This window comes from Stappia stellulata DSM 5886, from assembly GCF_000423705.1.
GTDB lineage: Bacteria > Pseudomonadota > Alphaproteobacteria > Rhizobiales > Stappiaceae > Stappia > Stappia stellulata.
In genome coordinates this window covers 286,750-402,092 of sequence record NZ_KE384083.1, presented here as the reverse complement: position 1 = coordinate 402,092, position 115,343 = coordinate 286,750, and the positions used below count along the sequence as shown (strand labels likewise).

100 protein-coding genes and 1 riboswitch (2 of these 101 only partly in view) are annotated in these 115,343 nt (G+C 65.1%); of the genes, 67 read left to right on the top strand and 33 right to left on the bottom strand.

Going from position 1 to position 115,343, the window contains the following annotated elements:
• A protein-coding gene (locus G572_RS0118935) for a phage tail tape measure protein (RefSeq protein ID WP_051242744.1) crosses the window boundary here: on the top strand, positions 1-526 show its 3' portion. The gene continues 68 nt to the left of window position 1, outside the view; only the last 526 of its 594 coding nucleotides appear in the window; the start codon falls outside the window, past its left edge; its stop codon occupies positions 524-526.
• 38 nt (positions 527-564) lie between these two features.
• Here the strand turns inward: G572_RS0118935 and G572_RS0118930 are convergent, their stop codons facing one another.
• Positions 565-804 (bottom strand): HP1242/YdcH family protein, encoded by a 240-nt coding sequence (locus G572_RS0118930; RefSeq protein WP_029059819.1) that lies wholly within the window; start codon positions 802-804, stop codon positions 565-567.
• A gap of 137 nt (positions 805-941) precedes the next feature.
• On the opposite strand from G572_RS0118930, the gene G572_RS0118925 reads away from it, so the two are divergent.
• The 21 genes from G572_RS0118925 to G572_RS0118825 all read left to right on the top strand — a co-directional run bounded on the left by G572_RS0118925 (position 942) and on the right by G572_RS0118825 (position 25,830).
• Positions 942-1,592: a DUF2460 domain-containing protein gene (locus G572_RS0118925; RefSeq protein WP_029059818.1), complete on the top strand. Its 651-nt coding sequence runs from the start codon at positions 942-944 to the stop codon at positions 1,590-1,592.
• Positions 1,593-1,598: 6 nt separating this feature from the next.
• On the top strand, positions 1,599-2,492 hold the full coding sequence (locus tag G572_RS0118920) for a DUF2163 domain-containing protein (protein ID WP_029059817.1): 894 nt from the start codon (positions 1,599-1,601) through the stop codon (positions 2,490-2,492).
• Positions 2,493-2,541: 49 nt separating this feature from the next.
• Positions 2,542-2,985, top strand: a complete 444-nt coding sequence (locus G572_RS0118915; RefSeq protein WP_029059816.1) for an NlpC/P60 family protein — start codon at positions 2,542-2,544, stop codon at positions 2,983-2,985.
• Complete coding sequence (locus G572_RS0118910) at positions 2,973-6,884, top strand: baseplate multidomain protein megatron (protein WP_029059815.1); 3,912 nt, start codon at positions 2,973-2,975, stop codon at positions 6,882-6,884. The genes G572_RS0118915 and G572_RS0118910 overlap by 13 nt, the downstream gene beginning before the upstream one ends.
• Before the next feature lie 46 nt (positions 6,885-6,930).
• Complete coding sequence (locus tag G572_RS24700; protein ID WP_051242743.1) at positions 6,931-7,752, top strand: lysozyme; 822 nt, start codon at positions 6,931-6,933, stop codon at positions 7,750-7,752.
• 41 nt (positions 7,753-7,793) lie between these two features.
• Entirely contained in the window at positions 7,794-8,003 is a 210-nt protein-coding gene (locus tag G572_RS0118900) for a hypothetical protein (RefSeq protein ID WP_029060256.1), read from the top strand.
• Entirely contained in the window at positions 8,000-8,416 is a 417-nt protein-coding gene (locus G572_RS0118895) for a hypothetical protein (RefSeq protein ID WP_037547461.1), read from the top strand. The genes G572_RS0118900 and G572_RS0118895 overlap by 4 nt, the downstream gene beginning before the upstream one ends.
• 90 nt (positions 8,417-8,506) lie before the next feature.
• A complete protein-coding gene (locus tag G572_RS0118890; RefSeq protein WP_208979157.1) occupies positions 8,507-8,824 on the top strand; it encodes a PepSY domain-containing protein in 318 nt (105 codons plus the stop codon).
• A 34-nt stretch (positions 8,825-8,858) separates the two neighbouring features.
• Complete coding sequence (locus tag G572_RS0118885; RefSeq protein WP_208979156.1) at positions 8,859-9,524, top strand: response regulator transcription factor; 666 nt, start codon at positions 8,859-8,861, stop codon at positions 9,522-9,524.
• Entirely contained in the window at positions 9,517-10,947 is a 1,431-nt protein-coding gene (locus G572_RS24695) for a sensor histidine kinase (protein WP_051242739.1), read from the top strand. Before G572_RS0118885 ends, G572_RS24695 begins: the two co-directional genes overlap by 8 nt.
• A 172-nt stretch (positions 10,948-11,119) precedes the next feature.
• The gene (locus G572_RS25635) at positions 11,120-11,575 is read left to right on the top strand and encodes an RT0821/Lpp0805 family surface protein (protein ID WP_051242738.1); all 456 of its coding nucleotides are present in this window, start codon (positions 11,120-11,122) and stop codon (positions 11,573-11,575) included.
• Positions 11,576-11,715: 140 nt separating this feature from the next.
• Positions 11,716-13,125, top strand: a complete 1,410-nt coding sequence (locus G572_RS0118870; protein WP_029059811.1) for a hypothetical protein — start codon at positions 11,716-11,718, stop codon at positions 13,123-13,125.
• A gap of 81 nt (positions 13,126-13,206) precedes the next feature.
• The gene (ccmI, locus tag G572_RS0118865) at positions 13,207-14,361 is read left to right on the top strand and encodes a c-type cytochrome biogenesis protein CcmI (protein WP_029059810.1); all 1,155 of its coding nucleotides are present in this window, start codon (positions 13,207-13,209) and stop codon (positions 14,359-14,361) included.
• 52 nt (positions 14,362-14,413) lie between these two features.
• On the top strand, positions 14,414-14,851 hold the full coding sequence (gene ccmE / locus G572_RS0118860) for a cytochrome c maturation protein CcmE (RefSeq protein ID WP_029059809.1): 438 nt from the start codon (positions 14,414-14,416) through the stop codon (positions 14,849-14,851).
• Positions 14,852-15,015: 164 nt separating this feature from the next.
• Entirely contained in the window at positions 15,016-16,992 is a 1,977-nt protein-coding gene (locus tag G572_RS0118855; protein WP_029059808.1) for a heme lyase CcmF/NrfE family subunit, read from the top strand.
• Positions 16,993-17,002: 10 nt separating this feature from the next.
• Positions 17,003-17,491, top strand: coding sequence for a cytochrome c-type biogenesis protein (locus G572_RS0118850; RefSeq protein WP_037547459.1), 489 nt, complete (start codon positions 17,003-17,005; stop codon positions 17,489-17,491).
• A gap of 187 nt (positions 17,492-17,678) precedes the next feature.
• On the top strand, positions 17,679-18,923 hold the full coding sequence (locus G572_RS0118845; protein ID WP_029059806.1) for a bifunctional alpha/beta hydrolase/OsmC family protein: 1,245 nt from the start codon (positions 17,679-17,681) through the stop codon (positions 18,921-18,923).
• Between the two features lie 174 nt (positions 18,924-19,097).
• Positions 19,098-20,618: a Do family serine endopeptidase gene (locus G572_RS0118840; protein ID WP_051242736.1), complete on the top strand. Its 1,521-nt coding sequence runs from the start codon at positions 19,098-19,100 to the stop codon at positions 20,616-20,618.
• A gap of 164 nt (positions 20,619-20,782) precedes the next feature.
• On the top strand, positions 20,783-21,463 hold the full coding sequence (locus G572_RS0118835; protein WP_029059804.1) for a response regulator transcription factor: 681 nt from the start codon (positions 20,783-20,785) through the stop codon (positions 21,461-21,463).
• Entirely contained in the window at positions 21,447-22,901 is a 1,455-nt protein-coding gene (locus G572_RS0118830) for a sensor histidine kinase (protein ID WP_029059803.1), read from the top strand. The genes G572_RS0118835 and G572_RS0118830 overlap by 17 nt, the downstream gene beginning before the upstream one ends.
• Positions 22,867-25,830, top strand: coding sequence for a bifunctional [glutamine synthetase] adenylyltransferase/[glutamine synthetase]-adenylyl-L-tyrosine phosphorylase (locus G572_RS0118825; protein ID WP_245566256.1), 2,964 nt, complete (start codon positions 22,867-22,869; stop codon positions 25,828-25,830). The genes G572_RS0118830 and G572_RS0118825 overlap by 35 nt, the downstream gene beginning before the upstream one ends.
• A gap of 59 nt (positions 25,831-25,889) precedes the next feature.
• Here G572_RS0118825 and G572_RS0118820 read toward each other — a convergent pair whose 3' ends face one another.
• The 5 genes from G572_RS0118820 to G572_RS24680 form a co-directional block, all read right to left on the bottom strand.
• A complete protein-coding gene (locus G572_RS0118820) occupies positions 25,890-26,369 on the bottom strand; it encodes an SRPBCC family protein (RefSeq protein ID WP_029059801.1) in 480 nt (159 codons plus the stop codon).
• Positions 26,359-26,706 carry an ArsR/SmtB family transcription factor gene (locus tag G572_RS0118815; protein WP_029059800.1) on the bottom strand — a complete coding sequence of 116 codons (348 nt, stop codon included), beginning with the start codon at positions 26,704-26,706 and terminating at the stop codon, positions 26,359-26,361. Before G572_RS0118815 ends, G572_RS0118820 begins: the two co-directional genes overlap by 11 nt.
• Before the next feature lie 224 nt (positions 26,707-26,930).
• Positions 26,931-29,306: a PAS domain-containing sensor histidine kinase gene (locus G572_RS24685; RefSeq protein WP_037547455.1), complete on the bottom strand. Its 2,376-nt coding sequence runs from the start codon at positions 29,304-29,306 to the stop codon at positions 26,931-26,933.
• Between the two features lie 232 nt (positions 29,307-29,538).
• Positions 29,539-32,184 carry an aminopeptidase N gene (gene pepN, locus G572_RS0118805; RefSeq protein WP_029059799.1) on the bottom strand — a complete coding sequence of 882 codons (2,646 nt, stop codon included), beginning with the start codon at positions 32,182-32,184 and terminating at the stop codon, positions 29,539-29,541.
• A 124-nt stretch (positions 32,185-32,308) separates the two neighbouring features.
• The gene (locus G572_RS24680; RefSeq protein WP_037547453.1) at positions 32,309-33,136 is read right to left on the bottom strand and encodes an alpha/beta hydrolase; all 828 of its coding nucleotides are present in this window, start codon (positions 33,134-33,136) and stop codon (positions 32,309-32,311) included.
• Positions 33,137-33,362: 226 nt separating this feature from the next.
• Between G572_RS24680 and G572_RS0118795 the strand changes: the two genes are divergently transcribed.
• The 6 genes from G572_RS0118795 to G572_RS0118770 all read left to right on the top strand — a co-directional run bounded on the left by G572_RS0118795 (position 33,363) and on the right by G572_RS0118770 (position 42,040).
• Positions 33,363-35,198: an adenylate/guanylate cyclase domain-containing protein gene (locus tag G572_RS0118795; protein ID WP_169391338.1), complete on the top strand. Its 1,836-nt coding sequence runs from the start codon at positions 33,363-33,365 to the stop codon at positions 35,196-35,198.
• A 166-nt stretch (positions 35,199-35,364) separates the two neighbouring features.
• Positions 35,365-37,260, top strand: a complete 1,896-nt coding sequence (locus tag G572_RS0118790; protein ID WP_029059797.1) for an ABC transporter ATP-binding protein — start codon at positions 35,365-35,367, stop codon at positions 37,258-37,260.
• Positions 37,257-39,164, top strand: a complete 1,908-nt coding sequence (locus G572_RS0118785; RefSeq protein WP_037547449.1) for an ABC transporter substrate-binding protein — start codon at positions 37,257-37,259, stop codon at positions 39,162-39,164. The genes G572_RS0118790 and G572_RS0118785 overlap by 4 nt, the downstream gene beginning before the upstream one ends.
• Positions 39,165-39,210: 46 nt before the next feature.
• On the top strand, positions 39,211-40,236 hold the full coding sequence (locus G572_RS0118780) for an ABC transporter permease (RefSeq protein WP_029059795.1): 1,026 nt from the start codon (positions 39,211-39,213) through the stop codon (positions 40,234-40,236).
• Positions 40,233-41,405: an ABC transporter permease gene (locus G572_RS0118775; RefSeq protein ID WP_029059794.1), complete on the top strand. Its 1,173-nt coding sequence runs from the start codon at positions 40,233-40,235 to the stop codon at positions 41,403-41,405. Before G572_RS0118780 ends, G572_RS0118775 begins: the two co-directional genes overlap by 4 nt.
• Positions 41,406-41,449: 44 nt before the next feature.
• The gene (locus G572_RS0118770) at positions 41,450-42,040 is read left to right on the top strand and encodes a class I SAM-dependent methyltransferase (protein WP_029059793.1); all 591 of its coding nucleotides are present in this window, start codon (positions 41,450-41,452) and stop codon (positions 42,038-42,040) included.
• Here the strand turns inward: G572_RS0118770 and G572_RS0118765 are convergent.
• From G572_RS0118765 to G572_RS0118745, 5 genes are read right to left on the bottom strand one after another with little or no spacing between them, the layout of a single operon-like run.
• Positions 42,037-42,804 (bottom strand): polysaccharide deacetylase family protein, encoded by a 768-nt coding sequence (locus tag G572_RS0118765; protein ID WP_029059792.1) that lies wholly within the window; start codon positions 42,802-42,804, stop codon positions 42,037-42,039. The two genes, G572_RS0118770 and G572_RS0118765, sit on opposite strands and share 4 nt — an antisense overlap.
• The gene (locus tag G572_RS0118760; protein ID WP_029059791.1) at positions 42,801-43,955 is read right to left on the bottom strand and encodes a glycosyltransferase family protein; all 1,155 of its coding nucleotides are present in this window, start codon (positions 43,953-43,955) and stop codon (positions 42,801-42,803) included. The genes G572_RS0118765 and G572_RS0118760 overlap by 4 nt, the downstream gene beginning before the upstream one ends.
• The gene (locus G572_RS0118755) at positions 43,952-45,076 is read right to left on the bottom strand and encodes a glycosyltransferase family 4 protein (RefSeq protein ID WP_029059790.1); all 1,125 of its coding nucleotides are present in this window, start codon (positions 45,074-45,076) and stop codon (positions 43,952-43,954) included. Before G572_RS0118755 ends, G572_RS0118760 begins: the two co-directional genes overlap by 4 nt.
• A 9-nt stretch (positions 45,077-45,085) precedes the next feature.
• Positions 45,086-46,309: a glycosyltransferase family 4 protein gene (locus G572_RS0118750; protein ID WP_029059789.1), complete on the bottom strand. Its 1,224-nt coding sequence runs from the start codon at positions 46,307-46,309 to the stop codon at positions 45,086-45,088.
• Between the two features lie 44 nt (positions 46,310-46,353).
• A complete protein-coding gene (locus tag G572_RS0118745; RefSeq protein WP_029059788.1) occupies positions 46,354-47,580 on the bottom strand; it encodes a glycosyltransferase family protein in 1,227 nt (408 codons plus the stop codon).
• A 260-nt stretch (positions 47,581-47,840) separates the two neighbouring features.
• Between G572_RS0118745 and G572_RS0118740 the strand changes: the two genes are divergently transcribed.
• The 7 genes from G572_RS0118740 to G572_RS24675 all read left to right on the top strand — a co-directional run bounded on the left by G572_RS0118740 (position 47,841) and on the right by G572_RS24675 (position 56,643).
• Positions 47,841-50,444: an ATP-binding cassette domain-containing protein gene (locus G572_RS0118740; protein ID WP_029059787.1), complete on the top strand. Its 2,604-nt coding sequence runs from the start codon at positions 47,841-47,843 to the stop codon at positions 50,442-50,444.
• Positions 50,445-50,537: 93 nt separating this feature from the next.
• Positions 50,538-50,996, top strand: coding sequence for a cyclic nucleotide-binding domain-containing protein (locus tag G572_RS0118735; RefSeq protein WP_029059786.1), 459 nt, complete (start codon positions 50,538-50,540; stop codon positions 50,994-50,996).
• Positions 50,997-51,010: 14 nt separating this feature from the next.
• Complete coding sequence (locus tag G572_RS0118730; RefSeq protein WP_029059785.1) at positions 51,011-51,835, top strand: MBL fold metallo-hydrolase; 825 nt, start codon at positions 51,011-51,013, stop codon at positions 51,833-51,835.
• 132 nt (positions 51,836-51,967) lie between these two features.
• A complete protein-coding gene (locus G572_RS0118725; protein WP_208979155.1) occupies positions 51,968-53,347 on the top strand; it encodes an adenylate/guanylate cyclase domain-containing protein in 1,380 nt (459 codons plus the stop codon).
• Between the two features lie 128 nt (positions 53,348-53,475).
• Positions 53,476-54,243 carry an SDR family NAD(P)-dependent oxidoreductase gene (locus tag G572_RS0118720; RefSeq protein ID WP_029059783.1) on the top strand — a complete coding sequence of 256 codons (768 nt, stop codon included), beginning with the start codon at positions 53,476-53,478 and terminating at the stop codon, positions 54,241-54,243.
• Between the two features lie 128 nt (positions 54,244-54,371).
• Complete coding sequence (locus G572_RS0118715) at positions 54,372-55,721, top strand: DUF418 domain-containing protein (protein WP_029059782.1); 1,350 nt, start codon at positions 54,372-54,374, stop codon at positions 55,719-55,721.
• 142 nt (positions 55,722-55,863) lie between these two features.
• A complete protein-coding gene (locus G572_RS24675; RefSeq protein WP_245566255.1) occupies positions 55,864-56,643 on the top strand; it encodes a DUF1194 domain-containing protein in 780 nt (259 codons plus the stop codon).
• Here the strand turns inward: G572_RS24675 and G572_RS24670 are convergent.
• Positions 56,610-57,116, bottom strand: coding sequence for a hypothetical protein (locus tag G572_RS24670; RefSeq protein WP_156884732.1), 507 nt, complete (start codon positions 57,114-57,116; stop codon positions 56,610-56,612). The two genes, G572_RS24675 and G572_RS24670, sit on opposite strands and share 34 nt — an antisense overlap.
• A gap of 372 nt (positions 57,117-57,488) precedes the next feature.
• Here G572_RS24670 and G572_RS0118700 point away from each other — a divergent pair, with 372 nt between their 5' ends.
• The 7 genes from G572_RS0118700 to G572_RS0118670 all read left to right on the top strand — a co-directional run bounded on the left by G572_RS0118700 (position 57,489) and on the right by G572_RS0118670 (position 64,651).
• Positions 57,489-58,655: an ABC transporter substrate-binding protein gene (locus tag G572_RS0118700; RefSeq protein WP_029059781.1), complete on the top strand. Its 1,167-nt coding sequence runs from the start codon at positions 57,489-57,491 to the stop codon at positions 58,653-58,655.
• Between the two features lie 91 nt (positions 58,656-58,746).
• Positions 58,747-59,670 (top strand): branched-chain amino acid ABC transporter permease, encoded by a 924-nt coding sequence (locus G572_RS0118695; protein WP_029059780.1) that lies wholly within the window; start codon positions 58,747-58,749, stop codon positions 59,668-59,670.
• A 5-nt stretch (positions 59,671-59,675) separates the two neighbouring features.
• A complete protein-coding gene (locus G572_RS0118690) occupies positions 59,676-60,641 on the top strand; it encodes a branched-chain amino acid ABC transporter permease (protein ID WP_029059779.1) in 966 nt (321 codons plus the stop codon).
• Positions 60,634-61,389, top strand: a complete 756-nt coding sequence (locus G572_RS0118685; RefSeq protein WP_029059778.1) for an ABC transporter ATP-binding protein — start codon at positions 60,634-60,636, stop codon at positions 61,387-61,389. Before G572_RS0118690 ends, G572_RS0118685 begins: the two co-directional genes overlap by 8 nt.
• Positions 61,386-62,096 (top strand): ABC transporter ATP-binding protein, encoded by a 711-nt coding sequence (locus G572_RS0118680; RefSeq protein ID WP_037547444.1) that lies wholly within the window; start codon positions 61,386-61,388, stop codon positions 62,094-62,096. The genes G572_RS0118685 and G572_RS0118680 overlap by 4 nt, the downstream gene beginning before the upstream one ends.
• A 209-nt stretch (positions 62,097-62,305) precedes the next feature.
• Positions 62,306-64,012 (top strand): ABC transporter substrate-binding protein, encoded by a 1,707-nt coding sequence (locus G572_RS0118675; RefSeq protein WP_169391337.1) that lies wholly within the window; start codon positions 62,306-62,308, stop codon positions 64,010-64,012.
• Between the two features lie 285 nt (positions 64,013-64,297).
• Complete coding sequence (locus G572_RS0118670; protein ID WP_029059775.1) at positions 64,298-64,651, top strand: DUF1636 family protein; 354 nt, start codon at positions 64,298-64,300, stop codon at positions 64,649-64,651.
• Here the strand turns inward: G572_RS0118670 and G572_RS24665 are convergent.
• The 3 genes from G572_RS24665 to G572_RS0118655 all read right to left on the bottom strand — a co-directional run bounded on the left by G572_RS24665 (position 64,637) and on the right by G572_RS0118655 (position 66,172).
• Entirely contained in the window at positions 64,637-65,200 is a 564-nt protein-coding gene (locus G572_RS24665; RefSeq protein WP_037547442.1) for a hypothetical protein, read from the bottom strand. The genes G572_RS0118670 and G572_RS24665 overlap by 15 nt on opposite strands.
• 84 nt (positions 65,201-65,284) lie before the next feature.
• The gene (locus G572_RS0118660) at positions 65,285-65,986 is read right to left on the bottom strand and encodes a CbtA family protein (RefSeq protein WP_029059774.1); all 702 of its coding nucleotides are present in this window, start codon (positions 65,984-65,986) and stop codon (positions 65,285-65,287) included.
• A 3-nt stretch (positions 65,987-65,989) separates the two neighbouring features.
• Positions 65,990-66,172 (bottom strand): CbtB domain-containing protein, encoded by a 183-nt coding sequence (locus G572_RS0118655; protein ID WP_029059773.1) that lies wholly within the window; start codon positions 66,170-66,172, stop codon positions 65,990-65,992.
• Between the two features lie 32 nt (positions 66,173-66,204).
• Positions 66,205-66,423: riboswitch (cobalamin riboswitch) on the bottom strand.
• A 201-nt stretch (positions 66,424-66,624) separates the two neighbouring features.
• Between G572_RS0118655 and ilvD the strand changes: the two genes are divergently transcribed.
• The 3 genes from ilvD (at position 66,625) to G572_RS0118635 (ending at position 69,818) form a co-directional block, all read left to right on the top strand.
• Positions 66,625-68,469 carry a dihydroxy-acid dehydratase gene (gene ilvD, locus G572_RS0118645; RefSeq protein ID WP_029059772.1) on the top strand — a complete coding sequence of 615 codons (1,845 nt, stop codon included), beginning with the start codon at positions 66,625-66,627 and terminating at the stop codon, positions 68,467-68,469.
• A 184-nt stretch (positions 68,470-68,653) separates the two neighbouring features.
• Positions 68,654-68,800, top strand: a complete 147-nt coding sequence (locus G572_RS26470; RefSeq protein ID WP_029059771.1) for a hypothetical protein — start codon at positions 68,654-68,656, stop codon at positions 68,798-68,800.
• A gap of 154 nt (positions 68,801-68,954) precedes the next feature.
• A complete protein-coding gene (locus tag G572_RS0118635) occupies positions 68,955-69,818 on the top strand; it encodes a sugar phosphate isomerase/epimerase family protein (protein ID WP_051242728.1) in 864 nt (287 codons plus the stop codon).
• Between the two features lie 122 nt (positions 69,819-69,940).
• Here the strand turns inward: G572_RS0118635 and G572_RS0118630 are convergent, their stop codons facing one another.
• Positions 69,941-72,280, bottom strand: a complete 2,340-nt coding sequence (locus tag G572_RS0118630) for a bifunctional salicylyl-CoA 5-hydroxylase/oxidoreductase (protein ID WP_029059769.1) — start codon at positions 72,278-72,280, stop codon at positions 69,941-69,943.
• 184 nt (positions 72,281-72,464) lie between these two features.
• Here G572_RS0118630 and G572_RS0118625 point away from each other — a divergent pair, with 184 nt between their 5' ends.
• The 7 genes from G572_RS0118625 to G572_RS0118595 all read left to right on the top strand — a co-directional run bounded on the left by G572_RS0118625 (position 72,465) and on the right by G572_RS0118595 (position 78,822).
• Positions 72,465-73,235, top strand: coding sequence for an SDR family NAD(P)-dependent oxidoreductase (locus G572_RS0118625; protein WP_029059768.1), 771 nt, complete (start codon positions 72,465-72,467; stop codon positions 73,233-73,235).
• 7 nt (positions 73,236-73,242) lie between these two features.
• Positions 73,243-73,809 carry a MarR family winged helix-turn-helix transcriptional regulator gene (locus G572_RS24660; protein ID WP_084650346.1) on the top strand — a complete coding sequence of 189 codons (567 nt, stop codon included), beginning with the start codon at positions 73,243-73,245 and terminating at the stop codon, positions 73,807-73,809.
• Positions 73,802-74,650, top strand: a complete 849-nt coding sequence (locus tag G572_RS0118615; protein WP_037547440.1) for an enoyl-CoA hydratase family protein — start codon at positions 73,802-73,804, stop codon at positions 74,648-74,650. The genes G572_RS24660 and G572_RS0118615 overlap by 8 nt, the downstream gene beginning before the upstream one ends.
• A 26-nt stretch (positions 74,651-74,676) precedes the next feature.
• Positions 74,677-75,879, top strand: a complete 1,203-nt coding sequence (locus tag G572_RS0118610; protein WP_029059766.1) for an acyl-CoA dehydrogenase family protein — start codon at positions 74,677-74,679, stop codon at positions 75,877-75,879.
• A gap of 56 nt (positions 75,880-75,935) precedes the next feature.
• Positions 75,936-77,588, top strand: coding sequence for a benzoate-CoA ligase family protein (locus G572_RS24655; protein ID WP_037547438.1), 1,653 nt, complete (start codon positions 75,936-75,938; stop codon positions 77,586-77,588).
• 15 nt (positions 77,589-77,603) lie between these two features.
• Complete coding sequence (locus G572_RS0118600; RefSeq protein WP_156884730.1) at positions 77,604-78,056, top strand: RidA family protein; 453 nt, start codon at positions 77,604-77,606, stop codon at positions 78,054-78,056.
• A gap of 76 nt (positions 78,057-78,132) precedes the next feature.
• A complete protein-coding gene (locus tag G572_RS0118595) occupies positions 78,133-78,822 on the top strand; it encodes a nitroreductase (protein ID WP_029059764.1) in 690 nt (229 codons plus the stop codon).
• Here G572_RS0118595 and G572_RS0118590 read toward each other — a convergent pair whose 3' ends face one another.
• From G572_RS0118590 to G572_RS24645, 4 genes are all read right to left on the bottom strand, one after another.
• Complete coding sequence (locus G572_RS0118590) at positions 78,823-81,012, bottom strand: anthranilate synthase component I (RefSeq protein ID WP_029059763.1); 2,190 nt, start codon at positions 81,010-81,012, stop codon at positions 78,823-78,825.
• Positions 81,013-81,240: 228 nt separating this feature from the next.
• A complete protein-coding gene (locus tag G572_RS24650) occupies positions 81,241-82,242 on the bottom strand; it encodes a M14 family metallopeptidase (RefSeq protein WP_037547436.1) in 1,002 nt (333 codons plus the stop codon).
• Positions 82,243-82,282: 40 nt separating this feature from the next.
• Entirely contained in the window at positions 82,283-83,449 is a 1,167-nt protein-coding gene (gene argE, locus G572_RS0118580; RefSeq protein ID WP_208979154.1) for an acetylornithine deacetylase, read from the bottom strand.
• Positions 83,450-83,472: 23 nt separating this feature from the next.
• Positions 83,473-84,405 carry a LysR substrate-binding domain-containing protein gene (locus G572_RS24645; RefSeq protein ID WP_051242726.1) on the bottom strand — a complete coding sequence of 311 codons (933 nt, stop codon included), beginning with the start codon at positions 84,403-84,405 and terminating at the stop codon, positions 83,473-83,475.
• A 211-nt stretch (positions 84,406-84,616) separates the two neighbouring features.
• Here G572_RS24645 and G572_RS0118570 point away from each other — a divergent pair, with 211 nt between their 5' ends.
• The 8 genes from G572_RS0118570 (at position 84,617) to G572_RS0118535 (ending at position 93,272) form a co-directional block, all read left to right on the top strand.
• The gene (locus G572_RS0118570) at positions 84,617-86,209 is read left to right on the top strand and encodes an ABC transporter substrate-binding protein (protein ID WP_051242723.1); all 1,593 of its coding nucleotides are present in this window, start codon (positions 84,617-84,619) and stop codon (positions 86,207-86,209) included.
• Positions 86,210-86,342: 133 nt separating this feature from the next.
• The gene (locus G572_RS0118565) at positions 86,343-87,320 is read left to right on the top strand and encodes an ABC transporter permease (RefSeq protein WP_029059760.1); all 978 of its coding nucleotides are present in this window, start codon (positions 86,343-86,345) and stop codon (positions 87,318-87,320) included.
• Between the two features lie 41 nt (positions 87,321-87,361).
• The gene (locus tag G572_RS0118560; RefSeq protein WP_029059759.1) at positions 87,362-88,267 is read left to right on the top strand and encodes an ABC transporter permease; all 906 of its coding nucleotides are present in this window, start codon (positions 87,362-87,364) and stop codon (positions 88,265-88,267) included.
• A gap of 7 nt (positions 88,268-88,274) precedes the next feature.
• A complete protein-coding gene (locus tag G572_RS0118555) occupies positions 88,275-89,276 on the top strand; it encodes an ABC transporter ATP-binding protein (protein ID WP_029059758.1) in 1,002 nt (333 codons plus the stop codon).
• Complete coding sequence (locus G572_RS0118550; protein ID WP_029059757.1) at positions 89,273-90,271, top strand: ABC transporter ATP-binding protein; 999 nt, start codon at positions 89,273-89,275, stop codon at positions 90,269-90,271. Before G572_RS0118555 ends, G572_RS0118550 begins: the two co-directional genes overlap by 4 nt.
• 17 nt (positions 90,272-90,288) lie before the next feature.
• A complete protein-coding gene (locus tag G572_RS0118545) occupies positions 90,289-91,143 on the top strand; it encodes an N-formylglutamate amidohydrolase (protein WP_169391336.1) in 855 nt (284 codons plus the stop codon).
• 111 nt (positions 91,144-91,254) lie between these two features.
• Positions 91,255-92,499, top strand: coding sequence for a phosphoglycerate dehydrogenase (gene serA, locus G572_RS0118540; RefSeq protein ID WP_029059755.1), 1,245 nt, complete (start codon positions 91,255-91,257; stop codon positions 92,497-92,499).
• 92 nt (positions 92,500-92,591) lie between these two features.
• Positions 92,592-93,272 carry a cupin domain-containing protein gene (locus G572_RS0118535; RefSeq protein ID WP_029059754.1) on the top strand — a complete coding sequence of 227 codons (681 nt, stop codon included), beginning with the start codon at positions 92,592-92,594 and terminating at the stop codon, positions 93,270-93,272.
• A gap of 14 nt (positions 93,273-93,286) precedes the next feature.
• Here the strand turns inward: G572_RS0118535 and G572_RS0118530 are convergent, their stop codons facing one another.
• The 5 genes from G572_RS0118530 to G572_RS0118510 form a co-directional block, all read right to left on the bottom strand.
• The gene (locus G572_RS0118530) at positions 93,287-93,880 is read right to left on the bottom strand and encodes a YceI family protein (RefSeq protein ID WP_029059753.1); all 594 of its coding nucleotides are present in this window, start codon (positions 93,878-93,880) and stop codon (positions 93,287-93,289) included.
• Positions 93,881-93,974: 94 nt separating this feature from the next.
• Complete coding sequence (locus G572_RS0118525) at positions 93,975-94,895, bottom strand: ROK family protein (protein ID WP_029059752.1); 921 nt, start codon at positions 94,893-94,895, stop codon at positions 93,975-93,977.
• Positions 94,892-96,550, bottom strand: coding sequence for an ABC transporter ATP-binding protein (locus tag G572_RS0118520; RefSeq protein ID WP_037547434.1), 1,659 nt, complete (start codon positions 96,548-96,550; stop codon positions 94,892-94,894). The genes G572_RS0118525 and G572_RS0118520 overlap by 4 nt, the downstream gene beginning before the upstream one ends.
• Position 96,551: 1 nt before the next feature.
• On the bottom strand, positions 96,552-97,370 hold the full coding sequence (locus G572_RS0118515; RefSeq protein ID WP_245566276.1) for an ABC transporter permease: 819 nt from the start codon (positions 97,368-97,370) through the stop codon (positions 96,552-96,554).
• Between the two features lie 43 nt (positions 97,371-97,413).
• Positions 97,414-98,358: an ABC transporter permease gene (locus tag G572_RS0118510; protein ID WP_029059749.1), complete on the bottom strand. Its 945-nt coding sequence runs from the start codon at positions 98,356-98,358 to the stop codon at positions 97,414-97,416.
• A gap of 542 nt (positions 98,359-98,900) precedes the next feature.
• On the opposite strand from G572_RS0118510, the gene G572_RS0118505 reads away from it, so the two are divergent.
• From G572_RS0118505 to G572_RS0118495, 3 genes are all read left to right on the top strand, one after another.
• Positions 98,901-99,881 carry an ABC transporter substrate-binding protein gene (locus G572_RS0118505; protein ID WP_029059748.1) on the top strand — a complete coding sequence of 327 codons (981 nt, stop codon included), beginning with the start codon at positions 98,901-98,903 and terminating at the stop codon, positions 99,879-99,881.
• A 133-nt stretch (positions 99,882-100,014) separates the two neighbouring features.
• Positions 100,015-101,052 carry an ABC transporter permease gene (locus tag G572_RS0118500; RefSeq protein ID WP_029059747.1) on the top strand — a complete coding sequence of 346 codons (1,038 nt, stop codon included), beginning with the start codon at positions 100,015-100,017 and terminating at the stop codon, positions 101,050-101,052.
• A gap of 9 nt (positions 101,053-101,061) precedes the next feature.
• Positions 101,062-102,102: a quaternary amine ABC transporter ATP-binding protein gene (locus G572_RS0118495; protein ID WP_029059746.1), complete on the top strand. Its 1,041-nt coding sequence runs from the start codon at positions 101,062-101,064 to the stop codon at positions 102,100-102,102.
• Positions 102,103-102,253: 151 nt separating this feature from the next.
• Here G572_RS0118495 and G572_RS0118490 read toward each other — a convergent pair whose 3' ends face one another.
• Positions 102,254-103,753: an ABC transporter substrate-binding protein gene (locus G572_RS0118490; RefSeq protein ID WP_029059745.1), complete on the bottom strand. Its 1,500-nt coding sequence runs from the start codon at positions 103,751-103,753 to the stop codon at positions 102,254-102,256.
• A gap of 75 nt (positions 103,754-103,828) precedes the next feature.
• Entirely contained in the window at positions 103,829-105,100 is a 1,272-nt protein-coding gene (locus G572_RS0118485; RefSeq protein ID WP_029059744.1) for an acetylornithine deacetylase/succinyl-diaminopimelate desuccinylase family protein, read from the bottom strand.
• A gap of 127 nt (positions 105,101-105,227) precedes the next feature.
• Between G572_RS0118485 and G572_RS0118480 the strand changes: the two genes are divergently transcribed.
• A complete protein-coding gene (locus tag G572_RS0118480) occupies positions 105,228-106,160 on the top strand; it encodes a DUF6030 family protein (protein WP_037547431.1) in 933 nt (310 codons plus the stop codon).
• Here G572_RS0118480 and G572_RS0118475 read toward each other — a convergent pair.
• The 4 genes from G572_RS0118475 to G572_RS0118460 all read right to left on the bottom strand — a co-directional run bounded on the left by G572_RS0118475 (position 106,138) and on the right by G572_RS0118460 (position 110,258).
• The gene (locus tag G572_RS0118475) at positions 106,138-107,058 is read right to left on the bottom strand and encodes a pirin family protein (RefSeq protein ID WP_029059742.1); all 921 of its coding nucleotides are present in this window, start codon (positions 107,056-107,058) and stop codon (positions 106,138-106,140) included. The two genes, G572_RS0118480 and G572_RS0118475, sit on opposite strands and share 23 nt — an antisense overlap.
• 203 nt (positions 107,059-107,261) lie before the next feature.
• Positions 107,262-108,053: an ATP-binding cassette domain-containing protein gene (locus G572_RS0118470; RefSeq protein ID WP_029059741.1), complete on the bottom strand. Its 792-nt coding sequence runs from the start codon at positions 108,051-108,053 to the stop codon at positions 107,262-107,264.
• A 4-nt stretch (positions 108,054-108,057) separates the two neighbouring features.
• Complete coding sequence (locus G572_RS0118465; RefSeq protein ID WP_029059740.1) at positions 108,058-109,179, bottom strand: ABC transporter permease; 1,122 nt, start codon at positions 109,177-109,179, stop codon at positions 108,058-108,060.
• 128 nt (positions 109,180-109,307) lie between these two features.
• Positions 109,308-110,258, bottom strand: a complete 951-nt coding sequence (locus tag G572_RS0118460) for a sugar ABC transporter substrate-binding protein (RefSeq protein WP_029059739.1) — start codon at positions 110,256-110,258, stop codon at positions 109,308-109,310.
• Positions 110,259-110,600: 342 nt separating this feature from the next.
• Here G572_RS0118460 and G572_RS0118450 point away from each other — a divergent pair, with 342 nt between their 5' ends.
• Positions 110,601-111,449: a MurR/RpiR family transcriptional regulator gene (locus G572_RS0118450; RefSeq protein WP_029059738.1), complete on the top strand. Its 849-nt coding sequence runs from the start codon at positions 110,601-110,603 to the stop codon at positions 111,447-111,449.
• Positions 111,450-111,470: 21 nt separating this feature from the next.
• Here the strand turns inward: G572_RS0118450 and iolG are convergent, their stop codons facing one another.
• Positions 111,471-112,469, bottom strand: a complete 999-nt coding sequence (gene iolG, locus G572_RS0118445; protein ID WP_029059737.1) for an inositol 2-dehydrogenase — start codon at positions 112,467-112,469, stop codon at positions 111,471-111,473.
• A gap of 177 nt (positions 112,470-112,646) precedes the next feature.
• On the opposite strand from iolG, the gene G572_RS0118440 reads away from it, so the two are divergent.
• Positions 112,647-113,780 (top strand): Gfo/Idh/MocA family protein, encoded by a 1,134-nt coding sequence (locus tag G572_RS0118440; RefSeq protein ID WP_037547634.1) that lies wholly within the window; start codon positions 112,647-112,649, stop codon positions 113,778-113,780.
• Between the two features lie 30 nt (positions 113,781-113,810).
• On the opposite strand, the gene G572_RS0118435 is transcribed toward G572_RS0118440, so the two are convergent.
• Positions 113,811-114,692, bottom strand: a complete 882-nt coding sequence (locus tag G572_RS0118435) for a LysR family transcriptional regulator (RefSeq protein WP_037547429.1) — start codon at positions 114,690-114,692, stop codon at positions 113,811-113,813.
• A 182-nt stretch (positions 114,693-114,874) separates the two neighbouring features.
• Here G572_RS0118435 and G572_RS0118430 point away from each other — a divergent pair, with 182 nt between their 5' ends.
• A protein-coding gene (locus G572_RS0118430; protein WP_029059734.1) for a CoA-acylating methylmalonate-semialdehyde dehydrogenase crosses the window boundary here: on the top strand, positions 114,875-115,343 show its start. Its footprint extends 1,031 nt past the window's final position; only the first 469 of its 1,500 coding nucleotides appear in the window; it begins with the start codon at positions 114,875-114,877; its stop codon lies beyond the right edge, outside the window.

Sequence of the window (115,343 nt, the reverse complement as noted above, 5' to 3'; positions counted from 1 at the left end):
GGGCGACATCCACATCGCCTCCAGACAGATCGCATCCGCGCTGTCGGATGGCCTCACGCAGGCCGTCAGGAACGGCAAGGCGCTGGATGCGGTGTTTCGCTCCATCGCACTGTCGCTCTCCGACATGGCCCTGAAAACGGCGATGGGCCAGCTCGAGAAGGGGCTGGCGCAGGGCCTTGGCAGTTTCGCGACGGGGCTGGCGTCGAGCTTCCTGTCGCCGGGAAAGGGGATCTTGCCCTTCGCCAAGGGCGGCGTCGTGGCGTCGCCGACCTATTTTCCGCTGGGCAAGGCCGGTGGCGGCAGCGCGTCGACCGGCGTGATGGGCGAAGCGGGCGCGGAGGCGATCCTGCCGCTGGCGCGCGATGCGCACGGGCGGCTTGGCGTCAGCGGGGCCGGGGGGGCTGCGGCCATGCCGCCGATCGTCTTCAATGTGGAGACGCGGGATGCGGAGAGCTTTGCTCGATCCGAAGCGCAGATCCAGACAATGGTAGCCCGCGCCGTCGGACGGGGACGGCGCGGGCTTTGACGTCGGGCCTGAAGAGGAGGGGCTCAGGCGCCGGCGTTTCAGGCAGCGGCGAGAAGCGCCGCGATTTCGTCCTTCAGATGAAGCCGCTTCTTCTTGAGCTCTTCCAGAGCCTCGTCGGATGCGGGTTCGACGTCTGTCTCGATGCGGTGAATTTCGCGGTTTACCGCATGATACTCATCCGCGAGTTTCGCGAAGTGCGCGTTGGAAAGCTTGAGCGCATGCAGCGCCTCTGTCTTTTCCGGGAACTCTTCGTGCAGCTCGTGGGGAACGTGACTCATGCAATCGGTACCTCCGTTGTTGGGAACACCATGCGCGTCGCATAGCCGTCGTGCTTTGAGCAAGATCAAACCAGGCATTTGTCCGAGGTTTTTTGCACAGCCTCGTCGATGGATCGCCGAACGCGGGAGGCACGCCTATGCCGGCATTCTTGGAGGAGCGGTTTCCGCTCGGGATCGCCTTTGGCGCAACCGGCGGTCCGCAATGGCGCACCGAAGTGGTGGCGCTGGCGTCGGGCGCGGAAGCCCGCAATGCGCGCTGGGCGGGGTCGCGACGCCGCTACGATGCCGGCACCGGCGTGCGGTCGCTTGCAGATCTCCAGGCGGTGGCGGCCTTCTTCGAACGCATGCACGGGCGTCTTTACGGGTTTCGGTTCCGCGATCCCTTCGACAACACCTCCGCCGCAAGCGGGGACACGGTGACACCGCTTGACTGTCTTCTGGCGACAGCCGACGGGGCCGCGTCGAGTTTTGCGCTGACCAAGACCTATGGCAGCGGCGATTTCATCCGCAAGCGGCCGATCGCCAAGCCGGTGGACGGCAGCGTGCGCGTCGCCCTCGACGGGGTGGAACTGGCGGCGGGGACGGATTTCACCTGCGATCCGGCGACCGGCACCGTGGCACTTGCGGCCGGACCTCCGGCGTCCGGGGTTCAGGTGACGGCGGGGTTCCGGTTCGACGTGCCGGTGCGTTTCGACACCGACCGGCTGGAACTCGGCCTGACCCATGTGGAGGCGGGGCGCGTTCCCACGATCCCGCTTGTCGAAGTCGACCCGGACGCGGAGGCCTGACATCCGATGAAGACGATTTCGCCGCAAACGGCGGCCCGGTTTGCCGGCGCCGCCACCACCCGCGCGACGTGCTGGCGGATCACCCGTCGCGACGGCACGGTGTTCGGCTTTACCGATCATGACCGTGAAATCGCTTTCGATGGAGGGACGTTTCGTCCCGATCTCGGGCTTGAGACCACGGCTGTCACGCTGGAACCTGACTTCGCCGCCGGCACCGCCGAAGTGGCCGGCATCCTGTCGTCGCCGGCAATTTCCGACACGGATCTCGCCGGAGGGCTGTGGGACGGCGCGGCGGTCGAGGTTTTCGCGGTCGACTGGCGCGACCCCGACGTGCGCGTCCTGATGCGGCGCGCGGAGATTGGCGAGGTGACCCGCTCCGGCAAGGCGTTTCGCGCCGAGCTGCGCGGGCTCGCCCATCTCTTCGACCAGCCGCGCGGGCGGGTTTTTTCGCACATTTGCGATGCGGATCTCGGCGACGCGCGTTGCAGGGTCGATCTCGACGCGGGCGGATTTCGCCGCGAGGGCACGGTGCTTTCGGTCATCGACGGTGCAACGCTGAACGTGGAGGGCGTCGACGGCCCCGCGACCGACTGGTTTGCCGGCGGCCGGCTGGAGATTGTCGACGGTCCGCATGCGGGGCTGTCCGGCGAACTCGTCGCCGACCGCCTCGAAAGCGGCGTGCGGGCACTTGCGCTTCTCGCCCCGCTCGCCGTTCTGCCGGCGCCCGGAACGGCCGTGCGCCTCACCGCCGGTTGCGACAAGCGCTTCGCCACCTGTACGGAAAAATTTTCCAACACGCTGAACTTCCAGGGCTTTCCGCATATGCCCGGAACGGACTTCGCGCTTGCCTATCCAAGCCGCGGCGCGGCCGACAACGATGGCGGGCCTTTGGTCGATTGACACGGCCGAACGGCGTTCAAGCCAGGTTTCGGCACAGGGAGACACGATCATGGTGACACGGGATTGCATCCTGCGCGAGGCGCGGGCGTGGATCGGCACGCCCTATCGCCATCAGGCAAGCTGCAAGGGCGCGGGCGCGGATTGCCTGGGGCTGGTGCGCGGCGTCTGGCGAAGCCTTTACGGGGAAGAACCCGAACGGCCGCCGCCCTACACCCGGGGCTGGGCGGAGGAGGGCGGGGCGGACACACTTCTTGGCGCGGCGAACCGCCACATGCAGCCAATTCCACCCGAGACGGCCGGCCCCGGCGACATGTTGCTGTTTCGCTGGCGCGACGGGGCGCTGGTCAAACACGCTGCAATCCTGAGCGGCCCGGCGAGCATGATCCATGCGTATGAGGGGATTTGCGTGACCGAAAGCCCGCTCGTTCCCGCCTGGCGACGGCGTATCGCCGGTGCATTTCTCTTTCCCGGAGTGGCTTCATGGCAACCTTAGTACTGGCGGCCGCGGGCAAGGTGATCGGCGGCTCCCTTCTCGGCGGAGCCGGCGCCATCCTGGGCCAGGCGGCCGGCGCCATTGCCGGCTACGCGCTCGACCAGAACCTGTTCGGCGCCACCCGCAGGACCGAGGGACGGCGGCTGGAAGACCTTTCGGTGCAGTCCTCGGTCGAGGGGGCGAGCCTGCCGATGGTCTACGGCCGCGTGCGCCTTGCCGGCCAGATCATCTGGGCCACCCGGTTCGAGGAGGAGGTCCGGGAAGAAACAAGCGGCGGCAAGGGCGGCGGTGCCCCGCGCACCACCTCACGGACCTATCGCTACTACGCGAATTTCGCCGTGGCGCTGGCGCAAGGCCCGATCAGCCATGTCGGCACCATCTGGGCGGACGGAAAGCCGATGGAACTCGACGGCGTCACCTGGCGCATCCATCACGGCACCGCCGGTCAGGCGCCGGATCCGCTCGTTTCTGCACTGCAAGGCGCATCGCCTGCCTATCGCAACACCGCCTATGTCGTGTTCGAGCGCCTGCCGCTGGATCTTTATGGCGACCGTCTTCCGCAACTGACCTTCGAGGTCGTTCGCTCGATCGAGCCGCTGGAACCGATGGTTCGCGCCATGACGGTGATCCCGGGTGCGGGGGAGTTCGTCTATGCGACCGAACCGGTGACGCGCAGCGTGCGGCCGGGGGTCACCGAAACAATCAACCGCCATATCTCGCATGCACCGAGCAACTGGTCCGCCTCCATTGACGAATTGCTTGCGGTCTGCCCCAACTTGGAACGGGTGGCGCTTGTCGTTTCGTGGTTCGGCGACGATCTCAGGTGCAACGCCTGCACCATCCGCCCGCGCGTGGAAACGACCGGAGGAGGGGTTCAGGGCGCCGTATGGCAGGTCTCCGGCGAGAGCACGGCCACCGCCGCGACCGTCAGCCTGCATGAAGGACGTCCCGCCTATGGCGGCACGCCGGCAGATGCCTCCGTGATCGCTGCAATCCGCGATCTTGCCGCCCGCGGGATCCAGGTTACGCTTCATCCCTTCATCCTGATGGACATTCCCGCCGGCAGTGGCCTGTCCGATCCCTATGGCGGCAGCGAACAGGCAGCCCATCCCTGGCGCGGCAGGATCACGGCGTCGCTCGCGCCGGGGGTGGCCGGATCTCCGGAGGGAACGGCGGCTGTGGCGGGCGAGGTCGCCGCCTTCGCGGGAACCGCGCAGGTCGGGCATTTTCTTCCTCACGCCCAAGGCGTCGGATATTCGGGGCCGGCGGAATGGTCGTTTCGCCGCTTTGTCCTGCATCACGCTCATCTGGCCGCCGTTGCCGGCGGGGTCGATGCGATCCTGCTCGGTTCGGAAATGCGGGGCCTGACCCGGCTTGGTGCGGGCGGGGGAAGCTATCCCTTCGTCGATGTGCTCAAGACGCTTGCCGCCGACGTGAAGAGTGTGCTTCCGGGCGCGAAGGTGAGCTATGCCGCGGACTGGAGCGAATATGGCGCCCATCAACCGGGCGGTGGCGACTTGCGGTTTCCGCTCGATTCCCTGTGGGCGGATGCCAATGTCGATGCGGTCGGGATCAATGCCTATTTTCCGCTTGCCGATGCGCGAGACGGCGGCGATCCGGCCGGCAACACCAATCCCTATGACCGCAGCGTTTTGCGCGCGGCCATCGCCGGGGGCGAGGATTACGACTGGTATTATGCCGACGATGCCGCGCGCGCGGCCGGCATGCGCACCCCCATTACCGACGGCGCCTACGGCAAGCCCTGGGTCTATCGTGCCAAGGACCTCGCCGGCTGGTGGTCGAACCCGCATGTCGAGCGCGCCGCCGGCGTGGAGGTCGGCCCGGCCACGCCATGGGTGCCGGGATCGAAGCCGATCTGGTTCACCGAACTCGGCGTGCCGGCCATCGATAAAGGCGCGAACCAGCCGAATCTCTTTTTCGACGCCAAGTCGTCGGAGGCGGCATGGCCGCATTTCTCCAACGGCGGGCGCGACGATCTCATCCAGCGGCGGACGCTGGAAACCGTCCTGGCGTGGTGGACCGGCGCGCATCCCGACCTCGCGCCCGGCGACAATCCGGCCTCGCCGCTTTATGGCGCGCCGATGGTCGATGCCGGGCACCTCTATCTGTGGAGCTGGGATGCGCGGCCCTTTCCAGCGTTTCCCAGCCAGACGGATATCTGGGCCGACGGTGTGAACTGGCGGGCCGGTCACTGGCTGAGCGGGCGCCTGGGCAGTGTGTCGGTTGCCGGCCTGGCGCGCGCGCTCGCGGCCGATTTCGGCGTGCCCGACGGCGCGCTGATGACAGGAGACCTGCCCGGGACGCTCGACGGGACGGCCGTGTCGGGTCCGGAAGCTCTGAGGAATGTGCTTGCGCCGCTTCTCGATGCCGCCGGTGCCGTCGCCGTGGATCGCGGTCAGGAGATCGCATTCCTGCCGCGATGGACGCCGCCGGTCGCCCGTCTTGAAGAGGCGGATCTGGCCGTCGACCGTGACACGACGGCCTCGGCCACGGTTCGGCGCGCACAGGACGCGGATCTGCCGGCGGAAATCCGCATTGCCGCGCGGGACGCAGCGCGCGGGCATCGCCGCTATGTCATTTCCTCGAAACGCCGGGAGGGGCACAGCGCCCGGGTGGAGCAGATCGATCTTGCCGCCGCCCTCGATCCGGCCCTGGCGGCCGGCCTTGCGGATCAGCTGTTGCTGGCACGCTGGGGCGCGCGCGAGGAGGTGTCGTTTTCCCTGTCGCCGGGACGGTTGGAACTGGAGCCCGGCGACGTGATCACGCTGGCGGCCGATCAGGCGGCGGGGCGCGGGCGGGATGCATTCTATCGCATCGAGGCGGTGGAGGACGGGGAGACGCGTCGTCTGAGCGCGCGCGCGACCCGGGCTCCGGTTGCGTTGAGGGCCCGCAGTCTGGGCGGGGAGGCGCGCCCGCGCTCCGTGGTCGCCGCGACCGGTGCGGCGGACGTGCTGATCCTCGATCTTCCGACACTGCCGGGCGACACGCAGGCGGCCTCACCGCGGATTGCCGCCTTTGCCGCGCCCTGGCCGGGGGCGGTCGATGTTTTTCGCGTGCGTGGAGGCGGTTCGCCTGTCTTTCACGTCCAATTGACCGCGCCGGCCCTTCTGGTGAAAACGCTGACCGCCCTGCCGGCGGGGCCGGTGGCGCGCTGGGACCGGGTGAGCGAGGTCGATGTGGAAGTCTCCTCCGGAACCTTGTCGCAGGTGCCTGAAAACCAGGTGCTCGGCGGAGCCAATCCGCTTGCCATCGTCGGCGCGGACGGGGACGTGGAGGTGTTGCAGTTTGCCCGGGCCGAATTGATCGGTCCGCGTCGCTACCGGCTCGGCACGCTCCTGCGTGGGGTTCTGGGGACCGAGCGGGCCGCCGCGCGGGAGGTGGCGGCCGGCGCGCGAGGCGCCTTGCTGGACGATGCCGTCGTGCCGCTTCCGGCCTCGCTCGACGAGATCGGTCTGCCGTTCACCTATGCGGTGCTGCCGTCGGGCCTGCCGCTCGACAGTGTTGCGCGCAAGGACGTGGCGCATGTCTGGGACGCGCGCGCGCTGAGGCCCCTGTCGCCGGTGCATCTTGCCGCAAGGCGCGTCTCCGGAAGCGGCGTCGTCTTCTCCTGGATCCGGCGCACGCGGACCGGCGGCGATGCATGGAACACGGTCGATGTTCCGCTCGGCGAGGCACGCGAAGCCTATCTGGCGGAGTTGCTCGATGCGGGCGGCGCCGTGCTGTGGTCGCGGGAGGTGGCTGCGCCCTCGGCCATCTTGTCCGAAGGCGAGGAAATCTCGGTCTTCGGTGCGCCGCAGTCCGTGTTCGTGTTGCGCGTGCGCCAGATTTCCGACGCGGTCGGGCCGGGGATCGAGGGTGTGGAAACCCTCGTCGTTTGAAGCGCTGCACGGCTGGCCCGTGCCGTGTGGGAAGTGGGAGAAATCCATGAAAATCAGCAGGTTGGGGCTGGCGTTCATCGCCGGTCACGAAGGGTTCGTATCGACCGCCTACCGCGATCCGGTCGGTGTTCTCACGATCGGTTACGGCTTTACCATGCGCTCGCGCATCTTCTCCGCATGGTGGAAGACGCGGCACGGTCGCGCGCTGCGCCTTGGCGACGCGATCTCGCGCACCGACGCGGATGCAATCCTGGCGCGGCTGGTCGACGAGGAATACGGCGCAGCGGTCAGGGGGCGCCTCGGCGACCTTCCCCAGCACCAGCACGACGCCGCCTGTTCCGTCGCCTACAACCTCGGCCCCCGGGCGCTGACCTGGCGCTGGGCGCGGGCGTTGAAGGCCGGTGACGCGGCCAGGGCCGCCGCGATCCTGCGCGACAATTACAACACCGCAAGAGGGCGCAAACTCCCGGGACTGGTGCGCCGGCGTCGGGAAGAGGCGCATCTGCTCCTGACCGGGCGTTATCCAGGCCTTGCCACGCAGCCAAAAGCGGACGGATCCGCATTGGCGGCGGGCGGCGAGGGCGCCGGAATGCTCGCGGCGCTGGGCTATGCCGGAACGGATTTCACGAGCGCGACGCGTGCCTTCCAGCGCGATCACCCTCCGCTTGCCGTCGATGGTCTCTTTGGCCCGAAGACGCGGGCGGTGGCCGAACGACGGTTGCGGGCGAAAGACGCGGATCGCGGGTCGGCCCGTCGTTCGCCCGGCCTGCCGCTTCTGGCGGGACTGCTCGGACTGCTCGGACTGGGCATCGGCCTTGTGAAGGCTGCCCGCACCACATGGCGGCGCTGGCGCGCCAGCGCGCGCTGAGACGTATTTCCGCGCATTGTTCCAACAGGAAAGGACAGCCCATGCATGGCTGGAAGACGCTGTTATTGAACCTGGCCGCCGCTGTCGGCATCATCGCGCTGGAAGTCCTGCGCTATCTTGCCGATGTCGACTGGAGCGCACATCTGTCGCCGCCGACCGCGCTCTGGCTGGTCGTCGGCGTGAATGTCGCGAACATCGTGCTGCGCCACGTCACATCCGGACCGCCGGCCTGGCGCAGGGGGCGGTCATGACCGTCCTGCTGCAATGGCTGACCGGTCCGCTGCTGCGTGCGGTGCTTACGCATTTCGACCGCCGGGTTGCCGCGCGTAGCGAAAGCGAACGCCTCTCCGCCGATCTCGCCGCACGCTCGATCCGTGCCGAAATGGAGGCCCGCGGTCATGCCCGCGCCGTTCTCCTGGCCGAGCAGGGACGTTTCTGGACCGCGGCGCGGCTGGGGCGGCTGATGTTCGTCGTGCCGCTGGGGATCTGGTGGTCGGCGGTGATCGCCGACAGCATCTTCGCCTTTGCCTGGAGTGTCGCCGCCCTGCCGTCGCCGCTCGATGAATGGGCGGGGGCGATTCTGCTTTCCCTGTTTCTCGTCGACGGCCTTCAGGGAGCGGTGCGCGCGACGCGCGCGCGGCCAGGTTCCGGCCCGGAGGCGTGAGCCGGAAACCGGCGCGCCGCTGCGCAGTCTTTCGGGTTCTTGAAGGACCCGTTCATGTGCTATTCACAGGAAATCGGCTAGGGATCGTGCATGCACAGATATCGCCCCGCCCGGCTCTCAAGAGCCTTCCGCTCCGCACTCTCCGCGTTCGCTTTCGCGGCGGTGCTCGCTGTTGCCGTGCCCGGGTTCGCCCAGGCGCAGTGTCTCGACCAGTCGCAGGCCCGTGCGGCCGTCGCGAACGGCCAGGCGCTCCCGCTCGGGCGCGTGGCCGGATCGGTTGGGGGCGAGATCGTGCGTGCGGACTTGTGTCGCGAGGGCGGACGGCTGGTCTATGTGCTCTCGGTCCTGAGCGGCGGGCGCGTCGACAACCGTGTGGTCGATGCGCAAAGCGGCCGGATCTTGCGCTGACATCAAGGCTTTCAGAAAGGGATTTTGCAAAAAAATGCGATTGCTGGTGGTGGAAGACGACGCGGATCTCAATCGTCAGCTCCGTGAGGCGCTGGAAGAAGCGGGATATGTCGTCGATAGCGCGGCGGACGGTGAGGAAGGGCATTTTCTCGGCGACACGGAGCCCTATGACGCCGTCGTGCTCGATCTCGGCCTGCCGGTGCTCGACGGACTGAGCGTCCTTGAACGCTGGCGGCGCGACGGGCGGACCATGCCTGTGTTGATTCTGACCGCGCGCGATCGATGGTCGGACAAGGTGGCCGGTATCGACGCTGGCGCGGACGACTATGTCGCCAAGCCCTTTCACATGGAAGAAGTGGTCGCGCGTCTGCGCGCGCTTCTGCGCCGCGCCGCCGGGCATGCGAGCAACGAGATCGCGGTGGGCGAGGTGCGTCTCGACATGCGCGCCGGCAAGGTGACCGAGAACGGCACCACGGTGAAGCTGACCTCCCATGAGTTCCGCCTGCTCTCCTATCTGATGCATCACAAGGGCCGCATCGTCTCGCGCACGGAATTGATCGAGCATCTTTACGATCAGGACTTCGACCGCGATTCCAACACGATCGAGGTCTTCGTCGGACGTTTGCGGAAGAAATTCGACACCGGGTTGATCGAAACCGTTCGCGGCCTCGGATACCGGATCGGCGAGGCGGATGGCTGAACCGACCGAAGCGGGCGCGCGTCGGTTTTTTGGCGTGCTGCGCAACCGCTCACTCGCTGCGCGGCTGATTTCGGTTGCCGCCGTCTGGTCCGCGACGGCCATCGTGGTCGCCGGTTTCGTGTTGGTCGCACTCTATCGCGAGGCGAGCGAGCGCGCCTTCGATGCCCGTCTCGACGTTTATGTAAAGGCAATCGTCGGCGAGATGGCCGGCGGCACGCCGGGCGCCCCGGCGGAACCTGGAAACCTCGGCGAGCCGCGTTTCGACCTGCCTGCTTCGGGCTGGTACTGGGTCGTACTCGATGCCCGCAGCGACAAGGTGCTGTTTTCTTCCCTCTCGCTGTTTGGCGACAGGCTGGACTTGCCCGATCTCCCCGTCGACGGAGAACTGCGTTCCGTGATCGTCAGTCCGCGCGGCGCGGAACTGCGGGTCCTTCAACGGCGTATCATCTTTGCAGAGGCTGCCGCTTACCGGATTGCCGTTGCCGGGGACACGCAGGAACTGCGCGAGCGCGAGGCGACATTTGCAGGGCAGGTGACGCTGACGCTTCTCATCCTCGGTATCGGACTGGTGGGCGCGATCGTGCTCCAGGTGCGCATCGGCCTGCGCCCGGTGGCGATGCTTCGCGGTTCGCTCGCCGCCGTGCGGCGGGGCGACGCGGAGACCGTCGAGGAGGACCTTCCACCCGACCTCCGGCCGCTGGCGCAGGAACTCAATGCCCTCGTGCGCTCCAACCGCGAAGTCGTGGAACGGGCCCGCACTCACGTCGGCAATCTGGCGCATGCCCTGAAGACGCCGCTGAGCGTCATCGGCAACGAGGTTCGCGCGGGACAGGTGCCGGATGCGCAAAAGATCGGCGAACAGGCCGCCGTGATGCGCGCCCAGGTCAACCAGCATCTTGAGCGGGCCCGCATGGCCGCTCAACGGCGCGTCATCGGCGTTTCCAGCGAGGTGACACCGGTGCTCGGTCGGCTGGTGAAGGTTATGGCGAAGATCCATGGCGAGCGCGATCTGGATCTATCGCTTTCCGGCGACAGGGGCGTGCGGTTTCGCGGCGAGGAGCATGACCTTGAGGAAATGGCCGGAAACCTGATCGACAACGCCTGCAAATGGGCGGCGACCCGGGTCGAGGTCTCGCTCGAGCGACTTCACGGGCCGGGGCCGGAGCGTCTCGCCATTCGTGTGTCCGACGACGGTCCGGGGCTTTCTCCGGATCAGCGGTCCGAAGCGCTGAAGCGGGGGCGGCGCCTGGACGAGACCGTGCCGGGAACCGGGCTCGGTCTGTCCATTGTCGTCGATCTGGCAACTCTCTACGGCGGTGAGCTCGAGCTGTCTCCTTCTCCGTCGGGCGGGTTGCGCGCCTCGCTTCTTTTGCCGATGCTCGAAGGGGCCGCGGCGGGGACCGCACGCCGGAACGAGGCATGAGACTCCCTGCTGTTGCCAGACGCAGTTCGGCCACAAATGCGTGTAACCTCTGCATTTTGCCGGACACGACCGCGAGCGGCGGCGCAGCCGCTGCAAATACGCGCGGTGGCGATGAAAACGGGGCGTTGACGTCAGGATCCGGACCGGGGCCTGCATGGATGGGGAACTTGGAATGAACGCGTTCAGGCTTGTGCTGGCTGTTGGCCTTGCTGCCTTTGCGGCCGGATGCACCAGTTCGCAGGGGACCGGCGCGACCGGGCCCGTGGTCGTCGGTGACGGCCTGTTCGGCAGTGCGTTCAGCGCCCAGGCCGTGCCGCAGTCGGAAGCCGACCGGGCGTTGGCGGATCTTCTCAAGACCGAAGTCGGCCAGGCAATGTCCGACGCGGACCGCCGGGCAGCGGCGACCGCGCTGCGGGGCGCGCTCGACGTCGACCGCACGGGCGAAACCGTCGAATGGCGCAACCGCACCAGCGGCGCGCGCGGGCGGGTCGTGACGGGCCCGAACTACCAGGTGAACAACATCGTGTGCCGCGACTACACCCACATCGTGCTGATCGACGAGCGTGAAAGCTCGCTGCGCGGGGCGGCCTGCCGCGGCGAAACGGGGACCTGGCAACCGATCACCTGACCGCGCCGTGCGCGCCGCATGGCTTACGTAGCGGCGTTTTATGCGTGCGACAGGGCGGAATCCCTTGCCAACACTTGTTTAATCCTTTTCTGCGACGGTTTCGCTGCGACGTGTCTACGCCTGGGTTGCGAGCGGAAAAAATGCCTGACCGGCACCATCTGACATTGAAGATAAAATCGTACCTGGATGCGCTCTCTCCGCGTGCGATCCAGACGTTGTTGCGTGGCCTCGAGCATGCGCGCTCGCAAGGCTCCGCCGACCCCCACCTCGATCTCATACTCGACGCCTGCCTGAACGCCGTGCGCTCCACGAAGACGCTCGTGCTGGGCGGCGAACCGCGCGAGGGCCGGTTGCAACGGGCGTTTTACCTGCCGATCGAGGACCTCCTGGCCGAGGCGGGACTGACGGGCAAGGTTCCCGGCCGGATCAACCGCGCGAGCCTCCCGCTGATCTGGACCTGGTTGTCCCGCGACGTCGCGCCTGAGCAGTTCTCGAGTGCCGAGAGCGTTTCCATGCGGGTCGAAACAGAGGCGGACGAGGTGGCCACGCTCGCCGAGGATTTGCGCGAATATGCGATTCCACTGATATCTGCCGCGTTGGCCGAAGCACATTCCGATGACCGGGCACATCAGAAAATCGCGATGCTTGTCGGTGGTGAACGGGCGTTGCGCGATCTCGACGACATTCGTGCCGCACTGCAGGCGCGCCCCTGGCTCGACGCCCTGCGCGAGAGCCTGCCCGACCGCCTGACGGAATGGGACTTCAAGAGCGGAAGCCCGTCGCTCATCCGGATCAAGGCTGTCATGGACCGGCATGCCGAGCAGGCGCCGTTGATCGCATCGGTCGTGCTCAGCCGCGTGGAAGTCGCAGACATGTTGCTGTCCCTGACGGCGAATCTCGTCGGCTCGACGTCGATCAAGAAAATGGCTGCGTCTTCCTATGCCGTTTTTGCCGAAATGGCGTTTTCGGAAGTCGAGCGGTATTCCGCGATTGCCTGTGGTGCCTGTTCGAACGAGGATTTTGCCGAAGCGCTGAACGCCTACTGCCGGCTTATGAAGACAATCGATCGCCATTACGATCTTGCCGAATCCGGCTCGTGGCAGCAACGCATGGCACTGACCCGGCGCTCCGTGTCGGCCTTGGTCACGCGCGAGCTGGAGGCGATGACCGGCAATGTGCGGCGCGCACTCCTCGTGCCCAAGCTTGACGAGATCGGGGAACCGAAGACCGACATGGCGGCGATTGAAGAGGCGCAGCGCGGCATGATGCTGCTCGACAAGATGCGCGACGCCGCCGACAACCTTGCCGTGAATGAAATCACCGCGCGGACACGCACGGCGCTCGATCAGTCGCTGGAAATCAAGACCCGCGCGCTGCTCTCCGCTCTGCCGGACACCGTCGATGGTGCGCGCAAGGCCCATCTGGTTGCCGTCGATGCCGCAATCGGTCTGTGCGAAAGCTATTTCGGCAAGGAATATGCCGATCAGTTGCGCCGCAGCCGCAAAACGGCGCTTGCGACAAAACCGAAGGCGCGAACCGCGACCGGCTGACCTGCGACACTTGCCCGCGACGCCCTGTCACAGTCCGGTTTTGCTTGCGGAAAGCCGCAAGTCGCGGTCTATATGCTCGTCATGATGATTTGGATTGTATTCTCCGTTCTGGCGGTTGCAGCTGCCCTTTCGGTGCTGGTTCCCCTGACGCGTTCCGGTCGGGGCCAGCGTGAGTCCGGCGCTTACGATGTCGAGGTTTACAAGGCCCAGCTTGGCGAAGTTGACCGTGATCTCGATCGCGGACTGATCTCCGAGGAAGCGGCGGAAGCCGCGCGCACGGAAATCGCCCGCCGGCTGATTGCCGCGGATACCGCAGAGGCCGACGTCGGCGAAGCGAAGGAAGGCGGCGCCGCTGCGCGCACCTCGTCGCGCGCCGGATTGCGCTTTGCGCAGATCCTGGCCGTGATCGCGGTTCCGCTTGGCGCAATCGGGCTCTATACCTCCATCGGCTCGCCGGATTTGCCGGACCAGCCGCTTGTCGCGCGTCTCGAGGCGCCCGTTCTCAACCGTTCTCTTCCGGATCTGGTGGCGCGGGTCGAGCAGCGTCTCGCCGAAGAACCGTCCGACGGTCGCGGATGGGATGTCATCGCGCCGGCCTACATGCGGCTTGGCCGCGCCGCGGACGCTGCTGCTGCCTATGCAGCTGCCATTCGGATCCTGGGATCGACCGTGCGCCGGGAAACCGATCGCGGTGAAGCACTGGTGATCGCCAACAACGGCATCGTCGGCGTGGATGCCCGCGAAGCCTTCGAGCGCGCCGTGGCGCTGGACCCAAGCGCGATCAAGCCACGCTTTTTCCTGGCACTTGCCCTGACCCAGGAAAACCGCAAGGAAGACGCGGTTGCCGCGTGGACCGCGTTGCTGGACGATGCGCAGGGCGGCGAGGCCTGGGCCGAGGCGGTGCGGGTCGAGCTTGCCAAACTCGGGGTCGAGGCGCCGCCACCGGTTGCCGCCGCGCCGGGACCGAGCCAGGACGAGATCGCCGCGGCCGCGCAGATGAACGCGGAGGATCGCTCCGAAATGATCCGCGGGATGGTTGACCGGCTCGACACGCGTCTGTCGGAGGAGGGCGGCACGGCTGATGAATGGTTGCGGCTGATGCGCGCCGTCGCGGTGCTGGGCGATGCCGACCGGCTGCGCGATACGGCGACACGGGCCGAAGAGGCCCTGAAGAGCGATCCGGCAGCGGTTGCGCAGGTAAAATCCCTGGCACGCGACCTTGGTGGCGGGTCTTGAGTTTCGAAACGGGGCGCGGGGGCGTCGTTGATGGGATCGCACCGGGACTGACATGACGCGCAAACAAAGACGTCTTACCATGATCGCCGCGGCCGGCAGTGTGCTTGCCGTTGCGGTCGGCCTGATCCTTTTCGCCCTGAACGACAGGATCGTCTTCTTCCAGAGCCCGAGCGACATCGTGGCCGGCGGTCTTCCGGACGGCCAGCGGATCCGCCTTGGCGGGCTCGTCGCCGACGGAAGCGTGCAGCGCGGCGAGAATGCACAGGTTCGCTTCAAGGTCACCGACACCGTGGAAACGGTCGATGTTGTCTATGTCGGACTGTTGCCGGACCTTTTTCGAGAAGGGCAGGGCGTGGTCACCGAGGGCGTGATTGCACCCGACGGGGTCTTTCGCGCCGACAATGTTCTGGCCAAGCACGACGAGAACTACATGCCCAAGGAAGTCGCCGACGCCCTCAAGGGCAAGGGCGTTTGGCAGGGCGAACAATAGGCCCGCTGTCATGCGTGTGATTTGACCTGCATCGGAGGCTGCGCCAGCGTGGCGATGCGAAAAGAGGTTGACGTTCCGCCTGGGGCAGCCCGTACCCTTGGAAGTGCCGTCGAAAGCGGGTGCGTGGAAGCCGGAAGCCCGATTAGCTGGAAGGATGCCCGGGAATGATTGTTGAAATCGGACATTTCGCATTGATCCTTGCGTTCGTCCTCTCCCTGATCCAGTCGGTTGTTCCGATTTGGGGGGCGCTGCGGCACGATCAGCGCCTGATGGCCGTTGCGCCGCCCGTGTCCGCAATGATGTTCCTGCTCGTCGGCGTGTCATTCGCCGCACTGATGATGGCCTACGTCACGTCCGACTTCTCGGTGCTGAACGTCGTGCAGAATTCGCATTCGGCGAAACCCGACCTGTTCAAGATCACCGGCGTTTGGGGCAACCACGAAGGCTCCCTTCTGCTCTGGGTTTTGATCCTTGTGCTTTTCGGCGCGCTCGTTGCCGCCCTCGGCCGCAACATTCCGCCTGAGCTCAAGGCGGCCACGCTTGGCGTGCAGGGCTGGGTGACGGCGGCCTTTCTGCTGTTCATGCTGGCGACGTCCAACCCGTTCATTCGCGTCACGCCGCCGCCGATGGAGGGGCAGGATCTCAACCCGATCCTTCAGGACATCGGCCTGGCGATCCATCCGCCGCTGCTTTATGTCGGCTATGTCGGGTTCTCCATCACCTTCTCCTTCGCCATCGCGGCGCTGATCCTCGGGCGCGTCGACGCCGCCTGGGCCCGCTGGGTCCGGCCCTGGACCCTGCTTGCCTGGCTGTTCCTGACGCTCGGCATCGCCATGGGATCCTATTGGGCCTATTACGAGCTTGGCTGGGGCGGATACTGGTTCTGGGATCCGGTCGAGAACGCCTCCTTCATGCCGTGGCTTGCCGGCACGGCGCTGCTGCATTCCGCCATCGTCATGGAAAAGCGCGGCGCCTTGAAGGTCTGGACGGTCCTGCTTGCGATCCTGACCTTCTCGCTTTCGCTGCTCGGCACATTCCTGGTGCGCTCGGGCGTGCTGACGAGCGTGCATGCCTTCGCCACCGATCCGGCGCGCGGCACGTTCATCCTCGGCATTCTGGTCGTCTTCATCGGCGGGTCGCTGGCGCTCTACGCCTGGCGCGCACCGCTTCTCAAGCAGGGCGGCCTGTTCGCGCCGGTCAGCCGGGAGGGCGCGCTCGTTCTCAACAACCTGCTGCTGACGGTCTCGGCCGCGGCGGTCTTCGTCGGCACGCTCTATCCGCTGGCGCTGGAGGCGGTCACGGGCGAGAAGATTTCCGTCGGTCCGCCGTTCTTCAACATGACCTTCGGACCGCTGATGATCCCGCTGCTGCTGGCGATGCCCTTCGGTCCGCTTCTGGCGTGGAAGCGCGGCGATATCTATGCGGTGAGCCAGCGTCTCTACATGGCATTTGGCCTGACGCTGCTTGCGACGCTTCTGGTCGTCTGGTTCCAGGGGCCGCAGCAGATTCTCGCGGCGCTCGGCATCGGCGTCGGGGTCTGGGTGATCGCCGGCGCCGTCGCCGAGATCCTGTCGCGGGCACGCTTTGGGCATGTCGGCGTCTCGACGGGCCTGCGCCGGCTGGTCGGTCTTCCGTCCTCCGCCTGGGGGGCTGCATTCGGACACATCGGCATCGGTGTGGTGATGCTCGGCATTGTCGCCGTGGAAGCCTTCCAGGTAGAGAAGGTACTCACCATCCGCCCGAACGAGACCGTCACCATCGCCGATTACGAGCTTGCCTTTGGCGGTCTGGTGCGACGGACCGGCCCCAATTACATCGACGACGTCGGCCACTTCGATATCTTCAAGGGCGGCGTGAAGGTGGCGGAAGCGGACCCGGCCAAGCGGCTTTATACCGCGCGCCGGATGCCGACGACCGAGGCCGGTATCGTCACCTTCGGCCTGTCGCAGATCTATGTGTCCATCGGCGAAGTCCACAGCGACGGCGGCGCCGACATCCGGCTCTATCACAAGCCCTTTGTCACGCTGATCTGGTTCGGTTGCCTGATCATGGGCTTTGGGGCCGTGTTGTCGCTGTTCGACCGCCGGCTGCGGGTTGGCGCGCCGCGCCCGGCCCGGGTGCGCGCGATTCCGGCGGAATAGGAGAGTGCCAATGCGCAATGCAGTTCTTGCAATCCTCGCGGCATTGGTCCTGGCCGTGGCCGCGCTGCCGGCCGGGGCGGTTGCGCCGGACGAAATCCTGGAAGACCCGGCGCTGGAGCAGCGTGCCCGCGACCTCTCCGCGAACCTGCGCTGCATGGTGTGCCAGAACCAGTCGATCGACGACAGCGACGCCCCGCTTGCAAAGGATCTTCGCGTGCTTGTGCGCGAAAGGCTCGTCGCCGGCGACACCAATGGCGAGGTGATCGACTACCTGGTCGCCCGCTACGGCGAGTTCGTCCTGCTCAAGCCTCGGTTTTCCTGGAACACCTTGCTGTTGTGGGCGGTGGCGCCTCTGGCGCTGCTGGTCGGTGGGGCCACGCTCTTTGTGGCGGCGCGTCGACGCACGCGCACGCTGGCGACGGCGCGGACCACGACGCTGAGCGACACGGAGCAGGCGGAACTCGACCGCATTCTTGCGGAAGGGGGCGACGGACGCTGAGCGCCGTTCCGCCGCTTTGCCGGCATTCTTTTCCGACTTGATCTGGCGGCATGCCCCGACGGGTCGCGTTTTCGTGATCCGGTCTGCGGGCTTGCCACTCTCGATATCGCTCCGCCTCGGACCCACCTTGAGCGGGGCTGGCTCTGCATTCGGGCGTGGGCCGTAATTCCTGACGGGGGACGCGTGAATGACTGCCAAGCCGATTCGACTGACCTTTGCCGGACATGCGGGTGCCGAACTCGCCGCGCGCCTCGACCTTCCGGAAGGTCCGGTGCGTGCCTATGCGCTGTTTGCGCATTGCTTCACCTGCTCCAAGGACGTGATCGCGGCACGGCGTATCGCGCAAGCGCTGACGGCGTCGGGCATCGGCGTCCTTCGCTTCGACTTCACCGGCCTCGGCGGATCGGGCGGAGATTTCGCTTCCACCAATTTCTCGTCCAACGTCGCCGACCTGCTTGCAGCCGCCGACTTCCTGCGGACCCACTACGAGGCTCCGGGCCTGTTGATCGGCCATTCCCTCGGCGGGGCGGCGGTGCTTGCGGTCGCCCGGGAGATCCCCGAAGCCTTGGCCGTTGCCACCATCGGCGCGCCGGCGGATGCGGATCATGTCGTCCGCAATTTCCATGCGGACCTCGAGACCATCCGGCGTGAAGGCGAGGCCGATGTGTCGCTCGCCGGTCGGACCTTCACCATCGAGCGCCAGTTTCTCGACGATATCTCAGAACAGGCCGTGCGCGAGCGCGTGGCGCATCTCGGCAAGGCGCTGCTGGTGCTTCATGCACCGCGCGACGAGACGGTCGGCATCGACAATGCGACGGCGCTTTTCGTCGCCGCCAAGCATCCCAAGAGTTTCGTGTCGCTCGACACGGCGGACCATCTGTTGAGCGACCCGCAGGACGCCGCCTATGCGGCGGATGTGATTGCCGCCTGGGCCAGCCGCTACCTCGGGGCCGCGGTGAAAGACGAAAGCGACCCCGAGGCGGACGCCGTGGTGATCACCGAAACGGGGCTGGGAAAGTTCCAGTCCATTGCGCGGGTCGGGGCGCACCGGTTGCTTGTCGATGAGCCCGAAAAGGTCGGCGGTCTGGATTCCGGACCTTCGCCCTATGATTTTCTCGCCGCCGCGCTCGGCGCCTGCACGGTGATGACCTTGCGCATGTATGCGGAACACAAGGGTATCGACCTGGCGCGGATCGGCACAACGGTGCATCACGCCAAGGTTCATGCCGAGGACTGTGCCGGTTGCTCCGGGGACGTCCGGGCTCGCGGCGGCAAGATCGATCGTTTCGAACGGATTGTGCATCTTTCCGGCGACATCGACGACGACACCCGGGCCCGCCTTTTGGAGATCGCGGACAAATGCCCGGTCCACCGCACGCTGGAGGCCGGCGCGGCGGTGATCACGCGCCAGAGTTCCGACGGGACGGAGTGATCACCCGCGGACATCGACTTGTTTGTTCGCAATCGTCAAACATTACCAAAGCTTAATCGCCCCGACAGGCGGCTGTAAGGCGACATGCTCCATATCAGAACGGACAGCCGGGCCGACACATCCCCGTAAGGCCGGCCCGGCCTCGTGATCCTGACCAAGACGTGGAGAACCCCTATGTCGACCAAGATGTATCCCTCAGCCATCAACCGTCTGCCCCGTGGCCGCAAGAGCCTGGTCGTCGGCGCGCTGGCGCTTGGCCTTGCCGGCGGCATGACGGCGCAAACCGTGATTCCCGGCCAGTTCGCCCTCGCCGATCCCGTCCGGGTCGAGTCCGCCGCTCCCCAGAGCTTTGCCGCCGTCGTCGCAGGCGTGAAGCCGGCGGTCGTCAGCGTGCGCGTTACCTCCGACCGTGCGCCGCGCATGATGTCCTCGCGCGGGCAGGGCATTCCCGGTTTCGAGGACCTTCCCCGCGATCACCCGCTGCAGCGCTTCTTCCGACAGTTCCGCGGTCAGCCGGGTGCGGAAGGCAACCAGCCGCAGCGGCGCGGGTCCAGCCAGGGCTCCGGCTTCTTCATCTCCGAGGACGGCTATCTCGTCACCAACGAGCATGTGGTTGCCGGCGGTACGGAATTCATGGTGGTGGGCGATGACGGCCTTGAATACGAAGCCCGACTGATCGGCACCGATGAGCGCACCGATCTGGCGCTTCTGAAGGTCGATGCGGATACGGAGTTCACCTATGTCGAGTTCGCCGACGAGGCTCCGATGGTTGGCGAATGGGTCGTCGCCGTGGGCAATCCCTTCGGTCTTGGCGGATCGGTGACGGCGGGCATCGTCTCGGCGCGCGGTCGTGACATCGGCGCCGGTCCTTACGACGATTTCATCCAGATCGACGCACCGGTGAACCGCGGCAACTCCGGCGGTCCCGCCTTTAACACCAAGGGACAGGTGATCGGCGTGAACGCCGCGATCTTTTCGCCCTCCGGCGGCAACGTCGGCATTGCCTTCGCCATTCCCGCCTCCACGGCGACCGACATCATCGCCGATCTGAAGGACGATGGCACGGTCGTGCGCGGCTGGCTTGGCGTCCAGATCCAGCCGGTCTCCGCCGACATCGCGGAAAGCCTTGGCCTGGACGAGGCAAAGGGCGCGATCGTTGCGGAAGCCCAGGGCGAAAGCCCGGCGCTGAAGGCCGGGATCGAATCCGGCGACACCATCCTGACGGTCGACGGCGAGAGCATCGACGGACCGCGCGAACTGGCCCGAAAGATCGCCTCCTATCCGCCGGAGACCGCAGTCGATCTCGGCATCTGGCGCGATGGCGAGGAGCAGACCGTGACCGTGACGCTCGGTCGCCTGCAGGAAAGTGCGAGCGCGGCGGCGGCGGTCGAGCCGACTGGCGAGGCGACGGCATTCGTCGACAGTCTTGGCCTGGAACTCGCGGCGGCGCGTGACGCCGGCGCCGGAGAGCGCGGCGTCGTGATCACGGATCTCGCACCCGACAGCACCGCCGGCGAAAAGGGGCTGGAGCGTGGCGACGTCATCCTTGAAGTCGGCGGCACGCAGGTCGACCAGCCGGGCGATGTCGCCAGTGCGATGCTTGGTGCCAGTGAAGGTGGTCGCAAGGCTGTCCTGATGCGGGTGAAACGGGAAAATGCCACGCGCTTCGTGGCGGTTCCGGTCGCCCGCGGCTGACGCCGTCCGCTCGACGCAGAATGCGGGCGCCGTGCGGCGCCTTGCCAGACCGAGCCCCGGACCGGTGAAACGGTTCGGGGCTTCGGCGTTCGGGGCTGCACGATTAGACCGCCACCCGGGAGAGTGTTATGCAGATCCTGCCTGAAACGCGATGTGAAGAAGCCATGCGTATCCTGATTGTCGAGGACGACAAAGAAGCTGCCAATTACCTGGTCAAGGCGCTGCGCGAGACCGGGCATGTGGTCGATCATGCGCCCGACGGCGAGGCCGGCTACGAGTTGGCAGTCTCGGCCCCCTATGATGTTCTGGTCGTCGACCGGATGCTGCCGCGTCGCGACGGCCTGTCGATGATCTCGGGCCTGCGCGCCGAGGGAAACCATACGCCGGTCCTGGTGCTTTCCGCCCTCGGCCAGGTTGACGACCGGGTGACAGGGTTGCGGGCCGGCGGCGATGACTACCTCCCCAAACCTTATGCGTTTTCCGAACTACTCGCCCGCGTCGAGGCGCTTGGCCGGCGCCCGCGCCAGCAGGACATTGATACCAGCTACAGCGTCGGCGATCTGACGCTCGACCGGCTCACCCACACGGTGACGCGTTCCGGCCAGGACATTCCGCTTCAGCCACGCGAGTTCAAGCTGCTGGAGTACCTGATGCAGAACGCAGGTCAGGTGGTAACCCGCACCATGCTGCTGGAGCACGTCTGGGAGTATCATTTCGATCCGCAGACCAACGTGATCGATGTGCATGTCTCGCGGTTGCGTGCGAAGATCGACAAGGACTTCGACCGTCCGCTCCTGCATACGGTGCGCGGCGCCGGGTATACGATCCGTGACACCGCTCGCTAAATTGTTTCGCACCACGGCCATAAAGCTTGCGCTGATCTATCTGGCGGCGCTCTCGCTCGCCTCCGGTGCGGTGATTGTCTACCTGTCACAGAATACGGCGACCGTTCTGCGCGAGCAGATCGTCGAGACGGTGGACGCGGAAATCGTCGGCCTTGCCGACAGGTACCGCATCGTCGGCATTCGGGGTCTCGTGGCCTCCGTCGAGGCACGGTCCCGGCGTCCCGGCGCGAGCCTCTATCTCGTTACGGACTTTGCCGCAAACCAGCTTGTCGGCAACGTCGAGGGGCTGAATGAGCGTGTGCTCGCGGGCGAAAGCGGCGAGTTGCAGCGGGTGAGCTATACGCCGCTCGGCGGCGGCGAGAAGCGCGAGGCGCTGGTGCGTGTGTTCCAGCTTTCGGGCGGCTTCCGCTTGCTGGTCGGGCGCGATCTCCAGGAACAGCAGTATTTCCGGTCGCTTTTGGCCGAGGCGATGCGCTTCTGGCTCCTTGTGCTTGCGGGCCTTGGTCTGGTGACGTGGGTCTATGTCAGCCGGCGGGTTCTCAAGCGCATCGACGCCATGGCCGCGACCGGTCGGCGGATCATGTCGGGTGACCTGTCCGAGCGGCTGCCGGTGGAAGGCAGCGGCGACGAGTTCGACCGCCTGGCCGTCGGCCTCAACACCATGCTGGAACGCATCGAGGCCCTGATGCACGGGCTGAAGGATGTCTCCGACAACATCGCCCATGACCTCAAGACCCCGCTGACGCGGATGCGGAACCGTGTGGAGGAAGCATTGCGCACGGATGCGATGGATGCGCCGGCGCGGGCGGCGCTGGAAGCGACGATCGACGATTGCGACACGTTGATCCGCACGTTCGATGCGCTGCTGCGCATTGCGCGGGTCGAGGCGGGGTCTTCCGACGCGGCACGGGAGCCGTTCGACGCAAGCGCGCTCGTGTGCGAGGTTGGGGAGCTCTATGCACCGGTGGTCGAGGATCAGGGCGGGACGCTGGAGGTGGAGGCCGACACGCCGATGACCCTTCGCGGCAACCGCGAACTGCTGGTGCAGGCCCTGGTTAATCTCATTGAAAACGCATTGAAATACGCTCAAAACGCTGACGATGACGGCGTTAGGATATGTCTTGCGGCCCGTCTCGACGGCGACACCGCGGTTCTGTCGGTTCGCGATCATGGTTCCGGCATCGCGGATGCCGACAAGGAGCGCGTCCTGCATCGCTTCGTGCGGCTTGAGGAAAGCCGCAATGCCCCGGGCTCCGGACTGGGCCTCAGCCTTGTCTCGGCCGTGGCGCGGCTGCATGGCGGGCGTCTGGTGCTGGTCGATGCCGATCCGGGATTGCGTGCAGAGCTTCGGTTGCCGGGCGACGGTGGCACGTCGGCAAAACAACGAAACGGGAGAAACCAGCGTGACGGGCGAGCGGGCGAACGGACGAGCGGATGACGAACGATCTCTCCTGGAGGAGCTGCGGACGGTGCCGACAGTGGCCGACAGCGATGCCGGCGATGCAATCCTGTGCGACCTCGCGGGTGCGCTTGACACCATCGCCGATACCGGCCTTGAAGCACGGGCGCGGGGCTTTCTGGCCGGAGCTCTTACCAATGCCCCCTATCTGCGCGACCTTGCCTGTTCCGACCCCGAGCGTCTTGCCGGGATCCTGACGACGTCGCCGCGCCAGCGTGCGACGCGGCTGATTGCCGACGCGCGGGCGCTGGAAGCTGACGACGAGGCTGCGCTGATGCGCGCGCTGCGCGATCTCAAGAAGGATCTCGCGTTGACGCTGGCGCTTGCCGACATCGGCGGCGCCATCGATCTGGACACGGTGACCGGCGGTCTCAGCCGCTTCGCCGATGCGGCGCTGACGGCGGCGATCCGGTTTTGCCTGCGCGACCTGGAGCGCCGCGGGCGCTTCACGCCGAAGGATGACGCCTGTCCGGAGAAAGGCTCCGGCTTCGTCGTTCTGGCGATGGGCAAACACGGTGCCTTCGAGCTGAACTATTCCTCCGATATCGATCTGATCGTGCTTTACGAGCCGGATCTCGCGCCGATGAGCGGCGGCGCCGAGGCGCAGGTGGAGTTCGTCCGCCTGACAAAGCGGCTCGTGAAGATCATGGGCGACCGGACGGCGGACGGTTATGTCTTTCGCACGGATCTGCGGCTGCGCCCCGATCCCGGCGCGACGCCGCTTGCCATGTCGATCCCCGGTGCGCTGGTCTATTACGAGAGCCTTGGACAGAACTGGGAGCGGGCCGCGCTCATCAAGGCGCGGGCCTGCGCCGGCGATATCGCGTGCGGCGAGGCCTTCCTGAAGGAGATAGGCCCCTTCATCTGGCGCAAGTATCTCGACTACGCATCGATTGCAGACGTGCATTCCATCAAGCGCCAGATCCATGTCCACAAGGGGCATGGCGAGATCGCCGTGGCCGGTCATAACGTCAAGCTGGGACGCGGCGGCATTCGCGAGGTCGAGTTCTTCGCCCAGACCCAGCAATTGATCGCCGGGGGGCGGATCACCGAGTTGCGCGGCCGGCGTACGCTCGACACGCTGGCCATGCTGGCCGACCTCGACTGGATTGCACCCGAGGCACGCGACGAACTGACCGAGGCCTATGTGTTCCTGCGCAACGTGGAACACCGCATCCAGATGGTGAACGACGAACAGACCCATATCCTGCCGGCAGACGAAGCCGCCCGCACCCGGGTCTCCCGTCTCTTCGGCTACGAGGATCTCACGACGTTCGAGAACGATCTGCGCACCCGGTTCAAGACGGTCCAGCGACACTATTCCGCGCTGTTCGAGAACGAACCGGAGCTCGCCTCCGATCTCGGCAATCTCGTCTTCACGGGCGACGATGACGATCCGGAGACGCTTGAGACCCTGAGCGGGCTTGGCTATGCGCGCCCGAAGGAGGCCGCGAAGATCATTCGCGCCTGGCATTTCGGCCGGTATCCGGCGGTGCGCTCGTCGAAGGCACGCGAGCGGCTCACGGAATTGCATCCGGTGCTGATCCAGGCGCTGGCAAGCACCGACAATGCCGACCAGGCCCTGCTGTCCTTCGACGGCTTTCTGTCGAAACTGCCGGCCGGCGTCCAGCTGTTCTCGCTGCTTCGCTCAAACCCAGAACTCCTGCGCCTTCTGGCGACCGTGATGGGCGCGGCGCCTCGCCTTGCCGAGGTTGTGTCCAAGCGCGTCCATGTGCTCGACGCGGTGCTCGATCCGGCCTTTTTCGGTGCAATGCCGACGGCGGAAGAGTTCCAGGCCGGTCTCGACCGGACGCTGTCGCTGGCGCGCTACTATGAGGATGCGCTGGACCGGGCGCGGATTTTTGCGCAGGAACAACAGTTTCTGATCGGTTTGCGGCTCTTGTCCGACACTCTGACCGCCCATCAGGTGGGCGAGGCGCTGGCGCGACTGGCGGAAACGATCGTCGAGGGGCTGCTGCCGCATGTCATGACCCATGTCGCGGAAAACCATGGCCGGCTTCAAGGTGGCGACTTTGCGGTGCTCGCCATGGGCAAGCTCGGCGGCCGGGAGATGACAGCGTCCTCCGATCTCGACCTGATCCTGCTCTATGATCATCCCGACGAAACCGCGCAGACGGATGGAAAGCGTCCGCTCGCCGCAAGCCAGTATTACATCCGCCTGACCCAGCGGCTGGTGTCCGCGCTTTCGGCGCCGACGGCGGAAGGGCTTCTCTACGAGGTCGACTTCCGCCTGCGCCCGTCGGGAAATGCCGGACCGCTGGCAACCCGGCTGGCCTCCTTCGAGGCCTATCAGGCGAAGGAAGCCTGGACCTGGGAGCACATGGCCCTGACGCGGGCGCGGGTCATTGCAACATCCTCCGACGCCTTTTCCGAGCGCATTCAGGCGCTGATCTGCGAGACGCTGGCGCGGCCGCGCGACCCGGAAAAGGTCGCGCAGGAGGTCGCCTCCATGCGCGCGCGCATCCAGGCGGAGAAGGGCACCACAGACGTCTGGGACATGAAGCAGGTTGCGGGCGGACTGGTCGACATCGAATTCATCGCGCAATATCTGCAGCTTGTGCATGCGCAGGACGATCCGGATGTTCTGTCCCAGACGACGGAGACCGCGCTGGAAAACGCGGTGCGCGCCGGATTTCTGTCCGCCGGAGATGCGGAGGTGCTGCTTCCTGCCATCCGCCTCTATCACGCCCTGACCCAGGTTCAACGCTTGACACTCGACGGCCCGTTCAAGGCGGACACCGCGCCCAAGGGCGTGCGCGACCTTCTGGTCCATGCCGGAGAAGCGCCAGACTTCCGACACCTGGAACATCGTCTCGGGGAATGTCAGGCCGGTGTCAGGGACGTCTTCGAGACGCTGGTGGGCAAGGTCGAAATCCCGGCGGGCTAGGCCTGACCCCGGTCAACGCACAGTATCCGGCGCCGCCGGGGTGGTTCGACGGCTCGTCTTCAAAGTCTGTTCAGGCCGAGTGCATAAGCCTCGAGCTGATCCGCAACCGTTGCCCAGCCGTCGTGAAAGCCCATGTCTTCATGCGTTTTGCGCGCATCCGTCGAGCGGTGGCGGGCGATCGCGGTGTATTTCGTGCCGCCGCCGGGCGCATCCGCAAGCAGCAGGATCGCGGTCATGAAGGGATCCGGCGCCGGCTTCCAGCCCTCGCTGTAGGTGTCTGTGAAGACGAGCTTCTTCCGCGGCACGATTTCCAGGAAGACGCCCTGGTTGGCCACTTCGCGGCCCTCGACCTCGAAGGTCGAGTTGAACCGGCCGCCGACCGTCAGGTCGATCTCGCAGGCTGTGACCTTGTGCGGCTTCGGCATGAAGAAATGCACGATGTGTTCGGGCGTCGTCCAGCATTCCCAGACCAGCGCGCGGGGCGCCTTCAGGATGCGCTCGAGAACGAGGTCTTTTTCCGGATCAATGTCAGCTGTCAACGGATCTCTCTTTTGCAAGGTTTTCGACATAGTCGTCGAACCGGTCCAGTCGTGACGTCCAGACCGCGTGCTGCTCGGCCAGCCAGTGTTCGAGCGGGGCGATGCCGCCCGCCGCGAGCCGGCAGTATCGCACCCGTCCCGTCTTCGCCGTTTCGATCAGGCCGGCCTTTTCCAGTCGGGCGATGTGGCCCATGAAGGACGGCAGGGCCATGGCATGGGATGCGGCCAGTTCGCTCACCGAAGCAGGTCCTCGCGCCAGCCGGGAGACGATCGCCCGGCGGGTCTCGTCGCCCAGTGCCGCGAAAAGCAGGTTCAGGTCAGGATCATGCTTAGCCATAAGCCTAACTATTATGGAGCAATGGCGGTGTCAATGATAACTTAGGCAGATGGCTAAGTGATATGGCGTGCGTCGAACGCGGGCAGTGCCGGCACCGGGGCGGTGCCGGCGGCGGCCGGGTCCGGAGGGTGTTCGTCAAGCGGTGGGGTCGGGACGATGTTCGGGGGGCGGCGGGGCAGGCGGGCGCCCGGAGCGGGTGGCCCGACGTCTTCCGCGATCGGGCTTCAGGCGGTGGCGGTGATGCCCGTCGGCTCGACGGCGGCCGGACGCGTCACCGGCAGCGTCACTGTCACGCAGGTTCCCTTGCCGACGGTCGAGCGAATGGTCATGGAACCGCCATGCAGCTTGATCAGCGACTGGGCAATTGCGAGGCCGAGCCCGGAGCCCTTGTGTGTCTTGGTGAACTGGTTCTCGACCTGAACGAACGGCTTGGCGAGGCGCACGATATCGCTTTGCTTGATGCCGATCCCGGTATCGGTGATGTCGACCACGATCTGTGCGGTGTCGCCGGTGGCGTCGTGTTTGGCCGTGAGCTTCACCGCACCGCCGTCCGGGGTGAATTTCACCGCATTCGCCAGAAGGTTCAGGAGAACCTGCTTCATCGCCCTGCGGTCGCCGTTGAGCATGAGGTTTTCCGCCGTCTCGGTCGTCACCGAGATGTTCTTCTCGTCGGCTGCCGACGAGATGATCCGCGAGACGTCGCCGACGACGGCGCCGAAATCCATCTCCTCGCACTTCAGTTCGAGCCGGCCTGCCTCGATCTTCGACATGTCGAGAATGTCGTTGATGACGTTGAGCAGATAGCGGCCGCTGTCGTGGATGTCGGTACAATATTCGCGGTATTTTTCCGAGCCGAGCGGCCCGAACATGCCCTGGTCCATGATCTCCGAGAAGCCGATGATCGCATTGAGCGGCGTGCGCAGCTCATGCGAGATATTGGCGAGGAACTCGCTCTTTGCCTGGTTCGCTTCTTCGGCCTTGGTCTTTTCTTCCGAATATTTTTCCGCAAGCTCGACCAGTTGCTGCGCCTGGGTTTCGAGCTTTTGACGAGACTGGCGAAGGTCGGCGACCGTCGCCATAAGCCGCCGCTCGCTTTCCATCAGTTTTTCTTCATGCCGCTTGAGCGCGGTGATGTCTGTGCCCACGGAGACGAAGCCACCGTCCTTGGTCCGGCGCTCCGAAATCTGCAGCCAGCGTCCGTCGGCCAGATGCGCCTCGTAGCTGGAGGAGGGGTCCGATCCGTCGCTGCCGATGGTCGGGCTGGCCGACACGACCGTCTGACGCGCGCTCGACATCACCTGGGCGTAGGGCGTTCCGGCCTTGATGGAGGCGTTCGGGAGATTGTGCAGCGTCTGGTAGTTGGAGTTGCACATCACCATCCGGTTTTCCGTGTCCCACAGCACGAAGGCTTCCGAAATCGTCTCGATGGCATCGCGCAGTCGCAGGTCCGCGGTGCGGCTTTGTTCGGCAAGTTGCTTCTGTTCGGTAACGTCGATGCAGATGCCGATCAGATGCGGTTCGGAGATGCCCGGTTCGCTCTGCACCTGCGCGCGGGCGCGCAGCCACACCCATTCGCCATTGGCGTGGCGCATGCGGAACTGCTTGTCCACGGTGCTCTCGCCGGTCTCCAGCAGGGACTCGGCGAGGGTGTAGAGGTCAATGTCGTCGGGGTGGGTCAGCGCGGAGATTTCGGAAAAGCCCAGAATGTCGTCGCGCGGCGGCATGCCGAGCATTTCGTACAGCGATGCGGACCAGAAGATCCGCCCCCGCGACAGGTCCCAGTCGAACAGCCCGCAGCGTCCGCGGTTAAGGGCGAGGTCGATGCGCGCGCGGGTCGCGGCATAGATCTGGTCGGCCTGTTCGGCGCGTGTCGCCTGGGCGAAGAAGGCATAGATCAGGATCAGCATGACGGAGGCCGTGCCGACGAAGAGCGTCACATTCGCGGAAACGCTGGCGCGCCATTCGGCAAAGAGCATGTCCTTGGACTGCAGGAGCGCGACCATTCCGAGGCGTCCGTCGAGATGATGGACGGTGGCATAGGCTTCGTCTTCGGTGTCGGCGGCGATCGTGAGCACGCCGGCGCGCGCGCCGAAGACGGTCAGCGGCTGGCCGACGCCGAGAAGATCGGAAAGCGGGCGCCCTTCCAGATCGGAGCGCAGGGGCGCCGTCGCGACGATGCTCCCGTCCTTGTCCGCGACCAGGATGCGTCGGGCGTCGCTCGTGGCGCGCGGCGGCAGGCTGTCGGCAAGCGCGGCCTGAAGGGCGGTGCGGAACCCCTGTTCCGGCAGGTCGGCCTCCTCGGCGCCCAGGCGGGCCGCGAGGGTGGTGGCGATCATGGTCAGGTCGTCACGGGCGCGCTGGTCGGTTTCCTCGTGTTCGTAGGAGAGCGTCAGGGCACGATAGGTCGCGAGCGTCGCAATGAAGACGACGCAAAGAACGGGAATGGCACGGCGAAAGAAGGGTTCGGCCGCCAGGAGCCGCTGATAGGCCGGCTGGGCGAGCAGGCGGATGTGTCCGGTCAGCGACTGTGCGTCGCGTTGTTTCCGAAGCAGGTCCGCGAATCGACGCGCGGACGCTGAGCCTGCAAGGGCACGCGCCATCGTAATGGCTCCCGATGTATCGATGTGTCCGCAACGAGAACGCAACAGGCGTTCGAATCAACTTCATTTGAATCGCATTCGCCGATTTTGTCCATAGCTGGGCAAGAAAAATATAGTTAATCGAAGGTTAATTTATCGACGTTAAGCACAACTATCGCGAGTCTAATCTGGTTTGACCCGATGGGCGCGGCGGCGACAGTTTCGTCGCGTCCGTGCCCATCGGTGGATCCTGTCATTGCAGGCAACGATCGACGATGTCCCGGACATCCGGCGACAGGTCGGTTCCTTGCGCCATGCGCTCCAGCGTGGCTTTGGCGCGGGCGCGTCGTTCCGGCTCCAGGGCGCGCCAAGACCGGAAGGCCGAGAGAAGCCGTGCAGCCGCCTGCGGGTTGCGGGTGTCGAGATCGAGCACGAAATCGGCGACGAAGTCGAAGCCTGCGCCGTCGAGCCGGTTGAACTGGCGCTGGTTTCCGGTTGCGAAGGCGCCCACGAGCGCGCGCACGCGGTTGGGGTTTGCCGGCGAAAACGCCGGATGTCCGGTGAGGGCTTTCACAGCGGCAAGCGTCTCCTCACCGGGCGCGGTCGCCTGCACCATGAACCACTTGTCCATGGCAAGCGGCGTGCGGGCATGGCGGTCGGCAAAGGCGGCAAGCGCCTCTTCGTGGCCAGGCAGCCGGGCGTGAACCAGCACCGTGAGGGCGGCGAGCCTGTCCGTCATGTTGTCGGCCTGCTCGAATTGCCGGCCGACGAGGTCTCCGCTGGCGCCGCCTTGCCCCTGTCCCAGATAGTCGAGCAGGACATTCTTCAATGCGCGCCGGCCGGCCGAGGCCGCTTCCGGGCTGTAGGGAGCTGCGTTCGACATGTTGTCATAGGTCTGCTTCAGCATGGGACCGAGTGCATCGGCAAGTCCCGAGCGCATCTGCGAACGTGCGAAATGAATGGCGTCCGGATCGACATCGTTGCCGATCTCGCGCGCGATATCCGCATCGCCGGGCAGCTGCAGGCACAGGGCGCGGAAGGCCGGTTCCAGGCGCTCGTCGGCCATCGTCGCTTCGATCGCGGCGACAAGGCGCGGGTCAATGTCCAGCCGTTGCTGGCGCGGCCCGGCGGACGTTTGGTCGATCAGGGTCTTGAAGATGACCGACTGCAAAGCTTCCCAGCGGTTGAAGGGGTCCGTGTCATTGGCCGCCAGGAACAAAAGCTCCGTGTCGTCGAGATTGCTTTTGAGCGTCACGGGTGCGGAGAAGCCGCGCAGGAGCGAGGGAACGGGCCGGTCCATCACGTCATGGAAGACGACCTTCTGCAGGGGCGCGGTAATGTGCACCACGTCTCCGGTCGTCTCCGCGCCGCTGATCGATGAGGGGGAAAGCTCGGTGCCGTCCGGCCCCATCAGCCCGACCCGCAAGGGGATATGCAGGGCCGGCTTGTCGGCCTGTTTTGGCGTCGGCGGGGTTTGCTGTTTGACGGTCAGCGTCAGCCGTTTCCCCGACGCGTCATAGGCGCTGTCAATGCGCAGCGAGGGCGTGCCGGCCTGTTCGTACCACAGCGCGAACTGGTCGAGGCTGCGGCCGCTCGCCTGCGCGAAACAGGCGAGAAACGCCTCGATGGTCGTTGCTTCGCCGTCGTGACGCGCGAAGAACAGGTCCATGCCCTTGCGGAAATCCTCCCCGCCCAGCACCGTCTTGAGCATGCGCACGACCTCTGCGCCCTTCTCGTAGACGGTGGCGGTGTAGAAGTTGTTGATCTCGTGGTAGAGCCGCGGGCGCACGGGGTGCGCCAGCGGTCCGGCATCCTCGGGAAACTGGTGCGATTTCAGCAGGCGGACGTCGGAGATCCGCTTGACCGCGCGCGAACGCATGTCGGCGGAGAACTCCTGGTCGCGGAACACCGTCAGGCCTTCCTTCAGGCACAGCTGGAACCAGTCGCGACAGGTGATGCGATTGCCGGTCCAATTGTGAAAATACTCATGGGCGATGACGGCCTCGATGCCCGCATAGTCCTGATCCGTCGCGGTATCTGGATCGGCGAGGACGTATTTGTCGTTGAAGATGTTGAGACCCTTGTTCTCCATCGCGCCCATGTTGAAGTCCGACACGGCGACGATGTTGAACACGTCTAGATCGTAGCAGCGGCCGAAGACCTCCTCGTCCCAGTGCATCGAGCGCTTGAGGCTGTCCATCGCCCAGCCGCAGTTCGCCTCGTTGCCATGCTCGACGTAGATGTTGAGCGCGACGTCGCGGCCTTCGGCGGTGGTGAAGCGGTCGCTGACGCAGGCAAGGTCGCCGGCGACCAGCGCGAACAGATAGCTCGGCTTGGGGTGGGGGTCGTGCCAGATCGCATAATGGCGGTCGGTTCCGGGAACCTCGCCCTGTTCGACCGGATTGCCGTTGCCCAGCAGCAGCGGCGCCTCGCTCGCGCGGGCCTCGATCCGGGTGGTGTAGACCGCAAGGCAGTCGGGCCGGTCGAGGAAATAGGTGATCCGGCGAAACCCTTCCGCCTCGCATTGCGTGCAATAGGTGCCGTTCGAGCGATAAAGCCCCATCAGCTTGGTGTTCGCGTCGGGGTCGAGCCGCGTTTCGATGTCCAGCACGAAGGGGCCGTCGGGCACGTCGTCGATCTCGAGCCGGGACGGGGTCGCGCGGTAGCGGTCGGCGGCGAGGATCTGGCCGTCGAGCGCCAGCGATACGAGGGAAAGTTCGTCGCCGTCCAGGACAAGCGGTTCGCCGGCCGGGGTATCGGCGGCCCGGCGGATGGTCAGCCGCGCCCCGACCCGGGTCGCGCGTGGCGCAAGCTTGATGTCGAGCGCGACGGTATCGATCTCGAACCGCGGCGGGCGATAGTCCTCGAGACGGACCGGTGCGGGGGTCTCCGTGCGCATGAAAGGCTCCTTCGTTTCGCTCGCCGGGTCCGGCGCTGAAGGCCTGAACACCGCGCAGTCCGCGCCTGGCGCGCGGCAATTGTCGTGTTCCGGCGCGCTGGCTTGCGCGCAGGGATCGGGGCTGTCAGCAGATGGCGCGGGCCATCTTGACGAGATGGGTGGTCAGATCGCTGTGCGGATCGGCAAGCGGGGCGATCACCGTGAAATGATTGTCCTGCCCGCGAATGTCGAGCTGCGTGTCGACGCCGCCGCGCCCCCAGATGTCGGCGATGAAGCGCGACTGGCGGATGAACTCGGCCGATTCACCGCCACCAACGGCCGCCGTGAGGTGGGTGCCGGACGGCGCCACCATCGCCAGCGGCGAGGCGTCGATGGCTTCCTTGCGATCAAGGCGCAGATTGGCATTGAGGGAGGTGTCGATCAGCGGCTGCAGGTCGAACACGCCCGAGATCGACAGACCGGCCGGAACGAGGCGCAGCGGCAGGCCGCGTTGTGCCCAGTCGGTTGCAAGAAGCGATGCCGTCAGATGTCCGCCGGCGGAATGGCCGAAGGCGACGACGGGCTTGCGATAATGATCCCACAGGTGACCTGCGAGATGGCGGATTTCCTCGACGATGTCGCCCACACGGACCTGCGGACACAGCGTGTAATTCGCCACCGCGCAGGGAATGCCGTGCGCGACCAGTCCGCGGGCCATGTGCGAGAAGAATGTTCGGTCGAGTGCCTGCCAGTATCCGCCGTGCAGGAAAAGGCCGATGGCGCCCCCCGCAGGCATGCCGCCGTCGGGCAGGAACAGGTCGTAATTCGTGCGTTCCGACAGCTCATAGGGAATCGCAAGGTTGCACGTTGCTTCCCCGCGGTAGGCGGCCGCGTCCCGTTGCCACCCTTCGATCAGGGCCGGGTGCTCCGGCACCAGGGCCCGGTTGTTGTATTCGGCTTCGTAGTCAATCACGCCTGCGCTCCTGTTTCACCTGCCGTCTTACCCGTCCATTTCGCCTGAGTACAGAGACCGCGCGCCGGAGCGGACCTTGAACGCGGGGGAAGAACGGCGGGGTCGCGAACGCATGCCGTTCCGTTATATGGTGCGGCGGGATTCTCGCAGGGCTGAACAGGAATAGACGCACCGGATGATCAGGCGCTTGAGGAAATATGGACGCGCCCGCGTGCGGGGGGTCTCGATGACGGTCCTTGTGGGGGTGGCCTTCGGGTCGTTGCTGACCGTGTCGATGCTGCTCGTCCTTGGACTGGCCGTGACCGCGAACGTTCAAAACACCTTCTCGCTGTTGAACGACAAGGCGGTTCTGGCCACCGGTGCGCTCGAACGCCAGGTGCGCGATCATCTCGATCTCGCGGCAAGTGCGGTCAACGGCCTGAAAACGCAACTCGACGGGCGCCCGCTCGGAACCGCCGCGTTTCCCGACCTTCGCCCGGTGCTGCTTGCGGCCGTGCATGCCAATCCGGCGATCGATGTGCTCGTCATCTCCCGTCCGGACGGCGAGGAATTCGGTGTCTATCGGTCGAAAACCGGAAGACTCTGGCCGTACCAGCGTCAGCAGGTGCCGGAAGTCGCATCGCGCTACAGTCTTCCCGAGATCGGCAAGGATGCGCCCGCGACCTGGGGCCCGCTGATGACCTCGGACGGCTCGCTCTATGCAAATGTCACGGTTCCGCTTGTGCAGAACGGTCAACTGTCGGGCTATCTGACCGCCGCCGTTTCGACCGGGGAGATCGGAAATACCGTTCGCCAGCTTGACGACGGCCCGTTCGCAACCGTGTTCATCATCGCCAACGGCGACGAGGTCATTGCCCATTCCGATCTGGAGCGCTTGCCGCAGATCGACGGCAAACCGGCGGTGTTGCCCGCCAAGATTGCCGATCTCGGCGATGTCGCTCTTCAACGGTTCCGCACGAGCCCGCGGCTGGAAAATTTCCGTCGGGCGAACGCGGCGGGTGTCGATGTCCGCGACATGGAAACATCCGACGGCGGGCCCGACTACTTGTCGATGACCAAGACGATCGCCGGCTACGGTCCGGGCGTGTGGACGGTCGGCCAGTATTACGAGGCGTCCAGCATCTCGCGCGAGGTGCGCCGCCTGTTCGGATCCGCCGCGGTCGGGCTGGTGTCGATCGTCATCGCCCTGGGACTTTCCATCCTGCTCGTGCGTCGCTCCGCGCGCCCGCTGTCGGAGATCGCCCGGCGCGCGGAGTATGTCGGGTCGCTGGACTTCGACCGGGTCGCGCCCTTGCCGAGAAGCCGCATCAGCGAACTCGACCAAGTCTATCAGGCGTTCAACGCGATGGTAATCGGGCTGAAGGCGATGAACACCTATGTCCCGCGCAGCCTGTTTCGCAAGCTCATGCGTCTGGGGGTCGACAGCGCGGCCGTGGCCCAGGAACGCGACCTGACGTGTATCTTCACCGATATCGTCGGGTTCACCTCGGTCTCGGAACATCTCACGGCGCCGGAAACAGCGCGCCTTCTGAACGATCATTTCGCGCTGCTCGTCGCCGCGGTGGAGGCGGAAGGGGGCACGGTCGACAAATTCGTCGGCGACGGGATGTTGGCGTTCTGGGGCGCGCCCGACGCGCGCGAAGACCATGCGATGGCGGCCACCCGGGCCTGTCTCGCCATCGCCCGAAGTGTGCAGGCGGCCAATGCCGGGGCGGCGGCGGCCGGCACCAAGCCGATCCGGCTGCGCATCGGCATTCACAGCGGCCGGGCCGTGGTCGGCAACGTCGGCGCGCTGGACCGCTGGAACTACACGGTGGTCGGCGATGCCGTGAACCTGTGCGAGCGGCTTCAGACCCTTGGCCGCGACGTGGCGCCAGACGCGGAGGTGGTGATTCTGGCAAGCGACGAAACGATTTCGCGTATCGGGACGGCTGCTGCCGCCCCGCTCGGCGCTTATCAGTTGCGCGGTCGCAGCGGACCCGTCACTGTGTGGCGCATCGACGATGCCGTCGCGCCAGCAGCGCTTGACGCGCGTGTGTCCATCGGGCTGGCCGGCGAATGAATTGCGCTGTCAGACGCATGACATTCCTTTGTGATTTTCGTCACTTGTCTTTAAAGTTGCCGTGACACCGTGTCGGCGGTGCAGGGGAGCCGACAGGACGCATCCGCGATGCGTCCTTCTCCGCGTCTGGCACGAATGCGATCTCGCCGGGAGGGGGGCAGTTTAAGTGAATGTGTTGACGGTCGACGATCTAAGCGTCGATTTTGTGACTGGCGAGGGGCGTTCGCGTGCGGTGAACGGCGTGTCGTTTTCCGTGCCGGAAAACCGTACCGTCGCGCTTGTGGGCGAATCCGGATCGGGAAAGACCGTCATTTCCCAGACGATCATGGGGCTCCTGCCGGAAAAGGCGCATGTCACGGGCGGGCGCGTCCTGTTTCGCGATCCCGCGTCCGACGGGGAGCCGGTCGATATCGCCCGCCTCGACCGCAAGGGGCAGACCCTTCGCGCGATCCGCGGCAACCGCATTGCCATCATCTTCCAGGAGCCGATGACCTCGCTCTCGCCTCTGCACACCATCGGCGACCAGATTGGCGAGGCCGCGCAGCTTCATCGTGGCGCCGGCCCTGCGGAGGCCCGCGAGCTCACCCGCGAGATGTTGAGCCTGGTCCGCTTCCCCGACCCGGCTCGCGCGCTCGACGCCTATCCCTTCGAACTGTCGGGCGGCTTGCGCCAGCGCGCGATGATCGCCATGGCGATGATCTGCCACCCCGCGCTCCTGATTGCCGACGAGCCGACGACCGCGCTGGACGTCACGATCCAGGCGGAAATCCTGAAGCTGATGAAGGACGTTCAGGAAACCCTGAAGATGTCGATGCTGCTGATCACGCATGATTTCGGTGTGGTCGCCAACATGGCCGACGAGGTCGTGGTCGTCTACCACGGCCGGGTGATGGAACAGGGCAGTGCCGCGCAGCTGTTCGGAAATCCGCAGCATGCCTATCTCAAGGCGCTCCTCAACGCCGTGCCGCGCTTCGGCATGGAGGCGGGAGAGCGCCTGATTCCGATCCGTCCCATCGAACCGCATGCGGAAGGCTTCCTGAAGAGCGGGCGCACGCAGGCGGCAACGCCGGGCACCCCGCTTGTCAGCCTCTCCGGCGTGACCAAGCGCTTCGTGACCCGCAAGGGCGGCGTTTTCGGCGGCAAACCCCATTCGCTCCTGGCGCTCGACGACATCAACCTGACGGTCAATCGCGGGGAATGCCTTGGGCTTGTCGGCGAATCCGGTTCGGGCAAGACGACAACCGCCAAGGCGGTCCTGCGGGCGCTGGAAATCGACGAGGGCGAGATCCGCTACGATGCCGGCTCCGGGCCGGTTGATGTTGCCAGGCTCTCCGGTGCCGAATTGCTGGACTATCGCAAACGGGTCCAGCTGATCTTCCAGGATCCGTTCTCCTCGCTCAATCCGCGCATGACCGTGAACGATCTGCTTGCCGAGCCGCTTGTGATCCACAAGGTGGGCACGCCGGCCGAGCGGGCCGAACGGGTGCGCGAGCTGATGCGTTTGGTCGGCCTCGACGCCCGGTTCCTGCGCCGCTATCCGCATTCCTTCTCCGGCGGGCAGCGCCAGCGCATCGGCATCGCCCGCGCGCTCGCCCTCAATCCGGAGTTCATCCTCTGCGACGAGCCGACCTCCGCGCTCGACGTGTCGGTTCAGGCGCAGATTCTCAACCTTCTGAAGGACCTGAAGCGGGAGCTCGGGCTCACCTATCTTTTCGTCAGCCACAATCTCGCCGTCGTGGACTATATCGCCGACCGCATCGCCGTCATGTGCCGCGGGCGGGTTGTCGAGGTTGCTCCCACCCGCGAGCTGGTCGAGAACCCGCTGCATCCCTACACCCGCGCGCTGCTGGAGTCCGTTCCCGAACCGGATCTCGACGCGCCGCTCGATTTTGCCAAACTCGACGCGGGCCGCGCGTCGGAACCCGATGCCTGGCCGCATCCCTATCGACTGGACGACGGCATGGCGCCGACGCTAGTCGAACTGGAACCGGGGCATTTCGTCTGTGCGCCCGGCCTGTCGGACCGCGCGCCCGTTTCATCCGTCAAGGAGACTGCCCTATGAGCCTTTGCGTGAGGCTTTCCCCCTTCATTCTGGCGTTTGCGCTGGTCGCGCCCGGTCCGGTCGGCGCGCCCGCATTCGCGCTGGACCTCCAGGAGCCCCCGGGCCTCGCCGGACGGGTGGGCAACGACCTGCCGCCGGTCGCTGAACGGATTCCCGAAGAGCCGCTGGTCGTCGACCTTGCGGCGTCGGGTCGAGAGATCGGCAAATCCGGCGGTGAAATCAACACGCTGATCGGACGGTCGAAGGATGTCCGGCTGATCAATGTCTGGGGCTATGCCCGCCTGGTCGGCTACAACGAGGACCTCGATCTGGTGCCGGACCTTCTCAAGGATCTGGTGTCTGAGGACGACCGGCGCTTCACCCTGCATTTGCGGGAAGGCCACAAGTGGTCGGACGGCGCGCCCTTCACCAGCGAGGACATCCGGTTCTGGTATGAAGAGATTGCCCTGAACGAGGAGCTGCAGCCCGCCGGTCTTCCTGCCTTCATGCTGGCCGGGGACAAGCCGCCGGTGTTCGAGGTGATCGACGAGACGACCGTGCGGTTCTCGTGGGAGGAGCCGAACCCGCTGTTTGCGCCTGAGCTTGCCAAGTCGCGACCGCCGTTCATCTATCGCCCGGCGCATTATCTCAAGCAGTTTCACGCCAAATACGGCGACATGGACGAGATCGCCAGGCTTGCGGCCGCGCGCAAGTTGCGGAACTGGGCGTCGTTGTTCAACAAGATGGACGACATGTACAACGCCCGGAACCCGGACCTTCCGAGCCTGCAGCCGTGGCTGCGGCTGAACGACAATGGCGAGCGCCGCTTCGTTCTGGAGCGCAACCCCTATTACCACCGGGTCGACACGGCGGGAAACCAGTTGCCCTATATCGACCGGGTGATCATGACCGTGGCCGACGGCAAAATCATTCCGGCCAAGACGCAGGCGGGCGAAGCCGACCTGCAGGCGCGCAACATCGGATTTTCCGACATCACCATCCTGAAGCAGGGCGAACGGTCCGGGAAGTTCGAGACCTATCTCTGGCCGATTTCCAAGGGCTCGGAGATCTCCATCCTGCCGAACCTGACCGTCGCCGATCCGGTCTGGCGTGACGTCCTTCGCGACACCCGGTTCCGCCGCGCGCTGTCACTGGGGATCGACCGAGATCTGATCAACAAGGTGCTTTATCTCGGCTTCGGGAAGCCCGGAAACGATACGGTCCTGTCCAAGAGCCCCTTGTACAAGCCGCATTATCGCGAAGCCTACGCCTCCTACGATCCGGACCAGGCGAATGCGCTGCTCGACGAAATGGGGCTGACCGAGCGTCGCAGCGACGGCACACGGCTCCTGCCCGACGGGCGGCCGCTGGAAATCATCATCGAGGCGTCCGGGGAAAGCCAGGAACAGCTCGATGCGCTGGAGCTCGTCAGCGAAACGTGGCGCGGCATCGGGGTGCGTCTTTTCCCCAAGCCGAGCCAGCGCGACATCATGCGCGAACGCGCGCTTTCCGGCCTGCTGGTGATGTCGGTCTGGTCCGGTTTCGAAAACGGCATTCCCACGCCTGAAATGCCGCCGGAGGATTTCGCTCCCGTGCGTGGCGATTTCCTGTCCTGGGCGCGCTGGGGCGACTACTACGAGACCGACGGACGCACGGGTGAAAAGCCCGACTGGCCGCCGGCGGTGCGTTTGACAGAACTCTATGAAGCCTGGCTCGTCTCGACCTCGAGGGCGGAACGCGAGCGAATCTGGCATGAAATCCTGGAAATCCACGCGCAGGAAACGATCCACATCGGGCTTGTGTCCGAGGTGCGTCAGCCCGTGGTGGTGAAAAACCTTGGAAACGTGCCGAAAGAAGGCATCTATGGCTGGGATCCCGGCGCACATTTCGGCATTCACCGCATGGATGAGTTCTTCGTGAAATGACGGGTTTGACACGCAACATGACGACGTCCAGGCAGGGGGCCGCCTGATGGCATTTTATGTGCTGCGCCGGATTCTGACGATGATCCCGACGCTGCTGGTCATCTCGCTGCTGACCTTTGTCATCATCGAGCTGCCGGCGGGCGATTACATTTCCAACCAGATCGCGGCGTTGAAGGCGGCGGGCGAAAGCGCGTCGATCGCCAAGCTGGAGTTCATGCGCGCCGAATTCGCGCTCGATCGCCCCTTCTTTGAGCGCTATCTCATCTGGGTCGGACTGTGGCCGGGGCCGCACGGCTTCGACGGCCTGCTGCAGGGCAACTGGGGCTGGTCGTTCGAGTACGACAAGCCGGTCGCCGAGGTTGTCGGCCCGACCTTGCCGCTCACCATCGTGCTGAACACCGCAACGATCCTCTTCGTCTATATCGTCTCCTTCCCGATCGGCATCTACTCTGCCACGCGGCAGTACTCATGGGGGGACTACGGCTTCACCCTCGTCGGCTACATCGGCCTCGCCACCCCGAACTTCCTGCTTGGCCTGATCCTGCTGTATTTCGCCAATCGCTGGTTCGGACTGTCGATCGGGGGGCTGATGGATCCGCAATACATCGGCGAGCCGTGGAGCGTCGCCAAGGCGATTTCGATCCTGGGGCATCTGATCGTGCCGACCGTTGTGATCGGCACCGCCGGCACCGCGGCGATGATCCGCCGGCTGCGGGCCAATCTGCTCGATGAACTTCACAAGCAATATGTGACGACGGCGCGCGCCAAGGGCATGCGCGAGGCCCGCCTCCTGCTGAAGTATCCGCTGCGCATGGCACTCAATCCCTTTATCGCGGACATCGGCAACCTGATCCCCTCGCTGGTGTCGGGGTCGGTGATCGTGTCGGTCGTGCTGAACCTGCCAACGGTCGGGCCGATCCTGCTCAACGCCCTGCAATCGCAGGACCAGTTTCTCTCCGGCTTCGTGCTCCTCTTCGTGGCGATCCTGACGCTGTTGGGAATGCTGGTCTCGGACCTGCTGCTCGCCGTGCTCGACCCGCGCATTCGCCTGGGCGGAAAGGCTCCGTCATGACCGTTCAGGGCGGCGATCCGCTGGATCGCGATCATTATGTGAATCCCGAGCCGTTCAATCCCGCCTCGGCCGAAACGCTTACGCCGGAACAGGAGCGCTACTATCAGGCGTCGCAATGGACAATCATGTGGTGGAAGTTCCGCCGCCACAAACTGGCCGTCTGGTCGGGCGCGATCCTGATCCTGTTTTATCTGGCCGTGCCGTTTGCCGAGCAGATCGCGCCCTACACGGCGAACGAACGCTCCAACGATCACCTCTATTCGCCGCCGCAGGCCGTCCACATGTTCCACGAGGGCCGGTTCGTGGGGCCCTTCGTCTATGGCCTTGAGGCGAGCGTCGATCTGGAAACGGTGCGCTGGGTCTTTACCGAAGACCGAACCGACATTCAGCCCATCCGCTTCTTCTGTTTCGGATCCCAGTACACGTTCTGGGGGCTTGTCGACGGCAGTTTCCGGCTGTTCTGTCCGGCGGAGGGCGGGACACTGTTCCTTCTCGGCACCGACCGTCTGGGCCGGGACGTGTTTTCCGGCCTCGTTTACGGCGCGCGCCTGTCGCTCACCGTCGGCCTTGTCGGCGTGACGATCTCCATCGTGCTCGGGCTGTTCTTCGGCGGGATCGCCGGCTTCTTCGGTGGCATCATCGACAGTCTGGTCCAGCGCGTGATCGAGATCCTGCGCTCGCTGCCGGAGCTTCCCCTTTGGATGGCGCTCTCCGCCGCTCTTCCCGTCACATGGTCGCCGGTGTGGATCTATCTGGGCATCACCGTGATCCTCGGACTGCTCGACTGGCCGGGGTTGGCGCGTGCGGTGCGCTCGAAGCTGCTGGCCCTTCGCGAGGAAGAATATGCGCGCGCCGCGACGCTGATGGGCGCGACGCCCTCGCGTGTGATCCGCAAGCATCTGCTGCCCGGCTTCACCAGCCACATCATCGCCTCGGCCTCGCTTTCGATCCCTGCGATGATCCTCGGCGAGACGGCGCTCTCCTACCTCAATCTCGGGCTGCGGCGTCCGGCGGTGTCCTGGGGCGTGCTTCTCAACGAAGCGCAGGATATCTCCGTTATTGTCGTCTATCCGTGGCTGATGGCGCCGGTGGTGCCGATCGTCATTGTCGTCCTCGCCTTCAATTTTCTTGGTGACGGTTTGCGTGATGCGGCCGACCCGTATAAGTGAGGCGTGGCGCGCGCGGGGGCGCTTCAGTTTAACCGGAGACGAGAATGGCGAAGAACGCATCGACCGCTGACGGCTGGGACGAGGAATACCGGGCCGGACGCTGGTCGTTCCTGCGCGATCTGCCCGAAAGCGGTCGCTATGGCATCATCGGCATGTGGCTGTCGCTGACGCAGTCGCTTGACAGCGTGCTCGATCTCGGCTGCGGCGAGGGGCTGCTCTACGAGCGTCTGCAACCGATGGGCATCAAGCGCTACGTCGGTGTCGATCTGGCGCCCGCCGCTCTCAGTATCGCCAATGTCGATCCGGACCTTGCGGCACTGCGTGCCGGCGATCTGCACACCTTCACGCCGGAGGAGGGCGAGACCTTCTCGGCCATCGTCTTCAACGAGGTGCTGCATTTCTCCGACGACCCGGCCGCGGCCGTTGCCCGCTATGTTCCGTTTCTGGCCCCCGGCGGCGTGATCGCGGTATCGATGTATTCGCCCAAGCGGCTGGAGTCGGGTGCAAACCGCCTGATCTCCCGCTTGTGGGAAGCGACCGACGGTCCCGAGTGGGATGTGCTCGACGACTATCGGCTGACCTCCGACAAGAAAAGCGTCACCTGGCGTCTGCGGCTGGTGAAGCCGACCGTCTAACGCGCGCCCAAAAGGGCGCCGGCGCGCACGAAACGCGCGCCCGGGTGCGCCCGCAGGATGTCGAAAGTCCGGTCGAGAAATTCGAAACACGCGTCGTTTTGCGCCAGGTGATGCGACAGGATGCCAAGCGGCTCGTCCGCATTGGTGCGCCGCCGCGCCAGCTGATAGTCGAAGCGCAGCGCCGCCGACCGCCAGCCGATAAAGCGCCGTTCCTTCTTCCATTTGATCATGTCGACATGCGTCTGCAGGTAGGGCAGGGCGCGCGGATGGAATTGGGTGAAGGTGGATGAGGCGACCAGCCCGGCTTCGGGCAGCCGGCGGGAGATCTGCGGCGCCAGGCGGTTCCACGGCGGCACGAACACCGGCACGAAACGCGGGCCGAAGAGGGTTCTGAGCCGGGCATTGCCGGTCTTCAGGTCTGCGATTGCCTCATCGGGATCCCGGCGTGCGCCGAATTCCGCTGCCTTCTCGCCCCGCGCCTTATCCTGACGGTTCCGGTGCGCGTACCCGTGCTGGAGCACGGAAACAAAGGGTTCGTCGGCAATCCGTTCGGCAAGCGCCTCGGTGGCTTCAAAGGGGATGACCGCGAGCGCGACCTCGATTTCATGGGCATTGGCGATGGCGATCAATCGGTCCAGCGCCTGCGTGGGTTCCACCGCGTCGTCGTCGCGCCACCAGACCGGCACGCTCAGGCCGCGCTCGGCGAACCAGTCGAGATGTGCCTCAAGGAGAGCGCGGAAGGCGGAGAAATCCTCGTCGCTCATCGACGGCGCTCCAGGTCTTCGATCAGAATGTCGGCGCTGCGTTCTGCCCCGCCCGTTTGAACCGCGAACTGGTGCTTCGGCAGCGTGAGCGCGTCATCGACGGCGGCAGCCAGGCTCTCCGGCGTCAATGCGGCTTCCGGCGTAACGACCGCGCGCCCATGGCGCTGCAACGCGTCTGCGCGCTGCTGCTGTTCGGTCTCGCGGATCTGGGCAAAGGGGACGAAGACCGCCGGCACGCCAGCACGCAGAATATCGAGAGCCGTATTGTAGCCGGCCTGACTGACCGACACTCGTGCCCGGGCCAGAAGCGAGGGAAAGTCCCGCCGGGCGCGTTCAAGAACGAGGCCGTCGGAGGCCTTTGCGGAAAGGGTATCGAAGGTGGCGGCGTCAATGTCATGGCCGGCCAGCAGCCGCCATCTGCAATCGCTTGCGCGCCGGGAGAGCGGACGCGCGTCGATGGCCGCGGCAAGGAGGTCGGCGCCGACGGCGCCGCCGCCGCAGGAGACGATCACCTCGTCGTCGCCGTCCCCCTCCGGCGCATCGGGGCGTCCGCTCGAGGTGTCGACGAAGCCGGTGTAGCGCAAGAGCGGCGCGATACGCTCCGCGAACGGAAAACTGTCCTCAAGCCGGATGAAGTCCGGGTCCGAATGCACCAGCACGCGGTCGTAGAAGGCCTCCGCGAGCTCCGCCATCTGCTCTTCCTTCCAGATCTGTTGCTTGCGCACCAGGATATCGCGGATCGAGGCGGCGACCAGCGGCGGCGCCTTCATCGCGCGCGCGGTTGCGACCAGTGGCTCCAGCTCGAAGGCGAAGGGGCGCCGGCCGAACGGCCAGGTTTCGGTCAGGAGCAGATCGAAGGGCCGGGCGGTGAAGGCGCGCAGGGCCGCCTGTCGCCGGGCGGCCTTCCAGGTCTCGTCGATCTCCTTGCCGTCCGGTGTGAGGAATGACTTGAAGCGGGCATCCGCGGCGCGGACCGGCGGCAGCTCGACGACCTCCAGTCCGGCGACGTCGGCATGCGGCGGCAGCGTGTTGCCGGTGGCAAGCGTCACGGAGACACCGCGCGCGGCGAGTGCGCGTCCGATGGCGGCTGCCCGCAGGACATGGCCCGTGCCGAGCAGATGCTGCACATGGATAAAGGCGGAACGCGTCATGACGGGTCTCCTGTGCGGCGGGCGGCATGGGTCGTGTGAGCCTGGCGTATCAGCGTGTCGAGCTGTGCAGCGCCTTTGGCAAGAGTGTGGCGCGCGGCAATATTCGCGTTTGCGCCCTGTGACAGGCCGGTCACGAGGCCGGGGTCGTCGATGAGACGCGCGAGATTGCCCGCGAAACCCGCGACGTCTCCCTCTCGCGACAAGAGCCCGCTGACCCCGTCGGCCACCACTTCCGGCACGCCGAAGGTATCGCCACCGACGACCGCGCATCCGGTGGCCTGGGCCTCCAGAAAGACGAAGCCGAAGGCTTCGCGGATCGCCGGCCAGACGAGCACGTCGTGCCGCGCGTAGAGTGCCGGCATGTCAGCTGCTGCAAGGGCGCCGGCGAACGTCGTGCGCGCGGGGTCGAACCAGTTCGAGATTTCCTCGCGGCACGGGCCGTCGCCGGCAATGGTCAGTTGCCAGGGCCGGGTGTCCAGCAGGGTCAGGGCCTCAGCGAGCAGTCTGTAGGAGGCGCGCTTGTCGCCGGGCCGCATCATCCCGACAGCCAGGAGGCGCAAGGGATCGCCGGGCGCGGAGCGCGATCCTGCGGCTGCCGCGAAGGGCGTCTCGTCGAGGAACGGCGGACAGATGTGCAGCCGGTCGTCCGGAACCACAGCCTTCAGGCATTCCAGGTCCGCGCTGTGCAGGGCCGCGACCCGGTCGGCGCGGGCAAGGGCGGCATCTGCGGCGGCAAATCCGTGCGACCAGGGGCCGGTCCGGCGCTTGGGCGCCCGGCTCGCTTCGATCACGACGTAGGGAATGTCGAAGGCGTCTGCCAGCGCCGGGCCGATCCAGTCGGGCGCCTTGTGATAGAGGTGGTAGGTCAAAAATGCGTCCGGCGGGGTTCCTGCAGCACGCCAGTTGCGCGCGATCCGGCCCGCATCGCGCCGGGCCTCGGCCTCCAGCGCGACCTGCATGTCGACGCCGCCATCCTTGCGCCAGGCGCGAAATCGCGTGGCGACAGAGACGTCATGGCCGCCTTCTTGAAGTGCGCGCAGGATCAGCCGGCCCATGGTGCGGTCGCCAGAGGGCACGGGATCGTCCAGCGGTTTCATCGGCGCGGTGAAGGCGATGCGCATGCCTGTGCCTTACAGGATCTTGCGAAACCGGTCTGCCAGAAAATCGAGGCCCGGGTCGGCGGAAAACCGGTCGCGGACGTCCTGTGCTGCCGCCCGGCCAAGCCGGTCGCGGGTTTCGGGCGAGCGGATCAGCCGCTCCAGAGCTTCCGCGATGGCTGCGCGGTCGCCGGGCGGGACCAGAACGCCGGTCTCGCCGTTGCCGATCAGTTCGGGGATGGCGGAGACATCGCTCGCCAGACAGCACAGCCCCATGGCCTGGGCTTCCATCAGGACGTTCGGCAGTCCGTCGCGGTCGCCGGATTTCGCGATCTTCGAGGTCAGCACGAAGAGGTCGGCGCGCTTGGCGGCTGCGATCACATCCTCGCGCGGGCGTGCGCCGTGCCAGGTGATGCGCTCGCCCAGGCCGAGTCGTTCGCCGAGCGCCTTGAGATCGTCCGCCTTTTCCCCGCCGCCGACATGATCGAAATGCCAGTGCAGCCTGTCCGGCAGCCTGGCCAATGCATGCAGCAGGTCGTCGTATCCCTTTTTTTCCACAGCGCGTCCGACGGAAAGCAGGCGCACGGGTCTGTCGGCGGCGCCGTCGGCCGTGCCCGGAGCGGTGCCCGGCTTCGGAAAGGGCGAGAAATCCAGCCCGTGATAGACGAGCCTGACCTTGTCCGTCGTCCCTGCGAGCGCATTGAGGTGATCGACATTGACTTTCGTGCAGGTAACGCCCCAGGCGGCGTCGTCGAGTTTGACCTTCAGGTCCCAGTCCGCGCTCGTCCAGATGTCCTTGGCATGGGCGGAAAACGACCACTGGCGCCCCGACAGATGCGCGGCATAACGCGCGACCGTGCAGGGGGTGTGCAGGTAGTGTGTGTGGATCCAGGTGACGTCGGCGGGCAGTTCATGCGCCAGCACGCAGGCCTGCCCCCAGCGGCGTTGCCGCCCGGCATTGGGTTCGCGCGCGAAATCCGCCTCGAAGAGCGCACGCGCGGCGGCATAGGCGGGTTGCGCCTCGGCCCATCGGCGCGCCCGGGCGACGCGCGCCGGGTCGTCCTTCAGGTATTCCGGCAGATAGAGGACATCGGCCGTGATCTGGCGGTGCACCTCGTGGATGAAGGGGTCGTACGGCTTGCGCAATGCCACGATGAGCTGGTCGATGCCGCGAGTCTGAAGGCCCAGGATCTCCTGGGCGATGAAGGTTTCCGACAGGCGTGGATAGCCTTTGACGACGACGGCGAGACGCGACATGTGACCTTGATGTTCAAAGGGTTTCGATTGGGACGGGACGCCGCTCAGTCGCCCCCGCGCACGGTTGCGCGAAGTTCTTGGGGAAACGGCTTTCCTGCGAGAATGGTTTCGACACGGTCGCCGATGACATCCAGTCCGCCGAGAAGATTGTCGACCCCGGCCGCGGAGGGCGGATTTGAGTTCGGCAGTTCGACCAGTGCCGCGATCATCTTGTCCACATTGGGGTAGTCCTCGATCGGCAGCACCTTGAGCAGGCCGATGGCCTGGGCGCGGGTCGCACGGATCGATTGCTCGCGGCGGGGCACGACGCGCGGCACCATCAGCGTCGGTTTGTCGAAGGACAGGATCTCGCAAAACGTGTTGTAGCCGCCCATGCCGACAATGGCCTTGGCGCCGGCCATATAGGGCTCGATCGTCGGCAGGAACCGCAGGATATGAACGTCGCGCAAATGCTCGGCGCGCGAAAGGAACTCGTTGGCCGAGGAGGCCGGCATGAAGGGGCCGAGGACGATCAGGGCGGGAAACAGCGGCTGCGTGCGTGCTTCGTAGGCGCGCATCACCCAGTCGACCAGTTCGACGCCGTCGCCTCCGCCGCCGGGCGTGACGAGAATATACGGCTCGTCGTCGAAGGGCAGCGGTTCGTTGATCTTGGCGTCGGCGGGAATGTCGCGGCGCAGGTAGCCGGTGTTCGTCGCCTTGGCATGCACCGCGGGGGGCAGGTCCATGCCCGCCAGCGGATCGTGGAGGTCGGGTGGCCCGTAGATCCAGATATCGTCGTAGAGCCGCTCGAGCGCGGGGTCGACGTTCTTGCGTGTCCATTCCTCGCGCAGATGCGCGGGGTCGTCCATCACGTCGCGCAGACCGAGAACCAACCGGGTGGTTCCGCGTGTCTTGAGCATCTCGAGGGTGCTGAGGATCTCGCCGCGCAAGCCCAGCGGTTCCTTGTCGACGATCAGGATGTCCGGATCGAAGACCTGTGCGGTGTGTTCGATGATCGAGGAGCGAATCGCCAGTATGTGCTCGATGTTGAGCGACAGCGACAAGGGGGTGTATTCGCCGTTTCTGAGCTTGATCACCCCCGGAATGCGAACGAAATCGACCCGGGAGCGGAATTCGAAGCTGCCGATGATCGGGGACCCGGACAGGATCAGGACCGAGAGATCCTCGAAGCGTTCGGTGAGCGCATGCGCGATCGTGCGGCAGCGCCGCAAATGGCCCAGACCAAAGGAATCATGGCTGTAAATCAGCACTTTCGGGGAAGTGTTCGTCATTCGGCCCCACTCGGTCAGCGCAAGCGGTGTACAGCACGACCACGCATCCCCTGACAACCTATTGCTCTATCTCCCGCGCCCGCGCGATGCAAGACCGTAACGTGTCCGGCATCCTGACGCGCGCCTGGTCCGCCTGTTCCCCTGCATGCCATGTCGCCCCCTTCCGAATGTGTCCCGACGTGAACTGGCGCTTTGAAAACATCGCGTTATGATGCGACAAGACCGAGAGTGACAATCGCCAGACGGGCGCAAAAACCACTATGGAAAAAAGCCTTTTCAGCTTCATCTGGCGCTACAGCAAGAAGCAGCAGATCGTGATCTTGATGATCACGGTGCTCTCCTATCCGGTGAGCTATATCCTGTTGGAATTGCCGAAGCTGATCGTCAACGATGCGATTCAGGGGGAATTGTTCCCCCGGGAAGTCCTCGGGTTCGAATTCGACCAGATTTCCTATCTTGTGCTTTTGTGCTTCGTCTTTCTCGGACTGGTGGTGCCGTCGAACGGCATCAAGCTTGTCCTCAACGTCTACAAGGGGCGGCTGGGCGAGCGCATGCTTCGCCGCCTGCGATTCGAGCTGTTCCAGCGTGTTCTGAGATTTCGCCTTCCGCATTTCAAGAAGGTGAGTTCCGGCGAAATCATTCCGATGATCACCTCGGAGGTGGAGGACGTCGGCGGCTTTATCGGCGAAGCCGTTGCGTTGCCGGCCTACCAGGGCGGCATGCTGGTGGTCCAGATCGGCTTCATCTTCATGCAGGATCCGTTGCTGGGGCTGGCGGCGATCTCGTCCTACCCGATGCAGGCCTACATCATTCCGAAGTTGCAGAAGAAGGTCATTCTTCTGTCACGGCAAAGGGTGCGCAACGTTCGCGTCATTGCCGACAAGATCGGCGAGAGCATCTCCGGCGTGTCGGAAATTCACGCCAACGATGCCTCCGCCTGGCATTCGGCCGATCTCTCCGACCGTTTTTATGCCAACTATAAGATCCGGTTCAAGATTTTCAACTGGAAGTATTTCATAAAGTTTCTCAATAACTTCATGAACCAGTTGACGCCGTTCCTGTTCTATCTCATCGGCGGTTGGCTGGTGATCGAGGGCAATCTGTCGATCGGCGCTCTCCTGGCGGTCATCGCCGCGTACAAGGATCTCGCCGGTCCCTGGAAGGAATTGCTCGCCTACTACCAGATGGTCGCCGACGTCGACGTGAAATATCAAACGGTCGTGGAAAACTTCGATCCGGCGGACATTTACCCGGTCACGCGACTGGTCACCGACGAACCCGAGCCGCTGTCCGGTGCGCTTGCAATGAAAAACGTCAGCGTCTCGGGAGGCGCAGCCGGTCAGGAGGCCTTCGACGTTTCGTTGACGGTGGAGCCGGATCAGCACCTTGCCGTGATCGGTCCGGACGGATCGGGGCGCTCGGAGGTCCTGCAACTGGCCGCGGGTCTGCTTGGTCCAACCAGCGGACGCGTCGAGGTCGGCGGGCGCAATCTCGACACCCTGAGCGAATCCGTGCTGGGCCGCCAGATCGCCTACGTCGGTCCGACCGTGCATGTATGGACGGGAACCGTGCGCGACAACATCTTTTACGGATTGCGGCACCGGCCCCTGCGTCCGCCGGAACGCGAGGGCGAAGACAAGGTGGCCTACGCGCGGCGCATCTCCGAGGCGCAGCTGACGAGCAACCCGCAGTATGACATCGAGGCGGAATGGGAGGACCTCGAAGCGGTGGCGTGTGCCGATGTGGATGAACTCGTCGAGCGTGCCCTGGCACTGATCGAGGCCACCGGACTGGCGGCGGACGTGTTCCGCATGGGCCTTCAGGCGACAATCGACCCGGAATGGCAGCCGGAGTTCGCGGACGGGATTCTCGCTGCGCGACGCGCGCTTGCCGACCGGGTCGCACACGACGACCGTTTCTCCGCGATGATCGAACTCTGGGAGATCGACCGGTTCAACAACAGCGCCAGCATCGCCGAGAACCTGCTGTTCGCGGCCCCCGCGGATCCGTCCATCGGCATCGATACGCTTGCGGCCGACCCGGACATCGAGGCAGCCCTGAAGGAGGCCGGTCTTTACGCGCGGCTGGTTGAAATCGGCCAGAAGGTCGCCGAGACGATGGTCGAGCTTTTTGCCAATATCAGTGACGATTCCGGATTGCTTGGCGACTATTCGTTCATCACGCAGGATGAGTTGCCCGAGTTCGAGCGGATCCTGAGGGCCGCGAAGTCCGGCACCGGCAAGGGCGGACTGACGCCGACCGACGAGCAGCGCCTGATCGGCCTGGCCTTCAAGCTGATCCCCGCCCGCCACCGTCTCGGCGTTCTCGACGACGACATGCGTGCCGAAATCGTGGCCGCGCGGGCGACGTTCCACGAGCGCATGGACAAGGCGGAACGCCGCTTCGTTGTTTTCGACCGTGACCGGTTCGTCGCGCCGATGACGATCGAGGACAATCTCTTGTTCGGGCGGCCCCGGGTCGACCGGCGCGATGCGCGCGAGAAGATCGACAAGGTGATCCGCGCGCTGGTGGATGAAATGGAGCTGCGCAGACCGATTATCCGCGCGGGCCTCGGATTCCATGTCGGCATCGCCGGATCGCGGCTTTCGGCGGGGCAGCGCCGTCGGGTTGCCTTGGTGCGGGCGCTCATGAAGAATGCGCCGATCACCATTCTCGACGAGACGGCGACGGGAAACAGCGACGACGACAAGGCACTGCGCAAGGTGATCCGCGAGGAACTCGATGGCCGCATGCTGCTGTTCGGCGCATCGAATTTGATCGTCACCGAGGAATTCGCCCATAGTATCGTGATGAACCAGGGACGGGTGGTGGAGAGCGCGCCGGGGAGCGACAATGCGGAATGACCCGGCTTTTGCTCTTGCTGCCCGATCATGTCGACTGGCCCGAGCGCCGGCACACTTGAACCGCCGCGTGCCGCCCGGGCAGAAGGAGGATCTGTGACCCTAGACGCTGAAGTTGACGCCCTGCGTCGTGTGCCGTTGTTCCGCGGCATCGACGCGACCAAGCTGAGGCTGCTCGCCTTCATTTCCGACCGGACGCATTTCGCGCCGGGAGAGGAATTGTGCCGGCAGGGCGAGGATGGCGATTCCGCCTTCATCATTCTGGAGGGCGAGGCGGACATCCGCGTTCACACACCCGATGGCGAAAAGACCGTGGCCCGGCTGGGACAGCATTCCATCGTTGGTGAAATCGCCATCCTGTGCGACGTTCCGCGAACCGCCACCGTGGTCGCGGCCACGGAGATGGACGTCCTGACCGTGTCGAAGGACGATTTCCTCCGTTTGCTCAAGGAGTTTCCCGACATGTCGCTTGAAGTCATGCGCACGCTCGCGCAGCGTCTGGAGCGCACCACGCAGGACCTCGCGGCGCAAAAGGCGTCCGGCGCGGCGGCTTGAGACGGGGAACCGGAGTGTCGCAACCCTTGTCGCTCAAGTTGTGGGGTGTTCGCGGCTCGACGCCCACGCCCGGAGCCGGGACCCTTCGTTACGGCGGGGAGACCACCTGTTTCGAGTTGTGCGCGGGAGAGGACACCATCCTGATCGACTGCGGATCGGGCGCGCGCAATCTCGGGGCGGAATTGCATGCCGCCCCGCCACGCGCCTTCGACTTGTTCTTCACTCACACGCATCTCGATCACATTTGTGGCATGCCGTTCTTCACGCCGGCCTATGACGACCGCTTTTCCATCACAGCCTGGGCAGGGCATTTCGCCGACCGCGCCGGGTTGATGGACATTATCTGCCGGATCATGTCGCCGCCGATCTTTCCCGTTGCGGCCAACAAGCTGCGCGCGGTTTCCTTCCGGAACTTCCGGGCCGGGGACACCGTCGATCGGGGCGACGGCGTCGACTTGCGGACCGTGGCGCTCAACCATCCAGGCGGTGCCACCGGATACCGGCTGGACCATGGCGGGAAATCCATCTGCATCATCACCGATCACGAGCACGGCAATGCCGAGATCGATCAGGCCGTACGGCGGTTTGTCGAAGGCGCCGACGTTATGATCTACGACGCGATGTACACCGACGACGAATACGACCGGTTCGTCGGCTGGGGGCATTCGACCTGGCAAAAGGGCATCGAGCTGGCGCTGGACGCCGGCGTTGCCTGTCCCGTTCTTTTTCATCACGATCCGCGTCGCACCGACGACCAGCTGGATGCCATCGGCGAAGCCGCCGCGAAACGTCATCCCGGAGCGCTTGTCGGACGCGAGGGAATGGTGCTGACCCCGTAGCGCACGATCACGTCGCGGTGACGCCGCGAGGCGTGAGTTGCCGGTGAGCGGGTTTGCGGTCTTTATGTCCGGAGGCGGGACGCTCGCCCGTGCGCGGCGCGGCTGCACGAACGGGCCCATCGGAGATGCGACGTGGACAATGGCAAGGCGGGTGCGCCGGTCCAGCGGCTGGCCGGCCGGGCCGGATACAGGCTTCGCGGCGGGCTCCGGCAGGACGGGATCCCGCAGCGTGTGCGCGCCGAGATCCAAAAGCGCGAGGACAGCGCCGAACGTCTGATCGGCTGGTCCCAGCTTGCCATGGTGGTGTTTTTCGCGGGCCTGTATTCGCTCGCGCCGCGCGCCGAGGGCGCTGACGGGTTCAACTTCGTGCCGCTGGCGCTCGTCGCCTATTTCCTCTTCACGGTGCTGCGCGTCGGCCTGTCCTATCGTTTCGCCCTGCCGGCCTGGTATCTCGTCGTCTCGATCGTGGTGGATGTGGCGCTCCTGTGTGCCCTGATTTTTTCCTTTCACATTCAATACGGTCAGCATCCGACGTTTTACCTCAAGGCGCCGACCCTGATGTATCTCTTCATTTTCATTTCGCTGAGAGCCCTGCGGTTCGATCCGCGGTTCGTCCTGATCACCGGCCTCGTCGGCGTGGCCGGATGGCTTTCGCTCGTCGCCTATGCGGTGACCACGGACATGGGCGACATGCGCATTACCCGCAATTACGTGGAGTATCTCACCTCGAACGCCATCCTGATCGGCGCCGAACTCGACAAGACGATCATCATTGTCGGAGTGACGCTCTTTCTTTCGCTCGCCCTTTACCGGGGACGGCAGGTCCTGTTCGATTCGGTGCGCGATCACGCGGCGGCGGAAGACCTCAAGCGTTTCTTCGCGCCCGAGGTCGCCACCACCATCACCGGGGCCGAGGAGGCGCTGACCGCGGGGCGGGGAGAGGTGCGCAAGGTCGCGGTGATGTTCGTGGACATTCGCGGCTTTACCCGAACGGCGGCGTCGCTTTCGCCGGAGACGGTGATGGAGGTGCTCGCCTGTTACCAGGAGGAAATGCTCGCGCTGATTTCCGCTCACGGCGGGCGTGTCGACAAGTTCCTGGGTGACGGGATCCTGGCGACTTTCGGTGCTGTCGAGCCAAGCGAAACCGGTGCCGCGGATGCGTTGCGCGCGGCTGGCGGCCTGCCCGAGGTCGTGGAGCGGCTGGCCCCCCGGGCATCGGCCTGCGGTTGGCCGGAACCACTGCGGGTAGGTGCGGCGGCGACCTATGGCGCGGTGACCGTCGGAGTGGTGGGGGCCGGAAACCGCCTGGAGTTCACGGTGATCGGCGATGTGGTGAACCGGGCGGCAAAGCTCGAAGAGGCCAACAAGGTCCAGGAAACCCGCGTGCTCACGGACTTGGAGAGCCTGGAAGCGGCGCGGCGTCAGGGATACGACATGCCGCCGCTCGAGATTCGCCGCGCCCGGGCGGTCGCCGGTGTGTTCGCTCCGGTCGATCTTGTGGTGCTGGCCTGACGTCTGCCCGAGTGCACCTTGACCCGCTTTGACATGCACTTGACCGCTTGTTCGCTTCCTGCCACCAGTTTGCGGCGAACGTACCGCATGGGTGGTGCGGGAGACAGGTCGACAACTGGAGAGTACATATGAAATTGGGGGAAGGCATTTCGGCCGTTGTTACGGGCGGCGCATCGGGGCTCGGCGCGGCAACGGCACGGCGTCTCGCAGCATCCGGTGTGAAGGTGACGCTTTTCGACATGAACGTCGAGGCGGGCGAGGCTGTCGCACGGGAAATCGGCGGCGCCTTCGTCGCGGTCGATGTCACGAGCGATGACAGCGTCACCAAGGGATTTGCCGCGGCTCGCGAGCGCTTTGGCGTCGAGCGGATCCTGGTCAATTGTGCCGGCATCGCGCCGGTTGCGAAGACCACCTCCCGGGGGGAACCCCATCCGATGGACATGTTCGAGAAGGTGGTCGCCGTCAACCTCGTGGGGACGTTCCGGTGCATCGCCCATTCCTCGACCGCAATGACGGCGCTTGATCCGGTCACGGACGATGGCGAACGCGGCGTGATCGTCTCCACGGCGTCCGTTGCCGCCTTCGACGGCCAGATCGGACAGGTTGCCTATGCGGCGTCGAAGGGCGGCGTCGCCGCCGCGACCCTGCCGATTGCCCGTGACCTGTCGAAGTCCGGCGTGCGTGTCATGACCATCGCGCCGGGGCTCTTCGAAACGCCGATGCTGCTTGGCCTCCCTGAGGAGGTGCAGGCCTCGCTCGGCCAGCAGGTGCCGTTCCCCTCGCGCCTCGGCAAACCGGACGAATATGCCAATCTGGTCGCGGCCATCGTCGACAATCCGATGCTCAACGGCGAGACGATCCGCCTCGACGGCGCCATCCGGATGGCGCCGCGCTGAAGCGAAAAAATCTTTGCGAAAAGACAGGGCGGCCCGGATAAGTAGATCCGGGCCGTTCTATTTTATTGTGCGACGCGTTGTTTGGTTGTAGACACGCGAGATCGTTCCCTTTTTCTGGAAAATCGCAAGTGGATCAAAGTATCCGTTCGGCCGTGCCCGGCGTCGCTCACCCGTCGCCGACGGGCCGCCTGGCCGTTCTCGATGCCCTGCGCGGCTTCGCCGCCCTTGGCATTTTGTGGCGCAACATCTTTGTGTTCGGCATGCCCGCGGTGGCCTTTTCGCTTCCGGAGGAATGGGGACTGGCGACCGACGCCAATGTCGCCAGCTGGCTGTTCGTCGTGATCTTTGTCGACGGCACCATGCGCGGGTTGTTCTCGCTCCTGTTCGGCGCATCCGCGATCCTGATAATGGAAAAGTATTCGGAGCGCCCGGGCGGCCTTGCCGCCGCCGATCTCTATTTCCGCCGCCTGATGTGGCTGATCGTTTTCGGTCTGGTGCACGGGTATCTGCTGCTCTGGCCCCATGACGTGCTCTACGTCTATGGCGTCATCGGCATGTTCCTGTTTGTCTTTCGCAACCTTTCCGGTCGCTGGCTTCTTGTTATCGCGCTAGCGATTTTCGCGGTGTCTTCCTTCAAGGACGGCACCGGATGGAGCCTGGCGGAAGAGTCCATGAATGCACTGGACGCAAAGCAGATGATGGAAGCCAAGGAGCGCGCGGTCGGCGGCGCACAGGATACGGGCCCGGGGGCCTCGGAGGCGGTCGAGGACAGCATGGCTGAGAGCGCCTCCGGCATGGACCAGGCAATGCTGGAGGACGTGGAGCGATTTGCGCTCTACGAGATCGAGGAACATCTGCAGGGCTACGTCGGTCTCCTGCACAGCATGGCCTCTCAGACGTTTCTGGAGCAGACCACGATCTTCGTCTCCGACCACCTGCTCGATGTCGGGGCGATGATGTTCTTCGGCATGGCCCTGTTCCGCCTCGGCGGCCTGTCGGGTGCGTGGTCCTTTCGCGCTTATCTTGCTCTCGCGGTCGGCGGTCTCGGCGTCGGCGTTCTGCTCGGCTTGGGTATCCACGGCGCGACAACCCTTGCCGTCCTGGAGGCCTATTCCGTCGGCACCGCCGATGCCTATCTTTACAATGCCCGGCGACTGGCGTTGTGTCTCGGGCTGATCGGACTGTTTCATGTTCTTTGGCGTGTGCGGGCAACGGCGGGTGTTATTCGGGTGCTTTCGGTGGTCGGGCGCATGCCGCTTTCGGTTTATGTCAGTCAGACCATCATCTGCGTCGCGGTGTTCTACGGGGTAGGCTTTGCGCAGTTCGGAACGCTCGAGCATTATGAATTGCTGCTGGTCGCGCTGGTCATAAACGCGGTCCAGATCGGTGTGGCCCTGCTGTGGTTGCGCCGATGGCGGCAGGGACCGCTGGAAGCCTTGCTTCGGTATTTGGTCGAGGGAAAGCCACGCGTCGGCTGAATTCCGCTACGTCACCATTGCAATGTGCGCGTGTCCATCTACCCTAATTGTCAGAAGCGCCAATGGCGGCGTGAGCGGCAGGGGAGGTCAGTGGGTGCAGCATTTCAAGTCTTACCGCCCGCGTTTTGCCAAAGACGCCGGATTGCCGAGACACAAGCCCGGTTTCGGCCGGGTCGCGGCATGTGTCACCACGGGCCTTGCGGCTCTCTTCAGCCCGCTTTCGGCGATGGCCTGTCCCCTTGCACTCGTGCTGGCGATCGATGTGTCGTCGAGCGTGGACGCGAGCGACTACCGTTTGCAGATGGAGGGTCTCGGCGAGGCTTTTGGCGATCGCGAGGTGGTCGATGCGATTGTCTCCAATGGCGGCATGCTGGTGACCGCGTTTGAATGGAGCGGGCGCGACAAGCAGGTCCCCATCGCCACCTGGACCTGGCTGGACACGCCTGCCTCGGTGCAGGCCTTCGCCGAGCGTCTCGCCGGCGCATCGCGGAGCTACCATCGGTTTCCGACGGCGCTTGGATATGCGCTGGGCCATGCTGCGACACAGTTCGCGCGCGCACCACGCGCCTGTACCCGGCAGGTCGTGGATGTTTCCGGAGACGGCGTGAACAACGAGGGTTTTTCGCCGCCGATCGCCTACCGCGCCTTCGACTTTTCCAGGACCACCGTCAACGGACTCGTGATCAAGGGAGCGGACCCGGATCCGGAAGATTACTATCGTCGGACCGTCATCCGCGGGCCGGACGCCTTTGTGGAAACGGCGGAGAGGTTCTCCGATTATGGCGTGGCAATGAAGCGCAAGCTCTTGCGCGAGATTTCCGGAAATGTCTTTGCCCGCCACCAAAAGGGCCATCCGGCGAGTGCCCGCTGGACGGCGAGCGACCTGGCCTATCGGCAGTTGCGTCGAGAGGACGCGCCATAGAGCCCGCCCTGGCCCGATCCCGTCACGACCCCGGTTGAGGGCGGGCACCGGCTGTCGCGCCGTGCCGGCATCGGCCGGGCGGCGATGCAGGCCTCATAGGCGGCATCGAACTGGCGCTGCCAGTCGTCGAGGCCGGGTCCGTTCAGCGCATCGAGCGCCGCCAGCCCGCCGCCAAGGCGTGCGCCGCGCCGCGCGCCGCGCGCGCTCCAGCCGCCTGGGGCCGGTCCCGGGCCGGCAAGCCCGCCCACCGTCGCACCCTCGACGGCCGCGGCCGCGATGTCGTTGCCGTTCATCCCGCGCGCACGGGTCTGATCCGCATAGGCCGCCGCCTGGATCGAACAGGCATCCGGTTCCGGACCGGAATCGGAAAGGCTGGCAGTGGTGCCGGCAAGAAGGATGGCGACGGCAAAAGCCGTGCGGCGCCGAATGGAGCCGAGAGCGATCCGGCTGGACATGACAGGGCGGGCAGGCATGGCGGTTTCCTCTCGCTCTTGCCGGAGATCCGGCGGGACACGGCTTTCGACGTCGCTGTGGTTCCAGATTGCGGCGCCGACGGATGTCGGCGACGGCAATCGCGGCTCTCGCCCCCGCAGGGAGCCTTTCCCAAGGCCCGCAAGGCCAGGACGAAATCTTCATCAGCCTATTCGGATTTTCCCTTCCGCATGCTTAACTTCCACGGGCCAAGCAAGAACGGGCTTCACACCGGAGATATTTTAGGTCTAAAATATTTCCATCCGCCGGAGAGCGGGAAGCCGTTCCGGACACGGCTCCAGAAGACGACAGACACCATTCAGAGGACCGTCGCTGACCGCCATGGCGGGCGCCGGGCCTGAGGGGAGAGACCAATGAAGCGTATCATAACTGCCGCAGTCGCTGCGGCCGCCGTGGGCCTGTGCGGGGCTGCGGCGCAGGCGGAAAGCCTGAAGATCGGATTCCTCGCCACCCTGTCGGGCCCCCCGGCGGTGCTGGGGCAGCACATGCGCGACGGCTTCCTGCTCGGCGTCAAGCAGGCCGGCGGCAAGCTCGGCGGCCTCGATACAGAGGTCATCGTCGTGGACGACGAACTGAAGCCGGATGGTGCGCTGACCAAGGTGCGCGGCCTTCTGGAACGCGACCAGGTCGACATCATGGCCGGCGTCGTCTTTTCCAACGTGATGATGGCGGTCTACAAGCCGATCATCGACAGCGAGACGATTTTCGTCGGCGGCAATGCCGGTCCGTCGCCGATCGCGGGCCGGGCCTGCTCGCCCTATTTCTTCACCACGTCCTACCAGAACGACCAGAACCATGAGGCGATGGGCAAATACGCGCAGGACACGGGCTACAAGCGCATGATCGTGATGGCGCCGAACTATCAGGCGGGCAAGGATTCGATTGCCGGCTTCAAGCGTCACTTCAAGGGCGAGATCATCGACGAGGTCTACACGAAACTCGGGCAGCTCGACTTTTCCTCCGAGATCACCCGCATCGCCGCCGAAAAGCCGGATGCGATCTTCACCTTCATGCCGGGCGGCATGGGCGTGAACCTGGTCAAGCAGTACAAGCAGGCGGGCCTTGCCGGCGAGATCCCGTTCCTGTCCGCCTTCACCGTCGACGAAACCACACTGCCGGCGACGCAGGATGCGGCTCTTGGCCTTCAGGCCGGCGCGCAGTGGGCACCGAACCTCGACAATGAAGCCAACAAGGCGTTCGTGGAGGCCTTCGAGGCGGAATACGGCTATGCTCCGGCGACCTATGCCGCGCAGGGCTACGATGCGGCGCGGCTGATCGATGCGGCCCTCACCAAGGCGGGTGGAAAGGGCGACAAGGAAGCTCTGATGGCGGCCCTGAAGGAGGCGCCCTTCGACAGCGTACGCGGAGACTTTGCCTTCAACACCAACAACTTCCCGATCCAGGACGTTTATGTCGTCGAGGCGGTCAAGCGTGACGACGGCACCTATGTCACCCAGACGGTCGAGATGGTGTTCGAGGACAAGATCGATGCCTATGTCGATCAATGCCGGATGAACTGACGATCCCGAACAGTCCGGTCCGGGCGCGTGGCCCGGACCGGTTTCCTCCCCATCGCCCCCGCGATCATGCGCAACCGACGAGGCCGCACCGTTGAGCGCCACCCTCTTTGCCGTCCAGACGCTGAATGGCCTGCAACTGGGCATTCTGCTCTTTCTGATTGCCGCCGGGCTGACGCTTGTGTTCGGCGTGATGGACTTCATCAATCTCGCTCATGGCGTGCAGTACATGCTCGGCGCCTATCTGGCGGTCGCCGGCTACGGCATCACCGGAACCTTCTGGGGGGCGCTGCTGATTGCGCTCGTCGGGGCGCTGGTCGTCGGCCTCTTGCTGGAAGTCCTGATCTTCCGACATCTCTATGACCGGGATCATCTCGACCAGGTGCTGGCGACCTTCGGCGTGATCCTGTTCTTGAACGAGGCGGTGAAGGTGGTCTGGGGCGCGGCCCCGCTGACCCTGCCCATGCCCGACCTCCTGTCCGGGTCCGTCGAGATCATGGACGGCCTGTTGTATCCGGTCTACCGGATCGGGCTGATTGTCACAGGACTGGCGGTGGCCGTGCTTCTCTACGTTCTGGTGAGCAAGACCCGCGCGGGCATGCTGGTGCGCGCCGGCGCGACAAACGCGCCGATGGTCTCCGCACTTGGCGTTGATATTCGCCGGCTTTTCATGCTGGTTTTCGGCTTCGGGACGATGCTCGCCGGCTTCGCCGGCATTCTCGCCGCCCCCATTCTGGTGGTCGAACCGGGGATGGGCGACAATCTCCTGATCCTCGCCTTCGTCGTGATCGTTATCGGTGGCATCGGCTCGATCCGCGGCGCGTTTCTGGCGGCCCTGATCGTCGGTCTCGTCGACACGCTGGGCCGGGGATTTGCAACCGACATCGCCAAGTTGCTGCTCTCGCCGTCGGCCGCCAATGACGTCGGCCCGGCCATCGCGTCCATGCTGATCTACATCCTGATGGCGGGCGTCCTCTTTTTCCGGCCGACGGGTCTCTTTCCGGTGCGGGGCGGGTAGGGCTCATGTCGATGCATTTCACTCCCGCCCGCCTGTCGCGCGAACTGCTCGGCGCTCTCGTTGTCTTTACGCTGTTTGCCGGCCTTCCCGTTCTGGCCGACCTGATGGGCGATACGTTCATCGTCTTCTTCACAATCCGCGTCATGGTCTTCGCGATTGCGGCCGTCAGCCTGTCGCTCATTCTGGGCTACGGTGCGATGGTGAGCTTCGGCCATGCCGCCTATCTCGGGGTTGGCGCCTATTCGGTAGCGATCCTTGCCGAGCACGGCATCTGGGACGTCACCGTGTCGCTGCCGGTCACGCTTGCCGTCTGCGGGCTATTCGCGCTCGTCACCGGGGCGATCAGCCTGAAGACGCGCGGCGTCTATTTCATCATGATCACGCTCGCCTTCGGGCAGATGGCCTATTATACGGCAACCTCGCTCTCCGCTTACGGCGGCGACGACGGGCTGACCATGTGGGGCCGGACGGAGATCCTTGGCTCCACGGCGCTCGGTGACCGCACGGTGTTCTACTATGTCGTTCTGGGATGCCTGTTGGCCTGCTATCTGATCGCGCGCATGGTTGTCGCTTCGCGCTTCGGCCGGGTTCTGCAGGGCGCAAAGCAGAGCGAAATGCGCCTGCGCGCCATCGGCATCGATCCCTATGCCTACCGGCTTGTCGCCTATGTGATCGCCGGCATGATGGCGGGCCTTGCCGGTGCGTTGCTCGCCAATGCGGCCGAATTCGTTTCTCCCGCCTATATGTCCTGGCATCGCTCGGGCGAGCTGATCGTGATGGTCGTGCTGGGCGGGCTCGGGTCGCTGCTCGGCGCGATCGTGGGCGCGGCGAGCTTCCTCGTCCTGGAGGAAGTGCTGTCGCATTTCACGCAGCACTGGCGGTTGATCTTCGGGCCCTTCCTCGTGCTCGTCGTGCTGTTCGGGCGCGGCGGACTGATTTCGCTTCTCCCGGGAGGGCGCAAGAATGACTGAGCCGATCCTGGTGCTCGACGATCTGTGCAAGGCTTATGGCGCGCTCAAGGTCACCAATCACGTCAGCCTCGATGTGCGTCCCGGTGAGATCCATGCCGTGATCGGGCCGAATGGGGCCGGCAAGACCACGCTGATCGGCCAGATCTCCGGCGCGCTTGCGCCAGACAGCGGTCGCATCCGTTTCGACGGGCGGGATGTGACGGCACTGCCGATGCATGCGCGTGCCCGCGCCGGATTGCTGCGCTCGTTCCAGATCACCGAGATCCTCCCCGCCTTTACCGCGCGCGAAAACGTCGCCCTGGCGCTTCAGGCGCGCGAGGGGCATTCGTTTCGTTTCTGGCGCAACGTCTCGCGCGATGCCGCGCTCAATGCCCGCGCCGATGCGGGGCTGGCGGAACTCGGACTGGAAACGCGCGCGGACGTGCGCGCCGGAACGCTGTCGCATGGCGAAAAACGCGCGCTGGAACTCGCCATCGCCATGGCCTGCGGGCCCAAGCTCCTGCTGCTCGACGAGCCGATGGCCGGCACGGGTCGCGAGGAGACCGACCGTCTGGTCGAGGTGCTGCGCGCGCTCAAGGGGCGGTATGCCATGCTTCTGGTGGAACACGACATGAGCGCCGTGTTTGCGCTCGCCGACCGGATCTCGGTGCTGGTCTACGGCGAGATCGTCGCGACCGGCACGCCGGAGGAAATCCGCGACAACGCCAAAGTGCGCGAGGCCTATCTCGGCGAGGAGGCGGTGGCATGAGCATGCTGCTCGAAGTGTCGGGGCTGGAGGCTTCTTACGGTGCCGCGAAGGTGCTCTTCGGGATGGAGTTTTCCGTACCCGCCGGCCAGGTTGTGACCTTGATGGGGCGCAACGGCATGGGCAAGACGACGACCATCCGCGCGCTTCTCGGCATGATTGCCGCCGATGCCGGGCGTATCGTCTTCGACGGTGAAGAGGTGACGGGACGTCCGTCCTACCGCGTGGCGCAGGCAGGTCTCGGCCTGGTGCCGGAAGGGCGGCAGGTCTTCCCGACCCTGTCGGTGGAGGAAAACCTCGTCGCCACCGGCGCGAACCGGCGCGGGGCGACGCCCGGTTGGTCGCTGGAGCGCGTCTACGACTTCTTTCCGCGCCTGCGCGAGCGCCGGCTCAACATGGGCAACCAGCTCTCCGGCGGCGAGCAGCAGATGCTTGCCATCGGCCGCGCACTGATGACCAACCCGAAGCTCCTGATCCTCGATGAGGCGACGGAAGGGCTTGCGCCCCTGGTCCGCGCGGAAATCTGGGCCTGCCTGGAGCGGCTCAAGGGGGAGGGGCAGTCCATCCTCGTCGTTGACAAGAATGTCGACGCGCTGGAAAAGCTCGCCGATGCCCATGTCGTGGTGGAAAAGGGGCAGGTGGTCTGGTCGGGAACATCGGCGGAATTGCGGGACGACCCCACCATTCGCGAACGCTACCTGAGCGTTTGAGGACACATTGAGCCGTTGAAAGTCGTCCGCCGCTCTTGCCATGAGAGCGGATGCACAGTCATTGAATGGTCACATGCGGGCGGTCCCTTGTCGCTTCCGGCGGGGGACTTCAACAAAATCTCGATCACGTCATATGCAAACGGCACGAGCGCCTGTCCCGTCAGGGTGCGAAGGCACGATCTGCAATCAGCCGCAAAGGGCGATACGCAATGACTTCAGGCCCCAATCATCGTCTCGTGGAGCGCGCTCGCCGTCAGATGGAGCAAGGCGGTCTCGACCGACGCCAGTTCGTTCGTCTTGCCGCCTTGTTCGGCCTCGGGGCGGCAAGTGCCTACGGGCTCGCCGGCCTTTCGGCCCCCGCGCAGGCGAATACGCTCGCCGATTCGCCATTTCCCGCCGTTGATGCCGACGCCACGCGCGGCGGGATCCTGCGCATCGGCATGGGTGTGCAGAAGATGGACGATCCGGCGCTGTTTTCCTGGGGAGAGATGGCAAATCAGGCTCGCCAGGTGCTCGACTATGTCGCGATGACGGGCGCCGACAACATCACCCGGCCGATGCTCGCCGCCGGGTGGCAGCCCTCGGACGATCTCAAGACCTGGGTGATCACCTTTCGCGAGGGCGTGACCTGGCACAATGGCGATCCCTTCACCGCCGAGGACGTTGCCTGGAACGTGCGGCGCTGGCTCGACGCCACGCTCGGATCCGCCAACATCGGCCTGTCGACCTTCAGCGCGCTGGTTGAGGAAACCGGCGAACGGGAGGAGGACGGGACGCCGGTGCGCCGTCCCATCGCGGGCGCCGTCGAGGTGGTCGATCCGTTGACGTTGCGCCTGAACCTCGCCAAGCCCGTATTGTCGGTGCCGGAGGATTTCAGCAATTTCTCCTGCCCCATCGTGCATCCGTCCTTCACCGCGCCGTGGTCGGACAATCCGATCGGCACGGGCGCCTACAGGCTCAAGGAGCTCATCGTTGGCAAACGCTGCATCCTGGAGCGGATGACCACCCGCACAGATGGCGAACCCTTCGCCTATTGGGGGGGAGACGTGCTGCTTGACGAGATCCACTATTACGCCTTCAGCGTCGACAACCAGTTGCTCGCGCTGGCCGGCGGCGACGTCGATGCGATCTTTGAATTCGGCCCGGAGCAAAAGCCGCTGGCCGAGAGCTTCCCCGGAAAGATCCTTCCGGTGGAAACGGCCTATTGTCTTGTGTGCCGGATGCGCATGGATACCGCGCCTTTCGACGATGTGCGGGTGCGCAAGGCCGTGCAAATGTCGGTCGACAACGCAGCGATTGCGAGTATCGTTTTTGCCGACGATGCGCAGACGGGCGAGAACCATCACGTTTCGCCGGTGCATCCGGAGTATTTCGACCTGCCGAAGACAACGCGCGATGTGGAAGCGGCAAGGGCGCTCCTTGCCGAGGCCGGATACGCGGACGGCATCGACCTCACCATCGATGTTGGCAATACCGACGGCATCTGGCAGCAGACCGTGTGTGAGGCGATGCGCGACCAGATGGCCGATGCCGGCATTCGCCTGACCGTGAACCTGATGCCGGCGACAAAATACTGGGAGGTGTGGACCGAAACGCCGTTCGGAGCCACCTCCTGGGCGCATCGCCCGCTCGGCACCATGGTGCTGTCACAGGCCTATCGCTCCGGCGTGCCGTGGAATGAAAGCCGTTTCTTCAACGCGGAATTCGACGCCGCCCTGGATGCGGCCGAGGCGATCTTCGATCCCGACGAACGTCGGCAGAAGATGGAGACGGTCGAGCGGCTGCTGCAGGACAGCGGCGCCATCGTACAGCCGCTGTGGCGGCCGATCTACACGATGACGGCGAACAAGGTGCATGGCTTTCCGGCGCATCCGTCGAAGTACCATGTGCTCAACGCGACCTGGGTCGAAAGCTGATGTCAGTGCCTGACGGGCCGCAACGAAGCGGCCCGTCGGGCGTTTCCGCGAGCTTGCGCTTCACAGCAGGTGCCCGCCATTGGTCTAGCGCTGATAACCAGTCCGAAGTTCCTGATCCGTGCCGAAATCCTTGCCGGCGTCCATGTCGCGGTGGAAAAGAGGCGGCTGGTCTGGTCGGGAGCATCAGCGAAAGGCGGGACGACGGGTTCGTGCGCGAGCGCTATCTGAGCGTCCAGATCGCCATAGCGGTCTTTATTGAATTGGCACCGGGTCGGTAGTGGCAAAATGCGCATTGTGATTTGTATGAGGTGCGATAGCGGACAACCGTCCGGCGTTCACGAGGGGCATCTTGCGGCCCTTCGCGATGCCTTGCTCCGGGAAGGCTTGGGAGAGACGGTGGAGCTCGTGCCCGCAGACTGCTTGGGGGCCTGCGGGGAGCCGACTGCATTGGCGCTGCAGGATGCCGGACGGGCGACCTATCTTTTTGCCGGCGTGTCGCCTGTCAACGATATCGAGGACATCGTCAGCACGTGTCGCCTCTATCTGTCATCGCCCGAGGGCCGGATTGTGGATGCCCGTCCCTGCGGTCGTCTGCGGTTCTGCCTGAAAGGCCGTATCCCGGCGTTACCGGCTGGCTGATGAAGCACCGGCCCGGTCAACCGTCACCGTATGCTTCGCGCGCAGCGGCTTGGAGCCGACGGCCAGAGCACGGTGGTCGTTTGCGTTGAGCGTCACTTCAACGCTGTTTGTCCCGGTCGGAAGCGTGGCGATGTGGAACCAGTTGCCATAGTGGCGGGCCACCTTCTCGCCATTGATGTAGATGTGTGCGTGGCCTTCGCCATCGACATGCGCGCCGCTTGCATGTTCCGGAGCGAAGCGGAAATTGCGGGTCTCGATATGAAGGTTCCAGCCCGATGCGGGGTCCTGCAAGACCTCGATACCGAGCTGCGGGGCGTTCGGCCCGGCGATCAGAGACAGAATTTCATCGTGGCCATGCGATGCGTGCGCAAGACCCTCGCGCCCGGATGAGGCATGGGCCGTCGATGCACCGGTCATTCCTGGCGAATGATGTGCCGGATCGGAATGATCGTGACCGCTCACGACGATGCCGTTGGTCGCAGCTGCGGTGAAACCGATCCCGGCGCCGAAGAACAGGCCGAGGAGAAGAAGGGGAATCGTGCGGTCCATGATTGCCGAGCGCCTGTTCGTCGGGGCAGGGCCGGACACCGCGAATTCGCGATGTCCGGCTGCTTTTCGTTGGTCTCGCCGTGATCAGGCGGTCTTGGGTGAGGTGTCCGGTGCGCTTTGCTGGGTCCAGAAGTAACCGGCGAAACAGCCGACGAGAGCCCAGGCAACCATGCCCACGCCAAAGGCCCGGGCCGCGAACAAGGCGCCGATCTCTGTCGGAACAGGTCCGGTGAAGACGTCCGGCTCCGGCGCGCCGATCACATGGGGCGCCAGCAACAGGATCGCGGCGATGCCGTAGGAAATCCAGTTGTTGACGAATGCGATCAGCCACAAGGCGATGCCGCTGGCGGCGACGGTCGAGAACCACCAGATCTGGCGTTCATAGACATCCGCCGCAGCAACTCCCGGAACTTCGGGCGCGAGCGTGAAGCCGGGGGCAAGGTGAACGACTACGAAACCGGCGATTCCCCAAACGAGGCCGGTACGAGCCGAAATGACGGCTCCGCGGGCTTCGGCAAGCGACATGAGCGAGACAAGTATCAGCGCATAGCCGCAATAGATCAGCATCGTGAAAAAGAGGCTCAGGCCGTCCCGAACGGCGTCGATGCCACCAAGGTCCTGAATGGCGGAAACGGTGGAATCAGTCCCGAAATGCACCAGATCGCCGCCCTCGTAGAGTTCGGCGTGGAGCAGAACGGGCTGCACGAAATAAAGCTGCAGCAGGGCCGCAATAAGCCCGGCAGCAGCGCCAGCGAACAAGGCGCTGGTCAAGATGCGTGTGAACATCCGTTAGTGGCAGGGAAAGCCGGTGGCGTGGCGCACGTCGTGGGCGGCGTCATGCAGCGCGTTGGCCTGAACATGGCCTGCGACGAAAACGATCGCGAAGCCGAGCACAATTGACGCCACGGCGGCGATCAGGGGCGTCGCCTGCGTCGATGAGGACTTGGCCGCGACAGAAGTTCCAATGGTCATGATACACTCCTTACCGTCTCTCCCGACGGTCGATTGGAAGATATTCGATGGCAGGTCTCCTGACTCGCGTGTCGTCGCGACCCTTGTTCCTTCCCGGGCCGTTCAGGCCTAGTGGATTCCGCCAAGGGCGCTCTGCGCTTACAGTTGCGGGGGCAGTCACGGACTTGGCGCCTGTTGGCTACACCTCACCGTGTTCCCTTTTCATCCAGCCTGCCGCCGGCGCAGCTGGAACCATCGTCGCAAAGCAAATACCCTGGCGCCCCTCCTGTCAAGGACGGTACGCAGACGGTCCCGTTTGACCGGGCACAAGCGCCGCCGGCCGTCCGGGTTCGATGCCCTGTCGCAAGCCGCGCGACGCATCGGCACGCCGCGTTCGCTTTTTCTTGCCCTCGACGGTGGGACCATTTAGTCGTCGTCCCCACTAATAGTCATACGAACCCACCGAGGCGAGCATGCCGACTTACCGCTCTAGAACCACCACCCACGGACGTAACATGGCGGGCGCGCGCGGGCTTTGGCGCGCAACCGGCATGAAGGACGGCGATTTCGGCAAGCCGATCATCGCGGTGGTGAACTCCTTCACCCAGTTTGTGCCGGGCCATGTGCACCTGAAGGATCTGGGCCAGCTCGTCGCGCGCGAGATCGAGGCCGCAGGCGGCGTTGCCAAGGAGTTCAACACCATCGCGGTCGACGACGGCATCGCCATGGGCCACGACGGGATGCTTTACTCGCTGCCGTCGCGCGAGATCATCTCCGACAGTGTGGAATACATGGTCAACGCCCATTGCGCCGACGCGATGGTCTGCATCTCCAACTGCGACAAGATCACCCCGGGCATGCTGAGCGCCGCGATGCGGCTGAACATCCCGGCCGTCTTCGTCTCCGGTGGGCCGATGGAGGCGGGCAAGGTCAAGCTCGCCGACGGCACCGAGCGTGCGCTCGATCTGGTCGACGCGATGGTCGCGGCGGCCGACGACCGGATGTCGGATGACGATGTCGCGGCAATCGAACGCTCCGCCTGTCCGACCTGCGGGTCGTGCTCGGGCATGTTCACCGCCAACTCGATGAACTGCCTGACCGAGGCGCTCGGCCTGTCGCTGCCGGGCAACGGCTCGACGCTGGCGACCCATGCCGATCGTCGCCGCCTCTTCGTCGAAGCCGGGCATCTGGTTGTGGATGTGGCCCGGCGCTACTACGAGCAGAATGACGAAAGCGTGCTTCCCCGCAACATCGCCAACCGTCAGGCATTCCACAATGCCATGGCGCTCGACATCGCCATGGGCGGGTCGACCAATACGGTCCTGCATCTTCTCGCCGCGGCGCGCGAGGGCGAAGTCGATTTCACCATGTCCGACATCGACCAGCTGTCTCGCAAGGTGCCGGTCCTTTGCAAGGTGGCCCCGTCCGTTCCCGACGTGCATATGGAAGACATTCACCGGGCCGGCGGGATCATGGGCATTCTGGGCGAGCTTGACCGCGCCGGGCTGATCGATACGTCGCTGCCCATGGTTCACAGCGAGAGCGTCAAGCACGCCCTCGACCAGTGGGACATCAAGCGCACCGACAGCGAGACGGCGCGCGACTTCTTCCGCGCAGGTCCGGCCGGAATTCCCTCGCAGACGGCATTCTCGCAGGATTGCCGCTATGACAGCGTCGACGACGACCGCGAAAACGGCGTGATCCGGTCAAAGGAACATGCCTTCTCGCAGGACGGCGGTCTGGCGGTGCTCTACGGCAACATCGCGCTCGACGGCTGCATCGTGAAGACGGCCGGCGTTGACGATTCGATCCTGAAGTTCACCGGTCGCGTGCGCATCTTCGAGAGCCAGGACAGTGCCGTCAGCACCATCCTGACCAACAAGGTGGACGCCGGCGACGTGGTTCTGATCCGCTACGAGGGACCGCGCGGCGGTCCCGGCATGCAGGAAATGCTCTATCCGACCAGCTACCTTAAGTCGAAGGGGCTTGGAAAATCCTGCGCGCTCGTGACCGACGGCCGGTTCTCCGGCGGCACTTCGGGCCTGTCCATCGGTCACGTCTCGCCGGAAGCGGCGGAAGGCGGTGCCATCGGCCTGGCGCGGGAAGGCGATACGCTTGAGATCGACATTCCCAACCGCACGATCAATCTGGCGGTTTCCGACGAGGAAATGGCGAGGCGCCGCACCGAAATGGAGGCCAAGGGTCCGAATGCCTGGAAGCCGGAGGAAAAGCGCACCCGCAAGATCACGACTGCGCTCAAGGCCTATGCGCTGCTGACGACCTCTGCCGCGGAAGGTGCGGTGCGCCGGGTCGATTGAGCCGGAACACGCACCTTGGTGTTGCGAATTTCGAAGCGGGCGGCCCACGGGCCGCCCGTTTGCGTTTCGCGGCAATCTCCGTGTATTTCGCCAATGCACGCTTTGCCCTGAAAGGTCGGCGGGCTATCGTCGCCGGCCGGGGCGGGTCGGGTGCTGCCTCGATGCAGATTGAAAGGAATCTGGAGTGAAGCGGAACGGATTGTATTTGATCATCGTTGTTCTCGCCGTCGCGGCGGGCGTGTTGGGCTACAAGGTGTATCAGGACCAGCAGCAGGCCTCCGGCATCAACATCCAGGTCGGCGAAGAGGGCATTTCCGTCGAGACGAATTAATCCCCGGCGGCGCTGTGCCTCGGAACTGCCGAGTTGTCTTGCAATTTTTCGGGGGCGGACATCCGCGTGTCACGTCAAGCTGGCAAACAGGCCGGGTGACGGCGGCACGGTGCTTGCCGGCTCCTGAAGGCAGAAATCCGAGGCTTGAAACAGAATGACGACGACTCCAGACGCGACGACCCCAGACGCGACCACTTCCGACACTTCGTTGCCCGTTCTCGGCGCGGCACTCACGCTCGACGACCTTCCGGCGCTGCTGGACTGGGTGATGGAACACGACCGCGACCTGGAGCTTCAGGATTTCGTCGATGTCGCGCTGCTGACGGGAGACTGGTCGTCAACCGTCGCCCGTTATCGCGATCTGTTGGCTGGGCACAAGGGGCGGATCGGCATCCACGGGCCTTTCTGGGATCTGCCGATCGCTGCAAGCGACCCCGACATTCGCACGATCGTGCAATCGCGTTTCCTGCAGGCGCTCGATGCCGGCGAGGCGCTTGGCGCGACGCATATGGTCATCCACAGTCCGTTTACAAACTGGTCGCACCACAACATGCCGGCAGATCGGAACGCGCGTTCCCGGATCGTCGATTGTGCCCACAAGACGCTTGCGCCCGTTGTGGCGCGGGCGGAGGCAATCGGCTGCACGCTGGTCATCGAGAATGTCGAGGACAGGGAGCCGGACGATCGCATTGCGCTTGCGAGGTCTTTCGCAAGCGAGCATGTGCGCGTTTCGCTGGATACCGGTCATGCCCATTACGCTCATGTGTCCACCGGCGGCCGACCGGTCGATTATCATGTGCGGGCGGCCGGAGACCTGCTCGCTCATGTGCACGTCCAGGATGTCGACGGCTATGCCGACCGGCACTGGGCGCCGGGAGACGGAACGATCCGTTGGAACCCGGTCTTTCGCGCGATTGCACAGTGTTGCGACAGGCCGCGGCTGATCCTGGAACTCCTCGATCCGCAGGACATACCGCGCGGTGCACAGCATCTTGTGGATCTCGGGCTGGCAATCTGACCTGAGCGCCAGGCGGCGGTCGCCCGGGGCGTCGCTGCAGTGTCAGTTGCGGTCGCTCCGCGCTTGATGGCAGGTGTTGCGGACGGCCCGATGTGCGAGCCGTCCGCGTTTCCCGTTGCGTGCTATTCCGCCGCGTCGCGGACGGCCGGATTGTGGGTCTTCGGCTTGGCCTTGAGCTTGAGTTCCTTCAGCTCCTCGCGCTCCCGCTCCGCATTTCGCAGCAGCTGGAACTTGCCGGGCACATATTGCTTCGGCGCAAAGATGTCGCCGAAGCCATAGTCGCCGGCTGCCCGAAGCGTGAAGGCCGGGTCCGCCAGATGCGGCCGTCCGAGCGCAATCAGATCCGCACGGCCCGCTGCCAGGATCGTGTTGGCCTGGTCGGCGGAGGTGATCGCCCCCACCGCCATCGTCGCGATGCCGCTCTCGTTGCGGATCTGGTCGGCGTAGGAGGTCTGGAACATGCGCCCGTAAACGGGGGCGCTCTCCGGGCTGGTCTGGCCGGTGGAAACGTCGATCAGGTCGACGCCGGCATCCGCAAACGCCTTCGCGATGACAACGCTGTCGTCGCCGGTGAGGCCGCCCTCGATCCAGTCGGTTGCCGAGACACGCACCGACATGGGTTTTTCCTGCGGCCAGGCATCGCGCACCGCCTTGAACACCTCCAGCGGGAAGCGCAGGCGGTTTTCCAGCGGGCCGCCGTAGTCGTCATCGCGCGTATTGGTGACCGGCGACAGGAAGCTCGCCAGCAGATAGCCGTGGGCGCAATGCAGTTCCAGCATGTCGAAGCCGGCCCGTGCGCCGCGCTTGGCGGCGGCCACGAAATCCGCCTTCACCGCATCCATGTCGGCCCGGTCCATCGCCTTCGGCGCCTGGCTTTCGGGATAGTAGGGCAGGGCCGAGGCGGAGAGGATCGGCCAGGCCTCCTCGGTCGGCAGCGGACGGTCCATCCCTTCCCACATCAGCTTCGAGGCGCCCTTGCGGCCGGCATGGCCGATCTGCAGGCAGATCTTCGCCTCCGACTGGCTATGGGCGAAATCGACAATGCGTTTCCACTGGGCTTCCTGCTTGTCGTTCCAGATGCCGGCGCAGCCAGGCGTGATTCGCGCCGTCGGCGAGACGCAGGTCATCTCCGTGAAAATCAGACCTGCGCCGCCCATGGCGCGCGACCCGTAGTGAACGAGATGAAAGTCCTGCGGCATGCCGTCGACGGCGGAATACATGCACATCGGCGAGACGACGAAGCGGTTGGCAAGCCGCATGTCGCGCAATTTGTAGGGCTGGAATGCCGGGACGACCGGATCCCGCGTGTCGACGTCGAAGCCCGACGCCTTGACCTTTTCGGCAAAGGCGCGGGTTGCCTTGGCGACGAAGTCGGGCGCGCGCAGGTCGAGATTGTCGTAGGTGATCGCCTTCGACCGGGTCATGACGCCGAAAGCGAAGCTGACCGGGTCCATGTGCCAGTAGCGCTTCACGTGTTCGAACCACACCAGCGAGACATCTGCTGCGTGCTGGGTTTTTTCCACTTCCTCGCGCCGCGTGTCCTCGAAATCGGCAAGCGCTGCGGAGACGTCGGGCGTGCGCATGACGCTTTCATAGAGCGCGATGGCGTCTTCCATGGCGAGCTTCGTGCCGGAGCCGATGGAGAAATGCGCGGTCGATTTTGCATCGCCCAGCAGAACCACATTGTCCATCGTGGTGCGGGCGTTGCGGATCATCGGGAAGTTGCGCCACATCGAACGGTTGATCTTGAGCTTGTGGCCGTCGAGCTCCTCGGCGAAGACCTTTTCCATGAAGTCCGCCGATTCCTGTTCGCTCATGTGCTCCAGACCGGCCTTGTCGAAGGTCTCCGGGTCGGTTTCCAGCACCCAGGTCGAGAGACCCGGCTCATACTGGTAGGTATGGGCGATGAAGATGCCGTACTCGGTTTCCTTGAAATAGAAGGTGAAGGCATCGAGCGGCTTGGCCGATCCCATCCAGGTAAACTTGTTGGGACGCAGATCGACGCTCGGCTGGAAGTGGTCGCGGTTCGCCTCGCGGATCGCGGAATTGATGCCGTCGGCGGCGACGATCAGGTCGGCATCCGCGAACTGCTCGATTCCCTTGATGTCCGCTTCGAAATGCATCTCGATGCCGAGGCTTCGCGCCCGCTCCTGCAGCAGAAGCAGCAAGGTGCGGCGCGAACATCCGCAAAAGCCGTTGCCGCCGATGCGGAAGACGTCGTCCTTGTAGTGGATGGCGATGTCGTCCCAATAGGCGAAGTTCTCGGTGATCGCGCGGTAGCTTTCCGCGTCGTAGCGCTCGAAGGTTTCCAGCGTCTGGTCGGAAAACACCACGCCGAAGCCGAAAGTGTCGTCCGCCTTGTTGCGTTCATGCACCGTGATGCGCGCCTGCGGGCGCGCCTTCTTCATCAGGATCGCGAAATACAGGCCCGCCGGGCCGCCCCCGATAACCTCGATACGCATGACCTGTTCCTCTCTCTGCGCGCTCACTCGATCCACCTCCATGGAAGCATGGCGCTTGCGTCCGTGCTGGAGATATTTTAAACTTAAAATAATTCGGCGCGCAATGGTCGTTGTTTCCCTTACGTGGATGTTTGGTGAAACGGTTCGAGCCGCCCGGCGCCGGCAGCAAAGGGAGTCGCATGCCATGACCCAGGGACAGTTGCACGGCCGTCATGCGCTTGTGACCGGGGGCAGCCGCGGAATAGGCGTCGCGATTGCGAAGCGCCTGGTCGGCGAAGGCGCGCTCGTGACGATCCTCGGACGCAATTCCACGCGCGCCGAACAGGTGGCGAAAACCATTGGCGCGGCCGGCTTCGTCTCAGCGGATGTAGCCGACCGGGACGGGCTGACCGCGGCGATCCGCGCGGCGGAAGATGACCACGGCGGGGTTTCGATCCTGGTGAACAACGCGGGCGCGGCGGAGAGCGCGCCGTTCCTGAAAGCGCCGCCCGAGCAATTCCAGCGCATGCTCTCTGTCAATCTGGAGAGTGTGGTGACGGCCTGCCATGCCGTGCTGCCGGGCATGATTGCGGCCGGAACGGGGCGGATCGTCAACATCGCCTCCACCGCCGGCCTGAAGGGCTACCGCTATGTCTCAGCCTATGTCGCGGCGAAACACGCGGTGGTCGGACTGACAAAGGCGCTTGCGCTGGAGACGGCGGAAACCGGCGTGACGGTCAATGCCGTCTGCCCCGGCTTTGCCGATACGGATCTCGTGCGCGAGAGCGTTGCCCGCATTCAGGAAAAAACCGGCCGCAGTGAGGCGGAGATTGTCGCCGAGATGGTGAGCGACAATCCCCAGAAACGCCTGATCGATCCCCAGGAAGTCGCCGATTGCGTGGTCTGGCTGACCGGCGACGGCGCCCGCTCGTTTACCGGTCAGTCGCTGGCGGTCGCCGGCGGCGAAGTGATGTGAGGCACGTATGGAAGAGCTCGTGAACGAAGGCTTTCCGGAAGCGATTGATGCGGAAACCCGGGTGCAGGGCAGTGGCGATCACCGTGCCGAGCTGCGGCTATGGCTCAGGATGCTCACCTGCACGAATCTGATCGAGAACGAGATCCGTTCGCTGTTGCGCACCCGCTTCGACGTGACGCTGCCGCGCTTCGATCTCATGGCGCAGCTGGAAAAGGCCCCCGACGGCCTGACGCTCGGCGATCTGTCGCGCCGCATGATGGTGTCGGCGGGCAATGTAACGGGACTGGTCGAACGTCTCGTGCAGGACGGGATCGTCGAGCGGCGCCCCGCGCCCGGCGACCGCCGTTCGTCGCTGGTCAGTCTTACGGCGCGCGGGCGTGCAAGCTTCGAGACAATGGCGGCGGCCCACGCGGACTGGGTGGCCGACCTGTTCGGTGGCCTGGACGCCGGCGATATCGACACGCTGATGGCGCTGCTGGCAAAGGCGAAATCCTCCGCGCGCGAGGTGGCCGACGGCCCGCCGCAACTCTCCCAAAACGCAACATTGCCGAAAAAGGACACCGCAGATGGCTGACGTCGCCCCGCAGGAAACCTATGCCATCACGCTTCCCGTGCGGGAGTACCGGCCCGAACACTTCCTGCTGGAGGTCGCCGGCAAGACGGCGACAATCACGCTGAACCGCCCGGACCGCAAGAACCCGCTGACGTTCCAGTCCTATGCGGAGCTGCGCGATCTGTTTCGCGCGCTGCAGTTCGACGAGGAGGTCAAGACCATCGTCGTGACCGGTGCCGGGGGCAATTTCTGCTCCGGCGGGGATGTGTTCGAGATCATCGAGCCGCTGCTGTCGCGCGACATGCCGGGGCTGATGCAATTCACGCGGATGACCGGTGAACTGGTAAAGGCGATGCGGGCCTGTCCGCAGCCGATTGTGGCGGGAATCGACGGGGTCTGCGTCGGGGCGGGCGCGATCATTGCCATGGCATCCGATCTGCGTGTCGGCACGGCGAAGGCCAAGGTCGCCTTCCTGTTCAACCGCGTCGGTCTTGCCGGCTGCGACATGGGCGCCTGCGCGATCCTGCCGCGCATCATCGGCCACGGCCGCGCCTCTGAGCTTCTCTACACGGGGCGCGTCATGAGCGGCGAGGAGGCCGAGCGCTGGGGCTTCTTCAACCGCCTGGTCGACAGCGACGCGGTCCTGTCGGAGGCGTGCGCGCTCGCCGACAGCCTGTCCGCCGGACCGACCTTTGCCAACTCCATGACCAAGCGGATGATGCACATGGAATGGGACATGTCGATCGATCAGGCGATCGAGGCGGAGGCGCTCGCCCAGGCGGTCTGCATGAAGACCGAGGACTACCGCCGCGCCTTCGAGGCCTTTGCCGCCAAGCAGACGCCCGTGTTCGAAGGCAATTGAGGCCGGCTTTTCGCAAGGATTTCGCCATGACTGACACAAGCTTCCTGGACTGGCCGTTCTTCGACGACAGCCATCGTGCCTTTGCCGCCGAGGTCGAGGCATGGGCGCGCGACAATGCGGAAGGCCTGGTCGATCATCACGACGTGGATGCGTCGTGCCGCCGGCTGGTCGCGGCACTGGGAAAGGCCGGCATTCTCAAGGCGGCGGTGCCCGGTGCCTATGGCGGTTTGAGCGAAAGGCTTGATGTGCGTCGGCTTTGCATCGCGCGCGAAACGCTGGCCCGCCACACGGGGCTTGCCGATTTCGCCTTCGCCATGCAGGGGCTTGGCACCGGATCGATTTCGCTCTTCGGCTCGGATGCCCTGAAGGATCGCTACCTGCCGCCGGTCGGACGCGGAGAAAAACTCGCCGCTTTCGCGCTGTCGGAACCGGAGGCCGGCTCCGATGTCGCGGCCCTTGCAACCGTCGCGGACCCGGACGGGCCGGATCATGTCCGGATCACCGGAGAGAAGACCTGGATCTCGAACGGCGGCATCGCCGATCATTATGTCGTGTTCGCAAGGACCGGAGAAGCGCCGGGTGCGCGTGGGCTTTCCGCCTTTGTGGTCGATGCCGACGCCCCCGGTTTCTCGGTTCGCGAGCGCATCGACACGGTTGCCCCGCATCCGCTTGCCACACTTGGTTTCGAGAACGTGCGCGTTCCCGTCACCGCCCGTCTCGGCAAGGGCGGCGAGGGGTTCAAGGTGGCGATGGCGACGCTCGACATCTTCCGCTCCACCGTCGGCGCGGCCGCACTCGGCTTTGCCCGTCGGGCGCTGGACGAAACCCTCGATCACACCACCCGCCGCCAGCTGTTCGGTGCGCCGCTCGCCGATCTGCAAATGACGCAAGGGCGGCTTGCCGACATGATTGCCGATGTCGATGCGGCGGCCCTTCTCGTCTACCGCGCCGCCTGGACCAAGGACATGGGGGCTGCCCGCGTCACCCGTGAGGCGGCGCTTGCCAAGATGGTCGCGACGGAAAACGCGCAAAGGGTCGTCGACAGTGCGGTCCAGCTTCATGGCGGAAACGGCGTTCGGGTCGGTACCAAGATCGAGGAACTCTATCGCGACGTCCGCGCGCTTCGCATCTACGAGGGCGCGACGGAAATCCAGAAGGTGGTGATCGCCCGCCAGGCGATTGCCGATCACGCGGCGCGCGCGCAAACCGCATCCGCCGCTGCCGAATAAGACCAGGAAAAAGCGCCGGACAACCGGCCGTTGACACCGATCCAGAGGAGAGCCGCATGGCACAGTCAGCGCATCTCGACACATTCACCCGGGACAATCTTCCCCCGCAGGAAATGTGGCCGGAGTTCATCAATCTCGACCGTCTCGGTTATCCCGAGCGGCTGAACTGCGCGAGCGAACTGCTCGACCGCAACGTTGCCGAGGGGCGCGGGGACAAGCCGGCTCTGGTCTCGCCGACCCTGAGCTGGACCTACGCGGAGCTTGCCGAGACGGTCAATCGCATCGCCAATGTGCTGGTCGAAGACTTTGCATTGAAGCCCGGAAACCGGGTCCTCCTGCGCTTCCCCAACACCCCGATGATGACGGCGGTCTATTTCGCCGTACTCAAGGCCGGCGGTGTCGTCGTCGCCACCATGCCGCTTTTGCGCGCCAAGGAACTGGCGGTGATCGCCGACAAGGCGGAGCTTTCGATCGCCATTTGCGATCATCGTCTGGCCGAGGAAATCGAGCTGACGCGCAAGCGCACCGATCGTCTGGAGCACATCCTCTACAGTGGAGGCGAGGGGGCCGAAACGCTTGAGGCCCGCATGTCGACCGCCTCGCCGGTCTTTACCGCCTGCGATACCGCGGCCGATGACGTCTGCCTGCTCGGCTTCACCTCCGGCACCACCGGCGAGCCGAAGGCGACGATGCATTACCATCGCGACATGCTGGCGATCTGCGACTGTTACTCGCGCGAGGTCTTGCGCCCGGTGGAAAGCGATGTGTTCATCGGCTCGCCGCCGCTCGCCTTTACCTTTGGCCTCGGCGGTCTGGTGCTCTTTCCCTTCCGCGCCGGCGCGACCGCGATCTTGCTGGAAAGGGCCGGGCCGGACGAGCTTCTGGCCGCCATCCCCGAGATGCGCCCGACGGTGGTCTTTACCGCGCCGACCGCCTATCGCGCGATCCTGGCGAAACGGGGAGATGCCGATCTTTCGTCCCTGCGCAAATGCGTCTCCGCCGGCGAGGCGCTGCCCAAGGCGACCTGGGACGACTGGCACGCGGCGACGGGGATCAAGATCCTCGACGGGATCGGCGCGACCGAGCTGCTGCATATCTTCATAGCCGCGCGCGAAGACGAGGTGCGCCCCGGCGCGACCGGCAAGCCGGTTCCCGGTTATGAGGCGAAGGTGATCGGACCCGATGGCCGCGAGGTCCCGGACGGAACGCCCGGGCGTCTCGCCGTGCGCGGGCCGACGGGCTGTCGCTATCTCGCGGATCGGCGCCAGGCAGACTATGTGATCGACGGCTGGAACGTGACCGGCGACACCTATATCCGCGATGCGGACGGCTACTTCTGGTATCAGGCGCGCTCCGACGACATGATCGTTTCGTCGGGCTACAACATTGCCGGGCCAGAGGTCGAAGGTACGTTGCTTGCCCATCCCGATGTTGCCGAATGCGGCGTGGTCGGTGCACCCGATCCCGACCGTGGCCGCATCGTGAAGGCCTATGTCGTGCTCAAGCCCGGCATTGTTGGCGACGCGGCGCTGGCCAAGGCGTTGCAGGACTACGTCAAGGCGGAGCTCGCCCCCTACAAATACCCGCGCGCCATCGAGTTCGTCACCGAACTGCCGCGCACCGAGACCGGCAAGTTGCAACGCTTTGCCCTGCGCGAGATCGCGGCAAGTGAATCGGGCGACGCGGGTTCCGCGCGCGCCGCCTCCTGAAAACGGAAAGAGCGAATGACCAAGAATGCCGAAACCGCCCCGACCATGCCCGCAAGCGGCGCCGCTGCGCCGTCGCCGCTGACTGCGCTTCAGCCGGAGGGCTGGCCGCAGCCAAGAGGCTATTCCAACGGCATGGCGGGCGAGGGGCGCATGGCGCTGACCGGAGGCCAGATCGGCTGGACGCCGGACGGCACATTTTCCGACGTTTTTGTCGAGCAGGTGCGCCAGACGCTGGAAAACGTCGTGGCGGTGGTGCGTGCGGCGGGCGGTGGACCGGAGCATATCGCCCGCCTGACCTGGTATGTGACCGACATGGAGGCCTATCGTGCCTGCCTGAAGGACCTCGGGCCAGCCTATCGCTCCGTCATGGGGCGCAATTTCCCGGCGATGGCGGTGGTGCAGGTGCTCTCGCTCGTTGAAGCCAAGGCGATGGTGGAAATCGAGGGCACGGCGATCCTGCCGGAATGACGCCGCGCTTGCAGTGCCTGGACCGTTGGATAGTCTGACGCCAACGAACCCGCCACACCAACGACATGGCCCGACGATGGATGTTCTGGACGCGCTCGACAGTCGCTTCAGTTGCCGGGCCTTTCGCCCCGACGCGGTGCCGGAGCGGGTCGTGCGCGACATCCTGCGGGCGGCCTCGCGCGCGCCGTCGGGCGGCAATCTCCAGCCCTGGCACGTGCATGCACTGACCGGCGAACCGCTTGCGCGCCTGGTTGAGGCCGTGCGCGAGCGCATGGCCGAGATGCCGCGCGGGGAGCCCGGCGAGTATCGCGTCTATCCGCCGGATCTGAAGGAGCCCTATGCCTGGCGCCGCTTCAAGGCCGGGGAAGACCTCTATGCGACCATCGGCGTTGCGCGCGAGGACAAGGCGGCGCGGGGGCGGCAATTCCGGCGCAATTTCGAGCTCTTCGGCGCGCCGGTCGGTCTCTTCGTCTATCTCGACCGGACCATGGGGCCGCCGCAATGGGCGGACTGCGGCATGTTCCTGCAAAGCGTGATGCTGGCGGCACGCGCGCACGGTCTGCACAGCTGCGCCCAGGAGGCCTGGGCGCAGTGGCATTCGCTGGTGGGCGGGCATCTTTCGCCGCCGCCCGAACACATGCTGTTTTGCGCCATCGCGCTCGGGCATATGGACGCCGCCGCGCCGGTCAACCGGCTGCGCACGGAGCGCGCAGCCGTCGATGACTTCACCCGGTTTTCCGGGTTCGGCGAGGCAGACCGGGGCTGATCAGGCGACGGCGGCCCCTGGCCGCGCGTCGCGCGTGCGGACGAGTTTTGTCACCACATTCTGGATGATCCGGTGGCCGGCATCCTGATCGAGCGACATGATCGATTCGGGATGGAACTGCACGGCGGCGATCGGCTCCTCGGTATGCTCCACCGCCATGATCACCCCGTCCGACGTCTCGCAGGTGATGCGGAGGCCGTCGGGCAAGGTATCTCGCACCGCATGCAGCGAATGGTATCGCCCGACGGTCACCGGTGACGACAGCCCGTCGAACAGCAGCGACCCGGCTTCGAAACCGACCGGCGACGGCTTGCCGTGCATCGGCACGTCGAGCTGCGCCAGTTGTCCGCCAAGTGCCTCGGTGAGCGCTTGAAGGCCGAGGCACACGCCGAAGATCGGCAACGCCCGGGCCCGCGCCCGGCCGATGGTGGCGGCGCAGTCGAAGTCCGACGGACTGCCGGGGCCGGGCGAGAGAACGACCAGATCCGGGGCGACATCGTGGAAGACACTGTCCGACACGGGTGAGCGGTAGGTCACGACCTCCGCGCCCGTCTGGCGGAAGTAGTTGGCGAGCGTGTGGACGAAACTGTCCTCATGGTCGACCAGCAGGATCTTCAGCCCCTTGCCGGGAAGCGTTGCCTCGGCTCCGGCGATGGCGGTGCGTCCCTGTCCGGCCTCGCGCACGGCGGCGCGCATGGCTTCCGCCTTGAGTTCTGTTTCCGCCTCTTCTTCTTCCGGGATGCTGTCGTAGAGCAGGGTCGCGCCGGCCCGGATCTGTGCCACGCCATCCTTGATGCGCACGGTGCGCAGCGTCAGCCCGGTGTTCATGTCGCCGTTGAACAGCACGGCTCCGATGGCCCCGCCATACCAGGCGCGCGGGCTTTTCTCATGGCGTTCGATGAAGTCCATCGCCCAGCGCTTCGGCGCGCCGGTCACGGTAACGGCCCATGTGTGGGAGAGGAACGCGTCAAGCGCGTCGAGATCGTCGCGCAGGATGCCCTCGATGTGATCGACGGTGTGGATCAGCCGGGAATATAACTCAATCTGCCGCCGACCGATCACCCGCACGGAGCCGGGATCGCAAATCCGGCTCTTGTCGTTGCGGTCGACGTCGGAGCACATCGTAAGCTCCGCCTCGTCCTTGGCGGAATTCAGCAGCTTGCGGATCTGCGCCTCGTCCTCGATTGCGTTCTTGCCGCGCCGGATCGTGCCGGAAATCGGGCAGGTCTCGACCCGCCGTCCGCCGGAAACGCGCACATACATTTCCGGGCTCGCGCCGACCAGGTACTCCTGATTGCCGAGGTTGATGAAGAAGCCATAAGGGGACGGATTGATCTCCGTGAGCCGGCGGGAGACGGCGGAAGGAGCGGCGGGGCACGCCTCGTAGAACGTCTGGCCGGGAACGGTCTCGAACAGGTCGCCGCGCTTGAAGTGATCTTTTGCCGCGCGCACCAGCTCCGCATATTCGCCGGGCACGTGATCGCCGCGGCCCGGATCGCCCTTGGCCGGACTATAGGCTTGCGATGTGCCGTCGCGCGTCAATCCCTCGGTGCTTTCGCCGTCGACGGTGAACTCGTATTCCACCACATGCGCCTTGCGGCCGTAATGGTCGACCAGCAGGATCTCGTCGGGCAGGTAGAGCACGACGTCGCGTTGGTCCTCGGGGCGCTCCAGCGACAATTCGATCGGCTCGAACTGGAACGCAAGATCGTAGCCGAAGGCGCCATAAAGGCCGAGATGTTCGTCGTCGCAGGCAAACAGCGCGTTCATCGCGCGGATGACGGAGAAGACCGAGGGCTGGCGCGAACGCTCTTCCTCGGTAAAGGCGCGGGTCGGCCGGGCGATGCGCATGTCCAGCCGGTCGCCGTCGCGCGTCAGGCTTTCCAGGTCTTCAAGCTTGCGCAGATGGGCCTCGATGGCGGGGAGCAGAATGCGCCCGCGTGCGTTCAGCGCCTGGATGTGCGCGTCGCGGTCGTTCGATTCCAGCACCAGCGGCGGATTGATCAGCGCCATGTCCCAGCGCGTGTAGCGGCCGGGGTATTCGTAGGAGGAGGAGAAGACCGCGCCGCGCTCGGCATCGAGCCGGTCGATCCAGGGCGAAGTGCCTTGCGCATAGTCGGCGGCGCGCACCCGCGTGGTGATGCCGATTCCGCCCCCGGTGACGAGGCTTATTTCGCGTCCCGTATACATGTCCGTCTCTTCCTCTGCCGCGCCGCCGGGCCCTTTTCCGCCGCCAGACATGACAAAGCCGCCGGCGGGACCCCGCGGCGGCTTTTTCGATTTGCTTCAAGTGACGTCCGGTCACGCGCTGTCGATTGCCGCCTTTAAAGGGCGCGCCACCACCAGCCGCTGTTCAGGATCCGAATGTCGCTCATGTATTTTCAGTAGCGCAAGGCGCGCGCCGGTGCAACGGCGGAATCATGCCGTAAGCGGAGGGGCCGGCTTCGGATCCTGCGTGCCGTCGACCAGCCGACCCAGTCTGACGGCGGTCAGTCCCTTGTCGAGGCGACGCGTCGGCATGATCAGCATCATGTTGTCCTCCGGCGTCGCAACGGATACCCCACCGTCATGGGCGATCACGGTTCCGGCCCGCTCGATCACTTCGCCGCCGATGAAGTCCTGCGTGAAGCGGAACGAATCCGTGGTGATCGTGATCGGCGCCGCGATCTCGATGAAACGCTGCGTTGCCGGCGTGGCGCGCGCGGCAAGGTAATCGGCGCCGAACTCCGGAGCGACCGCGCCCGTTGCGTGGAGAAAGCGCAGGCTCGTCTCGATGGCGACGTCGGCGGCCTCTGCCTCCCAGTGCTGGCCGCATTCCACCAAAAGCGCATTGCGCTCGCTCGTCGGGTCGGAGAAATCCGCATAGTCGCGCAACCGTTTGCCCGCCGCATGACCGGCATCGCTCACCACAAGCTCCGGCATGCCGATGGCGCGCGCCAGTTCGCGTCCCTTGGCGAGCGGTCCGGCGAGCATCAGCGGCGGCGTCGCGTGCTGCATGGAGTGGAGGTCCAGAAGCAGGTCGACGGTATCGAAGAACGGGCGGAGCACGCGGGCGCGGCGCCGTTCAAGCGAGGCGTCGTCATCGAGCGTTGGAGCCTGCCACAGCCGGTTCATGTCCTCATCCGCCCAGCGCGAGGCGAAGGGATCGGCCGGGTCGAAACGGGCGTAGGCGTCGAGATTGACGAAGACCAGCGACAGCTTGCCCCGGACCGGCGCGACATCGTGTTTGAACAGCCAGTCGAGCGCGATCGGGCCGCACAGCTCGTTGCCATGCACGATTGCCGAGATCGCCACATGCGGACCGGGCTTGCCGCTGTCGAGCGTGGTGACCCCCTCGATGCCGGTATTGCCGGGGAGATAGGGGGCAATGTCGACCTTGGTGAGTTCGATCGCGGGCGTCGTTCCGGAAACGGCTGTCATGTTCAAATCCGTGGGTTTGGATGGCAAAGGCAAAGGGATGTCAGGCGCAGGCCTCGTCGAGAACCTTGTCGAGGAAGGCCCCGCATTTCTCCAGTTCGGAGACGGCGATGAATTCGTCCGCCTTGTGCGCCTGCTCGATGGACCCCGGACCGATGACGACGGTCGGCACCGCGCCGATCTCCACGAAACGGCCGCCTTCCGTGCCATAGGCGACCTTGGCGTGGTCGTTGCGTCCCGCGAGACGCTTGGCAAGCCGGGTGACCTCCGCGTCGATTTCCGTATCGAGGCCGGGGAAGCTGGAGATCTGCTCGAAGGCGATGCCGGTTTCAGGTGCGATGGCCTGCATCTCCGGCTCAAGCTCCTCGCGGGCGTAGCGCATCACCTCATCGACCAGCGCATCGACATCCTCTGCCGGCAGGGCGCGGAATTCGAAGGACAGCTCCGCCCGGTCCGGTACGATGTTGAGCGCCGTTCCGCCCTGCAGGACGCCGGTATGCGCGGTGGTGACCGGAACGTCGTAGAGATCGTCGCTCATGCCGCTGGCCAGCGTCTTGCCCATCTCGCGCACCTTCAGCGCCAGCATGGCGGCATAATCGACCGCGTTGACGCCCTGCGGCGCCAGCGAGGAATGGCAGGTCCGGCCCGTGACGACGGCCTTGTAGGAACGCTTCGCCTTGTGGCCGACGATCACCTGCATCTCGGTCGGCTCGCCGACAAAACAGGCGCGCGGCATGGCGACGGTCTCGACCAGCTTGCGGATCAGGCTGGGCACGCCCTTGCAGCCGACTTCCTCGTCATAGGAAAAGGCGAGATGGATCGGCGCCTTGAGGTCGCGGGCCAGCATGTCGTCGACCTTGGCAAGACAGCAGGCCAAAAACCCCTTCATGTCGCAGGATCCGCGCCCGTAGAGCAGGCCGTCGCGTTCTTCCAGCGAAAACGGATCGCTGGTCCAGTCCTGTCCGTCGACGGGCACGACGTCGGTATGCCCCGACAGCACGAAGCCGGGCACATCGCGGGGGCCGATGGTTGCAAGCAGGTTCGCCTTTTCTCCGGTTTCGTCGGGAATGCGGGTGGACGAGACACCGCGCCTTGCCAGGTAATCCTCGGCATAGGCGATCAGCGCGAGGTTGGAGTTGCGGCTGGTGGTATCGAAGCCCACGAGATCGGCGAGGATCTGCGCCGCAACGGGTCTTGCTGAAGTCAACATGTCGTGTGTCCTTTCACGGCGGGTCAGGCCGGATGTGAATAGGCGTCGGCCGGGACAGCGCGGCGGGCATGTTCGATGAACCGCTGCGCGATCGGCGTGATCTTGCCGGATGGCATGAAAAACTGGGTCAGATAGTCCACGCGCGGCGCGAACCGGCGGAATTCCACCCCTTCGATCCCGCATTGAGACACCGGGAAGGGGTTTACGAGCCCCAGCCCGATGCCGGATCGAACCAACTCGCAAATGGCGATGCTCGTCGCCGTTTCCGCCTTGATCTCCCGGTGAATGCCGCGCTCGGTAAAGATCCGGTCGTAGACATTGCGCTGGTGAAACCGGCGGGTGAGAGCAATGAAAGGCTCGCCCGCCATGTCCTCCGGCGTGATCTCGCTCTTGTCGGCGAGCCGGTGCCCGGACGGGATCGCCGCATGGGCGATGGCGTGACGAAACGGATGCATGCGCAGCCCGTCGTGCTGGATCAGATGGTCGCTGATGCCGAGATCGGCGTTCTCGTCGGCGACCGCGGCGGCAACGGTGGTCGACATGCCGATTTCCAGATGAATGCTCGCGTCCGGATGGGCGTCGAGGAAGCCGGCCATCAGGCCGGTCAGAAGGTGATGGCTGAGCGTGGGAGGCGCGGCAATTCGCAGCCGGGTGGGGCTGCCCTCGTCGCTTGCCGTCGTTTCCAGACGGGCGAGAGTCGCGAAGATCGGTTCGATCTGCTCGTTGAAGGCAAGGCCTTCGGAGGTCGGCTGGATCTTGTTGCCGGAGCGATGGAACAGATCCCGGCCCAGGCGGGCCTCCAGCTGCTGGATGGCGCGGCTTACGGCCGGCTGCGAGATGCCGAGCTTGTGGGCGGCCGCCGTCGTCTTGCCCTCGGTGATCACCGCGCGCAGGACTTCGAGTTCGCGAAGGGTCGGGCCGTTTCGATGGCTGCCGTCGCCCGCTGGGCGCGTCATGGGAACCTCGGAGGTAGGTATTTACGACAGGAATAGAGCTATGTCTTTTGGTTATCGTTTTTCGTTTGTCCATTATATAATCGCATAATAGCTTTCTGAACAAGCCGAAGCCGTCGCGCAAATGACGATGGCCGCCATCAGCCGGAGAGCGTTCCGATCCCGCTCCGTCTGTTCAAGAAATCCAGAGGGATCCGGAGGGGAGACTATCCTGATGAAATCCATCAAGGCGCCATTGGTGCGTGCGGTTTTCTATGCGGCGTGTTCCACAGTCGCACTGGCCGGCACGGCCGCGGCCGAAGACATTACGATCGGCGTGGCCTCCGAGGCGACGTCCGTCGATCCGCATTTCCACAATCTCGGCCCCAACAACCAGTTGGGCTTCATGATCTTCGATCGCCTCGCCAATCCCGACGAACGGCAGAATTTCAAGCCGGGCCTTGCCGTTTCCTGGGAGCCGGTGAACCCGACGACCTGGGAGTTCAAGCTGCGCGAGGGCGTGACCTTCCACGACGGAACCGCTTTCAACGCCGATGACGTGATTTGCACTTTCGAGCGTGCGCCCGAGGTGCCGAACTCCCCGGCCAGTTTTTCCACCTACATCAAGGGAAAGACATTCGAAAAGATCGACGACTACACGGTTCATGTGAAGACCGAAGAGCCCTATCCGCTGATGGTCAACGATCTCGGCAACATCGCGATCATCTCCGATGAGGGGGGCTGCAACGGCACGACGGAGGAGTTCAACTCCGGCGTCGCCTCGGCCGGCACCGGTCCCTTCAAGTTCGTCGAATATGTTCCCGGCGACCGGATCGTGCTTGAGGGCAACGACGACTACTGGGGCGACAAGCCCACCTGGGATACGGTCACGATCAAGCCGATCAAGTCCGGCCCCTCGCGCGTCGCGGCACTTCTCGCCGGCGACGTCGATGTCATCGGCGGCGTGCCGACAACCGACATCGAGACGCTGAAGGCCCGCGACGACGTCACCCTGTCACAGGGCGTGTCCAACCGCGTGATCTATCTCCACATCGACCAGTTCCGCGAGAACTCGCCCTTTGTGAAGGCCAACGGCGGCGGAGACATCAAGAACCCGCTGATGGACCAGAAGGTGCGTCTGGCGATTTCCAAGGCGATTTCGCGCGAGCTGATCCGCGACCGTGTGATGGAAGGCCTTTCCATTCCCGCCGGCCAGCTGCTGCCGGAAGGCTTTTTCGGCGTATCCGAGAATCTGGAGCCGGAAACCTATGATCCGGAGGCCGCGAAGGCGCTGCTCGCCGAGGCCGGTTTGCCGGACGGCTTCGAGCTGACGATCCACGGCCCCAACGACCGCTATGTCAACGATGCCAAGATCGTCGAGGGCATCGCGCAGATGCTGAACCGGGTCGGTATCAAGGCGCAGGTCGAAACCCTTCCGCGTTCGGTCTACTTCTCCCGCGCCTCGCGCGGCGCCGATGGCCTGCCCGAGTTTTCGCTGATCCTCGTCGGCTGGGGTGCAGGTTCGGGTGAGGCCTCTTCGCCGCTGCGCGCCTTGATCGCCACGAACAATCCGGACAAGGGCATGGGCACCGCCAACCGCGGCCGCTATTCCAACCCGGACGTCGATGCGGTGATCGAGGAAGCCCTGTCCGAGGTCGATGACGCCAAGCGTCAGGACCTGCTCGCGAAGGCAACGGAAATGGCGATTGCGGATCTCGCGATCATTCCGATCCATTATCAGGTCAACACCTGGGCGAGCCGCAAGGGGCTGAGCTACATCCCCCGCACGGACGAGTACACCGTCGCCTATGGCGTTGTGAAAGACTGATCCTGCATCGGCGAAGACGGCCGGGGCATTCCCGGCCGTCTTCGCCGCCTGCCAGCAGCAGTCCGGGTCCCGCCTTGCGCATTCATTCCGTCATTGTCGCGGCTTCGAACTCCGGTCCAGGATACTCCGGCCCATGAGCGTTTTCATTCTTCGCCGCCTGCTGCAAAGCGCGCTGGTCATGGTCGCCATGGCGATGATCGTGTTTTTCGGGATCCATATGGTTGGCGATCCGGTCTACATGTTCGTGTCGCCGGACATGGACCAGGCGGATATCGACCAGGTCACGCGCGCACTCGGCCTCGACCGGCCGATCTGGGAACAGTTCTGGGCGTTCATGACCAGTGCCATCCAGGGCGATCTCGGCCGGTCCTTCGTCTTTGGCGAATCCGCGCTGGGCCTCATTCTCCAGCGCATGCCCGCGACGCTTGAGCTCGCCTTTTCCGCGTTGCTTCTTGCCGTCGTTCTCGGCATTCCGCTCGGGCTTTATGCCGGTCTCTATCCCGACAGCAAGACCTCCAAGACGATCATGGCGGGCTCGATCCTGGGCTTCTCGCTGCCCACCTTCTGGGTCGGCATCATGATGATCATGGTCTTTGCGGTCGTGCTTGGCTGGCTGCCCTCGACCGGACGCGGCGATACCGTCGATGTGTTCGGCGTCAAACTGTCGTTTCTGACCCTCGACGGGTTGCGCCATCTGGCGTTGCCGGCACTGAACCTGGCGCTCTTGAAGATCTCGCTCGTCATCCGCCTGACGCGGGCCGGCACGCGCGAGGCGATGCTGCAGGACTACATCAAGTTCGCCCGCGCCAAGGGGCTGTCGCGCAACCGCATCGTCGGCGTGCACCTTCTCAAGAACATCCTCATCCCCGTCGTGACGGTGCTCGGACTGGAGTTCGGCTCGCTCGTCGCCTTCTCGGTGGTGACGGAAACCATTTTCGCCTGGCCCGGCATGGGCAAGCTCCTGATCGAATCCATCCAGCAGCTCGATCGACCGGTCATCGTCGCCTACCTGATGATGATCGTCTTCCTCTTCGTCATCATCAATCTCCTGGTCGACGTCGTCTATTCGCTTCTTGATCCGCGCGTGCGGCTCGCCGACCGCGGAAACTGAGTGGACCCATGAGCGCCAGCGATCCAGTGGACACCCCGACCGTGACAGATACCACAGAGGCCCAAACCGCCACGGTCGACACGCCCTTGCGACGTTTCCTGTCGGATTATTGCGACAGTCCGCTCGCGGTGGGAGCGGCGGTCGTTCTGTTCCTGATCATCCTGATCGCGATCTTCGCGCCCTGGATTTCGCCGCAGGACCCTTACGATCTCGCCGTCGTGTCGATCTTTGACGCCCGCATGCCGCCGGGCAGCTACGCGATGGACGGCACGCCTTTCCTGCTTGGCACGGACGGGGCGGGCCGCGACCTGCTGTCCGCGATCTTCTATGGACTGCGCATCTCGCTGTCCGTGGGCGTGGCGGCCGGGATCATCGCCATTATCGTCGGCATGAGCGTCGGGCTGGCGGCCGCCTATGCGGGCGGGCGCACGGAAAACCTGATCATGCGGGTGGTCGACCTCCAGCTGTCGCTTCCCGCCGTGCTGATCGCGCTGATCCTGCTGGCGATCCTTGGCAAGGGCGTCGACAAGATCATCATCGCGCTGGTCGTGGCGCAATGGGCCTATTACGCGCGCACGGTGCGCGCCTCGGCGCTTGTCGAACGCCGCCGCGAGTACGTCGAGGCCGCAGCCTGTCTCGGGCTCGGTCACGCGCGCATCGTCTTCCGCCATATCCTGCCCAATTGCATCGCGCCGCTGATCGTGGTGGGCACGGTGCAGACGGCGCATGCGATTGCGCTTGAGGCGACGCTGTCCTTCCTCGGCGTCGGCCTGCCGCCGACCGAACCCTCGCTCGGGCTGCTGATCGCCAACGGGTTCGACTACATGCTGTCGGGCAAGTACTGGATCGCCGTCTTCCCCGGAGTGGCCCTCCTGATCACCATCGTTTCCATCAACATGGTCGGCGACCAGCTGCGCGACGTGTTGAACCCCCGACTGCAAAAGTGAGGACGGAATGAGCGAACCACCCGTCCTGGAGGTCTCCGACCTCAAGACGCATTTTTTCACCAAGGCCGGGGTTGCGCGTGCCGTCGACGGCGTGTCCTTTTCGCTGGCGCGCGGCGAGGTCCTCGGCCTTGTCGGCGAAAGCGGCTCGGGCAAGACCGTGACCGGTTTTTCGCTGATGGGGCTTGTCGATGCGCCGGGGCGCGTCGTCGGTGGATCGATCCGTCTCGGCGGTGAGGAGCTTGTCGGCAAGTCGGAGCGCGACTGGCGGTCCCTGCGCGGGCGCAAGATCGCAATGATCTTCCAGGACCCGATGATGACCCTCAATCCGGTGCTGCGCGTCGACACCCAGATGATCGAGGCAATCCGTGCCCATGAGGACCTCTCGGAGGAGGCCGCGCGCGAGCGCGCCCGTGCCGCCCTTGCCCGCGTCGGCATTCCCTCGCCGGACGAGCGCCTCGTCGCCTATCCGCACCAGTTTTCCGGCGGCATGCGCCAACGTGTCGCCATCGCCATTGCGCTCCTGAACGAGCCGGACGTGATTGTCGCCGACGAACCCACCACCGCGCTCGATGTCACCATCCAGGCCCAGATCCTCTACGAGGTGCAGAAACTCTGCGCCGACACCGGCCTTGCGATGATCTGGATCACCCATGACCTCGCCGTCGTCGGCGGTCTCGCGGATCGCGTTGCGGTGATGTACGCCGGCCGGATCGTCGAGGAAGGGCCGGTGGGCGAGGTGCTCGACGGCCCGCTTCATCCCTATACGCGCGGGCTGATCGGCTCCGTGCCGAGCCACAACCGGCGCGGTCGTCGGCTGACCCAGATCCCCGGCATGGCGCCGTCGTTGCTCGCCTTGCCGCCCGGGTGCAGTTTCGCTGCGCGCTGCCCGCGTGCCGATTCCCTCTGCACCGCGATGCCGGAGCTGGTTCCGACGGAAGGAGACCGCGCGGTGCGTTGTCATCACCCGCATCGCGCGGACGAGCCGGCGATCGAAGGAGGCTCGGCATGAGCAAGCAGCCCCTGATGCGGCTCGACGGCGTTTCCAAGCGCTTTGCCAAGCGTCTGGACACCGCGGAGAAGATCGTGAACTTCTTCGGCGGCGACCGGCGCGAGGAGGTCGTGCATGCGGTCGACCGTGTCTCGATGGACATCGCCGACGGCGAGGTCGTCGGCCTCGTCGGCGAGAGCGGCTGCGGCAAGTCCACGCTCGGGCGCGTCGTCGCCGGCGTCCATGCGGCGAGCGACGGCAAGGTCTTCTGGCGCGGCAAGGATGTCTCGACCCTGAGCGGAGCCGAGCGCCGCGACGCCCTCTTGAAGATCCAGATGATCTTTCAGGATCCGATGTCCTCGCTCAATCCGCGCATGCGCGTGCGCGATATCGTCGGCGAGGCCCCGCGCGTGCACGGGCTGATTTCCGCCGGCGAGGTCGATGACTATGTCGACAAGATGCTGTTGCGGGTCGGTCTCGATCCGGGCTTTCGCATGCGCTATCCGCACCAGTTCTCCGGTGGTCAGCGCCAGCGCGTCGGCATTGCCCGCGCATTGGCCGTGGAGCCGGATTTCCTCGTCTGCGACGAAAGCATTGCCGCGCTCGACGTCTCGATCCAGGCACAGGTGCTCAACCTGTTCATGGACCTGCGCGAGGAGCTTGGGCTCACCTATCTCTTCATCTCGCACGACCTCGGCGTCGTGGAGCACCTCTCCGACCGGGTGGTGATCATGTATCTGGGGCGCGTGGTGGAAAGCGCGCCGACGGAAGAACTGTTCGCCGGACCGAACCATCCTTATGCCCAGGCGCTGCTGGACGAAGTCCCGCGCATCGACACGCGCAAGCGGGTGTTCCAACCGATCAAGGGCGAGATCCCGTCGCCGATCAATCCGCCGAAGGGCTGTCATTTCCATCCGCGCTGTCCGCATGCGTTCGCCCGCTGCCGCGAGGAAACGCCGGCGCTGCGCGAGATCGCGCCGGGGCGTCTGTCGGCCTGCCACCTGAACGACGGGTAGCGGGGATGGCAGACGGCATGCCCGCCGACGGTGACATGATCGAGATCCGTCGGCCGGCGCGGGGGCTTGCGCCGCTTGTGCTCGACAGCCCGCATTCCGGCACGGTCTACCCGGCCGATTTCGACCCGTTGCAGCCGCCGTCGCTCTACCGCCGGGCGGAAGACATGTATGTCGACGAACTGTTCTCGGCGGCACCCGATCTCGGCCTGCCGCTGCTTGTTGCCCGCTTCGGGCGGATCTATTGCGACGTGAACCGCGCCTTCGACGATCTCGCGCCCGAAACGCTCGCCGACGGCGACGATCTGGTGCTGGCCCCGGGCGCCAAGGCGCGGCTCGGCAAGGGCGTGGTCTGGACCGCAACGCCGCCGGACGGCGCGCCGCTGCTGGCGTCGCCGCTCGCGCGCGCCGACTACGAGGCGCGTCTGGCGCGCTGCTGGCGACCCTATCATGCGGCGCTTGCGGAACTTCTGACCGAGACACGCGGCGCCGCCGCCGCGGTCTATCACCTCGACCTCCACTCGATGCAGCCGGTCGCCAACGCGATGCATGAAGACGAGACCGGGGATTTGCGTCCCGACATCGTTCTGTCCGACCGCGAGGGCCGCAGTTGCGCCGCCGGCTTCCTCGGGGAGGCCCGCCGGATCCTGGAAGGTCTCGGATTCTCCGTTGCGATCAACGATCCCTTCAAGGGCGCGGAGATCCTGGCGCGGCACGGCGGTCCGGAAAACGGTGTCCACAGCCTTCAGATCGAGGTCAATCGCGCGCTCTACATGAACGTCGAGACCTATGAGAAGACGGCGGATTTCGCGGACACCAGGGAACGTCTCACCCGCTTCCTGCGCGACCTGCGCGATTGGGTCGCGCTCGGCTAGATCTGCATTTCCACCTGGCGACAGTTGAATTTTGGGCGCGGACAGGGCAGGAGAGCGCAATCTGTCGCGCGCGCTCTGCCGCCCGCCTGTCCCAGGATCACGGAAACGCTCATGAACACCGGTCTGTCTCGCCCCAAGGACCAGATCCGCTGGTTGCTGCTTGAGGGCATCAGCCCGTCGGCTACCGACGTGCTCGCCGCCTCCGGCTACACCAACGTTCAGCTTCTCAAGACCGCGCTCGACAAGGACGCCCTGAAAGAGGCGCTGCAGGGCGTTCACATCCTCGGGATCCGCTCGCGCACCCAGGTCGATGCGGAGATCCTTGAAGCCGCGCAAACGCTGGTTGCGGTCGGCTGCTTTTCCGTCGGAACCAATCAGGTCGACCTGGTTTCGGCCAATCGGCGCGGCATCACCGTCTTCAACGCCCCGTTTTCCAACACGCGCAGCGTCGCCGAACTGACGGTTGCCGAAATCGTCATGCTGATGCGCGGCAGTTTCCAGAAGTCGATGGCCGCCCACAACGGCCGCTGGCTGAAGAGTGCGGCCGGCAGCAACGAGGTGCGGGGCAAGACGCTCGGTATCGTCGGCTACGGCAACATCGGCTCGCAGCTCTCCATGCTCGCCGAGGCGATGGGCATGCGGGTGATCTACTTCGACCAGACCGACAAGCTGCGTCACGGCAATGTCGAGCCGACCGGGACGCTGCACGCGCTTCTGGAAGCCTCCGATGTCGTGTCGCTTCATTTGCCGCAAACACCTGAAACGCGCGGCATGATCGGACGCGCGGAGATCGCCGCCATGAAGAAGGGCGCCTATCTCATCAACAACGCGCGCGGCACCGTGCTCGATATCGACGCGCTCGCCGATGCGCTGAAGTCGGGCCATCTGGCGGGTGCTGCCGTCGATGTTTTCCCGAGCGAGCCGAAGTCGAACGACGAGGAATTTCTCTCGCCGCTTCGCGGTCTGGACAATGTCATCCTGACGCCGCATGTCGGCGGCTCGACGGAAGAGGCGCAGGAGCGCATCGGTGAGGAAGTCGCCCGTCGGCTGGTGGAATATTCCGATGTCGGTTCGACAATCGGCGCTGTGAATTTCCCTCAGGTGCAGCTGCCCAAGGGCACCGAAAACACGCGCTTCATCCAGGTGCAGCGCAATACGCCCGGTGAACTCGGCAAGCTCAACGACCTCTTCGCCAAGTGGAAGGTCAACATCGCCGCGCAGCATTACCAGACCGACGGTGAAGTCGGTTACGTCGTGCTCGACGCCGACGGCCCGGTCGAAAACGCCGTCACGCTTCTGGAGGAAATCCGCAAGTTGTCGGGCACGATCCGCGCGCGGCTCCTCAACCGGGTGTAGGGCGGCGGGCGTTTGCCCTTGACCGTCTGGTGAAGCGCCCCATCCTGATGCTTCGAAACCCTCCCCCCGGGCGGTCGAAGGAGACGATCACGATGGATCTCAACGCGGACTTCAAAACGCCGGCATCCATCCACGCCGGCGAGCTTGAGTGGCGGGCCTCGCCCATGCCCGGCGTCAGCCGCCGGATGCTCGACCGCATCGGCGACGAGGTGGCACGTGCCACCTCGATCGTGCGCTATGACGCGGGAAGCGCCTTTTCCGCGCATACCCATGGCGGCGGCGAGGAGTTCTTCGTGCTCGAAGGGGTCTTCCAGGACGAACACGGCGACTATCCGGCCGGCACTTATGTGCGCAATCCGCCAGGATCCAGCCACACACCCGCCTCTAAGGACGGCTGCGTCATTTTCGTCAAGCTCTGGCAGTTCGACCCCGCCGACCGGACGCATGTGATCGTCGATACCAACAAGGCCGCACCGGTGCCCCATCGCGACCGGCCGGGCGTCTCGGTTCTGCCGCTGTTTGCCGACGACCGCGAGGATGTGCGCGTCGAACAGTGGGAGCCGGATGCGGAGGTTTCCCTCGATGCCGTCGGCGGCACGGAAGCGCTGGTTCTCGACGGCAGCCTGCGCCATGGCGTAGAGGTCTTCGGGCGCGACGGATGGCTTCGCCTTCCCGTCGGCGCAAGATTGCATGCGGTTGCCGGCGCGCAAGGTGCGCGCGTCTTCGTGAAGACCGGCCATCTGCGCGACGTTTCGGCGCCCGCGACCGGCTGAGCGCCTTTCGCGCCCTACTGCCGGATCGCCTCCAGATCGATGCGGATCGGCACCTCGTCGCCAACCAGCCCGTTTTCCACCGCGTATGTCATTCCGAACTCGGACCGCTTCAGCGTCGTTCGCGCGCTGATGCCGATCACATAGGTGTCGCCGAAGGGGTAGGGGCCGACCTTGTTCAAGGTGACATCGAGCGTCACCGGACGTGTCACGCCGCGCAGGGTCAGGTCGCCGGTCACGGTGCCGCTGCGCGCCGTCTCTTCCTCGGCGGAGGTCATCACGAAGGTGATGTCGGGATGGGTTTCGGCTGAAAGAAAGTCGTCGGAGCGCAAATGCCCATCGCGCCGCTCGTTGTTGGAAAACACGCTGTCGGCGGGGATCGTGACCGTGAGATCGCTCAGCGTGCGGGTGTCCTCGTCGAAGGTGAAAGAGCCTTCGCCTTTCAGGAACATGCCCCAGGTTGGCGCATAATCGATGTGCTGTGCATTGAAAACAATGGAAAAATGCGCCGGATCGATCTTGAAGTCGCGCGCCTCGGCGATGGCAGTTGCCACCGGCAGGGCCGCGAAGGCAACAAGGCCCGACACGGTTGAAATTGCGAGACGACGCATGCTGTCCTCCCTTTGTCGCATGCCATCCCGGCGATGACCGGCCGGGGGCTTTTCAAGGATATAGGACAGCCTGTCCCGGTCGGGGAGGGGCAGGTCAGTCGTTCCAGAGCCATGCGGCACCGCGCACGCCGGAACTGTCCCCGTGCTTCGCCTTTCGGATCGGCACGCAATACTGGTCGGAAAATATGTAGGGAGCCATCGCGTCCGGAAGTTGCGCATAAAGCTCGTCGACATTCGACATGCCGCCACCGAGCACGAAGACGTCCGGGTCGAGAATGTTGGCGACCATTGCCATCGCCCGCGCCAGTCGCGAGATGTAACGCTCCAGCGCGGCTTGCGCCTCCGGCTCTCCGGCGCGGGCCCGCGCGACGATCTCGCGTCCGGTGGCCGATGTGCCGGTGGCGCGTTCGTAGTCCCACTGGAAGCCGGTTCCGGAGCACATCCGGTCGATGGTGCCGCGATGGCCCGTCCAGCAATTGGGACCGGGAAACTCGTCCTCGCGCATCCAGGGCACCGGGATATTGCCCCATTCGCCGCCGATGCCGTTTGCGCCGCGATGGGCCGCGCCGTCGATGGCGATCCCGGAACCGCACCCCGTGCCGATGATGATGGCATGGACGACATGCACGCCCGCCCCAGCACCGTCGGTCGCTTCCGAAACAGCCAGACAATTCGCGTCGTTCTGGATCCTGACGGGTCGTGCGAGTGCGGCCTCCAGATCCCGGTCGAGCGGCTGTCCGTTCATCCAGGTGGAATTGGCGTTCTTGACGAGACCTGTGGCCGGCGAGAGCGAGCCGGGAATGCCCAGCCCGACGCTGCCGTTTTCGCCGGTCGCGGCTTCGGCCGCCTCCACCAGGGCGACAACCGCGCGGATGCAGCCCGCGTAGTCGTCGCGCGGGGTTGCAACCCGCTGGCGGAACCGCTCCGCGCCGTCGGCTCCGAGCGCGATCGCCTCCATCTTGGTGCCGCCCCAGTCGATCCCGATCCTGAGCCGCCGCGATGTGTCCTGCGTCATGGCGTTTCGGTGTCTCCCTGTCGCTCGGCGTCCCGTGCCCGGCGCGCCGCAAGCGCCGTCTTGAGGTCCGGTGCGGCGGCAACGAGCATGCGCGTGTACGGGTGCCGGGGGTGGTCGAAGACGCGTGCCGTGCGTCCGCGCTCCACGATCTTTCCGCCGTTCATCACCATCACCTCGTCGGTGATCGCGCGCACCACGCTCAAATCATGCGAGATGAACAGATAGGCGAGGCCGAGCCTGGCGCGCAAGCCGGCCAGCAGATCGAGCACCTGCGCTCTGATCGACACGTCCAGCGCGGAGACCGGCTCGTCGGCGATGATCAGGCGCGGCCGCGTGACCAGGGCGCGCGCGATCGCTATGCGCTGGCGCTGGCCGCCGGAAAACTCATGCGGATATTTGCTCGCATCCCCGGCACTCAGGCCCACTTCGCCCAGGGCCTGTGCGACGCGGTCGCGCTTTTCATCCGCTCCGATTTCCCCACGCAGCAGATGCAGCGGCTCCGCCACCACCCGGCCGATGCGATGGCGCGGATTGAAACTGCCGTAAGGATCCTGAAACACCACCTGAACGGCCCGGTGCACCGCCTCGCGCGCATCGCCGGTCGCGGAAAACGGATCGCGGCCCAGGACCGACAGGCTGCCGCTGTCGGGCGCCTCGAGCGCCAGCAGCGTGCGCGCCAACGTGGACTTGCCGCAGCCGGATTCCCCGACAAGGCCGATGCTCTGGCCGGCGCGAATGTCGAAGCTCACGCCCTTGACGGCGCTCAGCCGGCGCGGTTTTTCGAAGAAACGCGTGCGCGGTTGCGGGTAGCTGCGAACGATGTCGCGCGCGCTCAGAAGCAATTCGTCGGAGGCCGCGCGCCCTGGCCGGATCGGTCGCCGGGCGCGGGTCGGGACATGGTTGGACGCCGCCAACAGCGCCCTGGAATAGGGATGCGTGAGATTGGCGAAGAGCGAGCCTGTCGGGCCGCTTTCCACGATCTCTCCGTCGCGCATGATCGCCACGCGGTCCGCCATTTGCGCCACCACGGCGAGGTCGTGGCTGATCAGCAGACAACCCATCCGGTTTTCGTCGACGATCTCCTGAATGAGCGCGAGGATCTGCGCCTGAATGGTGACGTCCAACGCGGTCGTCGGTTCATCCGCGATCAGGAGGTCGGGGCTGCAGGCAATTGCCATGGCGATCACCACGCGCTGGCGTTGCCCGCCGGAGAGCTGATGCGGATAGCGCTCGCCGGTCACCCGCGCCCGCGTCAGACCCACCCGGTCGAGCAACCCGCGGGCCCGCTCCGCCGCAACGGCGCGGGGCACGCGCATGTGCCAGAAGATCCCTTCGGCAATCTGCTCGCCGATGGTCTTGACCGGGTTCAGCGCGGTCATCGGTTCCTGAAACACCATGCCGATCCGTCGCCCGCGCAAGCGGCACATCTCCGCGTCGCGCAATTGCAGGAGGTCGCGACCGTCGTAGAGCAGGCCGCCCCCGGCGGCGGCGCCATGCGGCAGAAGCCCCATTGCGGCCAGTGCCGTCATCGACTTGCCGGAGCCGCTCTCGCCGACAAGGCCGAGCGTTTCTCCGGCATCGATTTCGAAATTGACGGATTTCAGGATCTGTTTTCCGTGAATGCCGACCCTCAGGTCGCGCGCCTGGAACAGCATGTCAGGCCACCCGCCGTTTCAGGCGCGGGTCCAGCAGGTCGCGCAAGCCGTCGCCGAGCAGGTTGAGCCCGATCACCGTGACGACAATGGCAAGCCCCGGGTAGAGCGCAAGCGTCGGTGCCAGCATCATCATTGTCTGCGCCTCGTTCAGCATGCGCCCCCAGGAGGCGAGTGGCGGCTGTGCGCCGAGGCCAACATAGGAGAGCCCGGCTTCCGCAAGAATGCCGAGGGAGAACTGGATCGTGCCCTGCACGATCAGGAGGTTGGCGATATTGGGCAGGATGTGTTCGACGATGATGCGGATTTCGCCCTTGCCCGAAACCCGCGCGGCCAGCACGAATTCCCGCGACTTGGTAGCGAGCGCGCCGCCGCGGGCGACGCGCGCGAAGACGGGGATGTTGAAGATGCCGATGGCGATGATCGCATTGACCGCGCCGGCGCCGAACAAGGCAGTGATCATGACAGCCGACAGAAGCGCGGGAAAGGCGAAGATGAGGTCGTTGACCCGCATCAGTCCCTCGTCCAGCCATCCGCCACGCGCGGCGGCGATCAGCCCCAGCGGGACGCCGACGCAAACGCCGATGCCCACAGCGACAAGCGCCACCGCAATGGACGTGCGCGCGCCCACCATCAGCATCGACAGCATGTCGCGGCCGTATTGATCCGTGCCGAGGGGATGCGCCAGCGAGGATCCCTTGAGCCGGTCGGCGACCGAAAGCGCATCGATGGCATAGGGCGTCCACACCAGCGAGACGAGGGCCGCCACCAGCACCAGCGTGACGATGGCGCCTCCGGCGAGAAGCGTGCGGTGGCGCAACAGCAGGAAAACGAACGGCAGGGCGGGCGGGGTCTGGCTCACGGGCTCACCGTTTTCTCAGCCGCGGGTCGGCCGCGGCATAAGCCATGTCGACGAGGAAGGTCACGAGGATCACGGTGCCGACCAGCAGCACGACGACGCTCTTCACCACGATCAGGTCGCGCTGGGTGATCGCCTGGAAGATCAGCCGTCCCAATCCCGGCAGATAGAAGACGTTTTCGATGATGATCGTGCCGGCGATCAGGAAGGAGAATTGCAGGCCGAGGATGGTCAGCACCGGAATGAAGGCATTGCGCACCGCATGGCGCCACAGCGTTGCATGGCGGGTCAGGCCCTTGGCACGCGCCGTGCGCACGTAGTCTTCGTGCAGCACATCGATCAGCGCGGAGCGCATGACGCGGGCGAGGATCGCCGCCTGCGGCAGCGCTAGCGCGACGGCCGGCAGCGCCAGCGCTTGCAGGGCGGGGCCGACGCCGGCCTCCCAGCCCGGAAAGCCGCCGGAGGGCACCAGTCTGAGCGATACGGCAAAGACATAGACCAGCAGCATGGCGAACCAGAAATTCGGGATCGCGATCCCGATCTGCGTCAGCGCCATGATGCCGCCGTCCTGCCAGCCGCCACGGTGGCGCGCGGCATAAACGCCGACGGGAATGGCAATGACGGTGGAGAGCGCCAGCGCGATCATCGCCAGCGGCAGGGAGACGACGGCGCGATCCGCCACGAGATCGGCGACCGGGACGGAATATGTGTAGGACGTGCCGAGGTCCCCGGTCGCGAAACCGCCGATCCAGGCGAGGTAGCGGGCCCAGGCGGGGCGGTCGAGGCCCATTTCACTCCTGAGCGCGGCAAGCGTGTCCTCCTGCGCGTTCAGTCCCAGCATCAGCTGGGCCGGGTCGCCCGGCAGGATCTCCAGCACCACGAACACCAGAAGCGTCGCGACGAGAAGGGTCGCAGCGAGGCTGGCGAAGCGTGTGGCAGCATAAACCAGCATCCAGGAGCGGACCTTCGTCGCATGAGGCGAGGGAGCAGGAAAAACGCGGGGGGCAGAGGCACCGGGTCGAGCCTAGCGCGGAACCGCGATCAAGCAAAGACATGCGTGCATGCGGCGACAACGGTCGGATTCTCTCTCTTTTGCCGTCCGGGTTCCGGAGAGTCTTCCACAGGGCGCGGCGACGGAAAAAAAGATCGATGAAGGTGTTTGGGAGTCGCTTGATGCATGATCAAGTTTACGTAGCGTCCAATCGCAATATAGAGCGGTTTGGCGCGAGTTTCGGGGAGGGTTGAAAATGGCGAGGCTCTCAATTGGAGAGTGCCTTTTTCCTGCCTATTCTGATTGTTGAGGTGAATAAGCATTTCAACCGAATTTGAGTTTTCACCTTTGTCAGATTATACAGAATTGCAATGATCGGGAAACTTGAAAGACGCTGTTTCGAGCGACGCGGTGCCGCTGTGCTGGCGCCGCCGTCTTTCGTTCGATGGTGTTGCTTGCTGTCGCGATCGTTATTTCTTCCCTTAAAAACTCAGGATGATTTCATGCGGAAACTGACCTTGACGGCGGCCGCTCTCGCGGCTTCGTGTCTGCTGCCGCTTTCGGCGCAGGCTCAGGAGGCCACTTGCGGAGAGGTGTCCATCACCCAGATGAACTGGGCTTCGGCCGAGATCGTGACCACCGTTGCGAAGTTCATCATGGAGCAGGGTTACGGCTGCACCGTTTCGGCCGTTCCTTCCGACACCGTGCCTGCGATGGCTTCGGTTGCCGAAAACGGCGAGCCGGACATCGTGACCGAGCTTTGGCAGAACTCCGTGGGCGATGTCTATGATCGGCTCATCTCGGAAGGCAAGCTCAAGCAGTCCGGCGAAGTGCTGGTGCCGGGCGGCATCGAGGGCTGGTGGCTGCCGGCCTATCTGGTCGAGAAGCATCCCGAACTCGCAACCATCGAAGGCGTGATGGCCAATCCCGAGCTCGTTGGTGGCCGGTTCAACAACTGCCCGGAAGGCTGGGGCTGCCGGGTTGTCAGCGACAACCTGATCCGTGCCTTCGATCTGGAATCCTCCGGCATTGAGGTATTCAACCACGGCTCCGGCGAGACCCTGGCCTCTTCCATGGCCGCGGCCTACGCGGATAACGAGCCCTGGTTCGGCTACTACTGGGGCCCGACCGTTCCGCTCGGCAAGTTCGACATGGTGAAGGTGGACCTCGGCGAGTACGACGAGGCGGCTCATACCGCCAATCAGAACAAGGAAAATCCGGATCCCAAGCCGTCCGATTTCCCGACCGCCAAGATCTTCACGGCCGTGCTGACCGAACTTGAGCAGCGTGAGCCGGAGATCGCCGATCTCATGTCGAAGATGTCCTTCAAGACAGACACGATGAGCGCACTGCTTGCCTGGAAGGACGAGAACAACGCCTCTGCCGAAGAGGCCGCTGTCTACTACCTCACCAACCATCAGGACGAGTGGGGCCCCTGGCTCAGCGACGGGGCGCGCGAGCGCCTGGCGAAGCTGCTCCAGTAAGCGGGAGCTGCCACGAGGGGACACCCCTTCGAATCTGCGGACGGAGCCGGACCCGGCTCCGTCCTTTTCATTGCAACACCTTGTCTTGCAACAACAACAACAAGGGCGGGCCTCATCAGGTCCGGATCAATCAATGGCTACCTATGACGGTGTGTTCGATGCGCTCGGGCTGAGGACGTGGTGCGATGCCTCCAGCAACGACGGGCCGATGTCCATGGCCGACCTGATGGCGGAGACCGGCAGCGATGACGCCAGCGCGGCATCCCTTCGCGATCTTCCCTTTCCTTCCCTGGATGCGCTTCATGAGGCCTGCGGCGCGATCCCGCAGACCCGCGATCTGACGCTCGGGCTCGAGCAGGGGTTCCTGGCCATTCGCGACGGTTTGCGCATTGTCATCGACCCGCTGACGCAGCCCTTGAGCTGGATGCTCAGCGACATGATCTGGATGATGACCTCCACCCCCTGGTGGATCGTCATTCCGGTCCTGCTTCTGTTGAGCTTTCTGGTCGCCCGGTCCTGGAAAGTGGTCGGGTTTGTCGCCGCCACCCTCGGACTGCTTGCGTTCATCGACCACTATGAGCCGGCGATGGAAACGCTCGCCATCATCTTTGTCTGCGCCTTCATCTGCGTCCTCTTCGGTGTCCCGATCGGCATCGCGATGTCGCGGTCCGACCGGATGCAACGCATTGGCATCCCCATTCTGGACATGCTGCAGACGTTGCCGCCCTTCGTTTACCTGATCCCGTTGATCTTCCTGTTCTCCGTGACGGAGCCGAAGCTCTACGGCATTGCCATCATCCTCTACGCCATCGTTCCGGTCATTCGTCTCACGGATCTCGGCATCCGCCTGGTCGACCAGAGCGTGGTCGAGGCTGCGGACGCGTTCGGTATGACCAGCCGGCAGAAGCTCTTCGGCGTCCAGATCCCGCTGGCCCTGCCCAACATCATGGCTGGCGTGAACCAGACCATCATGATGAGCCTCGCCATGGTGGTGATCGCCTCGCTGGTGTCCGCCCCCGGCCTCGGCGTGCTGGTGCTGCGCGGCATTCGCAACCTGGAACTCGGTGTCGGTCTGGTTGCAGGCTTCGGCATCGTGATGATCGCCATCCTGCTCGATCGCGTCACGAAGGCGGCACTCGCCCGCGTCGATGCCAGCCAGTCCAGCCGCTAGGAGCATGCGATGACCAATCAGGTAAAAGTATCGATCCGCCACCTCTACAAGATCTTCGGGGACGATCCCGCGACAGCGATGGAAGCGGTCCGCCAAGGCACGAGCAAGGCGGACCTGCTGGAAAACCAAAACCACGTGCTCGGCCTGCGCGACATCAATGTCGACATCCGCGAGACCGAGATCACGGTGATCATGGGGCTGTCGGGATCGGGCAAGTCGACGCTGATCCGTCACTTCAACCGGCTGATCGAACCGACCGCCGGCGAGGTGTGTCTCGACGGCGAGAACATTCTGGAGTGGGACGAGGCGCGTCTGCGCCAGATGCGTCGCGAGACCATGTCGATGGTCTTCCAGAAGTTCGCCCTGCTGCCGCATCGCACCGTCCTCGACAACGCAGGCCTCGCCCTGGCCACGCGCGGCAGGAAACGCAAGGAGTACGAGGCAGAGGCGGAACGCTGGCTGGAGCGTGTCGGCCTCGGCGGTCTCGGCGGGCAGTTTCCCCATCAGCTTTCCGGCGGCATGCAGCAGCGCGTCGGCATTGCCCGCGCGCTGACCTCCAATGCGCCGATCATGTTGATGGACGAGGCGTTTTCTGCGCTTGATCCGCTGATCCGCACCGACATGCAGGATCTCCTGATCGAGCTTCAGGCCGAACTGCGCAAGACCATCGTCTTCATTACTCATGATCTCGACGAGGCGCTGAAGCTCGCCGATCATCTGGTGATCTTGAACGATGGCGCGGTTGTCCAGCAGGGCGAGCCGCAGCATATCCTGCTCAATCCGGCGGATGCCTACATCGCGGACTTCGTGGCCGACATCAACCGTGCCCGCGTGCTGCGCGCGCGCTCGGTGATGCGCACGGACCCTGTCGACGGCGAGATCGCTGGCGAGATCGATCACAACGACAATCTGGAAAGCGTGATCGAAAAGGCGGAAGGGGCGCTGTCGCCGCGGTTCCGCGTGATGCGGGACGGCAAGCCCGTCGGCACGCTGCTGATGTCGGACATCATGCGGGCGCTTGTGCCGCGCAAGACCGACCACGCCGCCTGAGACGGCACGCGGACGTCCCGCGCCCCGTCGCGATTTGCGCGGCGGGGATTGCAAACTTCGCTTCGCATTGTCACAAAACGAAAAGGGCGGAGGGAGCCATCGCCTCCGCCCTTCGATCATCGCTGCCGGACCCGCATCAGGGCCGTGCGGATCAGTCCCAGGAAACACCCGTCAGGTCGTTCGCCTGGATCGGGGCGTTGACCCACAGGCCGTTCAGCCCCGACGCCCAGACGCCCGCCTTCGCGAGCTGGAACAGATAGGCGTTGACCGCATCCTCGGTGATGATCTTTTGCGCTTCGCCCATCAATGCGTAGCGTTCATCCGTGGCCGAGGCGTTGTCCAGCTTGGCCATCGTCTCGTCGAAACGGGCGCTGTCGTACTGGAAATAGTAATCCTTGCGCCCGTAGATGCCGATGTCCATCGGTTCGGTGTGCGAGACGATGGTGAAGTCGAAGTCCTTGCCCTTGAACACCTCCGACAGCCACTGTGCCCATTCCAGCGGCACGATCTCCAGGTCAACCCCGATCTTCTTGAGGTCCGAGGCAATCAACTCGCCGCCGCGCCGGGCGTAGATCGGGGGCGGCAGCTTGAGCGTCGCGGTGAAGCCGTCCGGATAGCCGGCCTCGGCAAGCAACGCCTTCGCCTTGTCGAGATCGAGCGGATAGGTCTCGGTCAGGTCGAGATAGGCCGGGTGGTGCGGGGCGAAATGCGTGCCGATCTGTGTGCCGATGCCGAACATCGCCCCGTCGATGATCGCCTGCCGGTCGACGGCATGCGAGATCGCCCGGCGCACCCGCACATCGGCAAGCGGCCCGGCCTTGTTGTTCATCGCGAGGATGGTTTCGCCCTCGGTGGTGCCGACGGCGACGGTGAAGCGCGGGTCGACCTCCAGCATCGGCAGGTTTTCAGGCGCCAGGAAGATCGGGAAGGCGTCGACGTCGCCGGCCAGAAGCGAGGCAAGCGCCGCTGCCGGATCGGCGATGATCTTGAAGGTGGCTTTCTCCAGCGCCACCGGATCGCCCCAATAGGCGTCGTGGCGCACGATCTCGACATTGTCGCCCTGCGCCCAGTTGGAGAAGCGGAACGGCCCCGTACCGACCGGCTTCGTCTTGTTGGTGTCTGCACTTTCCGGCGCCACCATCGCGGCATCGCCCCAGCCGAGGTTGAAGAGGAAACCGCCGTTCGGCCGGGCGAGCGTCACTTTCACGGTCAGGGGATCGACGACCTCGACGCTTTCGATGCCGGAAAACAGCGGCTTCTGCGCATTGGTGCTGTCCTCGGCGCGGGCGCGGTCGAGCGAGAACTTCACGTCCTCCGCGTCGAACGTCGTGCCGTCATGGAAGGTCACGCCCTCCTGGAGCGAAAATGTATAGGTCAACCCGTCCTCGGAGATCGACCAGCTCTTCGCCAGCCAGGGCTGCACGGCGCCCTCCTTGTCGATCCGGGTCAGGCCCTCGAAGATGTTCGCGTAGGTGATCTCGTCGATTGCCGCGGCAGCACCTGCGGTCGGGTCGAGATGCGGCGGCTCCAGACGCACGCCAAGCACCAGGTCGGTGCGGGCGGCTTGCGCGGGGGCCGGGCCGAATGCGGTGGCCGCGCCGATCACGAGACCGGCTGCAAGGACCGTGCGCCGGTTGAAGAATGCCATCATCGAAAAGTCTCCCGTTTCCGTGCCGCGTTCGGGATCGGGCGCAAAGGGCCGTCCCGTATCGTCTTGGGGTCTAGCCTAGCGCCCGCCGGTCAGGAGCGCCACGGTCGCTTGCGCCATCACCTTGGCGCTGTCGACCATGTCGTCGATGCCGACGAATTCATCCGGCCGGTGCGCCATGTCCAGAATGCCCGGTCCGTAGGCGATGCAATCATGCAGATGGCCGATGCGGGCGATATGCTTCTGGTCGTAGGTGCCTGGAGAGATCACGTAGTCGGGCGCTTTCGACAGCACGTCGCGAATGCCGTCGGCGACCGCGCGCACCACCGGAGCGTCGCGGTCGGTCATCGTCGGGATCACCTCCATGAGGTCGCGGATGCGATAGTCGAATTTTTCGCGCGTGCGGGCCAGATCGTCGAGGATGTCCATCACCTCGCCCTTCACCTCCTCCAGGCTTTCCTCGATCAGGTAGCGGCGGTCGATCACCATTCGGCAACTGTCGGGAACGCAAGGCGAGGGCAGGCCGTCGAAGCCTTCCGGCTGCCCGCCATGCATGGAATTGATGTTGAGCGTGGAGGAGCGCGCGCCCTCCGGCACCACCGGCATGTCGGTGTGCTTGCCGGCAAGCTTGGGATAGAGGTCGCGCTCGAAGCGTTCCAGCACGGCTCCCATGTGGCGCACGGCGCAGTCGCCCAGAAACGGCATCGACCCGTGGGCGATGGAGCCGCGCGTTTCGATCTCCGCCCACCACACACCGCGATGACCGAGGCATATGCGGTCCTTGTTGAGCGGTTCGGGAATGATCACGTGATCGACGCGCGGTTTGGAGAACAGCCCCTTGGACGCCAGATAGGCAACGCCGCCGAAGCCGCCGGATTCCTCGTCGACCGTGCCGGAGATCTCGATGGCGCCGGGAAACTCCGGCATGGCTTCCAGAAGGGCCTCGATGGCGATGATCGAGGCGGCAAGCCCGCCCTTCATGTCGCAGGCGCCGCGTCCGAAGATCTTGCCGTCGCGCACGAGGCCGGCGAAAGGGTCGACGCTCCAGCCGTGACCGGCCTCGACCACATCGATGTGGGAATTGAAATGAACGCAAGGGCCGGGCCGTCGGCCCTCGAAGCGCGCCACCACATTGGTACGCGGATAGCGGGTGCTGTCGCCGGGGGTGTCCTCGCCGCGCATGTAGACCACCTGGAAACCGCGCGCTGCCAGCCGGTTGCCGATGAACTCCGCGCAAGGCGTATAGGCTTCGCCCGGAGGATTGACGGTCGGGATGCGGATCAGATCCTGTGTCAGCCGCACAAGCTCGTCGCGCTTGTCGTCGACGCGCCGAAAAAGCGCCTCCAGCATGTGACCTCCCGTGATAGGACAGGGCCTGGCGACCACAAACTTGCGCCGGGTGTCCATGCGCATGGTGCATCACTCTACGGTGGCTTTCCAGCGCGCAGACAGCGTTTTTCGCAGTGAAGGGCGGGACGTGCCGAAGACGATTTGGCAAAACACCGAGGACGCGACGTCAGGCGGGTCCGGAGCGACGCTTGCGGAGGGCGAAAGCGGACGCCAGACGCTTGCCAGCCTGCATCGACGGCAGACGCTTCGCCGGGGCCTGATGGTGCTGGGCGGGGTCGCGGCCGTCGCGCTCGCCGTTGCGATTGCCTCCGGCGTGGTGGGGGAGGCGCCGGAGCCGCCGCCGTCGGCGGAGATCGCGCCGGATCTGCCCGCCGATGCGTTGGCCGGGATCCCGTCGGACGAGCGGGCGCGGCTGCTGCGGCCCGAGCTCGACCGACCCGCCGTCTTCAAGCGCGTCTATGGCGGCCATCCGGCAGATCTCTGCGCGGCGATCTCCGGTCTCGGCGTGCCGATGTCCGACTGGAAGCCGGATCCCTTCGTGGCCGGATTTTGGTATTGCGCGAGCGAGCTGGTCGTTCTTGGTCGCAGCTTGTCGGACGGTCGCAAGGCGACCCTTTTCGTCAACTTGCGCGGTCAAAGCGAGATTTCGCTCAACACCGTGCGCATCAAGCTGAATGCGGAAAATCCGGCGACCGTTCGCCAGGCGCGCGCCTCGCTGATGCGGGTGCTCGACGCGGTCGGCGCGCGTTACGGCTGGCCGTGGCCCGAGGAGGTGCAGGCGGCGGTGGCGGACAACCGCGCGGCAACCTTCGAGCAATACGGCATGACCTTGACCATTCTGCCGGAGGATCCCGATCTCACCGGCGACGCGCCGGATGTCGTGCGGGTGAATGTCATCGTCGAGTTTCCCGTCGTCGATCTGGTTGCTCCCGCTGAACTCTTCGCCCCCTTCGCCTGGGAGGCGGAAAGGGCGAGTGAGCGCAAGCGCAACCGGCCGGTCGGCGGTGCGGACGGGCAGATGCGCGACACGCGCGGCGTCAGCGGCCGGGCAGGGGAATGAATTCTTCCGCGTCGCCGGGAACGGTATCGAAGCGCATCTGCTTCCAGTCTTCCTTGGCCTGATCTATCCGTTCCTTCGAGGAGGAAACGAAATTCCACCAGATGTGGCGCGGACCGTCCATCGGTTCGCCCCCGAGGATCAGGAACCGCGCCGGTCCGCGCGCCGTCACGGTGATGGCGTCGCCCGGCTTGAAGACGAGAAGCTGGCCCTGGTCGAAGGTATCGCCGGCGATTTCGACCGTGCCCTCGACGGTGTAGATCGCGCGTTCCTCATGGGTGGCGTCGACCGGCAGGCGTCGGCCGTCCTCCAGCGTGACATCGGCATAGATCGTTTCCGAGGCGGTCCTGACCGGCGAGCGTGCGCCGAACAATTCGCCCGCGATCACCCGCACCGTCGCGCCCTGGTCGCTCAATACCGGTAGATCGGCCTTGCCGATATGCTCGAAGGCCGGCGCGGTTTCCTCGACTTGTTTGGGCAGGGCGACCCAGCTCTGGATCCCGAAAAGCTTGCGCGCCCGTGCCTTCTGCTCCGGGTCCTCGCGCTCCGAATGCACGATGCCGGCACCGGCCGTCATCCAGTTGAGGTCGCCCGGGCGGATCGGCAGATCGGAGCCGAGACTGTCGCGGTGATGGATTTCGCCTTCGAACAGATAGGTGACGGTGGCAAGGCCGATATGCGGATGCGGGCGCACGTCGATGCCGCCGGAGTGGAGAAACTCGGCCGGTCCCATCTGGTCGAAGAAGATGAAGGGGCCGATCATCTGGCGTTTGGGAGAGGGCAGCGCGCGGCGTACCTCGAAGCCGCCGAGATCGCGCGCCCGGGGAACGATGATCGTGTCGATCATGTCGCAGGCGCTGGCATCGCCGGGTGTCGGGTCGAGATCGGGCATCCAGGTCATCGGCGTCTCCTCCTCAGGTTCGCAGGGGCGCCATGCAGCGTCCCTTCGCCAGAAGAATAGCCGATTGCGCCCTGCATTCCAGACAGCGAACAGGAGACGGAGCGTGTCTCTTGGGTGAACAGTCTTCCTGAAATCACGGAATGTCGTTCACGTGCCGGCGTCGTGACAGCGGCCCGTGCCACCCGCGCGGTGCGGACGGCTTTCTAGACCGTCCCGCCGAGCTCCGCGCCGAGGTCCTGGAGTTCCTTGCCGCCCGCCATCAGGTTCTGCAGTGCGTCGATGTCGATCTCGTCCTTGGTGTGGGTGCCGAGCGTCTTGCCGCGGTTGAGCACCGTGAAGCGGTTGCCGACGGCGAAGGCATGGCGCACGTTGTGGGTGATGAAGATCACCCCCAGCCCCTTGGTGCGCACCTGGTTGATGTATTTCAGCACCATGGAGGTCTGGGCGACGCCGAGCGCGGACGTCGGCTCGTCGAGGATCAGCACCTTGGCGCCGAAATAGACGGCGCGCGCGATGGCGACGCATTGGCGTTCGCCGCCCGAAAGGGTTCCGACCGCCTGTTGCGGGTCGCGCACGTCGATGCCGATGCGACGCATCTCCTCGCGCGTGACCGTGTCGGCATGGGCCATGTCCATGTGGCGGAACGGTGCAAAGCCTTTCAGCGGCTCCCGGCCCATGAAGAAATTGCGGGTGATCGACATCAGCGGGATCATCGCGAGATCCTGATAGACCGTCGCGATGCCGGCATCGAGGGCCGCGCGCGGGCTCTGGAAGGAGACCGGACGGCCTTCGACATGAAAGCTGCCGGAGGTTGGCGCGTGGACACCCGACAGCGTCTTGATCAACGTCGACTTGCCGGCACCATTGTCGCCGAGCAGGCAAAGCACTTCGCCGGGATGCACCTTCATGGAGACGCCGCCGAGCGCGATCACGGAGCCGAAGTGCTTGACCAGGTCGCGCACCTCGATGAGCGGTGTGGAATTGGGATCGGTCATGGCCTCAGCGCTCCCCCGTCGCCCGCTTGCGGATGAAGTTGTTGAAGAGGACCGCCAGCAGCAACATCCCGCCGAGGAACACCAGATACCAGTCCTGGTCGATGTTGGTATAGGTCAGCCCGATCAGCACCATGCCGAAGATGATCGCGCCCAGAAACGCGCCGATGGCCGAGCCGTAACCGCCGGTCAGCAGGCAACCGCCGATCACGGCGGCGATGATCGCCTCGAACTCCTTCTGGAAACCGCGCCGGGCATCGGTGGAACCGGCGTCGAGCACGGTCAGGATCGCAACGAGCGCGGCGCACATGGCGGTTGCCATGAACAGGATCGTCTTGACCCGGCGCACGGGAACGCCGGAGTTGCGCGCGGCATTGGCGTCGCCCCCGGCGGCGAAGATCCAGTTGCCGAATTTGGTACGCAGCAGCACCCAGGTGGCGACCAGCGCGATCCCGGCAAACCACAAGATCTCCACCGGCATGCCGGTGACCTTCGGCGTGCCGTTTCGGAAGGTGTCGATCCAGCCGTTGGCGGCCAGCATCGCGAAAAGGCCCTCGAAGGCCTCACCGGAGAAGAGTTCCAGGATCGGACTGTCGCCGGCGGCCTCCTTGACGCCGCGAAGCTGGGTCGCGCCGTCGGTCGCCCATTTCAGGCCGACGAGCGTGAGCCCGCGCAGGATGAACAGGAACGCCAGCGTGACGATGAAGGAGGGAAGGCCGGTGCGCAGCACGATCTGGCCGTTCATCGCGCCGATCCCGCCGGCAAACACCAGTGTGGCGACGATGGCGACGACGAGCGGCATGTCCCAGGTCACGAGCACAGTGCCGAAGGCGAGGCCTGCAAAGGCGACCATGGAGCCAACCGAAAGGTCGAATTCACCGCCGACCATGAGCAATGCCGCGCCGATGGCGAGAATGCCGAGCTGGGCGGCGGGGGCCATGAAGTTCATGATGCCGGCAAGCGTGAACATCGCCGGATTGGCAACAGCCATGAAAAACGCGGTTACCAGCACGAGACCCGCCAGTGCGCCGAGTTCCGGACGCCGCAACAAGCGGGTCATGAGGGTGGTCTGCTTGAGGCGTTCGTCCGGCGGGGCCGGTGTGGCCGGCACGGCGTCTGCATCGCTCATCTTGTGGCCTCGCAAGCCTTCCTCGCGGCCGGCGCCCGGGGCGCTGTCGAACCGCGACGGGGAACGGAAACGAAACGGGGGCCCGGCGCAAGGCCGCGCCCCCGGGCGGTCAACGGTCGATCATCCGCTCAGCGAATGCCCTTGGCCGAAAGGTCGACCACCTGGGCCGCCTTGTCCTTGGTGATCAGGTTCGGACCCGACGGCACATTGCCGCCCGGCATCAGGCCGTAGCGGGCGTGGTTGGCGAGGAACACCACCGGCAGGTAGCCCTGCAGATACTGCTGCTGGTCGATGGCGAAGGCAGCTTCCCCGTCGGCGACCGCCTGCAGGAAGTTTGCCGACAGGTCGAAGGTCGCGACGTTGATGTCGCTGACCATTCCGCTGTCTTTCACGGCTTGAACGACCGGCTCGCCGGCGAGCGATGCGCCAAGTGCCATGATGGTGTCGATGTCGCCGTCGGAGGCGATGGCGGCCTTGACCTTGGACAGGATCTCACCGGGATCGTTGGTTGTGGGAAGCACGGTGACAGACCCGCCGAAGCCGTCGGAAAACCCTTCGCAGCGCTGGTCGAGCGAGACGTTGCCGACCTCGTGGTTGACGCAAAGCCCTTTCTTGCCACCCATTTCGGCCAGCTTTTCGCCTGCCTTCTTGCCGGCGTCATATTCTTCCTGGCCGACATGAAGCGCCGCGCCGAGAGAGGCGGACACGTCGGACCCGGAGTTCATCGAAACAACCGGGATGCCGGCGGATACCGCCTTGCGGATGGAATCGCCCAGTGCATCCGCGTCCGGGATCGAGACGATCAGGCCGTGCGGCTCCTGGTTGACGGCGGCGTCCATGAGTTGGGCCATCGCCACCATGTCGAAGGTTTCCGGCGCGCGGTAGTCGACCGTGACATTCATGTCGGTGCCGGCCTGGGCCACACCGTTCTTGACCACCGACCAGAAAGGATCGGAGGCCTGGCCGTGGCTGACGACGATGATATTGATCTCGTCGGCGGAGGCCGGTGCGACCGGCGCAACCGCGCTCAGCCCCACCACGGCGGCGGCCGACAGCATGCGAGTGAACAAGCGTTTCATTTGATTTCCTCCCAGTTTCCCCGTAGCGGGGACCCCGTTGAACGGGACTTCAGGCAAATCTCCCTGGTGGCTCCTTCATCCGGTGGCGCTTGCGCCGACGTGCGGCGACGGGCGCATGCTCCTGCGGGCTCCCAAATGTCGCAGGATTGCAACCGATATGAAGTTGCCGGAATGCCGTATTCCAAAAAACAGCATCTGGAATTTTTATTCCATTTTAGCTTTGGCGGTGTCAAGCTGAAAACCGGATCGCCGCATGCGAACGCTCGGGAAGGCAGGAAGCTTTGCGGTTTTTGACAAGATCGGCGATTGTGCCGGCAAATGCGAACATGAGAGGGAAATGGAATGAGTGACGTGCAGGAGGCCCCGCGGGACTACGACAGTTTGCGTGCCCTTCTGATCGCGCGCCGTCCGGCCATGCCCAAGCGCCTCGCGCAAGTTGCCGCTTTCGCCGTCGACCGTCCCGACGACGTAACCTTCGGGACGGTCGCCGTTATCGCGGAACAGGCAGGCGTCCAGCCCTCGACCCTGGTTCGCTTCGCCCAGTCGCTCGGCTATCAGGGGTTTTCGGGGTTCCAGGACGTCTTTCGTGCCCGGTTGCGCGAACGCTGGCCGGATTACGACGAGCGGCTGGAGACCTTGCGCCGTCGGTCGGGCGAAAGCCGCGATGCGCATGCGCTGTTCGGCGATTTCGTCGATACGGCGGTCGCCTCGCTGCTCAGGCTGCGCAATTCCATCTCAGGCGATACCATGGAAGAGGCGGCGCGTATGATGGCGGACGCGCGGGTGATCTATCTCGTCGGACAACGCCGCGCCTTTCCGGTGAGTGCCTATATGTCCTACGCACTCGCCAAGCTCGGGATGTCGGCGGTGCTGGTCGACAATCTGGCCTCGCTCGGCCCCGAGCAGGTCGGGGCGGCGGGGCCGCAGGATCTGCTGGTGGCGGTGAGTTTCACCCCCTACACGTCCTTGACGGTGGATGTGGCCAACGCGGCGGCCGAGCGTGGCGTCCCGGTGCTCGCGCTGACAGATTCCCCGTTCTCGCCGCTGATCCAGTCCGCGCGCGCCGTGATCGAGGTGGTGGAAGCGGACCTCGGCGCCTTTCGCTCGCTCTCCGGCACCCTGTGCCTGGCAATGGCGCTGTGTGTCGCCGCCGCCGAATTGCGCCGGGGGCGGGACGGCGACGACAGCTGATATTGTCCGCGCGTTCCGCCGTCAAACGCGAACCGGCTGTCCGCTCTGCGCGGCCCGGGTTGCCGCATCTGCCAGCCGTTGCGCCATCAGCCCGTCATGTCCGTCGGGCTTGGGCGCTCGCTCGCCTCTGGCGGCCGCCAGGAAGGCGTTCAGTTGCAACCGGTATGCCGCGGCATAGCGCTCCAGAAAGAAGTTTTGTGTCGGGTCGGCGGTGAAACCGGCCGCGGTCGCCAGTTCGACGGTGGTTTCAAGCTGGTTTTCGGCGCGCAACAGGCCCTTTTGGCCGTGCACCTCGACGCGCTGGTCGTAGCCGTAAGTGGCGCGGCGGGAGTTGGAGATCTGAGCGATCTTTCCGCTTGCGGTCTTCAGCAGCACGGCAGCGGTGTCGACGTCGCCCGCCTCGCCGATCGCCGGATCGACAAGGCTGGAACCGACCGCATGGACCTCGACCGGCTCTTCGCCGAGCAGAAAACGCGCCATGTCGAAATCATGGATCATCATGTCCCGGAACAACCCGCCCGAGCGCGCGATATAGGAGAGGGGCGGCGGAGAGGGGTCGCGCGACAGGATCGTCACCAGCTCCACCTCGCCGATCTGGCCGTCGTCGATCCGCGACCGGAGGCTGGCGAAATTCGGATCGAAACGCCGGTTGAACCCGATGAAGAGCGGCACGCCCGCGGAGGTTACCGTGTCCAGCACGCCTTCGATCCGTGCGGCCGAGAGGTCGACGGGCTTTTCGCAGAAGATCGCCTTGCCGGCCTTTGCCGCCCGCTCGATGAAATCGGAATGCGTGTCGGTCGAGGAGGCGATCAGCACCGCGTTCGATTCGCTCCCCTCCAGCGCCTCGTCGAGATCGATAACGGGCACCTCGAGCCGTGCGGCAAGCGTGCGCGCCGCAGCCTCGCTGGCATCGCAGATGCCCGCCAGCGTCACGTCCTTGTGATCCGCCGCGCGCGCCGCGAGATTGGCCGCGTGGATCTGCCCGATCCGCCCGGCTCCGATGATTGCGATGGAAAGCACGTCAGGTCCTTTCGAAGAGAATGTATGTTCCATATTGACCGCACCATAGAATTTACGTTTCACTCGCGCAAGATCGTCGCCGGTGGCTGAACGCGGCCCGGCGCGAAAAAGCGGATGGGACCGGCGTCGCACCTGCGCACCGGGCCGCGCAAGCGGGAAAAAGAGGACCTCATGGCAATGTCGAATGCGCCGCTCGGTGTCGGACTGATCGGAACGGGCTACATGGGCAAATGCCATGCGCTCGCCTGGAATGCCGTGCGGGCCGTCTTTGGCGATGTCGCACGCCCCCGGCTCGAGATGCTGTGCGAAACGTCTGACGCCTATGCAAGTGCGCGGGCTGCGGAGTTCGGCTTTGCGCGTGCAACCGGCGACTGGCGTACGCTGGTGTCGGATCCCGCCGTCGATGTCGTCTCGATCACCACGCCGAACCAGTTTCATGCCGAGATGGCGACCGCCGCGCTGGAGGCCGGCAAGCACGTGTGGTGCGAAAAGCCGATGGCGCCTGCCTTCGCCGATGCGCTGGCCATGAATGCTGCGGCCGAGGGGAGCGGCCGTGTTGCGATCCTGGGGTACAACTACATCCAGAACCCCGCTTTTCGGGAAATTGCCCGACTGGTTTCTGAGGGTGCCATCGGCACGCCGTTCCAGATCCGTGCGGAGATGGACGAGGATTTCATGGCCGATCCGGACACGCCGTTCTTCTGGAAGAATGCGGCGTCTTCCGGCTATGGCGCGCTCGATGATTTCGCCGTCCACCCGCTGTCGCTGATCCAGCGGTTGTTCGGACGGGTCGAGCGGGTCTTTTGCGACATGGCGATGCCCTATGCGACCCGGACCGACGAGGCGGGCGGGCAGCGTGCGGTCGAAACCCATGACATGGCCAACATGCTGATGCGTCTGGAGGGCGGGGTGCAGGCAAGCCTCCAGGTCAATCGCTGCGCCTGGGGGCGCAAGGGGCGGATCGCGCTCCAGATCTTCGGATCGAAGGGGGCGATCCTCTTTGACCAGGAGCGCATGAACGAGGTCGAGCTCTACCGCGCCGAGGGGGATGCGCGCCAGCAAGGCTTTGCCCGTGTTCTCACCGGGCCGCAGCATCCGCCTTACGACCGCTTTGTTCCGGCGCCGGGCCATGGCCTTGGCTTCAACGACCTCAAGGTGGTCGAATGTCGGGAGCTGCTGCATGCGATCGCCGGTGAACCGGCAACGGTCATTTCCTTCGCCGAGGGGATCGAGCTCGAGCGCACCGTGCATGCGGCGGCGCGGTCCTTCGAGTCCGGCCGCTGGGTCGAGGTGGCCGCCGTCGGGGGGTAGGTGTCCGGGACGTCTGCGGCATTTTTTCGGTCAGGTGAAGATCGCGCGGTCGCGTGCGACCTGTTCGGCGATGAAATCGGCGACGACGCGCACCCGGCGCAGGTCGCGGGAAGATTCGTGCAAAACCAGCCAGTAGCTGCGGTCGATCCTTTGCGTTTCGAGCACGCGCTTCAGCTCCGGGTGATTGCGGGCGATGAAGGCGTGCAGGATGCCGATGCCGGCACCTGAGCGCACCGCCTCCGTCTGGCCGAGCGCGGAGGCGATCTCGAAGCGCGGTTGAAAGCTTCGGTCGATCTCGTCGGCATAGGCAAGCGCGGCGGAATAGACGAGATCCTCGACATAGCCGACCAGGGCGTGCTGCTTGAGGGCCTGCGGGGTCTCCGGATAGCCCTCGCGCTCCAGATAGGCCCGCGCGGCATAGAGGCCGAGCGTGTAGTCGACGAGTTTCTTGGCAACCAGTCGGCCGTGGTCGGGCCGCTCGACGGTGATGGCGATATCCGCCTCGCGGCGCGACAGCGACACGGCGCGCGGCACGGGCACCAGCTGCAGGGTCAGTTCCGGGTGCCGCTCGGCCAGCTCGCCGAGCCGGGGCGCAAGGAACGCGACGCCGAAGCCGTCGGGCGCGCCGATGCGCACCGTGCCGGAAACGGCCACATCGGCGCCGCCGATCTCCGCCCGGGCGCCCAGCATCTCCGCCTCGATCCGCTCGGCGGAGGCCAGAAACCGCTCGCCGGCTTCCGTCAGCATCGAACCGGTGGTGCGCCGGTCCACGAGCTTGACCTTGAGATCGGCTTCCAGCGCCGACAGCCGGCGGGCAACCGTTGCGTGATTGACCCCGAGCGCCCGGGCGGCGGCCAGCAACTGGCCATGGCGTGCAACGGCAAGGAAGATGCGCGTATCGTCCCAGTTCATGTAGGCTCCGGTCTGGTTCGCTGACAGCTTGAGTTTCTATTTTTGCACAACGGATGCGGCTTTCCTCACATTGCATCCGACAAAAAACGAAGGCAATACAGAGCCAGCCAATTCGTCCGCCTCATTGTCGAGGGGACCGCACGCGTGAAAATCGCGGCTTGGCCAAAAGGGAGAAACGACCCATGCAGACAATTGGACATTTCATTGGCGGCAAGCACGTCGAAGGCACCTCCGGGCGTCATGCCGACGTCTACAACCCGGCAACCGGCGAAGTGCAGGCCAAGGTCGCGCTCGCCTCGCAGGCAGAGCTTCGCGCCGCCGTCGAGAATGCCGCCGCCGCACAGCCGGCCTGGGCTGCACAGAACCCGCAGAAGCGCGCCCGCGTGCTGATGAAATTCGTCGCGCTCTTGCACCGCGACATGGACAAGCTCGCCGAGGCCCTGTCGCGCGAACACGGCAAGACCATTCCCGACGCCAAGGGCGACGTCATCCGCGGTCTGGAAGTCGCGGAATTCTGCATCGGTGCGCCGCACCTGCTGAAGGGCGAGTTCACCGAGGGCGCCGGTCCCGGCATCGACATGTACTCCATGCGCCAGCCGCTTGGCGTCGTCGCCGGCATCACGCCGTTCAACTTCCCGGCGATGATCCCGA

Bases quoted from the DNA above. Each gene is read 5' to 3' on its own strand.
- G572_RS0118815 (WP_029059800.1), bottom strand. From the start codon at position 26,706: ATGGCTAAGCATGATCCTGACCTGAACCTGCTTTTCGCGGCACTGGGC.
- G572_RS0118895 (WP_037547461.1), top strand. From the start codon at position 8,000: ATGACCGTCCTGCTGCAATGGCTGACCGGTCCGCTGCTGCGTGCGGTG.
- G572_RS0118550 (WP_029059757.1), top strand. From the start codon at position 89,273: ATGAGCAAGCAGCCCCTGATGCGGCTCGACGGCGTTTCCAAGCGCTTT.
- G572_RS0118755 (WP_029059790.1), bottom strand. From the start codon at position 45,076: ATGCGCATCGCCTTCACCGCGCCGATGAAACCGCTGGACGATCCCGTG.
- G572_RS0118890 (WP_208979157.1), top strand. From the start codon at position 8,507: ATGCACAGATATCGCCCCGCCCGGCTCTCAAGAGCCTTCCGCTCCGCA.
- G572_RS0118595 (WP_029059764.1), top strand. From the start codon at position 78,133: ATGGATGTTCTGGACGCGCTCGACAGTCGCTTCAGTTGCCGGGCCTTT.
- G572_RS24700 (WP_051242743.1), top strand. From the start codon at position 6,931: ATGAAAATCAGCAGGTTGGGGCTGGCGTTCATCGCCGGTCACGAAGGG.
- G572_RS0118630 (WP_029059769.1), bottom strand. From the start codon at position 72,280: ATGCGTATCGAGGTTATCGGGGGCGGCCCGGCGGGCCTGTATTTCGCG.
- G572_RS0118635 (WP_051242728.1), top strand. From the start codon at position 68,955: ATGACGACGACTCCAGACGCGACGACCCCAGACGCGACCACTTCCGAC.
- G572_RS0118835 (WP_029059804.1), top strand. From the start codon at position 20,783: ATGCGTATCCTGATTGTCGAGGACGACAAAGAAGCTGCCAATTACCTG.
- G572_RS0118750 (WP_029059789.1), bottom strand. From the start codon at position 46,309: ATGTCGCGTCTCGCCGTCGTCGTCAAAGGCTATCCACGCCTGTCGGAA.
- G572_RS0118885 (WP_208979156.1), top strand. From the start codon at position 8,859: ATGCGATTGCTGGTGGTGGAAGACGACGCGGATCTCAATCGTCAGCTC.
- G572_RS0118460 (WP_029059739.1), bottom strand. From the start codon at position 110,258: ATGAAACGCTTGTTCACTCGCATGCTGTCGGCCGCCGCCGTGGTGGGG.
- G572_RS0118440 (WP_037547634.1), top strand. From the start codon at position 112,647: ATGTCGAATGCGCCGCTCGGTGTCGGACTGATCGGAACGGGCTACATG.
- G572_RS0118670 (WP_029059775.1), top strand. From the start codon at position 64,298: ATGCGCATTGTGATTTGTATGAGGTGCGATAGCGGACAACCGTCCGGC.
- G572_RS0118625 (WP_029059768.1), top strand. From the start codon at position 72,465: ATGACCCAGGGACAGTTGCACGGCCGTCATGCGCTTGTGACCGGGGGC.
- G572_RS0118915 (WP_029059816.1), top strand. From the start codon at position 2,542: ATGGTGACACGGGATTGCATCCTGCGCGAGGCGCGGGCGTGGATCGGC.
- G572_RS24665 (WP_037547442.1), bottom strand. From the start codon at position 65,200: ATGGACCGCACGATTCCCCTTCTTCTCCTCGGCCTGTTCTTCGGCGCC.
- G572_RS0118685 (WP_029059778.1), top strand. From the start codon at position 60,634: ATGACTGAGCCGATCCTGGTGCTCGACGATCTGTGCAAGGCTTATGGC.
- G572_RS0118930 (WP_029059819.1), bottom strand. From the start codon at position 804: ATGAGTCACGTTCCCCACGAGCTGCACGAAGAGTTCCCGGAAAAGACA.
- G572_RS0118590 (WP_029059763.1), bottom strand. From the start codon at position 81,012: ATGTATACGGGACGCGAAATAAGCCTCGTCACCGGGGGCGGAATCGGC.
- G572_RS0118435 (WP_037547429.1), bottom strand. From the start codon at position 114,692: ATGAACTGGGACGATACGCGCATCTTCCTTGCCGTTGCACGCCATGGC.
- G572_RS0118900 (WP_029060256.1), top strand. From the start codon at position 7,794: ATGCATGGCTGGAAGACGCTGTTATTGAACCTGGCCGCCGCTGTCGGC.
- G572_RS0118680 (WP_037547444.1), top strand. From the start codon at position 61,386: ATGAGCATGCTGCTCGAAGTGTCGGGGCTGGAGGCTTCTTACGGTGCC.
- G572_RS0118760 (WP_029059791.1), bottom strand. From the start codon at position 43,955: ATGACGCGTTCCGCCTTTATCCATGTGCAGCATCTGCTCGGCACGGGC.
- G572_RS24670 (WP_156884732.1), bottom strand. From the start codon at position 57,116: ATGCCTGCCCGCCCTGTCATGTCCAGCCGGATCGCTCTCGGCTCCATT.
- G572_RS0118520 (WP_037547434.1), bottom strand. From the start codon at position 96,550: ATGCTGTTCCAGGCGCGCGACCTGAGGGTCGGCATTCACGGAAAACAG.
- ccmE (WP_029059809.1), top strand. From the start codon at position 14,414: ATGACGCGCAAACAAAGACGTCTTACCATGATCGCCGCGGCCGGCAGT.
- G572_RS0118500 (WP_029059747.1), top strand. From the start codon at position 100,015: ATGGCTACCTATGACGGTGTGTTCGATGCGCTCGGGCTGAGGACGTGG.
- G572_RS0118615 (WP_037547440.1), top strand. From the start codon at position 73,802: ATGGCTGACGTCGCCCCGCAGGAAACCTATGCCATCACGCTTCCCGTG.
- G572_RS0118795 (WP_169391338.1), top strand. From the start codon at position 33,363: ATGACGGTCCTTGTGGGGGTGGCCTTCGGGTCGTTGCTGACCGTGTCG.
- G572_RS0118485 (WP_029059744.1), bottom strand. From the start codon at position 105,100: ATGCTGGAGGCGCTTTTTCGGCGCGTCGACGACAAGCGCGACGAGCTT.
- G572_RS0118545 (WP_169391336.1), top strand. From the start codon at position 90,289: ATGCCCGCCGACGGTGACATGATCGAGATCCGTCGGCCGGCGCGGGGG.
- G572_RS0118505 (WP_029059748.1), top strand. From the start codon at position 98,901: ATGCGGAAACTGACCTTGACGGCGGCCGCTCTCGCGGCTTCGTGTCTG.
- G572_RS0118470 (WP_029059741.1), bottom strand. From the start codon at position 108,053: ATGACCGATCCCAATTCCACACCGCTCATCGAGGTGCGCGACCTGGTC.
- argE (WP_208979154.1), bottom strand. From the start codon at position 83,449: ATGTTGACTTCAGCAAGACCCGTTGCGGCGCAGATCCTCGCCGATCTC.
- ilvD (WP_029059772.1), top strand. From the start codon at position 66,625: ATGCCGACTTACCGCTCTAGAACCACCACCCACGGACGTAACATGGCG.
- pepN (WP_029059799.1), bottom strand. From the start codon at position 32,184: ATGCGCACGGAGACCCCCGCACCGGTCCGTCTCGAGGACTATCGCCCG.
- G572_RS0118530 (WP_029059753.1), bottom strand. From the start codon at position 93,880: ATGCGTCGTCTCGCAATTTCAACCGTGTCGGGCCTTGTTGCCTTCGCG.
- G572_RS0118840 (WP_051242736.1), top strand. From the start codon at position 19,098: ATGTCGACCAAGATGTATCCCTCAGCCATCAACCGTCTGCCCCGTGGC.
- G572_RS0118700 (WP_029059781.1), top strand. From the start codon at position 57,489: ATGAAGCGTATCATAACTGCCGCAGTCGCTGCGGCCGCCGTGGGCCTG.
- G572_RS24660 (WP_084650346.1), top strand. From the start codon at position 73,243: ATGGAAGAGCTCGTGAACGAAGGCTTTCCGGAAGCGATTGATGCGGAA.
- G572_RS24695 (WP_051242739.1), top strand. From the start codon at position 9,517: ATGGCTGAACCGACCGAAGCGGGCGCGCGTCGGTTTTTTGGCGTGCTG.
- G572_RS0118765 (WP_029059792.1), bottom strand. From the start codon at position 42,804: ATGAGCGACGAGGATTTCTCCGCCTTCCGCGCTCTCCTTGAGGCACAT.
- serA (WP_029059755.1), top strand. From the start codon at position 91,255: ATGAACACCGGTCTGTCTCGCCCCAAGGACCAGATCCGCTGGTTGCTG.
- G572_RS0118490 (WP_029059745.1), bottom strand. From the start codon at position 103,753: ATGATGGCATTCTTCAACCGGCGCACGGTCCTTGCAGCCGGTCTCGTG.
- G572_RS0118510 (WP_029059749.1), bottom strand. From the start codon at position 98,358: ATGCTGGTTTATGCTGCCACACGCTTCGCCAGCCTCGCTGCGACCCTT.
- G572_RS0118660 (WP_029059774.1), bottom strand. From the start codon at position 65,986: ATGTTCACACGCATCTTGACCAGCGCCTTGTTCGCTGGCGCTGCTGCC.
- G572_RS0118770 (WP_029059793.1), top strand. From the start codon at position 41,450: ATGGCGAAGAACGCATCGACCGCTGACGGCTGGGACGAGGAATACCGG.
- G572_RS0118780 (WP_029059795.1), top strand. From the start codon at position 39,211: ATGGCATTTTATGTGCTGCGCCGGATTCTGACGATGATCCCGACGCTG.
- G572_RS0118920 (WP_029059817.1), top strand. From the start codon at position 1,599: ATGAAGACGATTTCGCCGCAAACGGCGGCCCGGTTTGCCGGCGCCGCC.
- G572_RS0118610 (WP_029059766.1), top strand. From the start codon at position 74,677: ATGACTGACACAAGCTTCCTGGACTGGCCGTTCTTCGACGACAGCCAT.
- G572_RS0118870 (WP_029059811.1), top strand. From the start codon at position 11,716: ATGCCTGACCGGCACCATCTGACATTGAAGATAAAATCGTACCTGGAT.
- G572_RS0118570 (WP_051242723.1), top strand. From the start codon at position 84,617: ATGAAATCCATCAAGGCGCCATTGGTGCGTGCGGTTTTCTATGCGGCG.
- G572_RS24655 (WP_037547438.1), top strand. From the start codon at position 75,936: ATGGCACAGTCAGCGCATCTCGACACATTCACCCGGGACAATCTTCCC.
- G572_RS0118535 (WP_029059754.1), top strand. From the start codon at position 92,592: ATGGATCTCAACGCGGACTTCAAAACGCCGGCATCCATCCACGCCGGC.
- G572_RS24685 (WP_037547455.1), bottom strand. From the start codon at position 29,306: ATGGCGCGTGCCCTTGCAGGCTCAGCGTCCGCGCGTCGATTCGCGGAC.
- G572_RS0118555 (WP_029059758.1), top strand. From the start codon at position 88,275: ATGAGCGAACCACCCGTCCTGGAGGTCTCCGACCTCAAGACGCATTTT.
- ccmI (WP_029059810.1), top strand. From the start codon at position 13,207: ATGATGATTTGGATTGTATTCTCCGTTCTGGCGGTTGCAGCTGCCCTT.
- G572_RS25635 (WP_051242738.1), top strand. From the start codon at position 11,120: ATGAACGCGTTCAGGCTTGTGCTGGCTGTTGGCCTTGCTGCCTTTGCG.
- G572_RS0118855 (WP_029059808.1), top strand. From the start codon at position 15,016: ATGATTGTTGAAATCGGACATTTCGCATTGATCCTTGCGTTCGTCCTC.
- G572_RS0118745 (WP_029059788.1), bottom strand. From the start codon at position 47,580: ATGACGAACACTTCCCCGAAAGTGCTGATTTACAGCCATGATTCCTTT.
- G572_RS0118910 (WP_029059815.1), top strand. From the start codon at position 2,973: ATGGCAACCTTAGTACTGGCGGCCGCGGGCAAGGTGATCGGCGGCTCC.
- G572_RS0118845 (WP_029059806.1), top strand. From the start codon at position 17,679: ATGACTGCCAAGCCGATTCGACTGACCTTTGCCGGACATGCGGGTGCC.
- G572_RS0118655 (WP_029059773.1), bottom strand. From the start codon at position 66,172: ATGACCATTGGAACTTCTGTCGCGGCCAAGTCCTCATCGACGCAGGCG.
- G572_RS0118720 (WP_029059783.1), top strand. From the start codon at position 53,476: ATGAAATTGGGGGAAGGCATTTCGGCCGTTGTTACGGGCGGCGCATCG.
- G572_RS0118775 (WP_029059794.1), top strand. From the start codon at position 40,233: ATGACCGTTCAGGGCGGCGATCCGCTGGATCGCGATCATTATGTGAAT.
- G572_RS0118450 (WP_029059738.1), top strand. From the start codon at position 110,601: ATGAGTGACGTGCAGGAGGCCCCGCGGGACTACGACAGTTTGCGTGCC.
- G572_RS0118925 (WP_029059818.1), top strand. From the start codon at position 942: ATGCCGGCATTCTTGGAGGAGCGGTTTCCGCTCGGGATCGCCTTTGGC.
- G572_RS24645 (WP_051242726.1), bottom strand. From the start codon at position 84,405: ATGACGCGCCCAGCGGGCGACGGCAGCCATCGAAACGGCCCGACCCTT.
- G572_RS0118675 (WP_169391337.1), top strand. From the start codon at position 62,306: ATGACTTCAGGCCCCAATCATCGTCTCGTGGAGCGCGCTCGCCGTCAG.
- G572_RS0118475 (WP_029059742.1), bottom strand. From the start codon at position 107,058: ATGACCTGGATGCCCGATCTCGACCCGACACCCGGCGATGCCAGCGCC.
- G572_RS0118740 (WP_029059787.1), top strand. From the start codon at position 47,841: ATGGAAAAAAGCCTTTTCAGCTTCATCTGGCGCTACAGCAAGAAGCAG.
- G572_RS0118850 (WP_037547459.1), top strand. From the start codon at position 17,003: ATGCGCAATGCAGTTCTTGCAATCCTCGCGGCATTGGTCCTGGCCGTG.
- G572_RS0118565 (WP_029059760.1), top strand. From the start codon at position 86,343: ATGAGCGTTTTCATTCTTCGCCGCCTGCTGCAAAGCGCGCTGGTCATG.
- G572_RS0118465 (WP_029059740.1), bottom strand. From the start codon at position 109,179: ATGAGCGATGCAGACGCCGTGCCGGCCACACCGGCCCCGCCGGACGAA.
- G572_RS0118525 (WP_029059752.1), bottom strand. From the start codon at position 94,895: ATGACGCAGGACACATCGCGGCGGCTCAGGATCGGGATCGACTGGGGC.
- G572_RS0118600 (WP_156884730.1), top strand. From the start codon at position 77,604: ATGACCAAGAATGCCGAAACCGCCCCGACCATGCCCGCAAGCGGCGCC.
- G572_RS0118690 (WP_029059779.1), top strand. From the start codon at position 59,676: ATGTCGATGCATTTCACTCCCGCCCGCCTGTCGCGCGAACTGCTCGGC.
- G572_RS24650 (WP_037547436.1), bottom strand. From the start codon at position 82,242: ATGACAGCCGTTTCCGGAACGACGCCCGCGATCGAACTCACCAAGGTC.
- G572_RS0118495 (WP_029059746.1), top strand. From the start codon at position 101,062: ATGACCAATCAGGTAAAAGTATCGATCCGCCACCTCTACAAGATCTTC.
- G572_RS0118785 (WP_037547449.1), top strand. From the start codon at position 37,257: ATGAGCCTTTGCGTGAGGCTTTCCCCCTTCATTCTGGCGTTTGCGCTG.